The following is a 115,343-nucleotide window of genomic DNA, read 5'->3' as shown; positions in this document are numbered from 1 at the left end:
TTTACCCTTGATGAGATCCCCAAAAGTAAGCAATTGTGGATGCTCAGTACGGGTACTGCAATAGGGCCGTTTTTATCAATTATCGAGCAAGGCGATGTGTGGCAGCAGTTTGATGAGGTGTACCTTGTGCATGGGGTGCGCTTTAACACGGACTTAAGCTATCAGCAAAAAATAAAGCAATTGCAACAAACCTATTCCAAACTTACTTATATTCCGGTTGTTAGTCGTGAACAGCCTGAACATGGTGAATCTGGGCGAATTACTGATACCATTAAAGATGGGCGTCTGTTTAAGTATGCAACTGAGCCCACAATGCCAAATAATGCGCAATTTATGATCTGCGGTAACCCGCAAATGGTAAAAGATACAACCGCTATGCTTAATGAACTTGGCTACCAACGCAACCGCCGGCGTGAGCCTGGGCATATAACCGTTGAGCAATATTGGTAAAAAACTATCGTAAAGCGCGATAATTTGTTATTTTAGCGATTCTAAAATTAGTCAGGAATACTATGAAACCGTTACTTTTTGTTTACCTTTTATTATTTTCATGGCAGTCGCTTGCTGTTGAATCAGCGTCTGTAGATGAGCCTGAGCAAGAAAAGTCAGAAGTTGTTTTAACGGAGTCTAGAGCGGTAATAGAGAAAAACGCCGATGAGCCTTCAAAGTCTCGATCAAAACCTGAAGTAAAAGTTGAACCATTACAACCCGTGCAAGATGCCTCTAAAGTAATAGGTAGCGAAGCCGCTGAAATAACAGAGCAGCCAAAAACTCAGCAAGAAAAGGCTGTTGCGGTCACTGAAGCTGAAAAAGCCATAGATCAAGCAAAAAAAGCGCTGAGTAAAAGGCAACAAACTAAAGCTAAACAATCACGTGAGTCACTCGCGGTTATTGAGAAGTTGATTGCCGCTTATAATGCCAAAAACATTGAAATGTTTATTAGCTTATATGCCGAAGACGTAGAGTTTTATGCTTTTCCTAACGAACTGTTGTTTAAAGGTAAAGAAAAACTGATTGCCCGTTATGGCATTATGTTTAAAAAACTCAAGTGTATTCAGTCATCGCCTATTAAACGCATTGTGCATGGTAATATAGTTATTGACCATGAATTGTCAGAGACCTGTTCAAAAGACCCTAAAGTGGTTGATAAACGTGCTGAACTTGTGACGAGTTATCAAGTTGAAAATGGCAAGATCACCAAAGTGCTCTTTTTTAAATAACTGTTTCAGGTTATTTGTTTAGTGAGTAGAGTTATAAAGAATCAACAACGATGCCATTTGGGTTTACTGGCATAGATCATATTAATACGTTTGTGGCTAGGCTATAAGCAGTTAATGACGCCTGACTTTACTACCAACCAGTTTACCGCACTACGATAAAGCCAAACCGGCCTTACAATACAGTAATACGGTAATACAGTGCCTCGGGGCGTAATTTATAAGCGCCAACCGAGGCTTACTCCACACACTTCAAAATCAGTAAAGGATTGCTTGATGAGCAGCTTGATGAGCAGCTTGATGAACTGTTCACCCGAGGCGTTACACCCTTGCTTAAATAGCGCTAACTGCCTGCTAAAATAGCGTTAAAGCTATCGTTATCATGTAGGCTTGCAAACGCGCTCTCATGCAGTAATTCATTGCGCAAATTAGGCGAGTATTCTAACGCCATTTTAATGTCAGAAAGCGCATCGGTATGTTTATGGGTTAGCGCATAAGCACACGCACGTTGCCAGTAGGCATAGCCATAATCGCTGTCAAAATCAATCGCTTGATTACACAACTCAATCGCTTCTTCAGTTTGGTTAAGCTCTAATAGAGCATCGGCTTTGTAGGCAATGGCCTCAACATCTTCTGGCTTGCGTTTTAATATTTCATCAAAGATTTCAATTTTGTTCGAAATATCGCTTTCTAAATTAGCGCGCATCCACAATGAGTGAACCTCGTTAGTGACTGATATTTTTTGTTGGTTACTTAAAATTTCTTCAGAGCGCTCACGTAGCTTTTCTTCAAATGTATTAAGGCGTGCTTCGTATTCGTCGGTGATCACACTTACGCGAGTATTTACTATATCTTCTACTTTATTTTTAACATCACGTAGTGAGTTCCAGCCCACTAATACTAAAATAGACGCGGTGGCCGTAATAATAAAAAATACGTTGTTAATTGTATCGGTGGTGTAAGTTAACGCACGATCGGCCGTATCAAGCTGCGCATGAGTTACTTGCTTGGTGACATCTTCACGGAGTTTTTGTTGATCTTGGCGAACTGATTTTAGCTCATCAAGTATATAGCGCTCCATAAGTGGTTTATACATAGGTTCGTTAAGCTTATCTAGCGCTTGTTGTTCCTCTGCGGGTGTTCGCGTTGAGCTTTGTGCTGCTGCAAGCGCCTGCGTTGAAAAAAATATAGAAATAAACAGAAAAACAAATACCAGTAAGTGATTACGCATAGTAATACCTAGAAAATAGAATGGAGTTAAATCAACTAGCCGCACTTTACCATGTCAACCCTAATGGCACTAGCGTAAATAAGGCAAAAAAAAGCCAGCTCAGGGGGAGAGCTGGCAAAACTGCTTAAACAACAAATGTCATCAGGGGAATCAACAGAAGTTAGGATATATAGTAATCTTATTTGGCTGAACAACTACTTAATAGTAAAAGCTTTTTTAAATTTTATTTTTAAATTTCAGTTTTACATAATTCGACTCGGCTTAAGCGCATAGACTAAAACTTTTCAGTGGTAAAATGCGACACTAATTCGTTCAGTTATTATATGGCGTACCAATATCGTCTAATTGTGGTCGTGACAATGTTGAACTAGCTGAGCACTTAATATTAAATACAGTAGGAGATGGTTTTGAAACCCCAATAGCAGTAAGCAATTAGCTGCGCTTAAATTTAATAATAACAACGTAACGCCATTAAATATTGGCACCATGCCTGATGCGGGCTATCGTTATAAAAGTAAAATAATGGTTTTTTTGTAATGAGCATCCGTAAATAACACGTGCATGTTGGCTCTATTTTATATCGCGTCTAAATGGGCTTTGCGGCAGTAGAAACTGGCTACAGCCGTGAACTAAAGCTCAATAAAGTAAGCAACTAAAACGCAAGAGGTAAGGTATTAAAAATACAACTTAATGACTTAAAAGTCAGTCATTAGCCTGCCATTGATTGCTTTTTAAGTCTTTATTTTATCTTGGGCAATACGCTTTCTAATCGTGTAATGTCATCATCAGTTATATTAGCAAAGCGCTGAAAGTGTTCGCGCCACTGGCTTGTATATTGTTCTATCTGCGTAATTATTTTTGTCGCTTGTGAAACATTCAAACCAAAACGTTTTGTTTGCGATAATAAATTATCTATACTGGCAAAACGTCCATCTTCACCGAGTCCTATGCCATGTTGCTTTGAGTTATTGATTGGGGTAATGTCATAAGCAGGGCTTAGCCGCCATGTTTTATCAGCAAAGCAGTATAAAAATGCATGGTTACGGCTGTGGTCATCTGTGTTACCAATAAAGGCATTAAATACCATGCGCTTATAAAGCTCTGTGGCATCATCAGCAAACTCGATTGTATAATGGCGAATAAACTCGGCAAGTTCACCATACGAATAATAAGTCGATAAATCACTCATTGCCACTTTAGGCTTTTGCAGTAAGCTATTGGCGCTTAAAAAGTGATGAGTTGGTAAGTCTTTGCTTACATCAAAACGTTCAATGAGCAATACATCGCCGTTTTCAGTTTCATGAATAGCGGTATTAGCTGTACGAATACCTAACTCTTTTGCCATACACATAGCCGCGTGTTCGGCTCTAACTAGGTTGAATAAATCGTCTGGGCGATTAAACTTAGCCAAATAAAGCTTTTGTTTAATTTGTACTGATGTTTTTGGCCGTGCCCCCCCCATACTTTGACCAAACTCAAAGGCTTTTTTAGCCTCATTTGAAATTGCTTTATTCGCTAATAAATTATCTTTTGCTTGATCGAGTAAAGCTAAATCAGCCAAGGTGTTTTTATTGGTTTTATGTTTTGACGCACTGCGCGACAAACTAAATACCAAGGCGCCTACACCATAACCCGACCCCGCGAGCAAAAATTCTAATTCGTTTTGTGGTTTAGTATTGTGCAACGATAAAATGAGCTTACGTCCCCACGAGTCAGCGCCGGCATCACTTAACACCCCAAACACTCCTTTATTTGCTTGGTAGCTGAATATCCCAGGCTTTAAAGGTAGGTGAATAGGATCAAGCGCAAACGCATCTGCACGGGCTAAATAACTTTTACCGTAATTAAATTCACCACGGCCAGTTTTAGTGTCTAATTTAAAAAAGCCACAAATGACCGGTTTGGCTTCTAATCCATCAATAAAGACATAGCATTCAGAAGTCATCGTTAACAACCTGCGCTTTATTGGTTTTACGCTGGCGCGTGTTGTAACCACCAACATCGGCGGCCAGCTCGTTTATTTCATCAAGTAACGAGCCTTGTAGTTGCAATACCACTAACGCTTCAAACAAAATGTCACTTTTAACCACTTCACCTTGCTCAAGCTTTTGCACCGTGGAACGTGACACACCAATCATCTTGGCAAACGTGCTTTGCGTGTAATGCAGAGTACGGTGCTGGCGAATTAAATCTCCGAAACGCTGGGCTATTTTTAATGCTTGTTCAGATCGCATAAGTGACTACTTAATCGGTCATTAATTTGTTATTGATTAGTTTAGCGGTATTTTCTTTGTTTGCAAGGTGATTTTAAAAGATCAGCGTTGAGATGCGGGAATCGAGCTGCGAATACACCTAGCACCTTTTTCCGCCTGTGATTGCTTTTAAAACCAATTTTACCGCCGAGGGCACAGAAGCGCTTAGCTACACAGAGAAGATAAAAATAGCGCGGGTTTCAAACGACTAGCTTTGGGCGACGAATTAACCCTAGTTCCTAGTCACTTTTCTAAAATCTAGGATCTTTTTGTCATTTCCTCTTCAGCGCAGCGCCTCATAACCTCTGTGGTGGATAAATCACTTAAAATTAACTTTACCACCGAGACGCTTCGCTACACTGAGAAGATAAATATAGCGCGGGCTTCGGCAATAACCCTAGCACCTAGTTACTTCCCTAGAACCTAGCGACCTTTGATCCAAATGCCAATATAAAACTAAACTCTTAATTTGTACCGCTAACAGGCTATGTGCATGGTACTTATCGGAAAACTCTATATTTTTAATGCATTTTCATGTTAGGTTAGGATTAAACTTAATGAAAGCTTAACAAGCTAGTAGTTAAGTATTATTAATTAACCAAGGAGCGGTAGAATTAGTGCCTAATAAAACACTCAGTTACTACAATCAAAACGCACAAAGCTTTAGCGACTCAACACTTAATGTTGATATGTCGGCGCTTTATGCTGAGTTTTTACCGCACGTTGCACAACACGGGCGTATTTTAGATGCCGGTTGTGGCAGTGCGCGCGATGCCGCGTATTTTAAACAGCAAGGCTTTACTGTTAGCGCGTTTGACGCAAGCGCAGAACTTGCAAAGCTTGCCAGCAATTACTTACAACAACCCGTTCAAGTTAACACCTTTCAGCAGCTTGATTGCAGTAATCACTACGATGGTATTTGGTGTTGCGCTAGCTTATTGCACGTGCCAAAAGCTGAGTTACCACAGGTGTTTTTAAACCTGCAACACGCGCTTAAACCAAACGGGGTTTTGTATGTGTCGTTTAAATACGGCACGCAAGAACGTGTGCACAACGGTCGTGAATTTACTGATTTAAATGAAGAGGGCTTAACCGCGCTGATTACCCAGCACACTGAGCTTAAAATAATAAAACAATGGCAAACGCTTGATCAACGCCCAGGGCGCGAAAGCGAAGTATGGCTTAATTCATTAATTAGAGCAGTGCCTGTTTTATGAATGGCGCAATGCAGCAACAGCTCGACTTTATCACCTACATTCAGCGTATGCTGGTAGAAGGTGATTTTAGTGCAACGTATAAGTTTGCGTTGCTGCATGCGTTGGCTGATATCAGTATCGAAAAACACCATATTGACCCACAAGCACAGCTAGAAATAACATTCGATGAATTAGTCGAAAAATTTATTACTTTATATTGGCACCAGGCTTCACCATTTGGCTCTGTTGGTAATGATAGAGAGCAGCTACTTTTACAAAATACCAACTCTAAAAAGCAAGCCAAAATAATAACGACTCTACACGATGCAAAATTAAATAATATTAATTCAGTAAGCCAGCTAATGAAGGGTAATGATTGGAAAGCAATACGAAGAACAACATTACAAACTATTAAAGACGGTCCGTTATGGTTATTACAAAAACTAAATGGAAAAGAAGAGTGCTTTTTATATCCACACATTAAAGGGCAACCACATATCACCTTAAATGCTGGCATTGCTAGCTGTTTTCGGCGCTTTTATGATTTGGTGGTGTACTTGGCTAAAAATGCGTGGCTGCAAAAAATTCAGAGTATTAAACATAACCAAGCCTTAATTGGCCCACAAAGCCAACTGCACGACTTTTTATTTGGCTTTGACCGCAACGCGTTGAGTAAAGCTAAACCTGTGCTAATTGAGCTGCAGCATGGCAATTGTTTTTATTGCCAAAAGCCGTTGAACAATAAAACCGAGGTTGATCACTTTATACCGTTTGCCCGCTACGCGAACGATTTAGGCCACAACTTTGTGGCGGCGCACAGTACTTGTAATAACAGCAAACGCGACTTTTTAGCTGCGCAGTTACACCGCGAACGCTGGCAAGAACAAAACTTGGTTTTAAATAGCCAGCATATAACCCGTGAACTCAGTGATTATTTTAATTGTGATGCTGATAAATCACGTTCAGTAAGTGATTGGGCGTATCAGGTAGCACAGGCGAACAGCACTAAATTGTGGTTAGCAAAAGATAGCTTTGAACAAGCCGCTGGTGTGGGTTTATATCTTAATAGAGATGCCGAGCTTAGTTTAGTGGCAGAAGGTAAGCCAAGGTATGACGCATAGGCGTGAAGTTTGGTTTTTAGGCGTGAGTTTACCGCGCGCGTTAACTTGTAGGCGTAGAGCTTGCTAGCGCGAAAAGCGAAGCTTTTGAATTTGTATTGTAGGCGGGAGTTTACCTCGCGCTTCTGTTTTGTAGGAACTGGCTTTAGCCGTGATTGTTTAAAGGTTTTTTAGGGATTGGTAAAGGGATTAAAAACCTCTATTCGAGGTTTTATCGCGTTGGCGATGGCAACCAAAGAGAGGCTGCCGCCGACCTCTCTCTGGACTCTCTCGGCGCACCCGAGGATCACACTGTGTCCTCAAGTTAAAAATTGATGTGAACGTAAGCGCCGTGTAGGGCACATCCATGTGCCAGTCACGGCTTAACTTAAATTGCCTAAAGGGATTTAGGTACTTGGAATTTGTCGGGAACAAAATTCCGCCATGCAAGTGATTACTCATTAATTTATAACTTTCGGGTGTGATCACGGGGAATTGGAGTGTGTTGATAGATTGGTGTCTATGAATGTAAGCGGGAGTTTATCTCGCGCTTTTGGCTTGTAGGCGTAGAGCTTGCTCGCGCGAAAAGCGAAGCTTTTTAATTGTAGGTCGTGCTTTAGCGCGTCAATGTAATTTATTGGTTTAGTGGGAACTGGCTTTAGCCGTGATTTTACATGGTTTTGTTAGGGATTGTGAAGGGATTGAAACCTCTATTCGAGGTTTATGCCAGATTGCTGGCGGCAACCAAGGGGCGGCTGCCGCCGACCGCCCCTTGGAACCCCACGGCGCCCCGAGGATCACACTGTATCCTCAAGTAAAAAATTGATGTGAACGTAAGCGCCGTGTATTCGCCATCCATGGCGAAGTCACGGCTTAACTTGCCTCCATGCAAGTGATTACTCATCAATTTATAACTTTCGGATGTGATCACGGGGAATTGGAGTGTGTTGATAGATTGGTGTTTATGAATGTAGGCGGGAGTTTACCTCGCGCTTTTGGCTTGTAGGCGTAGAGCTTGCTCGCGCGAAAAGCGCTTTTACCATGATTTTTACATGGTTTGGGAAAGGGATTAATAACCTCTATTCGAGGTTTTATCGCGTTGGCGATGGCAACCAAAGGGCGGCTGCCGCCGACCGCCCTTTGGAATCCCCCGGCGCCCCGAGGATCACACTGTGTCCTCAAGTTAAAAATTGATGTGAACGTAATCGCCGTGTATTCGCCATCCATGGCGAAGTCACGGCTTAACTTGCATCCATGCAAGTGATTACTCATCAATTTATAACTTTCGGGTGTGATCACGGGGAGTTGGAGTGTGCTGGTAGATTGGTGGTTATTTTCTAGGAAGTTTTTATGCGTATGTACAAAAAGAGTCAAGCATTATTGATTAAAGAGCTTAGTATCAGAACCTTTGGTAATGGTGAGTACGATTGTGCAATCATCGTCTGTAAAAACCCTCAGCTTCTAGCTCTATTGTGTTGCCTTGAGTCAAGAAAATTTATATCTTCACCTTATCCGTCGGGTACCAATTTTTACTATCCAATAGACACTGGAAGTAAGTTCAGAAGAGTGACTATAAAAAGCTATCAAACAGAAGGTGGTATTTCTAGCTATTGGTACAATGAAATCAAAGGATCAAAATCTTCAATATGCACAAGCTGGAAATCAGCTTCACTATTCGAAGAAAAAGCGATTTTAGCAAAAGATCAAAAGTCTGATGATTGGATAAGTCAAAGAGATGTTCCTAAATCTAGGTTAAAAAAACATTCAGGACAAAAGTTTCCAACGATTATTTCAACTAGAAGAGATTTCGAATATTGGTTAAATAAGCAAGATAGTGATGGTTCCAGTTTTATGGAGTTGCTTGGATTTGAAAATTTTGAAGAGTTTAAAAATAGGATTAATTTCTTACCGATTCGCTATGTTAAATCATCAGATGATGACAATTACATTTGGATAAACTCGATCCCGGACACTATCGAGAATAAAAAACATATAATTCTGTTATCTTCAAACTCTAGTCGATTTGAGGAGTTTAATTCAGAAATAAGCGAGTTATATCTTCATACAGAAAATAAAAAGATATGGAAACTTGAAGAGCTTCCTCATGACCTAAAAACTCCCGCTGAGAAATGCTCTGTAACAACACCTATTTCTATATGGAGTATCAGATAATGCACGAGTCTCAGTGGAGCCATTTTTCAAATTCACATATTACGTACATAAACCTAAATTATGGTCCTCTTAATGAATACATTAACGTATTGGATAAGCTAAGATCAGATTGTAATCAAGATGAACTCCGTCTGTCGGTATTTAAGAGGTTTAAATCAATTCTAAGTAGATTGTTAAGTGGTCTGCCGATAGATAGAAAATTACTAACAGATACTTTGGAGTATTGTAAACAGACTCGTCTTAAAATGGACTTTTTATCGAATGCTAAAACATTGTATCAGTTGGTTTCTTTCATTGATGTAAAGGCAGTTATTTGTAAATCTTTAACTAGAGCTTACGAATTAGAAACCAAAGAAATAGCTATATTTTGTAAAGATATTGAGCATTGGAACTTTATTTCTTCATTAATGAATGAAGAAATAAGAGACTTTATCTATCCTGTATATAAAAAAACAATACGAGAAAATTATATTAATGGCCCTTTATTTATCATAGCTCCCAGCTACTGGATAAAAGACTTTTTAGCCTATCCATCTTCCGAAACTACATATGTCCTTCAACCCTTTACAGTTGGCAACTCCAACTTCGAAGAGAAAATGTTTAAACTTAATGGAAAGTTAGATATTGGCATAAATAGTAATAATAAAATGTCGACATCAATTGAGCTTTTAGTTGTTCAAGGTAATGAAAAATATATAGACTGGAAGGACTCACAACCTCCAGAAGAAACGATTTTACTTCGTAAGCGCGCAATTAAACCCACATACCAATATTAATGCTACCTATGCATAATTTACTCAGCATATTAACCTGAGGTAATTATGAATAAACAGCAAAAAATAAAACACTGGCAAGGCATTTTTGAGCAGCAAAAATCGAGTGGTTTAGCCATCATTCAATTTTGTCGTGATAACAACATTAACGCATCGACTTTCTATGTTTGGCGTAAACGCCTTTCTGACGAAACGATAAGGGTTAAAAAGCAACAGGTGATCCCGTTTGTTATTCATGAGCAAGCCTTTACGCAACCTTCAATCATTAAACTCACCACACCAAACGGCTATCAAATAGACTTCGAGTCGACATTAGCTAACCAAACGCTAGCCAAATTATTGAGCGTACTGTGACACCTTGCACCCACCAAGTTTACTTGGTCACGGGATTCACCGACATGCGAAAATCAATCAATGGGTTAAGTATTATTGTCAGCGATACCCTATCTCTCGATCCTTTAAGCCAAGCGTGGTTCGTTTTTTGTAATAAACAACGCGATAAATTAAAAATTTTGTTTTGGGATACCAATGGTTTTTGGCTTTATTATCGTCGCTTAGAGCAAGGACGATTTCAATGGCCAAATCATGCTCAAGCACACGTAGCCATGGGGATTGAACAACGGCAGTTACAATGGTTATTATCTGGCTTACCGGTAAATAATAAAACCCGCCACTCAACTTTATCAGGGTTATCAGTGATGTAAATTAACCAGATCGTTTTTTTTACTTGAACGATCTTTCCCATGTGTCATGCTATTAAAATGCCAGACACTATTCTCATCACCGAACTACAAAATCAGCTTGCACTTATGCAGGCTAAGCTTGATGGCTTAGAAAAAGATAAAATTTCACTGCAAGAAGATAAGGTTGAAATGCAATCGCGGATTGACCACTTGCTTGCTGAGCTTAAGTTAAGTAAATCCCAAAAATACGGTAAAAAAAGTGAAAAAGCCCCACGGGGCACCTTCAATGAAGCGGAGCAGCATAAAACGACTGAGCCGCCTAAACACCATAAGAAAGGTAAACAAATACTGGCTGAGCACTTTGAACGAGAAGAGGTTGAGCACACCTTAACCGAGTTAACGTGTCAGTGTTGCGGTGAACAACTACATCAATGTGGTAGTGAAGACAGCGAGCAAGTGAAGATTATTCCGGCGAAAGTCAGTGTCATTAAGCACAAACAATTTAAATATGCTTGCAGACATTGCGAGCATGAACAATTGGCCAGTAAAATAATCACCGCGCCTAAACCCAAGCAGCCTATTCCTGGCAGCATTGCGAGTCCAGAAGCGTTATCGGCGGTTGTTACGGGCAAATACTGCGATGCCTTACCGCTTTATCGTTTCGTTGACATACTGGGCCGTGGCGGCCTTGAACTATCGCGCGGAACATTAGCTAATTGGTGTATTAAAGCGGGCCTGCTAATCAGCCCCTTAGTGGCAGCCATGCAACGTCACTTGCTTAGTGAGCACAGTTTATGTGCCGATGAAACCCGTACACAAGTCTTAGATGAAGGTGACAACCCTAGCAGCAATTCCTACATGTGGGTTTATCGCAGCAATGAGGTCAGCCGTGAGCCTGTCGTGATTTACGATTACCAAGCAGGTCGAAGTCGCGCTTGCGCAAAAGAATTTCTTGCCGGTTATCAAGGCTATTTACAGTGCGACGGTTACCGTGTTTATGACGGTATTGAAGGCATTACCCCTGTTGGTTGCTGGGCACACGCTAGACGCAAATATAACGATGCCTTAAAAGCAGAGTCGAAAAACAAAGGTCGAGCGCATAAAGCCATCAGCTTTATCAGCCAATTATATAAACTGGAAACCCACGCTAAAAACAAACAGTTATCTCCTCAAGCGCGGTATCAGTTACGACAAGAAAAAGCCTTACCCATATTAATGCACTTTAAAGCGTGGCTTGATGAAGCCGAAGGTAAAGTAACGGCGGGGAGTTATATTGGCAAAGCGATAAAATACACGCTTAATCAATGGCCGAAATTAATGCGGTATAGTGAAGATGGCGAACTAGGGATTGATAATAATATTACTGAGCGAGATATTCGGCCGTTTACCACTGGTAGAAAAAACTGGCTATTCTCAAAATCGGTTAATGGTGCTCAGGCCAGCGCGATACTTTATAGTATTGTGATGACGTGTCGTGCTAATGACATCAATCCGTATTACTACTTTGTGCATTTATTTAAAACGTTGCCGAATCGAGATGTGGGTGATGATGATTTTACCGACCTAATGCCGTGGAATGTGCAGCTAGACTTCGATTATAGCTAAGCGCACTGCTTAAATGCGCGCTTACTTTACTTCAAGATATTGAGGAAATTATGGGGATACATTCTCATATTACTTGTAAAGAAGTTGAAGGGGTAGATGGAACTTTAAATTACATACAAACAAATAAAAGCTATATAACTATAAATACAGAAGGGGCTATAGAAAATAGATCATTTGAAGAAAATGACAGCCTCCACAATATATCCTACATAGTTCAGGATATTGATTACTCGAAAATGAGCCATGAAGATGTTAATCAAGAATACCGAAATCAAATGGAAAAATGGAAAAAACCATTGAGAGAGTATTATCGTCCATACGAATTACCAAATTTATTAAGAGATTTAGGTGCACAAAAAGCAACTGAGCAAAATGTTAAAAACTGGAGGAAATCTTCCACTATCGCACCTATTGGACGAGAAGATTATTTAGCAGTTCTAACTTTTGCAGGCATTGATAGTGAGGAAGAAATTGATGTTTTCTATAAGCTAGCAAGGAACATGAGGAGTAATTCTATTTCATTAGGTCATAAGAAGTCAGACGTTGCAAAAGAAATAATAAGGAAAGCAATCAACGACTTGTTAGTCAATAAATTACCAATGACAAATGAAATCTCTGTGGGCAACTTAAAAGCTCAGATACTTTCTTTGAAGGCTAATTAATGGCTAATATGATTCCTAGGATTCTTGATCCTAATACTCCTAGCGATGGAGAGAAGCATTTTTTCTCTAGATTAGAAAATGATTCCGGAACTTCAGATTGGACTATATTACATTCTTTAAATATCGCACATCATAAAACACAAGTGATGGGTGAGATTGATTTTTTAGTGATCATTCCTCAAGTCTGTATCTTTGCAATTGAAATTAAAGCGCATCGTTCTGTTAAGTTTGACAATGGACTTTGGCATCTAGGCCAGAATGGAAAAGCTGAATTTAGAGGCCCGTTTAAGCAAGTTAATGATGCAATATTTAGCTTTCTTGATTATATATATACTAAAAATAGTAGCTTAAGTAATATTCCTATATTTCCTCTGGTTATTTTTACTCATACGGAACTTCACCACACTAGCATAGAATGGCACTCAAGAGACTTCTGTGGAGCAAGAGAGTATAGGAAAACACCTATATCAAAACTTTTACTTAGCCGTGCAAAGTCGCAACGTAAAGAGTTGAATAAAACAAAAACAGCAAAATGGTTTTCTACAAATAATTCTCGCCCAAATAATAATGACATTAAATTACTTTTAGAAATAATCAGGCCTCAGATTGAACGTTTGCCACTTGCAGCTTCTTTTCGAAAAACTTTAGAACAAGATATGGAGTATTTTACTCAAGAACAATTTGTAGCTTTAGATGCAATGGCCGACAATCCGCGAGTTGTCTATAAAGGACCTGCGGGAGTAGGTAAAACCGTTTTGGCTATGGAGGTTGCTTTTCGGGCTGCGAAGCAAGGACACAAGGTTCTATTTCTTTGTAAGAATACTTTCCTAACTAGATACCTGCAAAATCTTTCACCATATTCCTATATTGATATTTTCTCTATTACACAGTTTTTAGAGAGTAACGTTAGTGAGCCATTTAAAAATAAGTATGATAGAAGCACAGAAAGCTATTGGATTGATGTGCTACCAAATGAGGCGTATTTAAATCTTATCGATAAACCTAGTAAGTATACGTTTTTGGTTATGGATGAAGCTCAGGATATTATCAGCAATGAAAACTGGATTGATTGCGTGGAGCTAGTGATTTTGAGAGGGATTGCTGGTGGAAAATGGAATTTTTTCGGTGATTTCAATTTGCAAAATTTATATTCACTATATCAACAAGATGATCTACTTAAATCTTTAAAATTTAGATCTAATGAATTCTCCAGCTTTAATTTGTCTCTTAACTGTAGAAACCTAAAAGAAGTTTCAAATCTGAATTTTTCGCTTTCAGGACTAACAAGTCCTTATTCTAAATATTTAAGAACAAATAAGCCTATTTCTGCGTCTCAATATTTTTTTTATTCTAATGAGAAAGAACAATTTAGAATACTTGATAAACAAATAAAAAAGTTACAAGTTTCTGGTTTCGACAGTCATGATATTGTTATTTTATCAAAAGTTTCTGAGTCAAAATCAATTGCTCAGAAATATTCACACGAATTAGAAATTAGCATATTTTCATTTCTAAAAAAGGCAGTGCAATTTACTTCTATTCATAAGTTTAAAGGATTAGAAGCCCCAATTATTATATTAACTGATTTTGATGAAATAGAAACAGATGCTTCAAAAAAGCTCTTATATACAGGTGCCAGTAGAGCAACTGAAAGCGTAATTTATTTACTCGATGAGAAAGTAAAGAATTACATCCTAAACTGTTAAAAAGGAAATGGAAATGAATGGATCACAAGTTAGAGATCAGATTATTCTAAAAACCCTCCAAGAAGAACTAATAGGGCCTTGTATATACGGAGAAAGTTTTGATTGGCAGGCCGGTACAGTAAAAAAAAGTCAACTAAACACTCCACTACAAAGTGCATCAGATAACCAAGAGATATTAAAGTTACCACCATTACAACGGTATGGTATTGGTGTTATTTATCCAATCGAAAATAACCTAGATAGTATTGATGATGAAGGTCTAGAAAGTTTTTCCCCTGAAGATAATGCAGAAGAGTCAGACGTTGTTCAACCCTTGTCCAAGCAAATTAAAGTTAATTATTCTGAAGGAAATAATGATTTTGATATTTCGCTAGCAAATGCGAGAAGTCCTTCTAGTATTGGTTTGTCCTTCTTGGTTGATTTAGAGAAAGCGAAATTTTTAAAATTTCATGTTAGAGGAGCATTTTATAAAGCTTTTACAGTTAAAACAGATGAAGGATATTCATGTAAGTGGTGGAAGCGAGAGCCAGTCAATTTTAACTTTAAAATTGAGGCTGTGTTTAAAAATAATTTTTTTAAAATTGCGCTAAAGAAATATAATGATGAGCCTAGATTTGCTAATTTTTATATTGAAGGAATTGTTAGGAAATATCATGGGAAATCAATTGTTACAGCCGCCTTGGTAAATAGAAACAACATAGTAATATCCAGCGCTGCTAGTTATACAACTAAAAATGAAATCAGCTTATTTCAATCTGAATTATTGGTTAATACACTCGATTCAATGGAAGAAGTAACACAAGCCATACTTCCTTATCCAGCTCAATTACCAAGCTCTTCTGATGACTTGAGTAATGAATTACTCTACCGAAGCGCCCCTACATTCGGAAAAGGACACGGAATTGCAGTTGACTGGCAGTTACCTCCATATACCAAAGCTGATGCTATTTGCGAAATATACACTCAAGCCTTACCAACTTTTGAAACGCCCAGCATAACAGCAGATATTGAAAATGAAGGAAAGAAATTAAAAATTTCTATGGAGGCATTATCTAACTTCGAAATAGGAGGTGTTGGTGAACAACAATTAAATACATTAGTTTTATGGTATAGAAAATGGATTGATTCTCAAAAACTACATGCATCAAAAATCAAACATGAAAACCCAGAGTTAGAAAAAAAACTAAAGGAACAATCATTAATTCATATTGGTAAATGTCAGCTAGCTTTAATGAGAATTGAAGAGGGCTTACACTTAATTAAGAGCGATGATAAAGCAAGACAAGCCTTTAAATTAACTAACAAAGCAATGTTTGATCAGCAAAAACGTGCCCCTAAAACAAAACGACAAGCAGTTATTCAGGATGAGAAAATTTCGTTTCCTGATGAGTTTAAAGAAAACCAAAACGCTAAAGGTATTTGGAGGCCATTTCAAATTGGTTTCTTGCTTATGTGTATAAGTGGTGCTGTTGACCTAGAGCATGAAGAGCATGAGTTGGTTGATCTGATTTGGTTTCCAACAGGCGGTGGTAAAACCGAAGCTTATTTAGGGTTAGCTGCTTTCACCATACTTTATTCTAGGCTAGTTTATGGCGAAAAATCAGAAGGTGTCCAAGTTTTAATGAGGTATACCTTGAGATTATTAACCGCTCAACAACTGCAAAGAGCCGCGACTCTAATTTGTTGTTTGGAAGTAATTCGGCAAGAAAATAAGATTCAAGGAGAAGAGTTCAGTATAGGCTTATGGGTTGGAAGTAAAAATACTCCCAATAAAAGGACTGACGCTCGTGCAAAGCTGAGTAAACTTAAAAAGAATATTGTAAGTAAAGGACAAGTAGATAACCCCTTTCTTCTTGATCGTTGCCCGTACTGTAGCGCTCAGATGGGGATTTCAGGTAAAGAAACCCCTTTTATTTCTGGATACAAAAAGAACACTACCCAAAAGACAGTTTCTTTCATATGTGAAGATGAAACATGTGGCTTTAGCAAAGGGCTGCCTGTATATATTATTGATGAAGATATCTATGATGTAAAACCCACAATCGTTATTGGAACTGTAGATAAATTTGCATTGTTAACTTGGGAACCCAAAATACGAAATTTATTTGGTATCGACGATAATGGCAAAAGGAGCTTAATGCCTCCCCAGTTAATAATTCAAGATGAATTACACCTTATTACCGGACCTTTAGGAACAATGGTTGGTCATTATGAGCCGTTGGTCGAAGAGCTTTGTTCTATGGAGGTTAATTCGGGGAAGACTATACGACCAAAAATTGTTTGCGCTACGGCAACAACTAAGGGCTTCGAAGATCAAGTTAAAAAAATTTACGGTAGAACTCGAACAGAGATATTCCCGCCTCCGGGCCTAGATGCAGAAGATTCTTTTTTCTCTAAATATGAGAGGTTTAACGATGGAGAAGATAAAGGACGATTAACGCCAGGTAGAAAATATGTAGGTATATGTGCTCCGGGTTTAGGCTCTATTTTAACAACACAAGTAAGAGCACATTCTGCTTTACTATTTGCTTCAAATAGAGTCGAAATCGATAAAAGAGATCCTTGGTTAACTCTGTTAAGTTTTTATAACAGTATAAGAGAGCTAGGTGGTGCATTAACTTTATTTCAAGCTGATATTATAAGCTACCTGTTAGAATTAAAGAAAAGGTATCCAAAGTTTCTTCTGCCGAGGTTTTTAAATGGGGGAATGGAACTAACTAGTCGGCTTAAAGATGATGAAATACCTGCTGCTATTACTTTATTAGAAAGAGAGTTGAAGCATAAGCAATTTGATAATGATTTTTATAATAACTTTGCAGATGAACTAAACACTCTCAACATAATTGCACCTGAGGTTGTCCCGTTCACAGCCCCAATATTAAATATCATTACTAATAAAAATAGTCTGTGAATCGCCCCGTGTTTGCCAGAGACTCAATAACTTGAGAAACTGGAACTATGAAAAAATCAAATCGCTATACATCAGAATTTCGTGAACGTGCAATTAGGCTTGTTACCACACAACAGCATGAATACCCTTCTCTTTGGGCTGCGCTAGTATCGATTTCAGATAAACTGGGATGTACCCCAGAAACACTTAGAGCATGGGTCAAGAAATCTCAAGCTCAACCGTCTAAACCCTCTTCTAATACGCAATCAACTGAAGAACGCCTTGCCGTCTTAGAGCGCGAGAATAAAGAGCTCAAGCGAACGAATGATATCCTGAGGCAAGCTGCCGCTTTTTTCGCCCAAGCGGAGCTCGACCGCAAACAGAAGTAATAGTGGATTTTATTGATGCTTGTAGAGAGCATTACGGTGTCGAGTCAATTTGCAAGGAATTGCCGATTGCACCATCAACGTATTATTCTCATAAACAGATACAAAGAGAGCCTGAGCGACTGTCTAACCGCAAAAAGCGTGATGCTGAGCTGATAATACTCATTCGCGAAGTGTGGGAGGATAATATGTCAGTTTATGGTGCAAGAAAAATATGGAAGCAGCTACAGCTTGACGACCATCAAGTCGCCCGCTGTACAGTCGAACGATTGATGCGAGTTATGGGAATTCAAGGTGTTCGTCGGGGTAAAGCACATAAGACAACGATACCTGACGAGCAACAAGATAAGCCACTTGATTTAGTTAATCGTCAATTTACTGCTGAGCAGCCAAATCAACTTTGGGTAGCTGACATCACCTATGTTGCCACATGGAGTGGGTTTGTTTATGTCGCTTTCGTGATAGATGTTTTTTCACGATACATTGTAGGTTGGCGTGTATCAACGACAATGCACACAGAGCTTATTCTTGATGCGTTAGAGCAAGCTATTTGGCATCGTGGCAACCCCGAAGGGTTAATTCACCACAGCGACAGAGGCAGCCAATATTTGTCTATACGATACACTGAGCGACTTGCTGAAGCTGGAATTCAAGCGTCTGTAGGCAGTGTGGGTGACTCTTATGACAATGCATTGGCTGAAACAATAAATGGATTATTTAAAACAGAGATTATTCGCAGAAATGGTCCGTGGAAGAATGTTGATGCTGTTGAATACGCAACGTTAGAGTGGGTCAATTGGTTTAATAATCAACGCTTATTATCTTCAATTGGGTATATTTCACCAGCTCAATATGAAACAGACTACTATGATAATTTAAACGAGTCAGGTAAAGTGGCCTGACTTAAACAAACTGGTCTCCGATGAACTCGGGGCGATTCACTGTTAGTAGAAGATTATATTTTGTTAGATAACCTTAGAGCAAAACTTAAAGAAAAAAAGATAAAAATCCCCCATCATTTTTCTTGCTTTTTAAATATTTTACTAGCAAAAGATATAACGCCTTTCTGTCTTGCATCAAGTATCATTGAAGTTGGTGTTGATATAGATAGGTTGTCCTTAATGTCCATTGTAGGGCAACCAAAAACTACTGCACAATATATTCAAGTTTCTGGTCGTGTTGGTAGACGGGCAAATGAAAGGCCCGGACTAGTTACAACAATATACAATAATGCGAAGCCTAGGGATAAATCACATTATGAAGATTTTAGATCATATCACCAGTCATTGTACGCGCAGGTTGAACCATCTTCTGTAACTCCTTATTCACAGCCAGCAATAGAAAGAGGTTTCTCTGCTCAAATGATTGCATATGCTAGACAATTTTCATCAATAGATGCAGTACCAAGTGATATCGACATTAGTATTTTTGAGGATTGGTTTAAAAAGCTATTAGAAGTTAGAGCTTCAGCAATCTCAAACTCTGAAAGAAAAGATTTGGTCAATTATTTTAATAAAAAGTTTCTGAAGTGGTGGAAGATTAAAGGTATAAAATCAAGTTCTTGGGGGCATCTAAAACCAGAAACTGATCCTGAAGTAAGCGATGTTATTTGTCCTTTCGGTGCTAGTGGCCGAAAAAGGTATCAGTTTGAATGCCCTACAAGCATGAGAAATGTGGATGGTGAAGCGGTAGTTTGGATAAGTCCCCAAGCTTATGAACCTATTGAAGATGATTTTGAGTGGTAATTATGGGAAATAAAAGCAAAGTAAAGACTCGAAAAGGACAATTGATTCATACTTTTGGTACAGGAGCAATGCAGATCAATAAAGATGGAGTATCTATGATCACTTGTGGTCTAGATCATTGGTTTGAATCAGATAATACTCAAAACCCTCTAGATGATAGTACAATTAAAAAGTTTGAACTTTCGGATGAGCGTTTACAAAAAAAGCTTGGCGTTAAATCTTTTAGAGTCCCTCCCGACTTTAAGGTACTAGAAGATGGTGTAACAAATAGAGTGCCAATTCCGGCTAAAAGGTTCCCTTTGTGGCATATTTGCAGTAACACTAAGTGCCAAGCTTTATCTATTCCCTATGAAGGTGCCTGTAGTGAACAAAAGCTTTTCTGTGACAAATGTAAAGCTCCCGCCTTTCAGTCTCGATTTATTAGTTTATGTGCAGATGGCCATATAAATGATTTTCCTTGGTTCGATTGGCTGAATCATCATACAAAAGGATCTTGCTCAATTGATAAGTGCCAATTGAAGTTAGAAGGAACAGGGAGTTCTTCTGTATCCAATATTAGGGTTAAATGTGAAACTTGTAATACAAGAGCAGTATCCTTAAAAGGCATATTTCAAAGTGGACCAAATGAGCAAGGAGTACTTGAATCCACGCTATCAAAAGCAAAAATAAGCTGTAATGGCAGTAGCCCATGGTTAGGTGAGAGTGCGTCTGATTGCTGCAGTAAAGTACCAGTAGCAGCCTTACGACAATCAACTAATGTATATTTTTCAAAAACAGACTCTTCAATCCATATTCCTTTCCAAGGGAATGGAATATATATAGATATTCATGAATCTTTCGAAGAACTAACTGAACCACAAAAATCTCGTGTGAATGGGGCTGGGGAAATATCAGTTAAAGTTCAAATTTTGGGAGGAATCTTAAACGGAAAATATACAGATAAAAGTTTAATAGATTATTTTGAATTAAAAGAAAAAGGCATAGAAGATTTAGATTGTGAAACAGAAGAAGAATATAGATCACAAGAAAGAAAGTTCTTTTTAGAAGGGATTAATGAGACTACATTATCTGTTCAGCCACAAGAGATAGATGGCTACCAAGATTGGATTCCTAAATACATTTCACATATATCCTTAGTAAAAAAATTAACGGTTACACAAACAATGTATGGCTTTGATCGTATTTCACCTGCTACGAATAAAACTACAGATGAATATAAAAAAATGTTGTGGGCAGAACCGTCCAATATTGATCAGTGGTTACCTGCTGTGCAAAGTCATGGGGAAGGTATATATATAGAGTTTGATGCAGATCGTATCCAAGCATGGTCTAAAGAACATGCTAAAACTGATACGTTCATAAATTTGATGAATAAAAAAGAAGAGCATGGTTATTTGGATAAGTTTGAAGAGCTAACTCCTGAATTTTTATTAATACATAGTTTTTCTCATTTATTAATAAATCAGTTAATTTATGATAGTGGCTACAGTACAGCCTCTTTAAGGGAAAGACTTTATGTTAGCAATAAAGACAATAGAAAAATGTTTGGTTTACTTATTTACACAGCTTCCGGGGATTCAGAAGGTTCATTAGGGGGTTTAGTTAGAATAGGACAACCAGGGAAACTCGAAGCAATTATTCACAAGGCTATTTCTAATGCATCATGGTGTAGTTCTGATCCTATATGTTATGAGACAGGGCATCATGGGGGGCAAGGCCCTAATGGACTTAATTTAGCTGCTTGCCATAATTGCCTTTTGCTACCAGAAACTTCCTGCGAGGTTTTCAACAGCCTACTAGATAGGATGACAATCAATGCAACAATTTCAGAATTAACAGGCTTTTTTGATCAAGTGTAGTAGGTTTTTATGCTAATTATATATTTACCAAAAAATATTAACTTTGAAACTACAGTAATATTTTTTAAACAACTTGAAAGTAATTTTTTAACTGAAGATATTTACATTGATATAAACCAGTTACAGTTTTCTACACCTACTTCAATGTTAATAATAGGTTCAAAATTAAAAGCGTGGCGAGCTGCGCGTGAATCTAAACAACTAAGAACTGGTTTTAAAAAAGTTATAAATAGTGAAGCCATTAGTTATTTGGGACATCTGGGTTTTTTTGACTTTATCGGGTCAAAAAAAAATGTCGGAAAAAAAATGGGTGAAGCATTTGGCTCTGAAACATATGTTCCAATAATTAAAATTGAAAAGCCTAAGTTTGATACTTTAGATAATTGGTATGAAAGCATAATTTCATCTGTTAGAGGTCTTGCAAATGTTTTAGCTGGAACTAAGTATGATACAGAAGAACATAGGTTTTACCTTTATACATTAAGAGAAATAGTTAGAAATGTTTTTGAGCACTCGCAAGCAGACGATTGCTTTATATGTGGTCAGCGATGGGGAAATGGTAAAGTAGAAATTGCTATTGTAGATGAAGGTATAGGCTTATTATCTAGCTTGAATCGTTCGCATAAATTATTAAATGATGAAGATGCTATCAACTTAGCGATAAAACCAGGGATATCGGCCACAAATGATATTACAAGTGTTGAGAATATATATGACAACTCCGGATATGGTCTCTATGTCTTATCAGAAGTAGTCACTAATTTTGGCTGCTTTACTTTGGGAAGTGGTTCAAAAAGGTTAATTAGTGCTTTAGGAAAACAGTCAATTGATGATCTTGATTTTAATGGAACTTTCATAGGTTTGGAACTAAATAAAACACCTAAGCATTTTTCGGATATATTAAAAGATGTTATTGCTTGTGGTGAAAAAGAAGCTCAAGATTATGCTAAAGCAAGCTCAGCGTCTAAAATGTCTAAGGTACTTTGATCTGAACCAATAGTTTTGGACACCTCATTAAGTGAGTAAACTAACTCATAGAGGTGAAACATGACAACTAAGACCAAACGTAAATCCTATTCAGAAGAATTCAAAGAAGAAGCACTAAAGCTGGCGAGTAAAGTAGGTTTTGCTCAAGCTGCCAGAGAATTAAGTGTCGCAGAGTCCCAGCTTTACTATTGGCGAACTGCTGCTCTGAAAAAGGCATCTACATCAGATAGAGAAAGTACGTTAGCTACCGAGAATGCTCGTTTGAAACGCCAACTAGCGGTGCAAGCAGAGGAGCTAGACATATTAAAAAAAGCCGCCACCTACTTCGCGAAAAATCAAAAATAACACGATTTGAATTTATGCAAAGCTACCGAAGCACATTCAGCGTTATCAGAATGGCTAAGGTACTTTGTGTATCGCCAAGTGGGTTTTATGCATGGATAAAATCATGTGAGCACGTGTGTAAGCGCAAACAACAACAGCAAATGTTAGATACTCAGGTCAAAGCCGTATTTGTTGACAGTAAAGAGCGAGACGGTGCGAGACGTATCCAAGTCGAGCTGGCGGAGCAAGGGAATAAACATGATGTAAAAACCATCAACAGAAGCATGGGACGTCAGGGTTTAGTAGCTAAAGCAGCTCGTAAATTCAAGTCGACCACCGACAGTAAACACAATTTACCTGTGGCCCCTAATTTACTTGAGCAGAACTTTACCGCCGATAAGCCCAACCAAAAATGGGCAGGTGATATCACGTATCTAATGACCAGCGAAGGATGGCTTTACCTCGCTGTGATTATCGGTGTTTGTCAAACTAGTTGTCGCGATCACTACGTTATGCACTCTCAGCCTTGACACTATTTTGTTCAGGGTTTAAGTACACTTCTTTTGGTAAATCCCAATTACGGATATTACCGCTCCAGCGCTCAGGGTGAGCATCTTTAGCACCTTGATAAACTTCTTTTCTATTAGCCAATATGTCACCCGCTAATCCTGAATGCCTTTGATGTGGGCTGACGTATTTGATGCCACTATGTTTGTGGTTAAAATTATACCAGTGGCTAAATTTCAACACCCAACTACGCGCCTCATCAATTGTTGAAAACCCTTTATACGGATAGTCAGGGCGATATTTACACGTTTTAAATATCGACTCAGCATAAGCATTATCATTGCTCACCCTAGGACGATTAAAAGACGACACGACACCTAAACTATAAAGTGTTTCAAGCATTGATGAGCCTTTCATTGGGCTTCCATTATCCGAATGCAGTACCAGAGGATTATCTTTAACTCCTTCTTTTAAATGAGCTTTCTTAATTAATATTGATGCATTTTCTGCTGATTCGTCATCATGAATTTCCCATCCAACAATCTTTCGACTAAATATATCGAGTATCAAATATAAATAAAAATGCAGCCCTTTAGCGGGGCCTGGTAACCAAGTAATATCCCAACACCACACTTGGTTTGGCCCTGTAGCACAGTGTGTCGTCGGTACTTTTCTCTCTTTTATCTGACTACGTCCGCGAGCGTTTTGCTGTTTTTCTTCATGAAGAACACGATAATATGTTGATTCAGAAGCAAGATAAATACCCTCATCTGCTAATGTAGGGACGATTTGGCTTGGTGGTAAGCTCTTAAAATCATCGCTATTAACGATGGTATTAAGCGACAATTACGGTGGCCGGTCTAGCGACAATTATCTTGGCCGGTTGATCTGATAAGGTTCGGTACAGCAGAACGGAGGAGTTCACTGTGCCGGGAACACGAATCACTGATCAGCAGGTCACTATTTATATGAAACATAGAAAACGTAATAGCCAAGTTATCGCGGCTGCGAAAGCAGGTATTTCAGAACGTTCAGCAAGGCGCATTGATAAACTGGATGAGCAGCCATTGTCTAATAAACGCCAATGGCGAACGCGTATAGATCCACTTGAGTCTATCTGGGACAGTATTGTTGTCCCTCTACTTCAAGGTGATGCAACGTTAACTCCGGTGGGAATTTTTGATCACCTTTGCGAGTTTCACACCGACAAATTTAACCCTAGCTCACGGCGTACATTAGAGCGTCGAATTCATAAATGGCGGGCACTGTATGGCTCAAGTAAAGAGGTCGTATTCCTGCAAACACACGAGTATCGGTGTTTGTCAAACTAGTTGTCGCGATCACTACGTTATGCACTCTCAGCCTTGACACTATTTTGTTCAGGCTTGAATTCAAGTATTAAGTGCAATCATTATGCAGCCACCAGAACTTCTGATTGCCCCGTAAATAATTCATGAGGGGTTTTATACCCTCTTGTTTTTCTTGGCCGATGGTTGAGCTTATCAACTGCCGCCTGTATCTCTGCTTCACTTAGCGCCATAAAGTCAGTTCCCTTGGGGAAGAAGCGTCTAAGTAAGCCGTTGGTATTCTCATTTATGCCCCGCTCCCATGATGAATAGGGATGAGCGAAATACACATCAGCTTCTAATTTTTGTGCAACATGCTCATGGTGAGCAAACTCTTTTCCATTATCTAACGTCACGGTAATAACCTTACCTTTATATGGTGTCATACACGTGATCAGCGCATCGGCTGTTATTTTCGCATGCTTGCTTTCAATTCTGTGAACGACTGTATATAACGTTTTACGTTCAACCATTGTGACAAGCGCATTTTTACGCCCTTTACCTATCACTGTATCGCCCTCCCAATCACCAATCCTAGACTTTGAATCCACAATACTTGGGCGTTCATCAATGCTGACTCGATTAACTATCTGTCCACGTTTATCATAGCTTCCATAGCGTTTTTTATACTTTTTACATGCACGAGTGAGTGTCTTATGTAGCTTGCCACCACGAGCCTTGTCTCTGTAAATATATTGATAAATTGTTTCATGATGTAAAACGACCTGTTTCTCTAAAGCTAAGCGGCCTGCCACTTGCTCAGGGGAAAGTCCGTCATGCAACAATTTATTAATCCAGTGAGTGACGTCCTCTGTTAACTTACTTGCTTTGAAAGATGACTTACGTCTTTGTTCAGCAAAGTTATTGGCTTGGTTAGGCCGATAGCCTTTAAGTCCTTTATTGCGTTTTAGCTCTCTAGAAATAGATGACGGTGAACGAGTTAGTTCTTCAGCTATCTGCTTTTGGTTATTTCCTGCTTTTATTAACGCGTAAATCTGGTATCTTTCTTCTTGTGTCAGCTGTTTATATTTCATTAAAGCAATTTCCTTTGGCGAGAAAATGGCCGAATTATAACAGCTGGCCATCTAATCTGAGAAATTGCACTTATTATCCGAATTTAGGAGGGTTTAAGTACACTTCTTTTGGTAAATCCCAATTACGGATATTACCGCTCCAGCGCTCAGGGTGAGCATCTTTAGCACCTTGATAAACTTCTTTTCTATTAGCCAATATGTCACCCGCTAATCCTGAATGCCTTTGATGTGGGCTGACGTATTTGATGCCACTATGTTTGTGGTTAAAATTATACCAGTGGCTAAATTTCAACACCCAACTACGCGCCTCATCAATTGTTGAAAACCCTTTATACGGATAGTCAGGGCGATATTTACACGTTTTAAATATCGACTCAGCATAAGCATTATCATTGCTCACCCTAGGACGATTAAAAGACGACACGACACCTAAACTATAAAGTGTTTCAAGCATTGATGAGCCTTTCATTGGGCTTCCATTATCCGAATGCAGTACCAGAGGATTATCTTTAACTCCTTCTTTTAAATGAGCTTTCTTAATTAATATTGATGCATTTTCTGCTGATTCGTCATCATGAATTTCCCATCCAACAATCTTTCGACTAAATATATCGAGTATCAAATATAAATAAAAATGCAGCCCTTTAGCGGGGCCTGGTAACCAAGTAATATCCCAACACCACACTTGGTTTGGCCCTGTAGCACAGTGTGTCGTCGGTACTTTTCTCTCTTTTATCTGACTACGTCCGCGAGCGTTTTGCTGTTTTTCTTCATGAAGAACACGATAATATGTTGATTCAGAAGCAAGATAAATACCCTCATCTGCTAATGTAGGGACGATTTGGCTTGGTGGTAAGCTCTTAAAATCATCGCTATTAACGATGGCTAATATGTTATCTCTCTCTGCTTTTGATAGCTTATTTTTTGGCTCAGGGCGCTGAGATATTGGTCTACCATCTGTTTTTATGTTCCCGTCAACAGTCCAACGTTGATACGTCCGGACACTGATCCCAAGTTCACGGCAAGCTTTAAACTTTGGCGCACCAGAACTCACAGCTTCATTAACTAGTTTAACTGCTTGAATGCGAGCTGAGTCGAGGATCATTCGTCCTCGGCTTCCCCCCAGATCGCATTTGCTTTTTTTCTTAACACCAATAGTGCTGCGGTTTCAGCGAGTGCCTTATCTTTTCGACGTAGCTCCTTTTCTAATTGATTGATCTGTTTTTTATCTTTCTTTGTTTCGGTGGAGAAGGCTTTTTCTTGCTCTTTAACGTTAGCGTTTGCATCTATACACGCATTTCGCCAAGCCGATACTTGTTCCACATAAAGACCTTTGCCTCGGCAATATTCCGCTAACTCAGCTTGATTTAAAGAGGCTGTTTCCAACACGACTGAGAATTTATTTGCTGATGACCACTGCTCAGCATTCTTTCCATCACCTGGCACTAAATGCCCCTTATCAATTGCTTGTTTTCGCCAATTATACAAGGTTGATTCACCAATCCCCATCTCGATTGATAATTGGGCTATTGCTATATTATTTGGAGGCATCATCTTCTGAAGAGCCGACTCTTTGCTTTGCGCTGAATAATGTTTCATTGTTACTCCACGCCCTCTGTTTAATGGTTGAATATTAAGCGCGACAACTAGTCTGACAGAGAGGGGTATGGCCTATTAGGTATGTGTGATTTTACACATGTGAAGTCACCCGTTACCATTGCTAGTGAACCCTTAAAGCATATGTTGTTTCATTATCGTATGCCCGCCAGTGGCTGGGCTTACGCCCAAGTGATCTACGGCGGTGAAAGCTTTGCTGCTTTTTCTGATGGCGTGCAAAACGCATTTAAAGCAGCCGGCGGTGTGCCTAAAGAAGTGCGTACAGACAGTCTGAGTGCCGCCTATCGTAATCACACTAATGATAACGATTTTACAGAGCGCTTTAATGAATTAGTCACCCATTATGGCTTTAAAGCGACCCGCAATAACCGCGGTATTGCGCATGAAAATGGGGCTATTGAGAGCCCTCATGGGCATCTTAAATCGCAACTGGAGCAAGCATTAAAAATCCGTGGTAGTTATGACTTTCAGACAAGAGAAGTCTATGAATCGTTTGTTGCCGACATTGTAGCTCGCCGTAATCGCCGTGTAAGTGATAAATACGCAGTAGAGCAGCGACAATTACATGCTTTACCACGGACGATGAGCGTCAATTACACCGAGCATTATCTAACGGTGTCACGTACGAGTACTATTTCATTGAAACGTGTTACCTATAGCGTCCCGTCACGCCTTATTGGTAGCCGATTACTGGTTCGTTTATATGACAACCGTTTAGAGCTGCACTATGGCAGCGATTTAGTTCAAACGTTAGCGCGTGTCTATGCTTCTAAAGGATGCCGTGCACGTAATATTAGTTACTTGCATGTTATTGACGCACTGGTTAAAAAACCATTGGCATTTCGCTACTCACAACTACGTGACGACTTACTTCCAAGCGACAATTACAAAGCTATTTGGGAATACGTTAATGCCCACCTTTTAGCGGATGAAGCGAGCTATTACATGGTAAAACTGCTCCATTTAGCAAAACAAAGTGGGTGCGAACGTCAATTAGGACGATTTGTAGCAGCGTCAATTACTCAGCGACAATTACCGGCCATCCGAGAATGTGAAGCGCAATTTTTAGTGATTGCATCAAACATACCCACAATAACAATAAAGCAACACAGCTTGAGCGCTTATAGCAGCATGATACCGGGAGGTCTACATGGATAACTTCACGGCCTCGTTACCTTTAATGCTGAAACAATTAAAGCTTAGCACCATGCTTCAACAGTGGAATACCCTGGGCAAAAAAGCGATAGAAGAACAATGGAGCCCACAGCAATACTTATCTGAGCTGTGCCATATTGAACTTGCGACACGCGATGATAAACGCCTTCAGCGGCTTTTAAAAGATGCAAAATTGCCCGTGGGTAAACACCTTAGCAGCTTCGACTTTACCCTTGTTGATGGGGTTAGTAAGCCCCTTGTTGCTGATTTAATAAATCAGCCGGATTGGTTGAAGCACGGTGGCAATATATTGCTATTTGGCGCCAGTGGTCTTGGTAAAACGCATATCGCCAGTAGTATCGGTTATGGCCTTATCGAGCAGGGCCATAAAGTTAAGTTTGTTGCCGCGTCAGCGATTGTTCAACAACTCCAGCAAGCAAAGCGACATTTACGCTTGCAAGACGAACTTGTAAAGCTCGATAAATACAGCTTATTAATCGTTGATGACGTTGGTTACGTACGAAAAACGGAACAGGAAACGAGCGTGCTGTTTGAATTGATAGCCCATCGCTATGAGCGACACAGCATGATCATCACATCAAACAAATCATTCGAACAATGGGATGAACTATTTGATGATTCAACGATGACTGTAGCGGCAATAGATCGCTTGGTTCATCATGCAACGATTATTCATTGCGAAGGTGAAAGTTACCGACGCAAAACAGCGCTCAATAAGAGCAAATAAAATTCGGTGTCAACCGGCCAAGATAATTGACGCGGAACCGGCCAAGTTAATTGACGCTAGATACGATGGCTAATATGTTATCTCTCTCTGCTTTTGATAGCTTATTTTTTGGCTCAGGGCGCTGAGATATTGGTCTACCATCTGTTTTTATGTTCCCGTCAACAGTCCAACGTTGATACGTCCGGACACTGATCCCAAGTTCACGGCAAGCTTTAAACTTTGGCGCACCAGAACTCACAGCTTCATTAACTAGTTTAACTGCTTGAATGCGAGCTGAGTCGAGGATCATTCGTCCTCGGCTTCCCCCCAGATCGCATTTGCTTTTTTTCTTAACACCAATAGTGCTGCGGTTTCAGCGAGTGCCTTATCTTTTCGACGTAGCTCCTTTTCTAATTGATTGATCTGTTTTTTATCTTTCTTTGTTTCGGTGGAGAAGGCTTTTTCTTGCTCTTTAACGTTAGCGTTTGCATCTATACACGCATTTCGCCAAGCCGATACTTGTTCCACATAAAGACCTTTGCCTCGGCAATATTCCGCTAACTCAGCTTGATTTAAAGAGGCTGTTTCCAACACGACTGAGAATTTATTTGCTGATGACCACTGCTCAGCATTCTTTCCATCACCTGGCACTAAATGCCCCTTATCAATTGCTTGTTTTCGCCAATTATACAAGGTTGATTCACCAATCCCCATCTCGATTGATAATTGGGCTATTGCTATATTATTTGGAGGCATCATCTTCTGAAGAGCCGACTCTTTGCTTTGCGCTGAATAATGTTTCATTGTTACTCCACGCCCTCTGTTTAATGGTTGAATATTAAGCGCGACAACTAGTCTGACAGAGAGGGTTATCGACCTGTACTCGCGCTCAGTGATTGGTTGGTCAATGAGTACACGCATGACATCATCTTTGGTGTGTGACGCCCTGCAAATGGCTATCTGGCGCCGAGGTAGACCTAAAGATGTCATTGTACATAGTGATAGAGGCAGCCAATATGCTTCCCATGCTTATCGTGATTTATTAAGCGAACATCATTTAATGCAAAGTATGAGTCGTAAAGGCAACTGCTGGGATAATGCGTGTGTGGAAAGCTTCTTCCATTCACTCAAGGTCGAAGCCATCCAATATGAGCCTATTATGAACCGAGAAACCATGAGGCAGCATGTATTTGAATATATAGAAATTGATTACAACAAAAAGAGAAGGCATAGTGCGTTAGGCTATTTAAGCCCCGAGAAATTTGAACAACTAAATGTCGCTTAACGAAGTGTCCACTAATGATGGTTCAGATCACTTTAATTAAAGGCTTAACATGTCACTAATATCAAAATTATACGTAGGCTGATTTATAATATAAGAGGTAGTTAGCTTTTTTGATTAAATTAATGTTAATATGATCTGTCCAATCTGCTGTGCTAAATATGGCGGCACAGCATTACCTACCTGCACATACTGATTCGTTCTCGTTCCTTCAAAAATATAGTTGTCTGGAAAGGTTTGTAAGCGAGCGGCTTCGCGAACACTTAAGCTTCTACATTGTTGCGGATCGTAATGTACGAAGTAGTGACCATCTTTTGAAATATGGCTTGTTACAGTCGTAGCATACCTATTAGCTACTTGAACACGAAAACGATCTGAGTGGGTTCCTGTATCCCAGTTTGCATGGGCAGGTGCTAACTCTTTAGGGAAGTGACGTGATTTAGGTGATGAACCTTCAATTTGAGCATATGCAGCACAGTATGCGTATCGAAGTAAATCATCAACCATGTGCCCTCTGGTTTCATGGTTTAGCACTACGTTTAAGTAAGGGTCTATATACCAAGCTTTCAGTGATTCAGGAATAGCTGGAGTTTTGTCGCTTAATGCAGTTTCTATTCTAGACAAACCGATTTTTGGCTTGAGACTTAAGCTATTGGCTGATTCTGAGTCAAATTGTTTTTTCAGAATCCGCTTTAACTTAGCTGCATTTTTAGTAACAGCTGTTTCCCAATCTTTTGCATTGTCTTTTTGCTTTGAAAAGCCACTGCGTAAATTAGGTAAATCATCAATAGCTTGTTTTACAGTAACTTGATGTTCGCATACGCTTAATGTTTCTGGAGTGGCTTTAATATCCTCACGCACACCCAGTAAAATCACACGATGCCTTGCTTGAGGTATTCCGTATTGCTCACAGCGAATTAGGAAATCGGCAGAGTCTTTGTATTGTGGGTTTTCCGGGTTCTCGGCATCAACCACTAATGAATAGATTTTATATTTTGGAATCTTCTTTTGCTTAGTTACGGAGCCTGGGTTACGCAAGTCTTCCAATATTTGCGGGAACATTACTTGGCCGTTCACTTTTGCAGTGAGAATTCCGCGAACATTCTCCATTACAAAAATATCTGGTTTAGCTAGGCTTATTACCTGTAAATATTCTTTATATAAAAAATGGCGAGTATCAGCTTCTGCTACGTAACTTTTATTACCAGCGTTACGAGAGCGCCCTGCAAGTGAATATGCTTGGCATGGTGGACCACCGATTAGGACTTTTGGACCCTTGTGTTGTTTTACGAGTTCATTTATACGCTTGTGTATAAGCTCATTGTCTTTACCAAGCTCTTTTGCGCCGTTTAATGTTTCTAGATTGGCTTCGAATGCAATATCGGGGTGAAGCTCAAATAACTCATCACGTGTAATTTTTCCATGTAGGTAATCATAGTAATTATCTAACGGCTGAGACTTGTTTTTGAGTAAACGAAAAAAAGCGCGAGTTGTTAATGTTTGATGTGCATTAGTATCTTTCTCAACAGAAATACCTATTTGAAAAGGTGTTTTACCGTCATCTGTTTTAGCTGCGGAAATCCCTTCACCAAGGCCGCCAGGGCCTGCAAATAAATCAATGACAAGAATCTCACCGTTTTCCATAACTAACTAAGCAACTACAAAATAAAAAGACAGAGAATCATACCAGGCCTTCTATATCCTATAAAGTTTTATATAGAAAAAGTTGAACAACTGCCCAAAATAGCAGCTAACAGTTATGAATTAAAGACCGATGCCAAGGTAAACCCCCGTGATCACACCCGAAATTGAATTAATGATGAGTAATTTACAGCATGGATGCTGTTAAAAAGCGTAGCTTGGCCACGGATGGCCTATCTACGCTGGTTATGTTCATATCATTAATTTAAATTGAGGAAACAGTTTGATCCTCGGGGCGTCGTGGGGTTCCAAGGGGCGTACGGCGCTATGCGCCCCTTGGTTGCCGTCGCCAACGCGACATCTGTTTAAAAGTAGTATTTATTTCGCTGCGAGCCCAATGAGCAATGCTGTTAATGCTGCCCCAGCAACAAACGCACCTAAATCAGATTCTGCATTTTTTGCATTGCCTCTTGGGGGCATTTTTACTTGTACAACTTGATTCCTTTCTAAGTTTTTAACTGTTTTCTCAACAGCAGAAATTATGTCTAATACGCTCACATTCATCGCTTTAGAACAAATAAACATCTGATCGACAGAAAATGTCGACTTACCTGATTCCAACCGGCTGTAACTAGCTTGTGTTAGTCCTAATGCTTTAGATAAGTCTGTTTGTTCAATACCTAATTCCTTTCTTTTATTTGCTATCACCACACCCAAAACGGATGAGAAAGAAGTTAATTTATCATTCATAAATATATCCTTAACTAAATTTAAGAGTTGCACAAAGAAAAAAAAGCGGTATATTACTTTAACGACAGTATATACGTTTAACGCATTTAATGTCGTTATTTTTTTCATTTTAACTTAAAGAGGTTTATATGCATAGTTTTAAAGTTGGAGATATCCTGTATCGAAGTAAATTGTTGGTACAGCATGCAGGTGTTGTTGTTGGGGATGATGCTGTTTTACATAACTCTCCTTCTGGAGTAGAGATATGTTCGTTAGCAAAATATGGAGAAGGTAAAGTTATTAAGGTTATTTCTACTAACTTGCCAGAACCAGACAAAGAAGAATTTATAAAAAGAGCACTAGAGTTAGTTCAAAAGGGTAAAAAATATCAACTATTTAATTTTAACTGTGAACATTTGGTTTCTTCAATTAAAGATTTAAAACCAACAAGCTCTCAAGTGACAGGTGTTGCAATAGGATCTATCATTGCTGGCCTATACAGCCTTTCTCAGGGAAGTGATAAAACTATTACAGCTATGGGTATTGGTGCAATTGGTGGTCTGCTGATCACTAACCTTTCTAGGAAATATGACTATGAGATACAATCTTGACGGTAGGGATTGAGGTAAATATTTAAATCATCTTGGCTACTACAAGTGCGACATGTATCTATTTTTAATGTATAAAGAATGAGTTGTTATTACAGGAACTCATCATGGATGATTTATTAAACCAAGGTTTAAGCCTTTTAGTTATTATTGCATGCGTTTATTCTTTAATTGGCGTGTTGTTTTTTCGTATTTGGTCACACCAAAGCAATGCTAAACTTCCTATTGAGCGCAATAAATTAAAGCGAGTTGCGGCTCAAACACTCAATGAACAAGTGAATGAAAAAATAGTTGAGCTTATTGGTTTAATATTTTTAGCAACGCTTATTGTAACAATGCCCTTTGCAATTAAAGGCATTGCAGACGTATTTGCTAGCGGTAATCTCAATTATTTTCTAATTATTATAATCTTGCTAGGTTTAGCCTATGTAGCTAGAAAGCTTTGGATTAAGTCTAATCATTTAATAAAGTTAAAGCTTGGGCGTGATGCTGAGTTGGCTGTTGCTTCTGAACTTATAGAATTACAGTCACACGGGTATCAAGTATTTCATGATATACAAGCTGATGGTTTTAATATCGATCATTTAGTGGTTGGGCCAAATGGGATATTTGCTATTGAAACCAAAGGCAGACATAAACGAATAAAAGACGATGAAAATTACAAAGTTAAATTTGAAAATAATCATTTAGCATTTCCCTCTTGGTTTGAAAGTAAGCCGTTGGAACAAGCTAAAAATCAAGCAAATTGGGTGAATAAATGGTTATATGGATCAACTGGTTTTAACACGCAAGTTTTGCCTGTTTTGTGTTTTCCTGGTTGGTTTGTCGAACTCAAGCAGCGGCCACTTTTTCCAATTGTTTCACATAAGCAACTAGTGAAAACGATTCTCTCTATGCGGCAAGTAAATTTAAATCAAGAACAACAACGTGCGATTTGCTATCAAGTAATTCAGCGTTCACTGCATGAAAGTAAAGCAATTTAAAAGCGATTTTCCACGCTAAAAATCGACATCTACGATACATTCAAAGGGCATGAAGAGGTTGCTCCCCCGTGCTCATCCCCGAAATTGATAATGATGAGTAATAGCAGTGCATGGATGTGCGTTAAGCGATGCTTACACAAGGACGTGTTTCATCGTGTTTAAGTTCACATCATTAATCTCAATTGAGGAAGAAGTGTGATCCTCGGGGCGTCGTGGGATTTCGAGCGGTTCGAGATAGAGTGAGGTCAGAGTATAGCGCAGGCGAAGATGAACATTTACGTCTGCGTTTTACAGAACTATTTCAAAAGTTAGACGATTTATAAAAATCCAGGAAATACCAATTGAGTTGACGCAAGTTCGCGAAATGCGCATCGTTCATCGGCGAGTGGTTTTTATCAATACCCTGTGCAATCTCAAAAAGCACAGCGGCAACACTGGCCTTTACACATTCGATGACGTTAACACGAATAACAAAATCAAATACGAGTATGACTTCATTAACACCAAATAAAGAGGTTGAACGTAGCTATTTTTGGATAATGGTTGATCACCTATTTTAATGCTTAACTAAGTTATAGTTTGACTATTAACCCTATTTAGCAAAAACATTGTGCGGCTAATTCACTCAAGCGGAGTATTTTTATATTACTCAGTTGGCGATAGTCAAAGTAAGGACAAACAAGCAGTTTATTGGCTTTATCAATGGCAAACTCGTCATCTAACCAGTTCAATTGGGTGTTTAATAAGCCTTGTTGTAGTAAGTTTTTTGCATGGGTGCGCCCGGCTATAATATGTAAGCAACTATTATCTTCTAATTTGGGTGGGCTAAATAATAAAACTGTTTTACTGGCTGATTGCAATAGCGCCGTGTCGCGGTAGTTTTGCCAGCTAGTCGCTTGCTTTGCAAACGTGAAATGCTCACTGGGTAGTGCAAAAAGTACTTTAGCATACACATTAAATACTTTTCGCCAACCATTACCACAGGCTTGGTTAATGGTATTAATTTGCCCATTAACCAGAGGCTGTAATAAATCAAGCTGGGTAAACTCGTCCATAGGTGGGCGGTTAGCAATATATACCGCCACTTTTGGCTGCGTGTCGCCAAAACCAATTAGCGGGCTATTCATTTATTTTGTGCGAGTATTTTGTCGAGGTTATTGGCAAACTTTTGGCGGTCGCTCTGACTGAGTGGCGGTGGCCCACCGCTCATTTCTACACCGCTTGAACGCATTGTGTCCATAAAATCGCGCACGTTTAAGCGACTACGAATGTTCTCTGTGGTGTAAAGTTCACCTCGCGGATTTAGTGCCTGCGCGCCGTTATCTATAGCTTCAGAGGCAAGCGGGATATCACCGGTGATCACAAGATCGTTTTTTTCTATGCGTTTAACTATTTCGTCATCGGCAACATCAAAACCAGACGACACTTGTAAGCGGCTAATAAATTTTGATGGGGGGATGCGCATAGTGTGGTTAGCAACTAATATTGTTTCAGTGTGAGTGCGCTCAGCAGCACGGAACAAAATTTCTTTAATGACTACCGGACAGGCATCTGCATCAACCCATATTTTCATTATTAGCTCTATTTAGTAGGTAAAAAAATGATCCTAACCTAAGCTTTATTGAACCACTAGTATTAAGTGAACTTTTTTGCCAATAATACGTATTGGTTAAGCTTAAACATCACTTTTATTTTTAAGGATAATACAATGAAATTTAAACTATTTGTGCTTTTAGGTGTGCTTAGTTTCGCAGGATTAGCAGGTTGTACAGGTGTACCTGAAAGTATTACCCCAGTAAAATCTTTTTCGGTGGATCGTTTTCAAGGGCAATGGTACGAAATTGCACGCCTTGATCATTCTTTTGAAGAGGGCCTTGAACAAGTAACTGCCAATTATTCTATAAATGATGATGGTAGCGTTAAAGTGGTTAATAAAGGTTACAACACCAAAGAGCAACAATGGAGCGAAGCTCAAGGTAAAGCCAAATTTGTAGATAGCAAAGATGTTGGTCACTTAAAAGTGTCGTTTTTTGGGCCTTTTTATAGCTCGTATGTGGTTTTTAAGCTCGACCAAGAAAACTATAATTATGCTTATGTAACCGGTTACGATAAAGACTATTTATGGTTGTTGTCGCGCACTCCAACAATTAGTGAAGAGCGAAAAGCCGATTTTATTAAAACAGCTAAAGCGAAAGGCTTTAACACAGATGAACTGATTTTTGTAAAACAAAGCCCTATGTAAACCCCCTTTACACACTTTTATATCATTTTAGGCCGATTTGTATCGGCCTAAAATAGCCTTCCCTAAAATATCATTTTTTTGTAAACCCACTGTCATATCGGCTCGCCAAACTACGTCCGCGTTAAACCAACAATAAATAGTAACCGGAGTACAAAATGAAGCGTGTAGCATATTCTTTAATCGCCGCGGCGATTACGTTGGCCCTCACAGGTTGTGATGGTGATGAAGGTGAGCAAGGTCAAGCAGGGCCAGTTGGGGAAGTGGGCACTCCTGGCGTTGATGGTAGTAATGGAACTGATGGTGTTGATGGTAGTAATGGTGTTGATGGAGAAAATGGCGTAGACGGAAGTAATGGCGGTTCAGGCCTTACTCGTTTAGCAACTGTACCCGCAGGCGCAGAAGTAACCGGTATATTTTTGAGTGAAATGGGTGACTTGTTTTTTAATGTTCAACATCCGTCTGATACAAATACAGCAACAGATAATGTCAATAATAAAGTGATTAATCGTGGCACTGTGGGGGTTTTACGCGGAATTAATTTTAACAACTTACCAAAAAATATTGTTAGTTCACCGGTGCCAGAAAGTGACTTTGAGCGCCAAGTTGTGATCTCGGCGGTCGGTGAGTATCAGATTTTAGGGCAAACGGGTGATACCTATTCGGAGCTAGGTGATAACGGCTTAGCAGGCGGATTAGGTGTTCATTATGGTATTAACAACAACCAAAAAATTCTTGAAAATAATAACCCCGATTTTAACGGCTTTATCGCATCTGGAGAAAATGAAGGCTATTTATTTACTAACTGGGAGTCATACCCAGGGGGTGTAAGCCGTTTAAAAATGTCAAAAAGTGCGCAAGGCGCGTGGTCAGTCACTGACGCTATGATGATTGACTTTGACGGTGTTAAAGGCACCGCAGCGAATTGTTTTGGTTCAGTGTCGCCATGGGGTACACCACTGACATCTGAAGAGTGGATTGTTAATTCAACTGTTGATTCAACCACTGACGCATCGTGGAATGACCCTGTGGATACCGCTACAGATGGTATTGAAGCCCTAACTGCTCCTGATTTTCCAAACCCATACCGATATGGTTATACCGCAGAGATAAGAAACCCAACAACAGATACACCTGATGTGGTTAAGCATTTCACTATTGGCCGTTACGAACATGAAAACTCAGTGGTAATGCCAGATCGACGCACCGTTTATTCATCACAAGATGATACCGGCGGCGTGATGTTTAAATTTATTGCTGACCAACCTGAAGACTTATCTGCTGGTACACTTTACGGCGCTAAGCTAACCCAAGATGCCGGTTTAAATGAGCCAACAGTTACTGGCTTTGATGTTGAATGGGTTGAACTTGCAAACAGTACTAACGCTAATATAGAAACCTGGATTAGCGAGTATGACAACATTACCAGCGATGATTATGTCGAGGGTAAAACCAGTTATATGTCGATGGCTGATGTACAAGCATGGGCAAATGGCGATGCAACTTACCCAATCGAAGCTGATGGCGGCAGTCCTGTGACCGCAGGTAAGCCTATGGATAACCGCGCAGTATTTTTAGAGTCTCGCCAAGCGGCGCGTTTAAAAGGGGCAACTGCAGAGTGGCGTAAACTTGAAGGTATTAGCATTAACCATGACCGTGTTTTAGAAGCTATCACCGGCCAAGATATGATTGCCGATGAAGTGGTTAATAAGGCGTATATGTACATTGGTATTGCTGATTTAGATAACACCATGATTGATGATGAAGGCGATATTCAGCTTTCAAGTCGCGTAAAAGATTGTGGCGGTGTTTATCGTGCGCACATTGATAGCAACTACAGCTTAACGCGAATTGAGCCTGTGGTGATGGGAGCAACTTATCGTTCAACGCTAAATGGTGCTGAGCGCTGTGATGTGGATCAGCTTTCTCAACCTGATAACGTGATTGTTATGCGTGATGGCCGCATTATTATTGGTGAAGATGGCTTTCAAGAAAACAACACATTATGGATGTACGACCCAAAATCTAAATAAACCACTATTGGGCAAGCTTACTTGTTAAGTTTGCCCATTTTTTTGCGCTAAAAAAGTGAGTCATAAAAATGAAATTTTTTATTCCCCTTTTTCTATTAGTGAACCTTGCACTAATAAATGGTTGTTTTGATAACGCCATCCAAAGTACTGTCGTTATTGATGTTATAACGCCACCACCTCAAAAAGCACCTTATAACGTGGGCGATGACATACCTGCACTTGCTTATATGCAGCACGGGGAAATATATAACCCAGAATCGGTTATTCCTCCGCAGTGTTATACCAAAACCGAGGGCACAAATAATCCGTGCTATGCGTGTCATCAAACTGACCACAACAATAAAAATCGTCCTAATCAGATGAACGATGGAAGCTTACAAGGGGATTATCAGTTTTCAGATTTAGGCTTAAAAAATCATTGGAAAAACTTATTTATTGACCGCACTGAGTTGATTGGCAAAATCTCAGATGAACAAATTATGAGTTGGGTGAATCAAGACAATTACTCACGCTTTATTAATAAGCTTAAAGCAAACCCCGACTGGCAAGGAGAAGTCGCCGAGGTTAAAAATTTAGCCTACCCGGAACGTGCTTTTGATGAGCAAGGCTTTGCAAGCGATGGCAGCCATTGGGTCGCATTTAATTATAAACCTTTTCCCAGCACGTTTTGGCCAACTAATGGCTCAACGGGGGATGTAATGATCCGTTTAGGTAAGCCGTTTCGTGAGCTTAACGGTGAATACAATCAAGACGTGTATATGGCAAATTTAAGTTTAGTAGAAATGGCTGTAAAAGACTTATCAACCATTACCACTCCTGACTTATCAGAGCGCTTAATTGGCAAAGATTTAAATAATGATGGAAAATTAACTGAGCTTATAACCGCTATCAGTAAACAAAGCCATTATGTTGGCGATGCCAGCCAAACTGAATTGAGTTATCAATTATACCCAGAAGACACCGAGTTTTTACATACTGTGCGTTATATTGGCGTGGACGAAAATGGACAAATTTATAATGCGCCACGTATGAAAGAAGTACGCTATATGAAAAAACATAGCTTTAAGTCAAAGCAGTTATTGGCCTCATCGTATTATAAAGAAGCCAAAGAAAAGCATTTTGAAAACTTGCCGCAAACGCGTTATTTAGGTGAGCAAGGTATTAATAATATGTTTGGCTGGACAATTAATGGTTACATTGAAAATGAAGAGGGTGAGCTGCGGCCACAACATGAGCAAGAGTTGGCCTTTTGTAATGGTTGCCATAAAACAGTGGGCTCAACGTACGACCAAAGTTTTTCGTTTCCGCGTAAAGTTGAAGGGCGAGATGGTTGGGGTTACATAAATTTAAAAGCGATGACAGATGTGCCTAATAAAGGGGAGCAACAAGGTGAGTTTTTAACTTATTTTCAGCGCGTTGGTGGCGGCGATGAGTTTAGACAAAACCAAGAAATGTTAATGCGCTGGTTTAACCAAGACGGCAGCGTAAATAAAGCCAAAGTGCAGCAAGCTAAAAACCTTTACGAGCTGATCACTCCTTCAAAACAGCGTGCTTTAAAGCTTAACAAAGCCTACTTAACCATCGTTAAAGAGCAAAGTTATTTATTTGGCCGCGATGCAACCATTAACAAAGCGACTAATGTGTTAGAAACTGTTGATGAGTCTCAAGCTCCGCTAGAAAGCGATAACCGATATGTGTGGGATATGCAGTTAGACTGGCACAAATCTCCTTAGGCGAAAGCTGAGTAATAAATTTGCAATAAAGCTACGTTATATTAGATTTGAGTCAGTAATTACTCATTAAACTATTTAACGACACAGTATCCCACCTACTAGGCAAACTAATTTAGTTTGCCTTTTTTCAGATCACGTTTTTACTAACTAAGCCTAATATACGGTTAAAAATAACCCAACAAGCAGTATTAATATTAAATTGCATATACTCATGAGCTTGACCAAATTACGCTTGAAACTATAAAAAGCCATTATAATTAAAAGGCTTAGCGCCATATAGCCACAAAAAAGCAAACTGCCATAAGCACCAAATTTAACAATGCTAAGGCATAAACTTAGTAAAATACTGATCCAAGAAAACCCCACGAGCCAATTACTTTGCCATTGTGCCGGTTTTTGATTAAAAACATCTCGGAAATGGGAAAACTTTGCGAGTGAAAAACCATTAAATGCCAGCAAGCAGAGGCTAAAATGCAGTAACTCGTTCACGTTTCTTGCTCCTGTTGTGTTGCTTTTTTATCGCGGTGGCGTGAATTGCTTGTTTTTTTTATTGGGTGTTGAGTACGTAATTTTTTGGCTTGTATAATAAACAAAGCGCCACACACCAGGCATAGCAAGTCAAAGCTAAAAAGTGCCCATTGATTATTAACTAAGTAACTAACAATATTACCATTAGTTGTTAAAGCATTAACTATAGGAACGCTTATGCACGCCAGTGCATTTAACCTTGCAAAGAACAACCATTGACGCTTAGCGCGTTTAAATAATGCAAACAAAGAAACACCGAGCCAAGTTAGAAAAAACGCTAGTATTTCTTTATCTGCGCGTTCAGTTATGGTTAGCGGTAGTAGTCTATTAGCGATAAAAAATGCGCAGGTTGCCAATGGTAGCCCCATTAAGGTGGCTAAATTAAGCCCTTCAACCAACTTTAAACCAAATGAAGGCGATTGATTTTTCATACGCTCACGTAGGCGTTTTGCCCACATAACGCAGCCGGTGGCAATCATTGCACAACCGGCTATACCACATAAAAAATACAACCAGCGCAATAATGGTTTTGCTAAACGGCCGGTGTGCAGTGCCGTCATCGAGTCATAAAATACTTGTGAGCCGCTTAGGTTCATCCCTGATGTTGATAGTAGCTCGGCGTTCACTGCATTAAATAACAATACCGGTGAGGCATCTTGTACGCTATTTTTGTTACTAAGATAAACAGCTACAGTGGCTGATTTTTTATTAGCATCGCGAATAGTTAAGCGTGTTAAGTCAGCGTTTGAAGCCTTAGTATAAACCTGATCCAAAATAGTGTTTATGTTTATTAAAGGAGCGCTTTCTGTTGATGGTTCGGGGCGAATGCTTGTTGGAAAAGCATCATTAAATAAACCACTTAAGCCTTTTTCATACATGGTATTAGCGGGGTATGGAAACAACATAAAAATTAAAGTGATAAGCCCAGTGTAGGTGATCATTATATGAAAAGGTAAAGCTAAAACCGAAGAAATATTATGCCCATCAAGCCAACTGCGGCTCCCTTTATTACGCCTAAAGCTAAACATGTCTTTAAAAATACGCTTATGAATAACGACACCAGATATAAGTGCAATCAACATAAATAGGCTGGCTAAACAAACCAGCCAACGAGCGGTTCCCACATCAATATAATGTAAGTCAAAATGAAGCCGGTAAAAAAAGTTACCGCCTTTGGTTTCTCTTGGTACATCAGTGATCTGGTTGGTGTTTGGATCTAAATAAGTGGTTTCAAACGTGGCTCTGCGCTGTCCTTCTTCGCGCGGCGTAGCATAGCCATAGCTTAGTAGTGCGTTGCGCGCGTCAGGTAATGAAATTCGCCACTGCGGTGAATTTGGAGCCGTTGTTTGTAAGTTTTTTATAGCTGCCATTATTTGTGTTGGCTGCATTGCAACACGCTCAGACTGATGTGCTATTTGATGCGCCTCGGGCTGTGACCAAAGCGTGACCTCATCGCGAAAAAAGCTAATGGTGCCTGAATAATAGATTAAAAATAATAACCAACATACCAGCAGCCCAACCCAAGTATGTAGCCACGTCATCGAACGGAAAAAACTCTCTTTCATAATCCGCTCTTAATCAAAGTAAGTGCCAGTGTGGTGAGGCCAGTTATTAGTAAAATAGTGATCCAAATGCGGGCTAATGACTTTACTGTAAACGACCAAATAAATACACAGGTATAAACAAATACCGAAATTGTAGTGCTGATTAGCACAGCATCGAGCTTACTTAAAGGAAGTACGAGCGCCAATAAGCATATAAAACAGCTGGTGAATACATAGCCACCAACAATAGCCGCGATAAAACGAAGAACCACCTTATATTTATAACTATTTGATAATAATTTGTTTTTAATTTTGGGTGAGAGTATGCGTGGCTGCGTGAGCGTATCCGTACTAAGGAGGTTAGTTTGCATTACGGTCCTTTATAAATAGCGATTGAAATTGCATAAACGCTATTATATATCTTATAAATAAAAAAGATAGTGATTACTATTTGCATCTGTAATTTATCTACAGTGTTGTACAAATCTATTCCTTTTGCTTTAAATTTATCGTACTTAATTGTTAGTTAATGATAGGTAAGGGTTTTATAAGGTTATATTTTTTTGTGAACATAATTGATTGAATTATTATTTTACTTTGTATAGTTAATAAATATTTTATTCTTAATTTGTGTAGTTGTAACACCGTTGACTTATGTGTTTGTTAGCATTTTTTTGACATTTAAATAATGAGTAAATGTATTTTACTTTCTTTGAGTGTTTGTGGATTGCATGTATTACCACAAGGTTTTGCTCGTTTGTATTTATTGAGTGTTAACCCGTACTCATAAAAATGAAAGTAGCGCTGGATAATTGCTGCTTGCTAATTTGCTAATTTATGGAGAAAAAATGAAAACTATACCCCCGGTTATCCGATCATTTAGTATTGTTTTTTTAGCTTTAGGGCTGTTTGCTTGTAACGGTGATGATAAAACAGTTGAGGTGCCTGTAGAGGTTGAAGTGCCTGTTGAAGTCGAAGTGCCGATAACTGCTAACCCCGAGCATGCTTTACTCAATGATCCATTTTTACAGTTACCAACGGAGGATTCAGTTAATGTTGTTTGGTTTACAAACTTTGAAGGTACTGAACATACGTTGTTTTATGGTGATGAATCAACCTCTGAAATAACGACAACAAAATTAACACGTATGATGGAAGATGCATCATCTGCACAATTTGAAAAAGAATATGAGAGCCTGACTTACCGCCCTGTATTTCGCCATGAAGCTACGGCAAAAGGACTCACTCAAGGTGAACGTTTAGATTATTCTATTTCAAGTAAAGATGGTGAGGGGTTTGATTTTACAAGTAAATCGTTCACATTAGCACCGGCTCCGGCTAAAGGTGCTGCGTTAAAAATATTACTGACCTCAGATTTACAATCAAAGAAAAATGTAGCCGCAAATTACCAAAAAGTGGTTGAAACGGTAGGTATACCTGATGCCGTATTGTTTGCTGGAGATTTTGTAAATGTGCCTGACCGCGCTTCTGAATGGTTTGATCAAGTAAAAGATAATGCCCCCGGATTTTTCCCTGCATTACAGGGGAAGTATCAAAAGTATCTACCTGGTTTTCCTTATAATGGCGGTGAAATTCTGCAAAACGCCCCTTTATTTGGCAGTATTGGTAATCACGAGGTGATGGGGCGCTATAACCCTACCAAAGAAGGGTACAGCCTAAGTGGCGGGTTTAACGATCCACAGCCAGCGTGGTATGCCGAAATTGCTTATGAACAAGTAAAGCAGGATGTTAACCCAACGAATGATGCCGATGTTAAAGCGCAGTGGATTGCAGATCAGTCTAACAACCAGCAAACATTTTTAGATATTTTCTCATTTCCAAATGACGGTGTTGGAGGTGAAGAATATTATGCTACAGCGTTTGGTGATGTATTTATTATTTCAATGAACGTGTCGAGAATATGGCGCTCTTGGAGTGTATCTGGCGATAGTAAATCAAAGTTTGTCGAAGGGTTAAGTACGCTTGAAGACCCTCAGCAGTGGGGCTTTGGTGAATTTATGTTTGAATCTTTTGATAAGAATTCAGACCAATACGCGTGGCTTGAGACCGTGATGCAAAGTGAGGCATTTAAAAACTCAAAGTACAAAGTGGTTATGGCTCACCAAGGAGTATTTGGTTTAGGTGACAATACTGTGCCGGTTTTATCTGAACCTGTAATGCAGTTGGTTGAAACTGTCGATGGTGCACAAAGTATGACGGAATTTACTTTTCCGCTAAGCGCTCAAACGTGGACGGATACCGTTGAGCCCATGCTTGAGAATATAAGCGAAGTGCGCTACCAATACCCATTAGCAGAAGATGTTTGGTTCAATGACATTGAGCCTCTGTTACGTGAAAACGGAGTTAATCTTGTTCATATAGGCCACTCGCATTTATGGAATCGAGCTCAAGTGGGTAACTTACATTATTTAGAAAGTTCAAATGTTGGTAATTCGTATGGGGCCTATTATGTCGACACCAGTGGCGAATATACTGATGATGTTCGTTCTGGTTATGCTGATTTTTGGGATGATGTAAACTCAGAAAATCCACGTTGGTCAATTACTAATTATCCGCCTAACGGTGATCCACAAAATCGCGTTATGAGCTTCCCTAATGTGTTTAGCCCTATGAGTATGGAAAACGAGAGTTATCCTGATTTACCTTTTGTAGCAAGTAACACGCTTTCTGTTTTCTCCATCTTAGATACCGGGACAGGTACAGTTCAAAGTTATGTATGTAATGGTCTAATGAAACTGGACAGGTTTATAGCGTAAAATGAGCTAAACCCAAAAGGTATCACTATGACCAGAAAATCAAAAGTAACACTCAGTGCACAACAAAAACTTGAATATGCCAAATTAATGGTAGAAGAAGGTTATACCAATAAGCAAATTGAAGAGATGTCTGGCGCAGGAAAGTCAGCAGTATCACGTTGGAAGCAACAATATCTATCTGAGCTAGATGGTAAGAGCCCGGGAAATGTACAAGCACTCACACCAGAACAGCAACGTATTCAATTGCTAGAGAAGCAGCTACAGCGAGCTTTAAGGGATAATGATATATTAAAAAAAGCCACCGCTTTCTTCATTCGCGACAATCAAAATTTAAAGTAATTAAAGCGTTGAAGAAAGCGACCCCAAGCTATACGGTATCTGAGTTGTGTCGTGCTTTAGAAGTCAGTACAAGTAGTTATTACTATGCGCCCGTCGCGCCAAATAAGTCAGAGCAGGCACTGCTGGAGTTAATTAAATCTATCGCTGACGATTCTGGTTATACGTATGGTAGACGCAGAGTGAACGTTGAACTGAATGCGTTAAATCATACGATTGGAATATATAAAACAGCGGCACTGATGAAAAAGTTGAATATAAAAGCCATCAGGCCGAAGAAAAAACATTACTACCCTAACTCAGGTGATGAACATAAGTACGCACAGAACCTCTTAAAACGAGAGTTTAACCCTGATTCACATAACACGCATTGGGTCGGTGATATTACCTATATCAGGAACCATCAAGGGTGGAGCTACTTGGCCTGTGTGTTAGACTTATCAACGAGGGAAGTTGTAGGGTATGCCTTATCAACAAGCCCAAATGCTGAATTGGCTATAGCAGCATTGAATAATGCTATTAAGCGTCAACAGCCGGTTCTTAATCAACTGATGTTTCATTCCGATCAGGGGTGTCAGTATTCTGCGGCCTCGTTTAGAGCTCGGTTATCACAACTAACTATAACGCAAAGTATGAGTCGTCGAGGTAATTGTTGGGATAATGCAGTAATGGAGCGATTTTTTAGAAGTTTAAAAACAGAGCGACTGAATCGCCTGTCATTTATAAATCATCATTCAGTTATAAGTGAGGTGGACAATTATATTCAGTTTTACAATTACAAACGTAGGCATTCTACGCTTAATTATATGACGCCACATCAGAAATATAATGAATTAAAAAATGCCGCTTAGAATCTCTACAGAATTTGTTGACCATTACAGTATTTGACCCGAGTAACTTGGATGCAGAAGTACAATTATTTGATGAATTTTCTATTCAATAAAAAATGCTGGGCACTGGTTTAATCCAGTGCTCGTTACTTTTTACTGAGTCCACTAGGTTACAGATCTCGTGCTACGATCAAATTGTCTCTAGATTAACCCAACTTAAACTCTGCAAGGTAACAGATATTAGTTAGTAAAATAGTGATCTGTCATATATAGATTCATTTCCTCCAGATGCTAAGCCAATCGGCCCGGTTTGAATAAATGTCGTTGAGCTTTTTATCATAAAAATAACTTTTTATTTTGTATAAATATCAATGGCTTGTATTTTATTTTTTGATTTTTTTTAATGTGAGTTTTAATGTTTTCTCAGATCACTATTTTACTAACCTCGCTTTTAATAAAGCTCACTTGCGAAAATATAAAAGTCACTGTACCCGCGGGTCCCTTTGCCTTTTAGCAACATATAGGGCTAGTAATTAAATACTAAGTAATTGAAAGTAATGTATTTTATAGTTGTTTCTGCTTTTTTTTGTATGATTTTTTTTGCATGAGTTGCATGCAAAAAAAATTTATAATGTATTAATTAGTTGATCATGCCTGTAAGTGCTATCGTCAATTAACTAAAAATAGACGGGCTAGAAAGTAGGCTGTTAAAATCATAAAATATATTAATAATAATTTAAGCTGTTGAATTTAATCGTTTTAAAATTGCTTTATGATAGCCAGCTATAGAACAGGAGAGCAAAGGTGACTGAGCAGTTATTAAAACAAGTTAGTAAATTCGTGATCTGTGAACCTCAGCTGCCACTTGGCGCACGTCCGGTGGTGCAGTTTGATTCTGCAGCACGTATTTTAATTGCTGGCCAAGCTCCTGGCTTAAAAGTGCATGAAACGGGAAAGCCTTTTAATGACGCCAGTGGTAAGCGCTTACGCCAGTGGCTAGGGCTCAGTGAAGATGATTTTTATGATGCTAGTAAAGTGGCTATTTTACCGATGGGTTTTTGCTACCCAGGTAAGGGAAAGTCGGGTGATTTACCACCGCGTAAAGAATGTGCGCCCGCTTGGAGAGCCCAGCTATTAGCGGCGTTACCGAATATTGAGCTGACAATTGTGCTCGGTAAATATGCCCAAGCGTACCATTTACCAGAAAGTAAAAGCGTACCGTTAACTGAGTTGGTAAAATCGTGGCGTGAGTATTGGCCAACTATTTTACCGTTGCCTCATCCTAGTCCTCGCAATAATATTTGGCTTACTAAAAACCCATGGTTTGAGGAAGATGTATTACCCGCGCTTGCCCCACGGGTAAAAGAGATACTTAAATCGGACTTGTAATTATTCGTCCAAATCATGGTTGAGTAGCGCTAGTAGCTGATCTTTTGATAGTTGCCCTGCATCGCCACTGCCCGATAACACTTTGTCGGCAAGCGCTTGCTTGTGTTCGTGTAATTGCAGGATTTTTTCTTCAATGGTGTTTTGTGCAATTAAGCGATAAACCGTTACTGGGCGTGTTTGGCCTAAGCGGTGCGCGCGGTCTGATGCTTGTTGTTCAACTGCTGGGTTCCACCATGGATCTAAATGCAGTACATAATCGGCGGCGGTTAAATTAAGCCCTGTGCCACCGGCTTTAAGGCTAATTAAAAACAATGGAGCATCACCATTTTGAAATTTATCGACTTGTTGTTTGCGCTTTGCACTACTCATGCTGCCATCAAGGTAGCAATATTCAATTTTGCGCTTTTGTAAGCGTTGCTCTACTAATTTAAGTACATCTACAAATTGGCTAAATATGAGCGCTTGGTGATCGTTCTCAAGTAATTCTTCAATAATCGAATCAGCGGTATCGAGTTTACTTGAAGTGAGTTTACTGTGCTCAAGTAATAATTGTGGGGCAATACAGGCGCGGCGCAATTTAGTTAACGACGCTAAAATAGTAATGTATTGGCTGTCTTCTTTACTGGCTTGCTCAAGCGCATTTAGGCGTGTTGCTTCGTATAGTGCTTGTTCTTCATCGCTTAATGCAAAGGTTAGGTTTATCTCTGTTTTTTCAGGGAGCTCTGTCAGTACTGTTTGTTTTTTACGGCGCAGTATAAACGGTGCTATTAATGCTTTAAGAATATCAGCTTGTTGTTGGTTTTTATCTGCATTACCAAAGCGCTTTTTAAATACGGGTAAAGTGTGTAAAAAACCCGGCATTAAAAAGTTAAATAGGCTCCAAAGTTCGCCTAAATGGTTTTCAATCGGAGTGCCAGAAAGCGCTACTTTAAACTGGCCATTTAAGGCAAAAGCGGCTTTTGCACGTAAGCTGAGCGGATTTTTAATGGCTTGTGCTTCATCCAGCACAATGTTAGCAAAAGAGTGCTCGGCAAGTTGCTCGCCAATTAATGGCAATAGGCCGTAGCTGACAACAATTAGGTCACTGGCTTTTGCATTATCTAATACATCGGCGCAGGATGCTGCGTTATCAATGTTTTTAACTGTTAATGAAGGCGCAAAACGCTCGGCTTCTACTTGCCAATTATTGCCTACCGATTTAGGCGCTATGACTAAGCTTGCGCCTAATTGGCTGCGCATTTGTAAGACACAAAGTGTTTGTAAGGTTTTGCCTAAGCCCATATCATCGGCAAGGCAGGCGTTAAGGCCCCAATTTGCGAGTTGCATCAGCCACTTAACCCCTACAATTTGATAATCACGCAGGGTGTTTTTTAAATGAACAGGTATTATAGGTTCGCTGGTGTTGTCAAATTTGGCTAAGCGTTGTTGCCAGCTTTCGCCATAGCTTACATCACCTAAATCAGCGACGGTTTGATATAGCGGCAATGCACGGCTGTTGGCAATACGTAACTTGTCATCGCTTACGTCTTTGTCTTGGCTTTGCATACCTTCAAGGCGATTAATTAACTTAGTTAAACGCTGATCTAATAATAAAGAGTTTTGTTCGTCAAATTCAATAATACTGCCGCGACGAGGTGCGTTTAACAACGTTTGTAAGGCGTATATATCGCCACTGGGTAAAGTTATATTGCCGTTTACACTGAGCCAGTCACTGTCATCATTTAGGTTTAAAGATAAGTGCTTGCTGTTGGCAACTTTCATACCTTGGGTGTTTTCATCCCAGCTTAATACTAATGCCTTGGCTTGGTGCGCCTGTTCAAGAGATTCAATGGCTTGGCTAATATCCTCTGGTAAAAAGAACTGCTGTTGAGTACTTTTGTGCTGATAACTTTTATTATTGAACACCTCAGCCAAGTTTTTTAACAGCTTTTTAAAAGCACGTTGTTCGGCTTTTAAATCACGTTTAACAACGCTGCTGTTAGTGCCATCTTCGCTATAAACTAAGGTTGTAGCCCCTACACCAGGCTCAAGCCAAGGACCATCGACAGAATGCGGCATTACATAAAAGTTTACATCAATCCCCATGTGGGTCAGTTTAATAACTGCCGCCAGTTCACAGCTTCCTTGGCGGACATTGTTAATATCGGCAAACTCTGTACGTTCACTACTTATATGGTGCTCTGTGGCGAGTTTTTTTAGCGCGGAATTAAGTGCGGGAAGCCTTTCTTCGGTTAAGTTATTAGGCTGGTTGGCAAGCATTGCATCGAGTTTTAATTGTTTTTCATCAACTGCAAATACTTGGTAACAATTGTCGTGGCTATGATTAACAATAAAGTCGCCATCAAGGTCGTCAATGGTGGGGTGCATCACTAATTCAAAGCAATCATTACTATTTTGAGCAATTTCGATAATAAACTCACCTTTAATAAGCTTAATTGCATCGCCTTTAATATTTTGTAAATCATCAAACCCCACTAATGCCTGTAATACGGCGCTGGTGGCTTGCACTTCTTTATAACCAAAACCTGCGTGATTGCTGATCACTTGGATAAGTTTACGGTCTGCATCTGTAAGCGCTTCATGGTACTGCGCGTAATCGAGTTCATGAATATTAGTTTTTCGGCCTTTAGTCCATTCGCCTTTCGCGTTAATTTGCTGCACTTTTGCTTGAATAAGTGGTAAATCTAAATGGGTGAGGTCAAGCTGCCAAGTAACTCGTTGTTCGGACTTTGGCTCTTCAAGATGACTAATATCATCAAGCCAACGTTGCCATTGTGCTACACGGGTAAAGTGCGTTAATAAACCATTGCTAGGAAATGGCGTATCTTCTTTTAGCCAAAGCGCTAGGTACATGCATTGTTCACCAAGCCAGTGTTGGTGCGGTTTTATAGCATCGATGAGTTGATTGAGTAACGCGTCATGCGCCCTTAAGTTATTTATTTGCTCATCGGTGGCATTTTTTATTAATGCCAATAATAAACAAAAAAGCGGCGCTAAGGCGTTAGGATTACTTATGAATTGTTCGAGTATTTTAATTAAACGATAATCTTTAAATGTGCTTATTTGCTCGCTTTCTACTAAAAATTCAATGGCTTGATGGCTGTGGCTCAGCTCACCTAAATTTTTTCTATACCAGCGCTTGATGGTTTCTAACTGTTTAATACCTGCGCTGGTATTACCGGCGAATAAACTGACGGTATACAAAAGTCCTGTAATTTCAGCGGGGTAAGAGCCTTTGCCAAACTTTTTACGGTAAGCCTTTAAGGCATTTTTATATTGTATCTCGAGTGCATCTAAGGGGGCGCCCTCAATTGCATTTTGATTTACTTCAATAAACTGCGCTAACGCACGGTCTGACTTGTCGTGTAGTAGTTCATCAAAATGGCTATTTTGCTTTAATACTGCCAAGCTTTCATTAAGGTAAATGAGTTTACTATTGTCAATGTTGTAGGCGTTGTCTTTGGCTATTAGAGGCCATGGTATATCGCCAGTAAGGTTAAAAAATTGGCCATTTATAAAGTGTTCGGCGCAGGCATGTTGCCACTGGACTGGTAAGTTTTGCCAAAGTTGATGGCTATATGTTGATTGTGCAAGCAGTGTTATAAATTGGTAATCGACTTCTTTTTCAAAGTCTATCTTAAACTGTAATGACGACTTGGGTTTTTGTTTTTGAGAGTCAAACAGATAAAACATAAACACCAGCGCACCATTGTTAAAATGGTAAGTGTTGGCAAGCTCTTTTAAAAATACTGCTACAAGGTCTTTATTATCGGTTAACATGCTTATCGTGGCATAGACAATCGCATCAATCGAAAGCTGATAATGATCACCAAAAGGGCGTTTCCAAATAAATGATTCTTGCGCTAATTGTTGAGTTATAGCTGTCACTTCTTTTGGTGAAAACGAATAACCTTTCTTAAAATGATCAAATAAGCGATTAGCGTATTGTTGCGGTGAGTTTTTAAAGCCATAAGAGGATTCACTTAATAATAGGCTTAATAAAACACAGAGCTTTTTTTTCTCATCGGTGGTGGTTACTTTTGGAAGTGTCATCAATGGCATATAAAACTAACGTTAGCTGCAAGATGTCAAAGATTATATCTTGGTTGTAGGCAATAAAAAAGCGACCGAAGCCGCTTGATTTTTATTACTCAGCGATGAGAATAAATTATTTAACCATCGCAAATAATTTTTGAAGCTGTGGCATATATTCTTGTACTAAGCTTACATTGCTTTCGCTTACTTCTGTAGAGCTATCAGCAGTACTTGTAGAACCACCAAGTGAACTCATCATAGAGCTTGCGCTTGAAGCTGATGAGTTACCTGAGCTTTTAATGCCACCCATTAACTCGTTTACTTTAGCTTTGTTTTCGTCAGATAAACCTGATTTTAAGTTCTCTAAGTAAGCCATTGAAACTTCGCTACCTACAGATACAAATTCTTCAGGTGTAAAGCCATACTCAGCAGTTAATGCTGAAAACTGTTTATATAAATCGTTATCTTTAAGCATACTCAATGCACTTGTCGCCATGCTTGAATTGCCTTCACTGCTACCTAGCATGCTTGCAAGGTTTAAATTGTCAAGTGCAGGTTGATCTTGCGACCATTGTGCTACAGCTGGGAGTGCTTCCATATAGCCTTGTAGTTCACTTTCAGTGATATCTTCAGCAATGCTTGAAAAGCTCATGGCTAATAACCCTAGAGAGAGTAATATTTTTTTCATGTTTAAATCCTTTGTTTTTAATATGCTAAATAGATCATTTTAAATTAAGTTTAAATAGACTCACTATGCTAATTAAATTTGAGCATGCTGACATGTAATATTCATTACACTTAAAAAGAGCAAGCTTAATTATAAAATTAAGTTAGCAAAATACCCAGCGCTATTTTGGACTATACCCTAAAAATGATACAATGCAATTTTGAAGCAAGCAGCTGAACACAATGTTAATTATTTCAAATACCGTAACAATTGATGAGTGGGAAGTCGAACTTTCTGCTATTCGCGCTCAAGGTGCCGGTGGACAAAATGTTAATAAGGTCGCTAGTGCTATCCATTTACGTTTTGATATTAATCGCTCAAAGTTACCTGAATTTTATAAAGAGCGTTTGCTAAAGCTTAATGATAACCGACTAACAAAAGACGGCGTTATCGTCATTAAAGCCCAAAGCCATCGTACCCAAGAATTAAACCGAGAAGATGCATTAGCGCGTTTAAAAGAGTTAATTGTCAGTGCTACAAAAGTACAGCGAGCGCGAAAACCTACAAAGCCTAGCCGTAACTCTCAACGCAAACGTATGGATAGTAAAACTAAGCATGGCAATACAAAAGCATTGCGCGGTAGCGTTAAGCTTTAATCTGCATTATACGGTACTTGCCCTTACGCGAGCTTGAGCCGACTCCATACGTTCATGTTAATCACTTTTTCTGCAATTTCAGCAACTTCTTGTTCGTTAAACGCTTAGTGCGGGTTTTAAAATCTAACAATTATAAATGTTACGGCCTAGTTTGTTTATTATGTAACAGACTGGGCCGTATCACGGTGCTAACGGTTACAGCATCGGTTTTAACACATCAAATAGAGCTGCAATGTGATCGTCTCTGTCATTAAGTGCTTTTATATAGCGATATTTTTTGCCGCCAGCGTGTTCAAAAATTTCGCGGTTTTCGCCTTCAAGTTCTTCAAGTGTTTCTAAACAGTCGGCGCTAAAAGCAGGGCTGACTATAGCCACATCGTCAATCCCTTCTTTTGGAAAGCTTTCTAGGGTGACATCGGTATACGGTTTTAACCATTCTGCTTTACCAAAGCGACTTTGAAAAGTACTCATAAATAGGTCTTTGTCCAGCGAGAGCTTTTCAGTAACTAAGCGGGTGGTTTGTAAACACAAGCAATGGTATGGGTCGCCATTATCTAAAAATAACTTTGGCATGCCGTGATACGAAAAGACCAATTTTTGCGGGGTGCCATTAGCTTGTAAGTCTTCACTTATGCTGTTGGCTAGTGACTCAATGTATTGTTCATTTTTATGGTAACCATTTATAAAATGCAGCTCGGGCACCCAGCGCCATTTTTTTAATACCTTAGCAACCGCGTCAAAGGTCGAGCCGGTGGTTGGGCTTGAATATTGAGGATAAAGCGGCAAGACAATAATGCGGGTTAAGCCTTTGTCGCGTAGTTCTTCAAGGCCTGCTTCAATGGAAGGGTTTCCATAACGCATTGCCATTACTACTTCGGTATTTGTATAACCTTGTTGTTGTAATAGCGTATTGAGTTTGTCGCGTTGCAAGCGGGTAATATGTGTGAGTGGCGAGCCATTGTCGGTCCAAATACTTTTATATAATTTCGCGGAGCGCTTAGGGCGTACACGTAAAATAATACCGTGTAGAATCATCAGCCAAATTAAACGCGGAATTTCTACAATGCGCGGATCGGATAAAAACTCTCGAAGGTATATCCTTAAAGCTTTAGCCGTCGGTGCATCTGGGCTGCCTAAGTTAGTCAGTAAGATGCCCGTTTTTTGATTAAAACGGTCATCGTGAGGGTTGTCGGTTACGGCTGAAAATCGCGACACGCAAAGCTCCTATTGAGTAAATAAAATAAAACTTAATTATTACAGCTTAGCTATTATAACGAGCTAATGCTTATTTGTGATCACTTTCTGGTGTTGATTTGATCATGACTCTAAATAGGGAGGTTTTTTTAGCTTAAAACTGCTGTCACTTTACACTTTATTTTTTATTAAACACATGGCTTTTAGAGGTGTTAATAAGTTAGTGGTAACATCTCAAGGGCTAACCTGAACTTGCAATACATACTCAATTAGCTAGGGTAAGAATGTAATTATATTTTAATTAAGGGCTGTTATGCTCAACTCAAAAAGTATATCGGTTTTAGAATCATTTTTAGACACACAAACACATGATAATAAAGTAACTATTGATCACGTTGTGGGTTTTTTGAGTGGCTTACTTGCCTGTTCAGAATTTTTTGGAGAGGCTGAGTTAGCCCATTATATTAGTGATGATTGTGACGGTGTTTATAATCAGTTGATGAGCGATACGCCGGAGCGTGGGGCGTTGATTGATATACTCGATAGTATTACCGATGCTCAAGTGGCGCAGAGTAACTTATTAGCTGCACTTTATCCCCATGATGAAAATGAAAAATCACCTAGTGAGCCATTACAAAACTGGTGTAGTGGTTACTTAGCTGCTTATTTAGTTAACCAAGAAGTGTGGCAACTTGATTTTAACTTTTTACTGTCATTAGAAACTAGTGATGATCAAAAGCGAAAAGATGAAAGCCAGCAATTTGTAGATAACTTTGAAGTGACATTAAGTTTATTGGCTACTTTTGCTATGTGGCAAGAAGCCCAAAGTGAACACCCCAATCCAGAAACCTTAATAGATGGATTTACATTGTTATATACGCGTTTAGACGAAAGCTTAACTGTTATTGCCTCAATGGCATTAATGTTAGAGGATGATAAGCTCGAACAATGGGAAGAGGAAGGTTAGAGATTACGGTTTGCTGCTTTAAAAAAACATTTGTGTTTTTTTACGTTAGGCATACAATCCGCACAACTAAATTAGGAGCAATCAATGAGTAAAAAGAAAGCAAAACCAGTTCAATCAACATCATCTGTTGATACCGGTCGTGGTGTAATTAAAGACAATGCATTAGCTGCATTGGTTACCTCAAAAGTTTTTAAGCCACAAATTGTCAGTGCTAAAAAAGGCAAAGGTGCTTACAAGCGTAAAAGTAAACATTCAGGACAAGAGTCCTATTTAATCGCTGCTTAAAAAAAGCGTTGATTAAATAGGGCTCTGCGATTGACCTCTACGGTGCATAGAGCAATGTAATACTGCCAACTAACGATAAGTAGAATTGTCTAGATGGTTGTGATTGTCAGCGTAGAGTATAAAAGCTAAGTGGCAGACTCAAGGTAATGAGCTTGATCAAATAGGTGCTTAATTTAATGTTTAGCCTACGCTTAGACTAAATGTCATGAGTTTAAGTCATAATTTAAACATTACCCTAGCCGTTTAACGCTTAGTTTTATACTTCCTGCATTTGCGCCATAAAAACGCATTAAATCATTTGCAAAGGGGGTAAATTCACCTGATTGAGTTATTTTAAAATCGCCGCCATCAGCAATTTCAAATGCGTGATCATCTGTATTTGCTATTGCGCCTATTAAAGAAAACCACGGCGCATGGGTTAGTCGTCTAAAAGGTTCAAGTAATGCCATGGGGATTTCTTTTACCCCTAGTTTTATCTCATCGCGACTCCAACCTTCAGGCCCACATTGAATGCCATCGTCATACCAGGTTTGATTATCAAGTGCTCTAAAACGATAAGTAGCGCCTTGCTCTAGCATTAATCCCGTGGTGTTATATTGCTCTGCAGCATACACTGTGACTTGTTTACTTTCACCAACTTGTAAAATGGTCATGTTTTGATTTTCAAGCGCAATATGCTCACTAAGGCCAGTAAAAGCGAGGAGGGTGTGGTCATTGTATTGAATATTATAACGCGTGTTTTTTAACGATTCTGGACGGTAACTAGATAAATGATAGATACGTGTCGTAACGCTTTGGTGTACTGTTGGCAAAACTGTACTGGGTTCGTCATCAACAAGGACACAGCATTCACGGTCAATAAGCTTAAATAATGGGTTAAACCAAAAGTAATTTTGTTGGTGGCTTAATGCTAGTGGATCTGGGGCGATGGTGACATCGTCTTTTGCTATTAATGCCGCATTAATATGCTCAGTTAATGTGGAGTAGTCAATCTGTTGACTGGTTAAAAAGTCTAAACCAATGGCTTGTTTAAGTAGCCATTCAATGCTGTAGCGCAAGCAAATATCAGCCAAACCATCGCGGTAGTATCCGCCACCAATATCTGAATGGGCGCCCGCAAACCATATTTCGTGAACATTTTGTTGTTGGTTGATAAGAGTGGGTTCAAAGGCTCGACGTTTTTCATCAAGTGCCACACAATGTAGCGCAGAGTTAATATTATGCGCTAATGTGTGGTTTTCAAAAATCACATGTTCGGCTCCACGCGTTGCTTTAGTTATTTTGGATAAACCAATCGAGGCAACTGTATCAAAGACACACAAATAAACGTCTTTGCTAATAAGTGGCTCTAAACATTTTGCAAAGCGTCTGGCAAGTGCCGCGCCGCGACTAAAACCCGTTAGTAATACTTTATCGCCTAGTTCGTAGTGATGTTTAAAATCATCAATAGCTTGGTTTAAAATACTGCTTACATCGTCAGTGCGCGGAGCTAAAGATTGGTTCAAAATGCGTTTTAGACGGCTACCCTTAGTACCAATGCCTTGATAATAAAAGCTTCGTTGTTGAATGAAGGGAGTTTCTGACTGGTTATTGAGTTGGCCACCGAGTAGTAAGTGGAGTTTTAAAATATTAGAGATACTGGCATCTTCTTTAAAGTTAGCAGAGCTAAATTGTTCTGCATCCCGGGGTTCACTACCTGTACCATCAAAGTTGAAAATCAGCGTTTTAGCCGTCATAGCATCATTCCTTTTACGTGGTTTTTCTAGGGGCGACTAACTCTTTGTTACCTATATTTATGTAGGTAAGGCGCGTGAGCAGGACGCGAAAGCTTTGCTAGAATTTTCCTTAGCCCTTTTGAACAAATATTAAACCTGCAAGGTCAACAGACCTTAATCTACACCGCAAATATTAAAAATTAAAGACAGTGAAACGCTCACTGTCTTTTCATGCTTTAATGCAACTTCATTTTTGGCCTAACTACGCGCAGAACTTTTTCGCTGATCCATAGAGCAAAGGTTTTTGCACTGCCATGAATAGCTCGTTGGTGCATTCGATAAAGCGAAATATACATAAAGCGCGCTATTTTACCTTCAATAAAAAAGCTATTACTGGTTAAGTTTCCCATCAAGCTGCCAACAGTACTATAGCGAGATAAGTTAACTAGTGAGCCATGGTCGCTATATTTAAAGCCATTTAATGGTTGCTGGCGAAGCGTTGCAATCAAGTTCTTTTCAACGCATTGCGCCATTTGATGCGCTGACTGCGCACGTGGTGGGACAAGCTTGCCATCTTCTTGGGTGAATGCGCAGCAATCACCAAGCACATAAATTCGTTCGTCACAGCTACTTTGTAAATAGTCATTAACCATGATTTGATTATTACGAGTAAGCTCAAAAATGCCTAATTCTTTAACAAAATCCGGCGCCTTTACGCCTGCAGCCCAGACCATAATATCGGCGTTAATTTGTTCTTCATCTTTAGTTATAAAGCCGGTTTTGACCGCTTCTTTTACTTGGGTGTTTTCACGTACGGTTACGTCAAGCTTTAGTAGCTCACGCTTTGCTGCGCTGGCAATTCGCTCGGGAAGCGCAGGTAGTATTCTTGGTCCGGCTTCAATTAAATGAATATGCAAACGTTTAGCCGACATGTTGGTAAGGCCGTAAACTTTTAATAGCTCAGATACATGGTAAAGTTCAGCCGAAAGCTCAACACCCGTTGCGCCACCACCAACAATGGCAATATCTAATGCGTGCTGTGGATCATCGTCTTGATGTAAGCGAGTAAAGTTATCAAGTAAAGCATGTTGAAAACGCTCAGCTTGTTGGTTTGAATCAAGATAAAAACAATGATCTTTAATACCTGGGGTATTGAAATCGTTACTGACACTACCAATAGCAATCACTAAATAATCGTAGTGAACTTGTCGTTCAGGCAAAATTTGATGACCTAACTCGTCATTAAGGGCGTTTAAGGTAATGGTTTTATCGTTATTATTAAGGCCACTAAAAGTGCCGAACTGAAAGTTATAATGATGTTTTGCGGCATGGGCAGAGTAAACAACGCCATCTAAGTCAGCATCTATTGAACCTGTCGCTACCTCATGCAGGAGGGGCTTCCATATGTGAGTGCGGTTTTTATCAATCAGCAGGATATCTGCTTGTTTTTTCTTTCCTAGTTTATGTCCTAATTGGGTTGCTAGCTCTAAGCCGCCAGCGCCGCCACCGATGATCACGATTTTAGGATGTGTAGTTATCATTATGTTGCCCTCAAAAAGTAGTGTACCTAAGTAGTCTGAGTAAACTACTTAGGTACAGCGCCTAAAAGGGCTGTACCTTAGCAACCATGCAATTGTGCGCCTTTAAAAATGAAAAGGCAAAGAAATCAACTGCTAAAAAAGGTAACATGCTAAGGGATCCCCAGAAATAATCATTAAGTTTCAATTACATCACTCACATCCATATTTTTCCAATCGAGTTGCACTACCACCTGTACGAAATAGGCTAGTCCTGCCAAATAATCTCGCCGTCGCAGTTTAATGGACTGTTTTTTGAAGTATCGCAGCCCAACAAATGCCCATGACACTACTCGTCTTTTTTTGGTTGAATTAGCTTGAAAAGCGCCTGTCTTTCCTGCTTTGTCTATCACTGCCCCCAGCATCATTGAGAACCAATGAGCCAGTGTGGCAAGCAGCAACAGTATGTCTAATCGATAGAGTTTGTTTGTCCTGTGCAGATCTGAGCCTAAGCCGAACCTAACACTTTTTTGATCTCGAAATCCTGCTTCTATCTGCATTCTCATACCATATAATTTGAGTACTTTTTCGAGAAAGTGGTGCCTCTTTGGAAGTGAAGAAACGAGTAGCCAAGGCTCCTTATAACCACGTTTTTTATCTCTTTTTAATAACTTATGTCCCTTGCCAACCAGCACTGCATGAGTTTGATATTTTGCACTTTTGGTCAACTCGGTCGCGCCAAGATACTGGCTCTTACGTTGATTGCTCTTGAATAGTGACTGGCATGGAACAAACTCATCGCTGCCCTGCGTTTTCAAATGTGCCGTACCTCGAACACGGCTAATATAATGCCAGCCATTGTTTCGCACGGCTTTGAGCCAAGGAACTTTAAAGCCCGCATCCGTCACAATGACGGGCCGGCAGTCACCCGGCAAAATCAGTTTGAGCATCTTTAAGAACCGTTTTTGAACTTTTGGGCAATGATACTGAAAACTGAATGCACTTTCCTGATACAGGGTCAAAGAACGACCTTCACTGGCAATGCTGGCACGCAGAATACAGTATTTGGTTTGTGTATCTGCATGACTCCAATCAACCAAAATGACGGGATGCTTTTCAGTGACCACAAAACGGCTTAAGCGAACATAAACCGATGTCGACTCACGCAAAAGCTCGTGGTTATTGAGTAGTCGATCAATACGTTTAATATCATGTTTTTCAGTTGTTTTTGAATCCAAATTGCGACCAATAGATGTCAAGGTGCATTGCTGACAGTGCAAAAGAGATTTAACGGCAGCGACTAGAGTATTAAATCTGGCTTTATGAATAGAGTTAGGGGTGACAGCGCGGAGCATATTGTGCAAAATAGTAGACGCATTCATGGTGTTTAGTTCTGTTGTTTTTAAGCGATTCATAAGATCACAAAACACCATGAATGTTCCCTCACTACCCATATTTTTTAACACTATTAGTTCATTGATATATAAAGGCTAATTTTGGGGATACTTTAGGGTAACATGGCAAAAGCTAAAATCTATGACTATCATTTCCTACGTTAGGGAATTTTTAACACAGGGAATATTATGCACGCCTCATTAATTTCATCACTTGAGCAGCACTTTGGCTTTAGCCAGTTTCGCCAAGGCCAGCAGCAAACCATCGAGCAACTTTTAAATAATCAGTCATCATTGGCAATTTTTCCTACTGGCTCTGGTAAGTCTTTATGTTATCAATTAACTGCGCTGCATTTACCTAATTTAACCTTAGTCGTTTCACCGTTATTAGCGCTAATGAAAGATCAAATTAGTTTTTTAAATAATAAAGGTATTTATGCCGCGAGCCTAGATTCAAGTCAAACCAGCGAGCAAAGCCACGCAGTTATGAGTGATGTACGCAGTGGTAAAGTTAAAATTTTAATGGTGTCAGTTGAGCGTTTTAAAAATGAACGCTTCAGGGAATTTATCAATCAAGTCGCAATTTCTATGTTAGTGGTTGATGAAGCGCACTGTATATCAGAATGGGGACATAACTTTAGGCCTGACTATTTAAAGCTGCCTCGGTATCGTGACGAACTAAAAATCCCATTGGTGCTATTACTAACGGCCACCGCCACTAAAAAAGTAAAACGCGATATGAGCGAACGTTTTGCGATTGCTCCTGAGTGTATTGTGCAAACTGGCTTTTATCGTAGTAACTTAGACTTATCGGTTTTAAGTGTTAAAACTACCGACAAAGCGAATACCCTTGCAAGCCTTGTAAAAGAACAGCAAGGCCCTGGTATCGTATATGTGACTCTACAACATAGTGCAGAGCAAGTCGCTACAGAGCTTAGCCGTCAGGGCTTACAGTCTGTGGCTTATCATGCTGGGCTTGAAGATACTCTGCGCTACAGTATTCAAGATGATTTTATGACGGGTAAAATAAATGTAGTTGTGGCGACTATCGCCTTTGGCATGGGCATTGATAAATCAGATATTCGCTTTGTTATTCACTATGATTTACCCAAATCAATCGAAAATTACAGCCAAGAAATTGGCCGTGCTGGACGTGATGGCAAGCCTTCAAATTGTTATACATTGGCAAACCTTGATGGCTTAAACACCGTTGAGAATTTTGTTTATGGCGACACCCCTGAGCTTAGTGGCATTGAGCATATAATTAATGATATTCGCCAGCACCAAGACGATCATTCAAAAGAAAATCAGCAATGGGAAATGCAAGAGTACAGTTTATCGAGCGACAGCAATATTCGTCAGTTAGCCCTAAAGACCTTATTAGTACAGCTTGAAATGCAAGGCGCAGTGACACCACTTTATGCTTATTACGCAGACTTTAAATATAAGTTTTTAGTCGATAAAAACCAATTGCTTAGTCATTTTGATGAGCCGCGCCAAGGGTTTTTAAATTTAATCTTTAGTCATACTCAATTTAAAAAAATTTGGGGCACTCTCAATTTCGACACACTCACCCAAGCGGCCCAAGTTGATAGAAAACGCGTAGTAGCGGCGCTTGATTATTTGGCGGAAAAAAACTTAATTGCACTTGAAACTAAACGTATCACTCAAGTATATGAAGTGCATAATGAGGTTATTAATAACCCAGATCTCGTTCAGCAATTACACCATTATTTTGTTGAAAAAGAGCAAGCGGAAATTAAACGTATTGCAGCGCTTATTCGCTTTTTTGAACTAAAAAGTTGTTTAAGTTATAACTTAGCGCGCTATTTTGACGATAACCAAGCGCCTGAGCAATGCGGGCATTGCTCAGTGTGCCGAAATCAAGCTGTGACTCTTGAGTATTCATTACAACACAGTTTTGTTGCGGATGCGGTTATTTATGAAAAAGTTGATGAGTTACTTAGTCACTTAGCGAGTAAAGGAATTAACAACATAGGACTTGAAACACAATGTCGTTTTTTGGCGGGCATGAGTGTCCCGTTATTTGCTCGCAATAAAGTACGTCAGTTAAGTGGTTTTGGGTTGTGCGAGCAACAGCGATATAGTGAAATTAAAACAAAATTACTGGCACGTTAAACTCACTCAGGTATCCTAGTGGCTTATTCTTAAAAGTAAGCCACTATGCCTCATATTGTTACCCCCAGCGAAAATATTATTCCTATTAAAACACTCAGCAACACGCCAGAGCCAGTTACCTGCGCTAATTGCCAAGCTTGTTGCTGTCAATTAGAAGTGCGAATAGTGACCGACACTGGTGTGCCATTTCATTATATTGAGTATGATAAATGGGGCAGTGAAGTGATGAAACGCGCAGATGATGGCTGGTGCCAAGCACTCGACCGCAATACCTTAATGTGCTCAATCTACGAAAACCGCCCGTTGGTATGCCGCGAATTCGCAATGGCATCGGACGAGTGCATCACCGAGCGTGACCTTGCAGGGATCTGATGGTTGTTCTCAACAGCATATCACTAAGTTATTGAATCATAATCGCTATTCGGCTATGGTTGGTAACTCAATAAAAACATTAAAAAATCATGCATAAATTAATCACTATTGTGTCAGTTACTTTTCTTGGCTTTATTATATGGGTCATATATCAAGCTAATACGGGGCAACATAGTATTTTCTTTGAGCTTGTTAGAAGTATCCCTTATGGCGATAAAGTAGGGCACTTTTGTTTATTTGGTTTGCTTGCTTTAGGTGCTAATTTTGCGTTTAAGCTAAAATCATATTCAGTATTGTCATGCAATTTGTATATTGGTTCGAGCGTCGTGTTTCTATTCGTTTTATTGGAAGAACTAAGCCAATACTATATACCAAGCAGAACCTTAGACATTACAGATTTGCTTGCCGATATGTTAGGTATCCTCACTTTTAGTTTGATAACCAAGCTGATAAATAAAGCTTCGCGATGACGAGTTTTGTTAGCTTACATTAGTTGATTACTGCAAATGAACAGCTTTTCCCTGCGTAGCAAGCGCTTAAACTATCATGGTTAATTTTTGGCTGTGTGCCATAAGTTAATAGTGGGTGTCTGTGTAAGTAACCCTCAACATCGACAATGTGTTATTACCCAAAAACAGCTGTTAGAACATATTTGGGGGCCAAGTCATGCACAAAATACCCATTATTTACGTATTGTGGTTAGTCATATTCGCCATAAATTAGGCGATGACCCAACCACGCCACGTTATTTGATCACCGAAGCGGGTATCGGCTATCGCTTAATGTTGTAAAGTTGTGTGTTCTATAGCAAGTCAAAGATGAGCCAACATACTGCGTGCAGATTCAATACTTATTACTAAGTTGTAAATAAGTATAAATGATTATACCATATATCTCTAACCTTAGGGGAGTAGTCTCTCAGCTCTACTGAGATAATCGTCAACAGTCCCCGAACAGCAGTTCGTGGCGGTTATGTCCAAATCGGATTGACAAGACTTAAGGCAAGTGTCGCTCTCGGGGTGGAGGGTTTCGCTTGTCTTCGTTCCTGCCGCCCCAAGGAACTGTTCATGAATATATTCAAAAGCCAATGCGTACGCCCTAATACAGGGGATATGCATGGATTCTATTAATGCTATTTTACTTGGCATCGTTCAAGGTATTACAGAATTTTTACCGATTTCTAGTTCTGCTCATTTGATTTTGGCACCCTTGTTCGCTGGATGGCAAGACCAAGGCGTAGCATTTGATCTTGCAGTACATGTTGGAACGTTGTTTGCTGTACTGCTTTATTTTAGAAAAGATGTTAAAGAATTAACCCGAGATGGATTGTTGTCGTTACAACATCGTCAATGTGTTGGACAGGGAAAGCTCGCGTTTTTTATAATGGTTGCAACCATTCCCGCTGTATTAGCTGGGTTATTGTTGATGGATCTTATCGATAATCAACTGCGCTCAGTAGCTATTATTTTTGCCACTACATTGTTCTTTGGTCTTTTATTGGGATGGGCTGATTGGAAACCCAATAAACAGCGTCAGTTAGACGATTTGAAATTCAAAGATGTGCTTTTTATCGGCGTCGCGCAAGCGGTTGCGCTCATTCCTGGCACGTCACGCTCTGGGGCTACCATTACCATGGCTTTGTTGCTGGGACTAAGCAGAGAAGCCTCGTCTCGCTTCTCCTTTTTGTTAGCAATACCCATAACTGCGCTCGCCTCTGCCGCAAAACTGATAGATGTCGCTCAGTCAAACGCAAGTGTTGACTGGCTGGCTTTCCTTATTGGGGGCATTACATCATTTTTGATGGCATTAACAGCAATTCACTTTTTCTTAAAATGGTTAAATCAGTTTGGTATGTGGCCCTATGTCATATATCGCATCCTCTTAGCCGGCCTAATTTACTTTTTCTTTTTAACGTAAGGTAACACGATGACCCTCGCGATTTTGGCCATCTTCGGTGGCTTTATTTTATTGGTTTGGAGCGCTGACCGCTTCGTTGAAGGAGCGGCCGCGACTGCAAAATATGCTGGCATGCCGTCACTGCTAATTGGAATGGTCATTGTTGGTTTCGGTACGTCTGCGCCTGAAATGGTGGTCTCTGCCATGGCGGCCATTGATGGCAATCCTGATTTGGCCCTTGGTAATGCGCTGGGTTCAAATATTGTTAATACCGGATTGATACTGGGTATTACCGCCATTATTACGCCAATTTTAGTGCAGTCAAAAATAGTCAGAAAAGAAATCCCATTATTATTACTGATAAGTTTAGCGCTGGGTTATTTTCTTTGGGATGGCGCGTTAACTCGTGTTGAATCAATCCTTCTTTTGGTAGGTTTTTTTACCTTAATTGGCTGGAGCATATACTCTGCCATGAAAGGCAAAGGAGACATATTAGAAGGCGAAATGGACCAAGAACTGGCAGAACACGCCATGCCGATAAAAAAGGCGGTTTTTTGGCTAGTACTTGGGCTGGTATTACTGATAGTGAGTTCGCGAGTACTTGTCTGGGGAGCGGTTAGTATTGCAGAAGCACTGGGTGTGAGTGATTTAATTATCGGTTTAACAATTGTCGCATTGGGCACCTCGCTACCTGAATTAGCCGCATCCATCATTGCGGTTAGAAAAGGTGAGCATGACATCGCTATTGGCAATGTGGTGGGGTCGAACATGTTTAACTTACTGGCAGTAACCGGTATTGCCGGAGTCATATCACCCATGACTAATTTGTCTTCTGATGTGCTATCTCGCGACTGGTTGGTTATGATGGGCTTGACACTCGCGTTACTATTCATGGCGTATGGCTTTCGTGGCGCTGGACGGATTAACCGATTTGAAGGTGCGGGCTTGTTGGTCGCATTTTGTGCTTACAATGTCTGGTTAGTTTCGTCTGTTATTTGATAACGACATTTAAAAATTAAGAAATTTGCATTTGAATTCGGTTCAAATGCATATAAAGAAAGAGATATATATGAAAGATTCACTTATTCAATTTTGGCAAAGTCATTCTGAGACAATAATAGCACTCGGTTATAATTTAATTTTAGCGATAGTTATTTTGGTGGCTAGCTCATTGATAGCAAGAGCAGTACGCAAAGCGATTCAAAACACTAACTCTAAGTTGAATAAAGTCGACGCGACCCTGATACCAATCTTTTCAGTGGTTGCCAGCTACGCGGTATATGTCATCGGCGGTGTATTTATTTTAGACATCTTTGGTGTAAATACTGCCAGCCTTATCGCTTTAGTTGGTGCGGCAGGTTTGGCAGTTGGTCTTGCGCTTAAAGATACACTCAGCAACATCGCTGCTGGGATCATGCTTTTGATATTACGACCTTTTAAAACTGGCGATTTTATCGAGTTTGGTTCAACTCAAGGGACAGTAAAAGAAATCAGTTTATTCACTACAGTGCTTGAAACCATAGATGGCTTGTATATTGCTTCACCCAATAGCGTTTTGTGGGGAAATAACATTAAAAACTTTACTCGCAATGGTAAACGCCGCATGGATATTGTTGTGGGTATTTCCTATTCAGACTCGATAGATGACGGGTTTAAAATATTGCAGGCGGTAGCAGCAAATGAATCAAGATTGATGACTGATCCAGCGCCTCAAGTCATGGTTGCATCCATGGCCGATAGTGCGGTAAATATTCAGCTTAGAGCATGGGCAACCAATGAAAACTATTGGTCTGCTTATTGGGATTTGAATAAACAAGTAAAAGAAGCCATTGAAGCCGCTGGCCTGACGATCCCTTTTCCACAACGCACATTGCACGTTGTTTCTGAGCAACATTTATCCACCGTAAAGGATAAGTCATGAAGCGATTAACCTTTGTGCTGTTGGCCAGCTTAATGCTTGGCTTGGTGGCGTGTTCTAAGCCTGTTGAGGTACAAATGTTAAGTGGCGCTGCACAAGGCACCACTTGGCACGTTTCAGTGTGGAGCAACTCCGCAATTGATACAGAAAGATTACAGGAAGAGATAGAAGCTGAGTTACTGCGAATTGATAAAATGATGTCGAATTACCATTCAGACTCAGTCATTGAGCAGTTTAATCGCAGTGAAAACCCTCAAGCTATTGAAGTTGGGGAAGAAATTGTCAGCTTGGTTAACATTGCTCGACAAGTGAGTCAGGCAACCAATGGCTGCTATGACTTGACCGTTAAGCCGCTCTTTGATTTGTGGGGGTTTAGCAAAGATGTATTTAATGCCCCCTCTGAAACAGACATCCAAAATGCCATAAAAAAAATTGGCCTAAGTTATCTTACTTCACCAACACAAACCAGCCTGTTAAAAAAACAGCCAGAATTAAGTGTTGATCTATCCTCGATAGCACAAGGTTATAGTGTATCACGTATTGCAAAGGTAGTTGAGAGCGCTGGAATAACCGATTACCTAGTTGAAATAGGTGGTGAGATGCAAACTCGCGGGCACAAACCAGATGACTCGTTCTGGCGCATTGCGATAGAACGCCCCTTACCTGGCGATAGGGTTGTTCAAAAAGTGATTGATATTAAGCAGGATGATTCAATTGCTATTATGACGTCAGGCACTTACCGACACTACTTCGATGAACAAGGCAAGCGCTTTAGTCATGTTTTGGATGCACGAACAGGCAAACCGGTTACTCACTCTACCTTATCTGTTACTGTACTTCATGACGACCCCACGCAAGCAGATGCGTGGTCAACAGCCCTACTGTGTCTCGGTGAAAGTGACGCTATACGAGTCGCTAACGAACATGGCGTTGCCGCTTTTATTGTGAGGGAAGAGAAGGGTTCGCTAATCGAGAGCAGCAGTAATGCGTGGAATACGATGAAAAATATAGGGGTAAACTGATGTTAAGACTATTCTCAATTCATCAGAATGTTATTCAGGAAATTGAACATGATGCTGAAAATCTATCTAGTGTCATAAATGGCGCGCAATGGATTGATGTTCATGAGCCTAATGAATTTGATCGTTCGTTATTGATGGAGCTATTGCATACAGAGCTTCCTGAATCCAACGATATTGAAGAGATTGAAGCATCAGCACGCTGTTTTGTTGATAAATCCGGTATTCATATCCATTCGTTGTTTATGACGCAGTCTGAGGGACGTCATCAGACGGTAAGTGTTGCGTGTATTTTACAGAAAGAACGATTGATCACGATCCGCGATGGCGATATTGCAGACTTTCGTTTGCTGAGAATGCGAGCGCGTCGTGGGCAAGTGGAGTCCCGTTCGCCGCAAGACTTGCTAGTGACATTATTGGAACAAAAAGTTGAGAATCACGCTGACTCGCTGGAAGACTTACATCGAGAGTTAGAGGCCGTAAGCTATTTAGTATTGGAAGATGAGACATCCGAACTGGAAGACGCAATAGGAAAGCTGGCTAGACTGGAAGACACAAATGGTAAAATCCGTCTGTGTTTAATGGATACACAACGAGATATCTCATTTTTACTCAGGCACTTGACTGTTCAATCGTCAGAACAGGAAACGCTTAGAGAAATCATGCGGGATATTGAGACCTTGATGTCACATACCACCTTTTTATTCGATAAAATCAATTTTTTGATGGATTCAACACAAGGTTTTATCAATATAGAACAAAATAAAATTATAAAGATTTTTTCTATTGCAGCCGTCGTGTTTTTGCCTCCAACGCTTATCGCTAGTATGTATGGGATGAATTTTGAATTTATGCCAGAGCTTAAGTGGGCATTCGGTTATCCATGGGCTATTGGGTTAATGATTGCTGCGGGTTTTTCACCTTACTTGTATTTTAAACGCAAGGGGTGGCTTAAATAATGGAATTGTGAATAGTAAATAAGCTGGCTCAGCTTCTTAGTCCAAGATGGCCATAAACACTGGCCAATTTCTTGTGATTAGTTCGTTTGACGTCAAACTAATTTTATTTTGCAAAACTTGAAGCAGTGGCGTTTTCCCCAGTGTGGTTTGCAGAAAACGCTTGTTTTTCTCCTGCGAACTTTCCACCATAACGGCGCAACAATTCAAAACAGCCCAAGCAAAGTGAATATTAATATGCTTTATATTCATGATTTTTTGTTCTGAAAATAATGTCTAAATGAACTGACCGATACACAAGACTTCAACAACTAATAGGGCGCTTTTTATGATAACAATAAAAATACCTGGCGGGACAACTAAGATTATAACAGACAACGTTGCTAGCCCTTTTTATTAACAATGTATTACAACCCTTGTCCTAAAATTATTTTTTCGTCTTTGTGATATTTTATTTTAAACGGGTATTGTTTGGTATTTGGACAACTCGGGTAATTTGATAAGGCTAATTACCCGAGTTTTAGTTAACCAATAGAGAGTTGCGCGCTTGGGTACCTTAGTTTTTTACTACGTGGACTTGCTAAAAAATAGGCGATTGTTAGCGGACCTATTCTGCCCATAAACATTAAAAACATAATGATAAATTCACCTATTGGTGACAGCGAACCTGTTAAACCTCGAGATAAGCCAACAGTGCCTATTGCTGATACCGCTTCGAATGCAATATCAATAAAAGGTGCATCTTCGACTAACAATAAAACGAAAATAGCAAGCCAGGTAACTCCTGCAGAAATAATAGTTAAAGCTAATGCTTTATACACAGATTCTTTGTCTATTTCTCGGCGTAACACAGTGATCCCTTTATCACGTCTGAGGTAGCTATAGGTTGCTAATATTAAAACAATAAACGTAACGACCTTTATGCCACTTGCGGTACTCAAAGAGCCGCCACCAATAAACATAAGCATCATAGTTAAAGCGGTGCTGGCATTTTTTAATTCTTCAATAGCAATGGTATTGAATCCCGCAGTACGGGGAGTGACAGCTTGAAACCAAGCAGCTAACCATTTACCTACTTCAGACAGTGGTTGCAGTGTTTTTGGATTATCGTATTCAATCGCGTAAATAAGCAATAATGCAATAACGTTAATAATAACTGTGCTGATCAACATTAATTTACTGTAAGTACATAGTTTTGCCCAACGTTTCGATTTATATAAGTCCATTAATACGGTAAAGCCTAAACCACCAATTATAAACAAACCAGTTATAGTAAGGTTAATCACAGGGTCGGCCACATATGCCATTAAACTGTTTGGGCTCAATGCAAAGCCAGCATTATTAAAAGCACTAATAGTATAAAATACTGCATGCGCAAATGCTTTTAGCCAGCCCATTTCTTGGCCCCAATATAAGGTTAAAATGGTAATACCAAGGCTTTCTACTAGCAGTGAAAATAATAAAACTGACTTAGCAGTGCTGACCAAAGTAGAAGTATCGGTTTGATTATAAGCCGCTTTAGTAATAGTTTTTTGCATAAATCCGACTTTGTTACCAAGTGCTATCAGTGTGACCACAGCAAACGTCATCAGTCCTAAACCACCGAGTTGAATCAATAGTGCAATAACACCTTGCCCAAAGGCGGTAAACGCAGAGCCGGTATCCACAACAACCAACCCGGTTACAGTAACAGCAGACGTTGCCGTGAATAAACTTTGTTCCCAAGAAATAGGAATATGTGCAGCAAAAGGGAGTTTAAGTAATATTGCACCCAGCAATATTAAAAAAATAAAACCAGTGCTTAATATAACCGGAGGTGCGGCGTTTAATTTTTTATTTCCTCTTGGCTTTCGCTCAATTGGAGTTTGTAGGGGATGCCACTGAACCATAGTTTATACCAGCCTTGGTGCAATATGTTTTAATTCAGCTCTATTACCTGTTAATAGTAAACTATCGTGCTCCTGCAATCTAAAGTCGTGCTCGAGTTTAATGAATGTTTGTTTACCCCGTTTTACCAGCACCGGATCGATTTCGCCTTTAGTATCTTTTAGTAATTGCCCTAACGTTACATCCTGTAAGTTCGATTTTATATGAACTTCGACTACATATAAGCCATTACCCAGAGCAATATAATCGTTTACCATTGGATAGTTTAGCGCTTGCGCAACACGGACCCCCATTTCTTCCTCTGGATGAATAATGCGGCTAACCCCTAATTTTGAAATAATTGTGTGATGTGCTTTAGTGCCTGCTTTTACCCATATTTGTGCAACGGCTAAGTTCTTTAATGCTAAAGTACACAAAATACTTGATTGCATGTCTTCGCCAATCGCTACCAGTACTGCTTCACTATTTGCTAAATCTAGCTCCTTTAACGCCGCTTCATCCGTTGAGTCACACACCACTGTTTCAGATAAGTGCTCAACATATTTTTCGGCGAGTTTTGGGTTGCTATCAACGCCAGTCACTGTGTGTCCTAAATGGATCAACTCCAAGCTTGCTGCAATGCCAAAACGGCCTAAACCGATAACTGTAAAATGTGCCATAGTATTCCTTCGTTACTTTTTCCAAAAGCTGTGAGTAAAAAGTGCAAAAACAGTAAAATATTCTAACCGACCCACGATCATAGCGACCGAGAGTATCCAAATACCTGTATCTGAAACAGGTTGAAAGTTAGCGCCAACTTCACCAAATCCAGGGCCAAGCACATTGACGCATGCTGCTACCGCAGTAAATGCACTCCAAAAATCAAGGCCAGTTGCCATAAGCATTAATGTAAATAATAAGCTTGAACCAGCGGCAAAGGTCATAAATGCCATAATTGCATGACGTACATCTTCTTTAACGGGCGAGCCTTGATATTTAAGTGTAAATATTGCTCTTGGGTGAAGTAACTGCTTAATATTGTTATTAATCATTTTGCCAACAATAATGTTGCGGATTATTTTATTTCCGCCAGCGGTTGAACCTGCACAACCACCAAGGTAGCCTGCAATAACCAGTAAAAAACCGGCCTCAGTTGGCCAGTCAGTAAAGCTTGCTGCGCCATAACCTGTGCTGGTAATAAAAGAAATAATATGAAAAGTAGAAAAACTAAATGCTTCAAGTACATCTGAGTAGCTGTCTTTAAGCAGTAGCATAGCGGCTAAAATAACCGCTAAAAGCGCCACTATATAAATAAAATAACGTGTTTCTTCATCATGATAATAACTAGCAATGGCTCTTTTATGCGCCACTTTGAAGTGCAAGGCAAAGTTAATAGCTCCTGCAAGCATGAACAAATTAGCTATCCACAGCAGTAAATGGCTTTGGTAATACCACATACTTGCATCGTGGGTCGAAAAACCACCAGTTGAAACAGTGGTAAAGGCATGGGCAATTGCATCGTAAAAACTCATTCCGCCAGCATAATAAGCTAAACTACAAAGTACGGTGATAGCTAAATAAACACCCCATAAATAATGAGCGGTACTGGCAACACGCGGAGTTAGTTTTTCGTTTTTAATTGGTCCGGGGGTTTCTGCTTTTAATAATTTCATGCCACCAATATTCAACATAGGTAAAATAGCCACTACAAAAATTACAATGCCTAACCCGCCCATCCATTGTAGAAATTGTCTATACAATAAAAAGCTTGGAGGCATGTTGTCTAGCCCCGATAACACAGTTGCGCCAGTCGTCGTTAAAGCGCTGATCGATTCAAATAACGCATCACTAAAGTTAATGCCAGTGACGACTAAAATTGGAATGGCCCCCAACACACCTACTATAATCCAGGTTACGGTGGCGTATATGAGTGCATCTCTGAATGTTGCTGTGGTTAAATCCGTTTTTCGTAAATTGATCAGTAGCACTAAAGCAACGCAGAGCATTGTTGCAGCAGGAATAAGAAAAGCCCCAATAACCCGATCTTTAAAAATAAACAATGAAAGGGCGGCAAATACCAATTGTACAACCCCCATCCAAATAATTGGAAAGGCGAGTAGTCTTAAGGTGATTTTCCAATTTATCATCAATACGCCTTATCAAATACCTACACTAGGTAAGCAGCAATTACTAAAGTGGCGCTAAATATACGGTAGGAAATAGTAAAGTCAGCGTTGCAAAGCAAAGCTTTATAAAGATTTAATATATAGAGCAAAAAACTTTATAAAAACTTTATAGTCCCTGCCTAGTAATCACAGTAAGCTAAGAGGGAGTCTATGAAGAGCGATAAAATGAAGATAAAACAATACCTCAGTGCAATTGCTGCGAGTGTACTAATGCCAATACTGATTGTGTTGGCTATTTTTCCGGTGCGAGATTGGTTTACCACCACAGATATTGTGATGCTGCAATTATTGTGGGTTACTTTGGTGGCGCTGCGCAGTAATCGTCGTGTAGCGGCAATTACCACTTTAGTCAGTGTGGCCTGCACAGACTGGTTTTTTGTTACCCCGTATTTCACTTTTCATATTGAAAATATTGAGTATATGGTGACCTTTGCGGTCATGCTGATCGTGGGATTGGTGATAAGCCAATTAGCAGGTCAACTTACAAGTAAAATTAGTGATATTAAACGCCATGCCAGTAACACCAGTTGTTTGTATGAGCTTGCCAAAGGTTTAAATGGCCTCGATGAAATTGACCGTCAGCGCGACTATTTCCAAGCGGTAGTTGAGCAACACTTACAGATAGAACTTGATTGGCAACAAGCTAGAATGACTCAAAATGCACAATCAACACATTACTTTGCGATCGGTGAAGTTGATAGTCGTTGGGGCGGTTTTATAGCCTCAGAACCGCTTGATGAGGCGCAAAGTGCATTTTTAAATACTGCAATTTCAGTGCTATATCAGGCACATGAGAACACTCAGCTACGCCAACAGTCAGCTGCTATTTCTGTGCAAGCAGAACTCGAGAGAGCTAAAAACGCTTTATTGCGCAGTTTGTCGCATGATTTACGAACCCCGCTTGCAACGATCATGGGCGCATCGAGCATGCTCGCGGATGAAAACATTGTACTCACAGAGGCAATGGCTGCAGAGCAAGCGCGTAATATTTATGAGCAAAGTAAAATTCTTAACGAACATTTTGATAAAGTGATGGAGCTTAGTCGGGTCAATAAAATGGGCGAAGACTTAAAGTGGCAAGCCATTAGCTTGCAAACCTTGATCAGCGAAGCGCAAGCGCGACGTCAGCAGCTGTTATTTGATTTTCAGCTCGTCACTCAAGTAAGTGAACAAGACAGCTGCGAAGGGGATATCACCTTGCTTGAAATTGCTTTAGCGAATATGTTTGAGAATGCCAGCCGCTATGGTGATGGTCACGCGGATCTCAGCTTTCATTATCGGCAACATGCGCAGCAAGTTGACTATCAACTGTGCATTACTAATCGCTTAGCAAGCTCACTGCAATCAAGCACTGACCAAGGTGTTGGCTTAGGCAGTGTCATTTGTGATGTGGTGGCTAAATTTCACCACGGAAGTTTTACTTTAGATATTAATGAGCAGCAACAAAGTGCTACTGCCTGTTTAGTATGGAGTAAGTTAAATGATTAATATTTTAGCTTTAGAAGATTCACCACCACTGCAGAGCTTTTTAAAAACGTTATTAGCAGCCAGTGGTTATCAAGTGAGTGTGAGTGCTAAAGGGCTTGATGGTTTTGCGCTTTTAAGCGAACAAAGTTTTGATTTAGTGTTACTTGACTTAGGTTTACAAGATATGGACGGGCAAGATTGGCTGGTGGAACTTAGGCAGTGGAGCCAGTTGCCAGTGCTGGTACTCTCAGCACGCGATGGTGAAGTTGAAAAAGTCACCGCCCTTGATAATGGCGCTAATGATTACTTAACTAAACCTTTTAGTGCTAATGAATTACTGGCGCGAATTCGCGTGTTATTACGCACTAATACGCAAACGAGTTTAGCTTTAAACTGCGGCAATATTACCATTGATCCACATAAACACACTGTTACACTCGCGCAGCAAGAAGTTAAACTTACCAAAAAAGAATATGCAATTTTACTGTTAATGCTGCAAAACAAAGACAAAGTGCTTACTCACAATGCGATATTAAGTCATGTATGGGGGGAGCAGTATATTAACCGCCCTGAATATGTGCGTGTGCATATGGCTCAACTAAGGCAAAAGCTTGAAGCGAATCCCGCAACTCCAAAGCATTTACTTACAGAGCCGGCGGTAGGCTACAGGTTAGTTGATTGAGGAGGTTTGGGTATATAAAGCGTAAAGGGGCTTTACACCCCTTTTAAGCTAGCACTGGTAAGGGCTTAACCGTATTTTGCTTCTAGCTCATCTGCTGTATGGTACTTTTCATGGCTTTTTAATTGCTCTAAGTAGCGGGCAATTTCAGGGAAGTGGCTGATCATGCCACTTTCGGCTACCTTTTCAACAACAAAAGACAGCATAAAGTCTGCGCCTGTTAATTGCTCGCCTACTAAGTAGCTTCTACCTTTAAGTTTTAGGTTGATGTAGCCTAAAATTTTGCCAATTTCATTATCAGCGTAGTCGGCAATAAAATTAGTTTTACAGCCATCTTTGGTAATAAATAATTTTAGTAAAAATGGCACCATGGCAGAGCTTTCTGCAAAATGTAGCCACTGCTGATAATCAATATAGTCTTTGCTATCACGGCTTGGCGCAAACTTGCCGTTACCATATTGCGTTATTAAATAGTCAGTGATAGCACCTGACTCAGTAATAATTTGGCCATTGTCCTCAATCACGGGGGATTTGCCTAGTGGATGAATCGCTTTGAGCTCATCAGGAGCTAAAAATGTTTCGCTATTACGTTGATAGGCAACAATTTCGTAGTCAACGTCTAGCTCTTCAAGAAGCCAAATAATACGTTTAGAGCGTGATTTATTTAAATGATGTAATTTGATCATGGTTGTCCTTAAAAGCGCAGCCGTAGCTGCGCAGGGTAAATTTAAAGTGGATTATTTACTTGTACTACCGTTTTGCCAAAGTTCTTACCGTCAAGCATATCGTTAAACGCAGATACGGTATTTTCAAAGCCTGTTACTACATGTTCGCGATAATGAATTTTCCCCTCGCTAAGCCACTTTTGCATATCAGTGGCAAATTCATCATAACGATGGCCATAATCATCAAAAATAATAAAGCCTTGCATACGAATTCGCTTAGTGAGAATTTGCCCCATTAGCGCGCCCATACGATCCGGCCCTTGTGGTTGCTCAGTGGCATTATATTGCGACACTAAGCCACACAATGGCACCCGCGCTGCGGTATTAAGTAAAGGTAATACGGCGTCAAACACTTTTCCGCCCACATTTTCATAATAAACATCAATACCTGTGTCACAGGCCTGAGTTAATTGTGCTGCAAAGTCATCAGAACGGTGATCAATGCATGCATCAAAACCAAGCTTTTCAACTGCGTACGTACATTTTTCAGTACCGCCTGCAACACCGACTATTTTACAGCCTTTAATTTTAGCAATTTGCCCCACGGTTGCCCCAACTGGGCCTGTCGCTGCAGCAACAACGACGGTTTCCCCTTCTTTAGGTGCGCCGATATCAAGTAATCCCATGTACGCGGTAAACCCAGGCATACCCATAATACCTAATGCATAAGACGGATTGCTGGGAGATTCACCAAGCTTCATCAGTCCTTCGCCATTACTAATGGCGTATTGCTGCCAACCTGTATAAGCAAGCACCCATTCGCCTTGTGTAAATTCACTATTTTGTGATTTCTCTACTTGGCAAACAGTAGCGCCAACCATCACATCACCCACTTCAACCGGATCAGCGTACGACTTTGCATCGCTCATACGCCCTCGCATGTAAGGGTCTAGTGAAAGGTAAATTGTACGCAGTAGAACTTCATCTTCTGCTAATGCAGGTAGCTGTGTTGTTTCTACACTGAGGTTTTCTTGAGTGGGGGCGCCATGGGGGCGAGATTTAAGAATGAACTGTTGGTTGTCTAGCGTACTCATAAGTGTTGCTCCGTATCCAATGTATTGTCATATTTCGTATTTATTTTACTGCGTCGTCTGCAGATAACTTATTACTATAACTTAGGGCTGGTGAGTATTAATTCAATCTCGTATCGCTTTTTGTTTGTAGCTGCTCAGGTAATCATTTTTGCTCAGATGCAATAGTCTGTTATCAAGGAACAAACTGTGATAAAAAAGCATAGTACAAAAATTATCAAAGGAAGGGTAAATGATGAAACAGAGTTATTTTTATATTGGTATAAACGTGTTGCTGAGTAGCTTGCTTATATCAGCCCCTTTACATGCTAGTAACGAAGTACTTTCGGTTGACCGAGGCAGCCTGCAAGGTATGGAGTTTATGTTTGAAAATGATGCAAAAATAACCCCGAAAAATAGTAACTTCACCCTTGTTAACTCTGTGCTTATGAGCAGCGAAGCTGGTACGCGCGTGGCGGTTGTGACCATTCGTAATGATGCGACAGGCTCGCGGATACTGCAAGCTGATCATATTATGGCATTATTTGCTGATGGTAAGCGGCTTTCGCCTATTGGACTTTCAGATAATTTAAAGCTAGAAGATGGTGAGCAACGCTCCATTACTATTTCGTTTGGTGCTGATGATTTTCCAATTTTGGCAATATACACCAGCAATAATTTAAACCATTAATACAGGACTGCTCATGACACTTTTCGCTCCCTCTATACTCTCAGTTGCATTATTAAGCTTTAGCGTTAACGCAACACAAAGTACCGACTTTGTTAGTGATGATATTTTTACGCAAGGGGTTGAAGGGCCAACTTTTCATAATGGCTATTTATATGCGGTTAATTTTGCCGAGCAAGGCACTATTGGCAAGGTTGATAGCAGAGGCCGCACTACATTATTTGTTAAACTACCGAATGACAGTGTTGGAAATGGCTTGCAGTTTGACAGCCAAGGTAATTTGTATGTAGCGGATTACGTAAATCACAACATATTAAAAGTAGATGCTAACTCTCATGAAGTCAGTGTTTTTGCACATAATGATGCCATGAACCAACCTAATGATATTGCGATAACTAAATCGGGTGTATTGTTTGCCAGCGATCCTAACTGGGCTAAAAGTAGCGGTAAACTCTGGCGTATTAATAAAGACGGCTCAACTAAATTACTTGAAGATAATATGGGCACTACCAATGGCGTTGCGGTCAATAACGCTAATAATAAGCTCTACGTAAATGAAAGTGTGCAACGAGTTATTTGGCAATATGATGTTGATAGTGAATTAAATATCAGCAATAAACAGGTGCTTATTAAGTTTGACGATCATGGCATGGACGGCATGCGCGTTGACAATCAAGGTAACGTTTTTGTGGCACGTTTCGGCGCTGGCGTGATAGTAAAGATTAGCCCCGCCGGAAAGATACTAAAAACCTTTAAACTCAAAGGGCAGCATCCAACTAATGTGGCGTTTAATGAGCAGCAAACCAAGTTGTTTGTCACTATGCAAAAGCGCGGTGCGATAGAAGTGATTGAATTATAGAGAAAGTGGTTCGTGGGTAACAACGAGAATTATAAATAAAAGCCCACGAACACCGTTTACCTAATGCCGCAGCAAAACAATCATAATAGATAATTTTGCTATGCATCCCGATTTTTAAGGTAGCCACTTACTAACTTATTTGCAATCACGAGTGCTTTATCGCCAAGTAAAGGCCAGCTTTGCGTTAACCCTTCATGTATTAGTAATAGCTCATCTTCATAGCCTTTGAGATCTAGGGCAGTCGTTAAACTGTTAGCAACCTCAAATTTATGACGAGTTAACAGCGCTGATAAAGCTTTACTATTTGGATAAGCCGCTACCGCATTATGGAATAAACAGCCGCTAGGTGCATATTCCCCCATCCAAAACCCTATTTGCTTAAATATATGCTCTGCTGAGTTGTTCTGGCTGTCATTTGACGAAGTGAAAATAGTGTTTAAATACCGAGTGTGTCGGTACTCAAGCGCAGTGACTATCATTGCTTCTTTCGAAGGACAGTATTTGTATAGGGTTCTTAAGCTCACCCCGGTGGCATCTTTAAGCGCATCAACGCCTTGTTCTGCAAAGCCATGTTGAGCGAAAGCAGTTTCTAAAGCGGTGGCTATTTTTTCTTGAGTCTTATTCATAGTTGACATAGTAAAACGATCACTCTACCACTTGCAAGTAGAGTGATCGTTTTACTTTTGAGGTGAATGTGTTTAATAAGTTAAAATCAATGCCGATTTTAGAGATAGGGTTGGTCGTTGCGTGGAGTTCTGGCTTTATAGGCGGAACGCTTGCGTCTAATACAGGCTCAATTTTTACAGTGTTGTTTTGGCGGTTTTTAATCACATCAGTCATTTTACTGCCTTTTTCAATAAAGGTTTTAACGAAGCTAACTAAACGGGATTTACTCCAACAGTGTGTTATTGGTGGCTTTGCTATGTTTGGTTATTTAGCGACGATTATCGCAGCAATTGATATGGGGGTTTCTCCAGGAACGGCAGCGTTAATTGCTTCATTACAACCTATAGTCACTGCTGCACTTGCTGGTATTGTGTTGTCTGAGAAAGTTGTTTTAAAGCAGTGGATAGGTCTTTGTTTAGGCTTTGTTGGTGTCGCTGTCACTGTTGTTGGTGGCTTAAACGACTCACCTTTGCTTGCTTACGCTTTAGCGTTGCTTAGTATGATATGCATAGTTATCGCAACATTTGTAGCGAAAGCTAAGCCGAGTAAAGTGAGTATTTTGCCATCGCTCACTATACAATGTTTAATTACTAGTGCGCTCTTTATGCCTCTTGCTTACTTTAATGGTGGTTTAGTTCCCGAAATTAGTTTGAATTTCGTCTATGCGGTGGTTTGGTTTATATTATTTTCTACCTTAGGCGCTTATGGATTATATTGGCAGATCCTATCGAAAAGCTCTGCAACACGGGTGTCGAGTCTAATTTATTTAACACCACCGGTAACAACGTTATGGGCTTGGGTAATGTTTGGTGAGGCAATTACTGTACCTGCTATATTAGGGTTAGCTATCAGTGCAGTTGGTGTTTATTTAACTTTAATGAAGACAAAAAATACCAAGATCATAGCTGCACAGCCAGGTAGCTTAACCAAGTAAAAAACACTAAGTACAAAGTAAAAAGCGCACCGGGCAGGGTGCGCTTAGGGGTAATCCTGTGTTATATATTCAAATTGAATAAAAGGATTAATTTAATATTGAACTGTTATTCATTACGCTTTTGTGTTCATAAAGTGAACAGTGTACCTGTAGCCTAGATTGAAATTCAGAAATAACAAACTTATAGAACAACTTTAAAGCAATTTTACATTTTTGCAATAATTATTCTTATTTTTTGTATTTAATGATATATAATATTCCTGTCGTGTAATTTAATTTCTCAGCGTCCAAGAGGTAACACCGTATGCATCCACACATCGCTAAGCTTTATCAAAGCGCTAAAAAATCTCATAAATTGATCATTGGTTTAATGAGTGGTACGTCGCTGGATGGCTTAGATGTGGCATTGTGCAAAGTCTCAGGGCAAGGAATGCAAACCAAAATAGACGTTTTAGCTTTTGATACAGTTGACTATGATGATGACTATAAACAAAAAATAAAACAGGTGTTTGCTAAACGTGAATGCGACTTAGAGCTGGTGACCTTACTTAACCCGTGGATCGGTAAATTGCATGGCACTATGGTCAAGCAGTGCTTAGCTAAATGGCAAGTACCCGCCGAGGATATTGATGTAATAGCAAGCCATGGACAAACTATTTATCACTGTCCAAAAAGCCAGCATCAACATGATGATTTTAACCATGGCACGTTGCAAATTGGCGATAGTGATCATTTAGCTGTAACGACCGGCATTACGACGATTGGCGATTTTCGACAAAAACACATTGCAGCCGGTGGTGAAGGCGCGCCGCTTGCGGTATATGGTGATTACTTATTCTTTACCAGCCATCAAGAAAATCGTATTTTATTAAATATGGGTGGTATTGCTAATTTAACCTTTTTACCAAAATCAGCGGATACGAATGCAGTATTTAGCTCTGATATTGGCCCAGGCAATACGATTATGGATGCTTATGTGCAAACGCATTTTGCACCATTGCATTACGACAAAGACAGCCTGATTGCCAAGCAAGGTGTTATTAATACTTCGTTACTTGAAGTGCTTTGTAATGACGCATTTTTTGATTTAGCTTTTCCAAAAACCACGGGGCCAGAGGTATTCAATCTTGCTTACTTAACCAACGCACAAGCTATCAGCAACACCCTTGATATTAGTCATTATGATGTTATGGCAACACTTAATCGTTTTTCCGCGTTGATGATTGCAAAAGCAATTAACCAATGTAGCGAACAACTTTTTGATATTGCAGTATATGCAAGTGGTGGAGGTATTCATAACCCATTACTAATGGAGCATATTTTATCTTTATGCCCACCATTAAGTGAGGTTAAAAATACCCAGGCACTGGGAATTGACCCTGATGCTAAAGAGGCCGTTTTATTTGCTATTTTAGCTAACGAGTGCCTTGCTGGAGGACAAAGCCGTTTTGGTAATGCAGAGCAAGGTATTCCTTATGTCACTATGGGAAAAATTAGCTTTGCAGATTAAAAAAATGATAAAAATGAGCTGCTGCAACTTACGATAAACTGTTTAAAAGATTGCTCTTTACTGAGCATCGCACCTTGCTGACTCGTATCATGTTGTTGATAACCAGATCCATACGCTTCAATAAAGGCATCAAACTCAATACTGTCTTTGAGAGTGTCATGTAACCCATGCAACATTAATTGCAGTATATACTTATCACTATGACTAATGTGCTGAAAAGCGAGTGGTGCTATCCCTGCTTCGAGATCACCTTGAGTTACTGTGTGTTGCACAAAATAGCGCGCATTTCTGGCCGTGATATTTGTTGCGCTTAACGAAATAACATCTCCTTCATTTACATCATCAGGCAACTCGCAAATAAACTGAATATTATGATTTTCATCCGCAGCAATAGGTAAGCCGTCATAAATGGTATTATGAGCCATAGCAGTAGAAAATGGGCCTTCAAAAGAAGGCAGTGCAAAATTTAAATGCACTTGAGAAACTGTCATTTCAGCGGAACGTCTTTTCATCATCAGTTAAATCGGATAGAAATTATCCGCTATTTTAATTGCAGAATTATGACTGTTGAATTAACCAGCATTATATAAAAGCTAAAACGCTATTTTTAAATTTTATATTTCAACGCTGGAATGAAAAATGGCTGTTTCGCACCAGTCATCTTTTGCTGCTTACTTGTTATGTTTATATTTTAATATTGCTAAATTTAAAGCGCTCGATATTCTCTCTTTTAGTAGTACACTGCTAATAACTAACAATAATAAAAGTGAATAAATATGAGCCATGTAATTGTTGCAGGTGTAGGCATGACCAAGTTTCAAAAGCCAGGTCAGCATCAGCCTTATCGTGTCATGGCTGCTAATGCGATTAAAATGGCAGTGAAAGATGCAGGTATTACCGCCAAACAAATCGAGCAAGCATTCGCAGCTTATATTTATGGTGATAGTACATCTGGACAGCATGCTTTTTATGATGTTATTCAAAGTGGTATAGCAATCGTCAACGTTCATAACAATTGTTCAAGTGGTTCATCAGCGCTATATTTAGCAAGGCAAGCTGTGTTGTCTGGTGAAGTTGAATGTGCACTTGCATTCGGTTTTGAAGAAATGCAACCGGGGGCGTTAGTGTCACATTGGCAAGATAGAGAAAGCCCATTTGATCGCGTTGAGCCTGTTTATGAGCAATTTAATGTACCACAAGGGCCTATCGCTTTAAGGGCATTTGGCAGTGCGGGGCGTCATTATATGGAAAAATATCATGTAGATGCGAGCTTATTTGCCAAAGTGGCTGTGAAATCTCGCTCTCACGCTGTCAATAATCCGTACTCGTTGTTTAATACCCCATTAACAATGGCTGATGTACTCAATGATAAAGTTATTTTTGATAACTACTTAACGCGTACTATGGCTTGCCCACCAACCTGTGGAGCGGCAGCTGCGATTATTTGTAGCGAAGCGTTTGCCAAACGAAATGGCCTATCGCATGGCGTGAAGATCCTAGCTCAAACCATGACGACAGACACGCAAGTGTCATGGCAAGATCCAATTTCTTCAGTGGGTGCTGATATGACTAAGCGCGCTGCGAATAAAGCATATAATAGTGCGGGTATTGGCCCACAAGAGATAGATGTTATTGAATTACATGACTGCTTTACGCCTAACGAAATAATTAATTATGAAGCCTTAGGTCTGTGTGCAGAAGGCGCAGCAATAGAGTTAGTTGAAAAAAATGATAATACCTACGGCGGTAAATTTGTGGTTGGTCCCTCAGGGGGGCTGATGTCGAAAGGCCATCCCATTGGGGCAACAGGGTTAGCGCAATGTGCTGAATTATGTTGGCATTTGCGAGGTGAGGCCGGTAAACGCCAAGTAACAGGCGCAAAATTTGCGCTACAGCATAATATTGGTTTAGGCGGCGCTGTAGTGGTGACTATTTATGGTCAGTAAGCTTCGTAAGGTAAACACCGAACCAATTAGACAGCTCGGTGATTACCGTGCAATTTATTTTAAAGGAAGTGTTTTTAACTAATTGGTATGAAACTGAATAGCATGCGGTAGGTATAATTTAATTTCCCAATACATATACCTAGGCAAGGTGCTGGGATTAATCTTAACAGTGATATGGAATGTCGTATCTATGTAATGTATCTGGTAGTTTAATTTATTAGTAGAGGTGATAATACGTATGATGATAGCGTTCAGATCGAGTCTCTCGACGCTAAAAGCTACAGACACCACCTACGGCATTAAAAACACTGAGATATTGTTCGTAATAACCTTCATTTGTTTTTCCACGTCAGAGGGGGTTGTCATAAAGTATGAAAAGCTTAAACACAACTACAATTATTTAATGCTCATCGAGCCTAATAATGAAAGTTTATTCCCAGCTAAATTATTTTCTATATCTATATTCCCTTTTGTTATACCTTTCATTTGAATATATCTTTTTTGGAATATCAAATAAATGCTAATCTAGTGGGATAAATTATAATTGGAACAATCAAGTATGAGTTTTTCCGGATGGCTTACTTTAGGCTTAACACTCTTAGTGCTTCTAACGTTGATCAGAACGAAAATCGCGCCTCATGTTGTGATGCTGGCAGCACTGACAATACTCAGTGTGAGTGGTATTTTAACAACCAGTGAGGCATTAGCTGGGTTTAGTAACTCAGGGTTGATAACTGTTGCAGCAATGTTTGTGGTCGCTGCTGGAATACACCATTCAGGTGGGATAGATATTTTAGTTAATAAACTATTAGGTTCGCCCAAAAACTTACGTGCAGCACTGCTTAGGATTTTCATTCCAGTGGTGCCATTGAGTGCGTTCCTAAATAACACACCTGTTGTTGCCACCATGATCCCCGCAATAATGGCGTGGTCAAAGAAAAATGATTTAGCTCCTTCGAGGCTATTAATACCGCTTAGCTATACTGCGATACTGGGAGGAACAATTACCCTTATTGGAACAAGCACTAATTTGGTAGTAAATGGTCAGTATCAAAGCATTACTGGTAACCCAGGATTCGGACTGTTTGATATAACCCTTATTGGTTTACCTATTGCAATCTTGGGAATGGTGTTTATTTACTTTATTTCTCCCTTCTTGTTACCAAATAAGCGTGAGAGTAAGCCGTTTTCAGATCTCAGAGAATTTACTCTGGAAGTGTGTATTTCCAATAATGGTCCTTTGGTTGGGAAGTCAATTGCAGAAGCTGGACTTAGAAATTTAAAACGAATTTATTTAGTTGAAATTGAAAGGGATAATACAACTCTTAGCGCAGTTTCATCCGATGAAATACTCTATGGAAACGACAGGCTAGTATTTGCAGGACAGACTGAAGCCATCACAGATCTATTAAAAATCAATGGTATTGAGGCGCCTTTAAATCAGGATAAATCTTCATTAGATGAAAAAAAATCAGGGCGCACATTAGTTGAAGTCGTCGTGTCACCGCATTGTGAAGCATTGGGAAGCGCGATTAGAGATTCAAAGTTTAGAAATAGGTATGGCGCAGTCGTACTTGCGGTTGCAAGAAATGGCGAACGTTTAAAGTCTAACTTAGGAGGCATAAAAATCCAAGCGGGCGATACATTACTACTTGAAGCAAGACCAGCATTTATATCAAGGCAAAAGTATAACAAAGACTTTCTCCTTGTGAATGTTTTAGATCACGAGCAGCCTAATCATGAAAAAGCCAATTTATCATGGGGAATATTAGTGTGCGCCGTATTATCTGCTGCATTTGGTATCACCTCAATGTTAAATGCGGCGTTAGTTGGTGCGGGACTTATGCTAGCAATGGGGTGTTTATCGGTTAAGCAGGCAGAAAAAAGCCTCGATTTGACAGTCATATTGACCATAGCCGCCTCTTTTTCATTAGGTCTTGCACTGCAAAAGACCGGTGTCGCCAGTTTTATTGCTGATAATATTGTAAATATTAGCGCGGGCAATGCACTGTTGTTATTAATTTTGACCTATGTGACCGTTTCAATACTGACTGAAGTCATTACCAACAATGCCGCCGCAGTTTTAATTTTACCAATTATTATTGAAATCACAGATAAAGCAGCGTTAAATGCTGAACCTTATATTTTTGCCATTATGATGGCGGCATCAGCAAGCTTTGCAACTCCGCTAGGTTATCAGACTAATTTGATGGTATTGGGGCCTGGTAACTATAAATTTAATGACTTTCTAAAAATTGGCCTGCCAATGAATTTATTCATTGGCACAGCTACAGTATCCATTTTATATCTATTTTGGCCTTTAACCTTGGCATAAAACATAGCAGTGGCTAGCCACTGCTATACTAATTTACTGGCTTAAAATTGAGTCACTTGATTAGCTTTGAACCAAATATTTTGTCCGTCACGTAATTCTAGCGCAAGAAAGTCTGCTCGTGACAATTCAATTTCTATATCTGTTTTATCCTCTAGCACAACGTCTAACCGTGCAGTCCCCCCAATTAATAATGAACGTAATAATGTTGCTGTTTGGGTATGAGGTTGCTCTTCGTTATAAACGCTAAATTGATGGGGACGGCAATAGTGTGTTAACGTTTTTTTGTCTTCTTCTGACGATTGCAACGATGCAGGCAATTTATTCGTTGTACCAATAAATTGATAAACAAATTCACTGGCGGGTTGTTCATAGATTTGCTGCGCGGTACCAATTTGCTCAATCTTCCCTTTGTTCATTACTACGATTTGATCAGCGACCTCCAGCGCTTCTTCTTGGTCATGTGTAACAAATAAGCTGGTGATATGCAGCTCATCGTGCAAACGGCGTAACCAGCGGCGCAACTCCTTGCGTACTTTGGCATCCAGCGCCCCAAAAGGCTCATCTAATAACAACACATTTGGTTCAATTGCTAAGGCTCGGGCTAATGCAACCCGCTGACGTTGACCGCCCGATAATTGTGCGGGATAGCGATCCGCCAACCACTCTAGTTGCACAAGCTCTAGCAGATGCATGACTTTAAGGTTAATTTCGTCATCAGTTGGACGATCACCTCGCGGCTTTGCTTTAAGTCCAAACGCGACATTTTCAAATACCGACATATGTTTGAATAATGCGTAATGCTGAAAAACAAATCCTACTTGTCGAGAGCGAATATCCTGCCCAGCTGTATTCTTACCGTTAATTAACACTTCGCCAGCATCGGCTTGCTCTAACCCTGCAATAACACGCAGTAGGCTGGTTTTACCACAACCAGATGGCCCCAATAAAGCCACTAATGAACCGCTTGGAAAGGTAATACTAACATCATTCAAAGCTGTAAAATTACCAAAATGTTTAAATAAATTATTTACTTCAATACTCATGATTTCACTCGTTGATTCTGTAGGTTACGGTGCAAAACTTCTTTTATAATCAGGGTAATAATGGCTAAAAACGCCAATAACGATGCACAGGAAAATGCCGCTGTAAATTGATACTCGTTGTAAACTACCTCAACATGTAATGGCAGGGTATTTGTTACCCCACGAATATGCCCAGATACCACAGAAACAGCACCAAAGTCGCCCATAGCACGGGCGTTACATAAAATGACTCCGTACAGCAAACCCCATTTAATATTTGGTAAGGTTACTTTTTTGAAGATAGTCCAGCCAGATGCCCCTAACACTCTGGCAGCTTCCTCTTCATCTGTACCTTGGCTTTGCATCAGTGGGATCAATTCCCTTGCGACAAATGGAAAGGTGACAAATAGTGTGGCCAACACAATCCCTGGTACGGCAAAAACGATTTGCCAGCCCATAGCCGTAACTTCGTCACCAAACCATCCGCCTGCACCAAATAGCAATACAAACACTAAGCCAGCAATAACGGGACTGACAGAAAACGGCAAATCGATTAGTGTTAATAAGAAACGTTTACCGAAAAAGTCAAATTTAGCTATTGCCCATGAAGCCATCACGCCAAATACTAAGTTAAGTGGCACCGAGATCGCCGCAACTAGTAATGTCAGACGAATAGCCGCAAGAGCATCTGGTTCAGTGATTGACGCAAGGTATACATCCCAGCCAGAGCGAAGCGCTTCGTAAAGCACCATTAATAACGGTAAAATTAAACAAGCAACTATAAATGTCAGTGCGAGCGTCAATAATGTCCTTCTAACCCATGTTTTTTCGGTTACCGCAGGCTGATAAACCGTCATTGTTGGTCGATCTTCAAACCACTTTTTGGTTGCTATAATCATCAGGCCATTACTCCATCAAATTGTTTTTCTCTGCGCTCAAGCCAACCTTGCAAACCATTGATCACCAGTAACATCAACAACGAGAATAACAGCATGGCACAGGCAATAGCCGTGGCACCAGCATAATCATATTGTTCCAGTTTGGTGATGATCAGTAGGGGGGTGATCTCAGACACCATTGGAATATTTCCAGCGATGAAAATTACCGAACCATATTCGCCAACGCCTCGTGCAAATGCCAGGGCAAAGCCGGTCAACATTGATGGGAACAAGTGCGGTAATATCACCCGACGAATGGTATACCAGCGGCCTGCGCCTAGCGCTGCTGAGGCTTCTTCAAGTTCTTGTTCAAAGTCCTCCAAAATTGGCTGCACCGTACGAACTACAAAGGGAAAGCCAATAAAAATCAACGCTAGGGTAATACCAATAGGGGTATATGCCACTTTTATTCCCCATTCCAGTAACACTGACCCTATAGGTCCGTTAGGCCCATAAATGGCGACCAGGGCAATACCCGCTACCGCCGTTGGCAGTGCAAAAGGTAAGTCAATCAGGGCGTCCACAATCCGCTTGCCTTTAAATTGGTATCGCACCAATACCCATGCGACTAATGATCCAAATACGAGGTTCACACTTGCTGCGAATAACGCTGTTCCGAATGTTAATTTATATGAGGCGACTACTCTGGCATCGGTAATCACGCTCCAAAACTCGCTCCAACTCAGACTCATCGTTTTTACCACCAACGCACTTATTGGCAGCAGCACTATCAGCCCTAGATAAAAAAGGGTATATCCCAAGCTTAATGAAAAGCCTGGTAACACCGAGTAAGTTTTCAACTTGCTCAAAGACATAATTAACGCCCTGGCTGATAAATTTTGTCAAACACGCCGCCATCATTGAAGTGCTTCTTTTGAGCTTGTTGCCAGCCCCCAAATACATCATCAACGGTAAACAGGGTTACATCAGGGAAGCGCTGTAAATCTTTCTGATCAGCGAATTCAGGATGCACTGGACGGTAAAAGTGTTTAGCTGCCAAACGCTGAGCTACAGGGCTGTATAGATATTCCAGATAAGCCTTAGCTTCTTCTTCAACGTTATGATTTTTAGCATGCTTATCCGCAAGAGTAACCGGAGGACGGGCGAGAATACTCAGTGACGGTACTACAATTTCAAATTCAGCAGCATCACTAAGCTTAGTTGTGGCGAGCAGCGCTTCGTTTTCCCAAGCTAATAACACATCACCAATACCATTACGCACAAAGGTATTGGTTGAACCTCTGGCTCCCGAATCCAACACAGGTACATTGCGATATAATTTGCTGACAAACTCACTGGTCTTTTCTTCACTGCCGTAGCGCTGTTCGGCATAAGCCCAAGCCGCTAGATAGTTCCAGCGAGCACCGCCAGAGGTTTTCGGATTTGGGGTAATTACCTCTATACCAGGTTTTACCAAGTCATCCCAATCACTAATATTTTTAGGGTTGCCCTTGCGTACCAAAAATACAATGGTAGAGGTGTAAGGAGCACTGCCATAAGGTAAGCGCTTTTGCCAGTTCTTATCAAATAGCCCCGCGCGTTCCGATATGGCGTCAATATCATAAGCCAGTGCCAGAGTTAGCACATCAGCCTGCAAACCGTCGATCACTGCGCGGGCTTGTTTGCCAGCCCCTCCGTGAGACTGACGCACCTGTACATCAATACCAGTACGAGCTTTATAGTAAGTGGCAAATTCCTCGTTATATTCTTTATAGAATTCACGGGTCGGGTCATAAGACACATTCAATAATGTTTTTGTTTCAGCTAAAGCTATAGGTGTTAATAATACACTGCTAGCGAGTGCCACAATACTTAGTAGTTTTCTCATTTTTACTTCTCCGTTATAAATTAATGTATTAAAAGGTTAATTGCAGGCGTGCAGAAAGCAGTTTTTCATCAAGGCGATCTAGGCTTACAGATTTTCCATTATCAAAATCACTGATTTCATAGTTTACTAATACTTTCACATTGTTATTGACATGCCAGTTCACCCCCACAGTGGCGGACCGAATATTGCTGACGGAACGTGCTGCATCGGCGTGAGCTATGAAAACATCCTCATCTATATTCAGCTCAGCCAGACGAGCAACCACTTCCCAAGCTCCACTATCTGATGCAGGTTTCACCCCACCCCAGCTGTTCTGCTCACCGCTGACGATCCAACTGGCGACGACTTGCCAAGCGGTGTTGGTAATGTCAACTTGCTGGTTCTGACTATTGGTCAGCTCCAATGAAGATGCAACATACTCACCAAATGCGCCAAACTGACCGTTGTAATAAGTAAAATGGGGAGCTACACGAGTTTCCTTACCATCTCGCAGAACATCACTGTTATAGCGAAACACAGTAGCTCGGCTGGAGGTTTTATAGGTGGGTAAACTGCTGTTTAGTTCTGATTCAGCGAGGCTGCTCGCGATACCTATTCCTAAACCTCCTAAATATTCAGGCTGCCAGTAAATACGAGCATAAACGGCTTTAGTATCGTCGTTATCTACGCCAGCGTCGATACGATCTCCGGCGTTGTTAGCGATGCCAATAGTTACTTGTTGCTCTTTAGTTTTATAATTCCAGGCAATCCCTGCATCACGATTAGGCACTAAGTTGTCAGTTAAGCCGCGCTCAAGAAACAATAACCTTGAGCCTGATTGCACACGCTCCAAACCGATTGATGATTTAAACTTACCTATACGCAATGCTGCACTTTCACTGGTTTTCCAGTCAAGGTAAGCATCTAGTAATTCGCCATTTTTACCATCACCAAATTCCGGCAAAATACGAAAACTAAAGGTGTTATTGATTTTGCCACGTACATCTATACGCGCTCGGCGGATCAAAAACGTATCGGTTCCGGTATCGTCATCAGTAAAATAGCGGGCATCTGCCTGAATAAAAGCACCCACTTTTAAATTATCGACCCAACTTGATTGGGAGCGCTTTTCTAGCGCCGCAATTTTGTTGTGTAAATCATTAATTTCTTCCGCTATCGCTTCATTTTGTGAAGCGTTAGAGTTTGCAAGTACCGGAGCTGTAATTCCAAATAAGAGTAAACTTGTAGTAAAAAATGGTATCGTTCGCATTGAGTTAAATTCCTAATTTATTAATAGCTTACATAGCTAAAGCTATATTCGTGCCATTTTTAAATTGTTGATTTTTATGTATATTCTAAAAAGTGTTTTTATAAGCGTCCTATATAACCAATGGTTTTATTAAATGTAGTGAATCTGTCTTATTTAACGATTTTTGATCATAAGCGAAATAGCCAAATCCTTGTTTACAAATATATGGAAGTTTAGCGGTCTGGACCTCCATATATCTAAAAGTTATATTATAACCATTTAATATATCAAATAGTTATTAGTTAGTTATCCAAATATCGATAAAGCAATACACTCCAGCTCAAATTACATATTGAAATGGAGTGATTCATGGAACAATTACCGGTATTGAATTTAAGCGATTGGCATGGGGATGGACGAAGTCGTCAGGCTTTTATTAGTAAACTTGCAGATGCAGCTAGAAAAATAGGTTTTTTTTACTTGACTGGTCATGGCATTGAGCTTGCGAGACAACAGCAAATACTGCAACTAACAAAAGATTTCTTTGCATTACCAATGCCTGAAAAGCTAGCAGTTGAGATGACGAATAGTCCTCATTTTCGCGGTTATACCCGCTTGCAGGGTGAATTAACACTCGGTAGGCCTGATTTGCGCGAACAATTTGACATAATGAAAGAAGAGGCGATTCATATGCCAAGTCACGATTTACCTATCTGGTGTCAGTTACAAGGGCCTAATCAATGGCCGCAAAACTTACCGCAGATGAAATCGATTTTATTGAGATGGCAACAAGATTTAGCTGCTATCAGTGTATCGCTATTAAAAGCTCTTGCAGTAGCATTAGAACAACCTGAAACTGCATTTGATGCCACGATAGGAAATAGCCCTTACCAACACATGAAACTTATTCGCTATCCAAATAGTAAAAGGCATACTTCAGCCCAAGGTGTTGGAGCGCACAAGGATCCAGGCTACCTCACCTTAGTGTTGCAAGATGAGCAATCTGGTTTAGAAGTTCAGACTGACAACGGCTGGTTAAGTGTACCGCCTGTTGCAGGCGCTTTTGTTGTTAACATAGGTGAATTACTTGAGTTAGCCTCTAATGGATATTTAAAAGCGACTTATCACAGAGTCACTAGTCCACAAGCTGGAGTTGATCGCTACTCTTGCGCCTTTTTTATGGCGGCACAGTTGAACGCAACGGTGCCATTGTTACCTTTGCCTGAATATTTGGCACGCCAAGCTCAAGGGCCGGCAAGCGATCCATTAAATCCACTCTTTAATCAAGTTGGGCAAAACGTATTAAAAGGGCGTTTACGCTCACATCCTGATGTTGCGAAAGCTCATTATGCCTCATTTGCCGATGCTATTTAATTATAATTAGGAGCTATTATGCAGTTCAAAACTAAATTACTTCACACCAATCATACCGCTGAAAACTCAACAGGAGCCCTTACGACACCTATTTATCAAAGTAGCACTTTTGCTTATGGCAGTGCCGAAGATGGGCGAGCTCGTTTTGCAGGTGAACAGCCTGGTTTTATCTACAGTCGCATGGCCAATCCCACCGTACAAACACTTGAACAACAATTGGCACAGCTAGAAGGAGCAGATGAAGCACTCGTTGTTGCCAGTGGTATGGCAGCAATCAGTAGTATTTTTTATTCATTGGCAAGTCAAGGTGATGAAGTTGCATTTATTGATCCTGTATATGGAGGCACCGCAGCATTTTTAATTCAGACGCTTACTCGAGCGGGCATTACAGTACGTCGTTATCAAGATGATGCTCACCTATTGTCAGAGATAACCCCCGAGACAAAAATTATTTTATTTGAACCAATTACTAATCCGACTTTAAAGGTCAGTGATTATCGTAAGGTCATGTTAGCAGCTGAGCGGGTTGGGGCAATCACCATTTGTGATAATACTTTTTTAACACCCTATTTATTCAAACCATTGGAACATGGTATAGATATAGTAATGCACAGCGCTACTAAATATTTAAGTGGTCATGGTGATCTAATCGCGGGTGTGGTCGCCGGGCGTAAAGCGTTAATGCAGCCAATTCGCACCATAGCACTTAAGCATATAGGAGCTGCTATTGGGCCACAGGAAGCCTATTTACTTCAGCGTGGTTTACGTACTTTAGCACTTAGAATGGATGCACATATTGCGGGCGCTGCTAAAGTTGCTGCTTTTCTTGCGGCACACCCAAATGTTGTAAAAATCTATTATCCTGGTCGCTTAGAGGATCAAGGCTATCAAGTTTTGAGGGAAACAATAAATGCCTTTGGCGGGATGGTGAGCATTGAACTGGAGGGAGGATTTAGCCGAGTAGCACGTTTTTTAGACCATTTAAAGCTGTTTACTCAAGCTGTTAGTTTAGGTGATTTAGAAAGCCTAGCCTGTCACCCTGCCAGCACGACTCATGCTGCAATGGATGTTGAAAGCAGGTTAGCTTCTGGGGTTAATGATAATCTGATTAGGTTGAGTATAGGAGTGGAAGATCCTGACGATTTAATCGCTGATCTTGCACAAGCTTTAGCGCGTTAAACATTTTTAAATTAAATATAAATATTATAATGTGAGTTTAAGCCGAGATTTTATATATCTCGGCTTTTTACAACGCTGTTTCTTAAACGGTCTAATCTCTCACCTCAGACAGACTCTATTCTTTAGTTATTTCGAGCAGAATGGAGTTTTTGCTATTTTTAAAAAAGCACAAAACTTATGAAACTCGACTCTTTAAAAATGGAAGTGTAAACTCGCTTTCTTTTTTGTTTCCAGTAGCGAAAAATATCGCATTAAGTAACTCTTCTCCGTCAGGCCATGCTCCATGACCTGACGCTTCATTAATATGGCCGCTAAATCCGGCGTCATAGGTTGCAAGACCCCAGTTATTAGCCCAACTTTGTGCTTCTTCAAAAGGCATCCACGGATCATCTCGGCTCGCAACAAGCACACCAAATGTATCCAGATTTTGATAAGGAATAGATGCAGATATATTTATTTCATTTCCGGGAACACCTTCCTGTATTGGCCCCGCTAAAGTAAAACGTCGTGGTGTAGCAGGTGCGACAAACAACACGCCGGCAATTTTATGTTTCCAATCTTGTATCGCAACAGCACTTGCAAGGCAGCCAAAGCTATGGGCGACGATCCAAACTTTTCCTGTTGTTTTTGCTATTTCTGCGCTTAATACTTCAGCCCATTTCAGCAGTTCTGGTGAATCCCAGTCAATCCCTGTTACACGATGACTATCTTCGATCCGGCTTTCAAGCCAGCTTTGCCAATGTTGAGGTCCGCTGCCGCGATAACCAGGCACTATCAATGTAGTCGTTTTCATTCCCTCTCCTAATTAAAAGTAAAAAATATATACATGACTAGTGAGCTACATCAAATTTCGAGCCAAAGGTAAGGTTTTGATTTTTTTGTATATATTAAATTGATATAAGTATTGGTTTTTATATATCATCAATTGTTGGTTTATTGTGATAGATTCGTCTTATTTAGTAAGTACAGGCCATTTACATGATATTAACGTCCGAATTGCTCGCCATTTTTTGGCGAAAAGTTGCAGAAACACCGGAGTTGCCTAAATTACTCGAAGAGTTGCTCCCCTTCCTTAAAAGAGAATTTTCTATGAATGAAATTGGGGTGGTAAGGTGGCAACAGCAACCTGAAAAAATTCGTTTTTTAGCAAGTTCATTCTCACAAAGCAAAAATGTTGAACTCAGTTTATTGCATGGAGAGATTCAACAGTGGTTTGCTGACGAACGATTTCGCTCTCAGGTAACACGTGTATTACCACTGCAACAAGATCAGCAACATTGTGTGATATTAAGTAAATTAAGTTGCGCAGCAGATCAACAAATACTACTTGCATTTATTTATCGTCGAGAGCAAGTTACATTTGCTTTTGATTATATTCCTGGGTTGCTCCCTATTTTTTCAGTTGCTGCCAACAATTACTTACAGCATCAAAAATTACTACAAGCGACTAAAGTTGTGCAATCACAATGCCAAGATCTGTTATCCAAAATGGGCAAGGATAATATGGACAATCAAATAATTGGCTCATCACATGGGTTAGCTCAAACTATGGAGCAAGTGAATATCGTGGCTCCATCTGATTTAACAGCTTTGATTCGAGGTGAAACAGGCTCAGGTAAAGAAGTCGTTGCCAGAGCCATTCATGAGCAGTCCCCTCGAGCAGACAAAGCATTTATCAGAGTAAACTGTGGTGCTATTTCGCCTGATTTAATTGATTCAGAATTATTTGGACATGAAAAAGGCAGTTTCACGGGGGCAGCCGGTGTTAAGCTAGGTTGGTTCGAACGTGCTGACGGCGGCACATTATTTCTGGATGAGATTGGTGAGCTGTCATTAGCTGCTCAAACACGATTACTAAGAGTATTGCAAGAAGGGACACTTAATAGAGTGGGTGGTGAACGTGAAATAAACGTTAATGTGAGAATAATAGCTGCCACACATAGAAACCTTTCGGACATGGTCAATGAAAAATTATTTCGTGAAGATTTATGGTACCGAATCAATGTTTTTCCAATTTACTTACCTTCATTGAGAGAAAGAAAACAAGATATTTCCGCTTTAGCAAATCATTTTTCTGAACGTGCAGCAAAGAAGTTAGGGCTACCTTATATTCCTCCAACTTCACATCAAGCTACTATGCTCCAAGCTTATCATTGGCCGGGGAATGTGCGTGAGCTGCAAGTTGTTATGGAACGAGCTGCAATACTCGGTCAAGGAAAGCAGTTAGATATTGAAGCATCTCTTGGTCCCAGCTTTAAAGTGACGGCACCTTCCATCCCTGCTGAAAATAACAATCATGAAAATAAGCTCGATAAAAACGTATCAATCGAGCCTCTAGAAAAAACCATTGTCTCTTCGATAAATAATGCACTCAAGGTCACCAATGGAAAAATAAGTGGTGAAGGGGGAGCTGCTAGTTTACTCAATATAAACCCCAACACACTACGCTCAAAAATGCGCAAATATCAGATTGAAATAAAATATTTTCCAGGAAACTCAAACCTACTATCTTGACTCAGGTAATAATCTATCTAGTAGCAAGAGAAGCAAAAAAATTGTTTAGCCATTGCCAAACGGAAGTTTGTTGCTGTTTGTTTCTACCGGTATTATGTTTTTGCTCCCAGCGACGTTTTTCCTCAACCCTTTTTTTGCGTCGCTCATCGGCACGGTTAGCTACTTCTGTAAAGTGCAACCGTTGCTCTTTAGAAAGATCTTCTCCAAACGCTTTTATTGGTTTACTAGCACTAACTGCTCGACTTGATTTAGGGGATGAACACATATGAATTTCTTCTGTTAGTATTACTCTCATGTAGTTAGACAGGATGAGAAGTAAATTTCTTTCATTTTTTTGGTAAGTTAAAAATATTTGAAAATGATACTGACAAAACAGCTCAATAATAAAAACTATCCTGTTGTGCTGGATAAATATAGCAAAATCATTTTTGCCTTATTTTCCTTCTAGCTAATTAGCAACTTGCTGATTAGAATAGAGCTATTAGTTAAATAACAATAACGAGTCACCGATGTTGCAACACGTAATCGCATTAATTGATGAGGCAAACAGCCAAGATCCAAACCAACAGCAGCATAACAATAAAGACTGGCCTAAAGAGCGCTTATACTCAGAGCGGATGACAGATATGCTCAATCGTTTTCAGCCTGATGCCGACGAGTTAATGCATATAGCAGTTCGAGCGCAGCACATTAAACGCTGGTGTTCACCGCGAAGTGATTTCCCCATGAATAAGCAAGGTTATCATCAATGGCGCAGTGCGCTTTATATTTTTCATGCCAGTACTGTTGTTGAACTAATGCAGCAAGCAGGTTGTACGCAAAAAGATCAAGACCGAGTCTATGCCGCAGTTGCTAAACAGCAAATAAAACGTAACCCAGATAGCCAATTAGTTGAAGATATTGCAAGCTTGGTGTTTATTGAGCACTACATGTTGGCATTTGCGCAAACTAAGCCTGATTATGATGAACAAAAATGGATAGGTATTCTTCGCCGCACTTGGCAAAAAATGTCAGCACAAGCGCACGACTTTGTACTGGCGGGGCATATTACTTTACCAGCACCACTAGTACCCTTGATTGAAAAGGCACTCGCTGAGAATTAAAGTTTAGATAACCCTAATAACACTGAAAACTTAGTTGAATTAGCGTTAATCTCGTTCTATTAGTGAAAGTAGCAACTTAGTCTTGGTTAAGTTGCTTTATGTTATCAGTTGCTTGGTTTTTAACAATCACTTCAGGATTCATGGCTATAGGCAGCGCTAATTCTGTATTATCAAGGGTAAGCTTAAGTTGCTTTTTTAAAGCGATTTTATTTTCTTGATGTAGAGTTTTAAGGTTATGTGTTAATTCCAGTTGTACTTGCTCGGTTAACGATGCTTGATTTGGGCTTAATAATAAAAGTGTTAGTAGTAGCGTATTCATGCTGTTTTCTCCTTATTTAAATTACCGCCAGAATAAGGATTAAAGATGACGAAAAGGTGTTGTTAATATGTCTACTTGGTTAAACTTTGATGCTATTTCAATGAATACAATAGTTACTTTAAGCTTGCACTAAACAAATTAAAGTACCTTCAGTAGCACGTACGTATGCATAGTATTGGTTATCTTTTTGAGTCGGTGAATGTAATGGCTCTGCACCCGCCAAGATGGCTTTATCGTAGCTTTCACTTAAATTAGTACAACTAAAGCGCAGTTCAAAGCCTAAAGCGGGTTGTTTAGGATGTGAGCGAATATATCCTTGCTTAAATTGTGCTTGTGCTACAGGGTGGGTAACAAACGCTAATTTTATAGTGCCTGTGTTTAGCTCGCCAAATTCAACGTCATCACTGAGGCTATAAGTAGTTAGCCCAAATGCTTGATAATAAAAGTCTAAGGTTTCTTCAACGTTATCCACATAGATCACCTGACTGACAAACTCCATTTATTGTTCTCTTTTTGATTGTCCAGCTTATAAATAAAGCACAACAATAAAAATATAGCGAAAAAAAATGGCATGCTTAATAAGCACACCATTTTTTAAAGCTTACAACAGTCTTACGATTTATTGCGATTTTCTTTACTAAACGCACGAATTTTACGTTTTTGTGAAAGTGTTACTTTGTTAGTGCGCCCAGCAAATGGGTTATCACCTTCTCTAAATTCAATTTTGATCGGCGTACCCATAATTTTTAAGGCTTTACGGTAGTAATTCATTAGGTAACGTTTGTAACTATCTGGTAAGTCATGTACTTGGTTACCGTGGATCACAATACGTGGTGGGTTATAACCACCGGCATGGGCATATTTAAGCTTAACACGGCGACCACGTACAAGTGGCGGCTGATGATCGGCTTGTGCCATGTCCATAATGCGGCGCAACATAGCGGTGCTAATACGTTTTGTCGCTGATTCATACGCTTCATCAACTGACTCAAATAAATGACCAACGCCAGTGCCATGTAAAGCTGAGATAAAGTGTAAACGAGCAAAATCAATAAAGCCTAGGCGGCGATCAAGTTCAGACTTGATACGATCTTTTACGTGGTCGTCAAGACCATCCCACTTATTAACTGCAACCACTAATGAGCGGCCAGAGTTAAGCGCAAAGCCTAGTAAGCTTAAGTCTTGATCAGAAATACCATCGCGAGCATCAACTACTAACAGTACCACGTTACAATCTTCAATAGCTTGCAAGGTTTTGATTACTGAAAACTTTTCAACGGTATCGCTTACTTTTTTACGTTTACGTACACCCGCAGTGTCGATTAAAATATATTCTTTATCTTTTCGGGTCATCGGGATGTAAACAGAGTCACGAGTAGTGCCTGGCATATCGTATACGATTACACGATCTTCACCGAGTATACGGTTAGTCAGTGTTGATTTACCAACGTTAGGGCGGCCGATAATGGCAAGCTTAACTGGTTTATCTGCAAAGGCTTGTTGCTCGGTTTCGTCGTCATCGGCGTATAAGTCAATGAGCTCTTCGTCATCATCTTTACCGTCGTCGTGTAATGCAGCAAGGTCAGAAATTACCGGCTGTAGAGTTTTTTCAAGTAGCAAGGTAATGCCACGGCCATGGGCGGCGGCAATATGGTGCACTTCACCTAAAGACAGTTGATAAAACTCAGCACAGTTAGAGTCGGCATCGATACCATCGGTTTTATTGGCAACCACGAAGCATTTTTTTTGCTGCTTACGTAAATGGTTAGCTATCGCTTGATCAGCAACGGTCATACCGATACGGGCATCAACTAAAAATAATACGATATCGGCTTCTTCAATCGCGAGTAACGATTGATCGGCCATTTCCATTTCAATACCTTCTTCAGAGCCATCAATACCGCCCGTGTCTACCACGATAAATTCATAGCCATCGTAGTTCGCTTGGCCATATTTTCTATCTCGTGTTAAGCCGGGGAAGTCGGCAACGAGGGCGTCACGAGTACGTGTTAAACGGTTAAATAATGTGGATTTTCCCACATTGGGTCGCCCAACTAGAGCGATCACGGGAAGCATAAACTACCTCTTAAAAAAACAACAAAAGGCTTCGCAGAGCGAAGCCTTATAAAAAAGATACAAAAATTAGTAAGTTAGTCTGGTATTTTAACCGCGCTAACTTCACCATCTCGGGTGTATAAAATAAGTTTGTCCTTGGCAACAACGGGTTCAACAAAGAAGCCTGAGCTGTCAAAATCTTCGCGTGATACTAGTTCACCCGAGTCTTTATTTAGCCAATGTAAATTGCCTTCTTGGTCACCCATTGCTAAGTATTTGCCAGCTACTGTTGGTCCGGTTAAGTACCAGCCACGTAGTGCTGGTTGGCTCCAGCGTTCAATGCCTGAGTCTTTATCAAGAGCATAAACTACGCCATTACTATCTACTACATAAATTGTTTGTCCATCTATGGTGATTTCACGGTAGCTACTGTATTCACGTTTCCAAACAACATTGCCTGAACGAATATCAACTGCGGCTAAGTTACCATTGTAGGCAATTGCATAAGCATAAGGGCCATTGATCAACGGTTGTGTGTCTACATCAACTAAACGCTCAAACTCTGATGCGCCTTTAGGTGTCGCAATTTCTGCACTCCAGGCTGAATAACCACTATCTGAAATAAGTACGCTAAGCTTGCCTGTTTCAAGGCCAACCAATACACCACCATTAGCAACAGTGGGTGTACTTTGACCACGTAAAGTCAGTGGCGGTACTTCTTGTTCGTGGGCCCAGCGTTCTTCACCTTCATCTGGGTGTAAGGCAAGTAGCTTACCAGAAGCTAAATTAACGAAAATCAGGCCGTCACCTGCGGCAGGTTTTGCCAGTATTTCACCTGGTACACTTTTACGCCATAAAATTTCACCCGTTTCACGGTCGATAGCGGTTAAATAACCATGCTCAGAGCCGACAAATAACTTACCGTACGCTTGTAAAATACCACCTGAAAGTTTAGCGCTTTCGTCAGTTTCCCAAGGCCAAAAAGCAAGGTTTTCGCGCACATCAGTTTCCCAAAGTGTATCGCCATTGGTTAAAGAAAGTGCCTCTACTTTGCCATCACGATTGGCAACATACACGGTTTCTTGATATACCGCTGGTGTTAAGCGTGAAAAGTAATGTTCAACACCATCGCCAATCGATTCTTGCCATACTACGTCGGTTTCAAATTGATTAACAATTTCGGGTAGTACTAGTTCTTCTTCGTCATCGCTTGATGAGCAGCCCATTAAAGTGGCTACACATAACGCAAGCGTTGCAGCTGTTAATTTTTTCATGAAAACCCCTTATGCAGATGGACTAGTTACGGCTAAGTCATCAAGTTTGATTTGCAATAATGGGTTGCCTTCAAGACCACCGGCATCAGCCGCTGCTTGATAAGCGCCAAGTGCTTCACTCTGCTTGTTTTGTGCAGTGTAAATATCACCTTTAATTTCAGCAGCCGCAGCAGTAAATGCTTCAGGAAATTCTGTATTTAAGGTGGTTAAGGCTTGGTCATATTGCTGTTGAGCATTTTGCACACGAGCCAAACGAGTCGCCGCAGTCGCTTTAAGTTCAGAGCTTTGTGTATTTTCGATGATCCAGCTAAGCTTTTCATTAGCAGCATCAAGGTTTGTAGCATCAACGGCTTCTTTTGCGGCTACAAAGGCAGCAAGAACACTGTAACTAGAGTCTTTATTGTCGGCAATAAATTGCTCTGATTTAGTGAGCACATCACCGCTTTCTACAAGCTTACTGTACGCATCAGATGCGCTTTCTGAGGTTGTTATTTGGTGCTCATTATAGACTTTCCAGCCATATAAACCGCCTAAACCAAGTACGATACCTAAAGCCAGTGATACGCCATTTTCTTTAAAAAAGCGTTTAATTGCTTCTGCTTGCTGTTCTTCTGTTGAATAAATATCCATGCTTACCTCTTAATACTTGTTAGCTTTACACAAGCTCAGCTAAAAGCGTTTTAACTTGTTCTAATTCTAATGTGACCTGTTCTTTACGCTCGCGTAAATATTTAACGGTCACAACGCCTTGTTCTAATTCATCTTCGCCGATAATCAATGCTACTAATGCATCGCTTTTATCTGCGCGTTTTAATTGTTTCTTAAAATTACCACCGCCAGCATGCACTATAATACGAAGTCCTGGCACATCAGCGCGTAGTTTAGCTGCAATAATTGGGGCTTGAATACTCGCTTTATCACCCATCGCAGCGAAATATACATCGCTGCTGCGGCGAATGTCACCTACACATTCTAAGGCTTGTAACAGTAACACTAAACGTTCAAGGCCCATAGCAAAGCCAACAGCGGGAGATGATTTTCCACCCAGCTGCTCAACTAAACCATCATAACGGCCACCGGCACACACTGTACCTTGCGCGCCTAAGCTATCAGTAACCCACTCAAATACAGTGCGGTTATAGTAGTCAAGGCCACGTACGAGTCGTTCATTAACCGTGTATATGACGCCAGCTGCGTCTAAACGTTCACATAAATTTGCAAAATGTTCTTTTGATTCAGCATCTAAATGTTCAGATAACTTTGGCGCATCAACTAAAATAGCTTGCACATCTGGGTTTTTACTGTCTAAAACGCGCAGTGGGTTGCTATGCATACGACGCTTTGAGTCTTCATCAAGCACGTCTACGTGTTGTTCTAGGTAAGCAGTTAAGGCATTGCGATAATCAGCGCGTGCTTCATTTGAACCTAGTGAGTTTAACTCTAGGCGTACATGTTCGCTAATGCCAAATTGACGCCATAATTGCGCAGTTAATAAAATAATTTCAGCGTCTATATCGGCGCTGGCAATACCAAATGTTTCTAAACCAAATTGATGAAACTGACGGTAGCGACCTTTTTGTGGGCGTTCGTGACGAAACATTGGGCCCATATACCATAGGCGTTGTTCTTGGTTATACAGTAAACCATTTTGATTACCCGCTCGCACACAGACGGCTGTGCCTTCAGGGCGAAGGGTTAAACTGTCGCCGTTATTATCGGCAAAAGTGTACATTTCTTTTTCAACAATATCAGTTACTTCACCAATAGAGCGTTTAAAAAGATCGGTTGATTCTACAATGGGAAAACGAATTTCTTGATAACCGAATGATGATACTGTGTCGCGTAAGGTGTCTTCTACTTTCTGCCAAACTTGGGTATCGCCCGGCAGACAATCGTTCATTCCACGTATTGCCTGAATTTGTTTTGCCACTGATAAATCCTAAAACTGTATTTGCGCAGCACGCTGCTACCACAAGAAAACTAAAAAATTGACCCGCTATTATAGCGCGCTGACCTTAAAGGTAAACGGCAAACGGCCTTGTTTGTCGTGTATATTGCATTTATTCGACGATTTTTATATCGATGGGTGTTTCTTGTTCTTTTTTAGCGATAAAGTCGCGCACGTAGCCTTCGAGTTGTTCAACAATATTGTTGTTATCAATACGGGCTTTTTGGCGTTCGCCATTAATGTAAAGTCCTGAACGACGATTTGCACCAGCAAGACCGATATCACTCACTAATGCTTCACCTGGTCCATTTACCACGCAACCAATTACCGATACAGAAACCGGTTCGATAATATCTTCCAAACGCTCCTCAAGTGCATTCATGGTACTTACGACATCAAATTCTTGACGCGAGCAGCTTGGGCAGGCAATAAAATTAATGCCGCGAGAGCGAATACGCAGTGACTTTAAAATATCAAAGCCTACTTTTATTTCTTGTACTGGATCGGCAGCAAGCGATACTCGTAGCGTATCGCCAATGCCCTCAGCAAGGAGCATACCTAAGCCAACTGCAGATTTAACTGAGCCTGAGCGCATGCCGCCAGCTTCTGTAATACCTAAATGCAGTGGTTGATCAATTTCTTTGGCAAGTAAGCGATAGGCACCGACAGCTAAGAATACGTCAGATGCTTTTACTGATATTTTGAATTGGTCAAAGTCTAAACGACGTAAAATATTAACATGGCGCATCGCTGATTCCAGTAATGCTTCAGGGGTTGGTTCGCCGTACTTTTCTTGTAAATCACGCTCTAATGAACCGCCGTTAACACCAATACGAATTGGAATGTTATGCTCACGAGCTGAGTCTACAACGGCGCGAATGCGCTCTTCACTGCCAATATTACCTGGGTTGATACGCAGGCAATCTGCGCCGTATTTCGCCACCTTTAAGGCAATTCGGTAATCAAAATGAATATCAGCAACCAATGGAATCGTGACTTGTTCTTTAATGGTTTTAAAGGCTTCAGCGGCGTCCATAGTCGGCACAGACACACGGACAATATCAGCGCCTGCGTCTTGAATGGCTTGAATTTGCGCAACGGTGGCATCGACATCAAGCGTGTCTGTATTGGTCATGGATTGCACGGCAATGGGTGCGCCGTCACCAATCGGTACATCACCGACATTGATACGGGTTGATTTTCTACGTTTAATTGGAGATTCTGAAAACATGTTTACGACTCTACTAACGGTAAATTAAACTTGGCTAAACGATTTTCTGGAAATGCTGATAAATCAACTGTTTCGCCATTTAAGGTAACATCAACAACTTGATGCTTTCCAAGTACTATAGAAAAGGGGGGTAAACCAGTTACGGTCATTACGTAGCCAGGCTTTTTAACACCAAAAGCAATACGTTCACCTTCGCCATCGTAAATTTCAACCCAACTTTCTTTATCAAAGTGCATGACAATTTCGCTGTCGTTATCGCTTGGTGCGGATAAAGCAGGTGTAGAGGCTGCTGGCGAAGGTGCTGCTGTAGCTAAGTTTTGACTTTCTTCAGTTTGACCAAGTTCACTTATTGTTGGCTCATCTTGTAGTACACGCTCATTGCCCTCTGGCTCGCTATTTTCCAATGGCGATGCTGGCTCGGGTTGATTCTTATTGTCTGCTTCTGGTGGTTTCTCTGCAATTAACCCGATAGTTGAGTTCACTACAGTATCAGCAATTGGGGTTGAGTTTTGCCACCACCATAAAGCTGACGAGCCAATAACAAGTGCTAAAATTGCGTAACTTACTAACATTAAACGGCTATCATGCGCTTCTTTTTCTGTGCGCTTTGAAAAGCTTTGCATATTACCTTTGGTAACAGGCGCAGCAGGTTCAATAAAAAGTGCCAACACAGCTGCTGTGTCTAATTTGAATTCACGGCAGTAACTTTTAACGTACCCTTTAATAAATGTGGCAGGGCCTAATAAGTGATACTCATCATTTTCAAGATGCTGTAATTTTTGCACCGATAGTTTTAGTTTTTTAGCCAGCGTTTCGAGGCTGACCCCTGCATTTTCTCGGCTTTTCTTTAGCGTTTGGCCAAGTGTTTGCTCGGTTGATTCGGTATTATCTTCATTCATAATGCGTATGAGTCAGGGTCCACTAGTAATAGTCTATGCCCCGCTTGTAAAGAGTCGTCGGGGCTTAATTTATTCCATCGCATTAATTCATCTATTAATAAGCGACGCTGTGTGGCAATACTAGATAGAGTATCGCCTTCATTGATTTTGTGAAAAATATGCGGATCGTTAAGGAATAGTTTGGTGCCACTATTAATAAGATCCGGTTCTTTTAGACCATTCCATTGCAATAATTTTTGTAGTTTAACATTGTATCGCACTGAAATCCTAAACAGGTTTTCACCGTCTTGTATGATGTGGTACGGCACTTTAATTTGTGCAAGCTGTGGGTTTAACATGGGCACTGGATTCGATTGGGTTGAGCTATTAATATTAGTAGCGGTAGCTGGGGTTGTACTTGACGTGCCAAACGAAATGATTCCCCCCCCATTTTTGGGGTGCATGGTCTTAGTTGCAGAGGTTTGAGACGTCGTTGATACGGGAGCATTTGTGCCTTGGGTATTAACTAATTGCTTTTGTGCTGATTGCCCCGCAGCTTCAAGCGCCGAAAGTGTTGCCATAATAGTACTGGTGTCAACAGGCTGATTTTTATCGACAACGAGCGCGTCATCTTTAGTTGAAGCCGTTTCTGACGTTATTATTGGTTCTGGATTATTTTTTTTTTCTTGAACCTCAGTTGTGTTAGTTGATTTATTCGCTTTTTTCCTTTTTGTAATGCGAATTTTCGGCTCTGAGCTAATGACCCCCTCTGGGCTTTTTGCTTGTAGCTTATCTAGTTGGGCTTTACGGTATTGTTCTCTTAATCGTTCAAACTCAGAGCGCTTAGCTTTTTGTTCACGAATAATGTTTGCTTCGTTTGAGGTCGGGTAGGTTCGTAGAATAATCGCGGCAGTAATCTCTGCATTTTCAACGTGACCCATGCGTTGGTCAATTAAATACTCAAGCAGTAATGAGCGTGACGATACTTTGCCAGTGCTTTCGTAACGTTTTATTAATCCTTCGGCTTTATGTAAATCACTTTTTGCATAATATAGTGCGGCTAAATTAATAATGCTCGATGCGCGTTGTGGGCTGTGCTTAATTGCTGATTGCAAATAGCTTTCTGCATTTTCAAAGTCATTAAATTCAATTGCGCATAGGGCTAAGTTTTCATAGCTTTCTGCGACGCGAATATAACTTGGTATTGCTATGGCTTTGAAAAATTGGTCGGTAGCGCGGTCATACTCGTTAATTCCGCATAAAAAGACCCCATAGTTGTTGCGAGTATTAGGATCATTTGGATTAATTTTTATGGCTTTTTGATACGATTCATCCGCCAAAGCATTTTCGCCAACTTGCTGATAGTAGTAAGCAAAAGAATAATGAGCCTCAGGCAAATTAGGCGCAAACTCGGATGCACGCTCTAGATTATACTTAGCTTGCGAGTTATTACCGGTATTTAAGTATTGTAGTGCTAGGGCAATGCGCGTTCGGGCTGCACCTACATTGTTAACGGCATTCTCAACCACTGGCTTATTACTACCGTTATAGCTATTTTCAGTTACACAGCCGGTTAATAACAATGTGCTAGTGGTTATTGCAAGTAAACAACGCATTACCTAATCTCTTATATTTTTATCCATTACGCCTATCTTACCGAAAAGCTTCTATGTTTCATCTATTATTTTAAAAATAATAGTTTAACGCTAAAGATTTTGGGTTTAAATTTATGCGTGATGGGTTTTTACAGCGATAGCATTATCAGCGCGTTGCTGTTTTTTAGCCAAGCGTTTAGTACGATCAACCACGTCCCCAGCTAACTGACCGCAGGCTGCATCAATATCATCACCACGAGTACGACGTACAATACAGGTAATACCAGCTGCTTGTAATACTTTTGAAAAGCGATCAATGCGGCTATTACTTGAGCGTGTGTATTCATTCCCAGGGAATGGATTAAACGGAATAAGGTTCACTTTAGATGGTGTACCTTTAAGTGTTTTAACCAATTCGTGGGCTTGATCGGTACTGTCGTTAACGCCATTGAGCATAACATATTCGATTGTCACATCTTTATTGGCTTTTGAGCCATCAATATAACGACGACATGCGGCTAAAAATTCTTCGATTGGGTACTTCTTATTAATTGGTACCAAAATATCACGCAGTGCGTTATCTGGGGCGTGCAATGAAATTGCTAGTGCTACATCGAGCTTTTCTTTTAATAAATCAAGCGCAGGAACAACGCCTGAGGTACTTAAAGTGACGCGGCGCTTAGATAAACCAAAGCCCCAGTCGTCCATCATTAGTTCCATTGCAGGTACTAGGTTTTTAAGGTTTAGTAGTGGCTCGCCCATGCCCATCATCACTACGTTAGTTACTGGTCGCTTCTCACTGTTGCCATCAAGGCCAATGTCTCTGGCAACGCGCCAAACTTGGCCGATGATTTCAGATACGGTTAAATTACGGTTAAAGCCTTGTTGTGCGGTAGAACAAAAAGTACATTCTAATGCACAGCCAACTTGTGATGAAACGCACAGTGTGGCTCGGTCTTTTTCAGGGATCCATACGGCTTCAACTTCTTGGCCGCCATCAAGTACTAATGCATATTTGATAGTGCCGTCACTGGCCTGTTGACGCACTGATATTTCTGGAGCGACAATTTCACATTCAGCTTTAAGCTTTTCTTTAAGCTTTTTGTTTACGTTGCTCATTTCGTCAAAATTATCAACGCCAAAATGATAAATCCATTTCATCACCTGATCGCCACGAAATGGCTTTTCACCGAATGATACAAATAGCTCGCGCATTGCATCGCGGTTTAAGTCTAATAAGTTAATCTTTTTCTGCTCGGCCATGAAACAACCTCAATCGGTGGCGGTGGTGATAAATTACGGAATGAATTGTACACAATTCAGTCAATCTAGTCATTAACTAACGCATCAAACACGCTATAGATAATTTAGGTAATGACTAAAAAAGGGCCCGAAAGCCCTTTTTATTTTGCTAACGTGTTCGAATTAACGAGTACGTGGGCAAAGCTCTTCGTCAGCGAAGAAATACGCGATTTCGCGAGCTGCAGATTCAACAGCGTCAGAGCCGTGAACCGCGTTTTCGTCGATGCTATCAGCGTAGTCAGCACGTAAAGTACCCGCTAGTGCGTCCGCTGGGTTAGTAGCACCCATGATTTCGCGGTTTTTAAGAACAGCATTTTCGCCTTCAAGAACAGTAACCATTACTGGACCTGATGTCATGAAAGATACTAAAGCACCAAAGAAAGGACGTTCGCTGTGCTCAGCGTAAAAACCTTCAGCTTTCTCTTGTGAAAGGTGAACCATTTTAGCTGCAACGATTTTAAGACCTGCAGTTTCGAAACGGTTGTAGATAGCGCCGATGTGGTTTTTAGCAACTGCATCAGGTTTTACGATTGAAAAAGTACGCTCTAAAGCCATCTTTATGCTCCAATAATTTTTAAGTAAAAGGTTGAATATTAACGGGCGCGAATTATACGCGCTTTAGCTAAAAAATCCTAGTATTATTAAAAAGCCACCCGATGACATTTTTATTAAATCAGCCTACATGACATTATTATAGTTAAATTAGATATAGTTAAATTAGATATGGTCACACTTTATATCACCTAAGATAATTTATATCGCGGATCATCGTTTAGCGCTCAATGTGGCGATAGTGGGTAGGCATTGCGCTTTACTATAATTGGTGCGGGTAGTGTATTTATCTTTCATTTTCAAAGCTCAGTTTAGCTCATGTAATACGATAAATTCGAGGTTGCAATAAATCTATCTGTTATTTGCAATTTTCATATTTTAAATGTAATTTTTTAAGTTAAATAAAAACGTGTTTGAGGCTTTAGACAGGGCTCGATTTTCTAGGTGTAATGCATTAACGTTAAAGTTCAGCGGGGGATTAAATGAGGCAATTGCCATGTTATCTGACAAATTACCTAAAGCAGTAAATTTATCAATAATACAAACGCCCAAACCTTGGGCAACAAGTTTGGCTGCGATAAAGTAGGTTTGCACTTTTATAGTTGAATTTAACTGAATATCTTCTTGCATCATTCTTTGTAATAAAATATGGCTTAAGGGCCCACTATCACTTATATCAATGAGCTCAGAGCCGGTTAAATCCTCTAAGGTTAACTGTTTAGGTAAAGAGGGAAATGATGCTTTAGGGTAAACAATAACGAGCTCTGATTGAGCAAGTGTTATTGCCGTTATTCCGGGCATTGCTTTTGGAGAAAATAAAATTGCGATGTCGCATTTATGCTCTGATAAAGCCTGCGACACCTCATTATTATGCACCGTCTGTACGATAAAGTTTACATTTGGGTAAATTTTATGGTACTTCGCGATAGCACATGGCAGAGCATCAAAGCCAAGCGCAGGTGTTACACTGAGATTAATATTACCAAATTCTGCTTTTTTTATATTTTAGCTGTCTTTTTTATTGAGCGCATTTGTTGGTAAATTTTATCTACCTCATCAAAGAGCATATCTGCTTCGTCGGTGGGTATTAATCGCCCTTTTATTCGTTCAAATAATTTAAAACCAAGCTGCAACTCAGCATGAGATAATACTTTGCTAACCTAGGGCTGTGATACGTGTAATATATTCGCGGCGTTAGTCATAGAGCCGGTTGTATAAATTGCATGAAAAATCTCAATATGTCTTAGGCGCAACGCTGTATTCCTTATTATTTATTAAGTAAATTATTAAGCAAAAAAATAAACAACACAGGTCCAAAGTATGGCGGCTATAAATGCGGCAAAAGAAGCTGGGACTAACTGTGACTTAACATGATCCATTAGATCGCAGCCGGTTGTCATTGCACTTAGTATCGTGGTATCTGAAATTGGAGAACATTGATCCCCATATACACTGCCATTTAATACGGCCACAAAGCACACGGTCATAAATAGGTGTGGGTTCATCACATCTTGAGATTGACACATAGCCCACGCTAAGGGCATTGCTAATGGAAACGCAATTGCGTAAGTACCCCAACTAGTCCCTGTTGAAAAGGCGATAATAACTGTAATTAATTGTAAAATAACCGGTAATAGCCAAAAAGGAAGCTGTTCGTTAAGTAAAGAAACTAAATATAGCCCGCCACCTACTTGCTTACTAATACTGCCAATGATGACCGCCAGTAGTAAAATAACAGAAGCCAGAACGACGCCTTTTAAGCCTGTTCCAAATCCTTCGATAACATCATCAAGAGACATACCCTTTGCTAAAGCAATAAATGCAGACATTAATAATGCTACTGCAAATGCCCAATTAACTTCAGGAGATCCTGTATACAAAAAGGTCATAACGGCAATTGTAATTAAAGATATTAAGGGCAAAATAAACTCAAGAGCATTTGGCTTATACCCTTTGGGTATTTGTGTATCTTGAAGCTCTTTAGCACTTAATGGTTTTGCACCGGGTGCATCTAATTGACCTGTTTGGGCTGTTCGTTGATGCGCTTGACGAATTCTTTTTCCTGAAAAAAGCGTAAAATTCATACTCAGTAATAACGTACCGGTAACGGCGAGAATGCTATAAAAACTAAACGGTATACTGCTAAAGAAAAACTTAATGCGATCTGATTCTGTGGCTAAAAATGATACCCCAGGAACAAAAATGAGTGCTTGTACATAAGCCGGCCATGCATTAAAAGCCAAAATTGAAGCGATAGGTGAGGCTGTAGAATCAACAATATAGCTCATTTCCTCGTGGCTAACTTTTGCGTCATCAGCCATAGGGCGAACAGTTGTTCCTACCAAGGTGGTGCTCATCGTGCCACCTTGGAAAAATATAATACCTAAAAACCACGAGATTAATTTTGCTGAGCGGGGCCCTTTAATAAAATGTCGGCTCATATAATTTGCAAAAGCTTGAGCAGCCCCAGTTTTAGACCAAATACCTAACAATCCCCCTAAGAGCCATAAATAAAGTAGTAGTATGGTTGCAGAGCCTTCACTGGATAAGCTAGGAATGATAACGCGGTTAGCTATATCGTAATGGCCAAGCATAATTGCACCGGTCACAATGCCACTCAACAAAGCGGTTAGGGGTTCTTTTGTTAGCAAACATAAACAAATAGTAAGTAAGGCCGGTAATAAAGACCAAAAGCCATAATGAAAAGCAGGTTTGAGTAATACTAGCTGTCCATTGTCTTTTACTACCCATTGCGACTTCATGGTCGGTTCGCGATCATCTGCTGATAGTGAGGCTTGGTTTATCGGGGAGGACTGATATGGCACGACATTAGATATAAGTACTTCTTTATCTTTATAAATATACGCATTGTGACCATTATCAGTTACATAAGTATCGTATTGATAAGTTTGTTCAAGCCATGTTTTTTGGCTAAACCAGTTAACATAGAGTGCAAGACACAGCCCTGTGATCTGAACCAATAGTTTTGGACACCTCATTAAGTGAGTAAACTAACTCATAGAGGTGAAACATGACAACTAAGACCAAACGTAAATCCTATTCAGAAGAATTCAAAGAAGAAGCACTAAAGCTGGCGAGTAAAGTAGGTTTTGCTCAAGCTGCCAGAGAATTAAGTGTCGCAGAGTCCCAGCTTTACTATTGGCGAACTGCTGCTCTGAAAAAGGCATCTACATCAGATAGAGAAAGTACGTTAGCTACCGAGAATGCTCGTTTGAAACGCCAACTAGCGGTGCAAGCAGAGGAGCTAGACATATTAAAAAAAGCCGCCACCTACTTCGCGAAAAATCAAAAATAACACGATTTGAATTTATGCAAAGCTACCGAAGCACATTCAGCGTTATCAGAATGGCTAAGGTACTTTGTGTATCGCCAAGTGGGTTTTATGCATGGATAAAATCATGTGAGCACGTGTGTAAGCGCAAACAACAACAGCAAATGTTAGATACTCAGGTCAAAGCCGTATTTGTTGACAGTAAAGAGCGAGACGGTGCGAGACGTATCCAAGTCGAGCTGGCGGAGCAAGGGAATAAACATGATGTAAAAACCATCAACAGAAGCATGGGACGTCAGGGTTTAGTAGCTAAAGCAGCTCGTAAATTCAAGTCGACCACCGACAGTAAACACAATTTACCTGTGGCCCCTAATTTACTTGAGCAGAACTTTACCGCCGATAAGCCCAACCAAAAATGGGCAGGTGATATCACGTATCTAATGACCAGCGAAGGATGGCTTTACCTCGCTGTGATTATCGACCTGTACTCGCGCTCAGTGATTGGTTGGTCAATGAGTACACGCATGACATCATCTTTGGTGTGTGACGCCCTGCAAATGGCTATCTGGCGCCGAGGTAGACCTAAAGATGTCATTGTACATAGTGATAGAGGCAGCCAATATGCTTCCCATGCTTATCGTGATTTATTAAGCGAACATCATTTAATGCAAAGTATGAGTCGTAAAGGCAACTGCTGGGATAATGCGTGTGTGGAAAGCTTCTTCCATTCACTCAAGGTCGAAGCCATCCAATATGAGCCTATTATGAACCGAGAAACCATGAGGCAGCATGTATTTGAATATATAGAAATTGATTACAACAAAAAGAGAAGGCATAGTGCGTTAGGCTATTTAAGCCCCGAGAAATTTGAACAACTAAATGTCGCTTAACGAAGTGTCCACTAATGATGGTTCAGATCAAATTAAGAACAAGCGCTAAGTAAGTACTATGTGTTTATTTATTATTAATTTTTTATCTTAATATTGGCTTAATTAAGTCTTTATATACTATAGCGGTTAATCATATTTAAAGAAGACTTATAGCTATGTTAAGTATTTCTCTCGGACCACTTGTTATTGCGATTTCACAGCTTATTACTTTATTAGGTTTAGGAGTGTTTTGGGGGGGTATTTATTTACAAACTCGTAAGCAGGCGCAACAAAAAATAATATTAGATAATACATTTAAAGCATTTGTAGTGGGGTTTATCACTGCGCGCTTAATGTTTGTGTTGACTATGTGGGATGCCTATCAAGAAAATTGGTGGCAACTTATTAATATAAGCGATGGCGGCTTTATGCCTGCTTATGGTTGGATGGCTGGTGCGCTAGTCTTGGCGTTATATACCAGGGGTAAAAAAGCTGTCATAAAAACCTACTGTATAGCCTCAGTTGTGTCGTTATTTGTCATTATGGTGCCTAGCTTTGCCGCGCTTATTTATAAAGCGGGAGTCGAACTGCCGCAATCACCAGTACATAATATTCAAGGCCAACAAGTTAACTTACAGACATTTAAAGGTAAGCCTGTAGTCATTAACTTTTGGGCGTCGTGGTGCCCTCCATGTCGTAAAGAAATGCCAGTATTACAGGCCGCACAAAAAAATAACCCCGATGTGACGTTTGCCTTTGTTAACCAAGGTGAAGACTTATTTACAGTGCAAAAGTTTATTGATGCTGAACAGCTCGATTTACAAAATGTGTTTTTTGATCAAAGCAGTAATGTTAGTCGTGAGTCGGGTGCTGCAGGGCTGCCAACAACGCTGTTTTATAGTCGTGATGGCAAACTAGTGACCAGTCATATGGGGGAGCTTTCGCAAGCGAGCTTACGTTATTACATTCAAGGTATAAACCAACAATCTGCGCAATAAGGAATATCTATGAAGTTGTTTTTTTTACTCGTGTTTTTATCATTTACTTCGCCTTTAATAGCTGAGCAAAAAACACTCCCCACGCCGCTCAAGCTATTAACAGCGCAGGGGGCTGAAATAGTCAGTGAGTTTGCGGCGCCGGCCAATATGACCGGCTACGTTGCTGACTTTAAAGGGCAAGTCATTACAGTATATTTGACCGATGATGACCAGTATTTGTTTACCGGTTCCATGCTGGATGCCAAGGGTAATAATATAGGCGAGCAAGCGGTAAACGACTATGCTACAGGCCCTAAAGCAGAAAAAGATTGGAAAGTATTAGAAGATAGTCATTGGATCCTCGATGGGTCGCCCTCGGCAAAACGAATTGTTTATACGTTTACTGATCCAAATTGCCCTTATTGCAGAAAGTTTTGGAAAAATGCTCGACCTTGGGTTGACGCTGGTGATGTACAAATACGTCATATTTTAGTGGGGATTTTAAAAGCCGATAGTTTAGGGAAAGCTGGAGCTATTATGAATGCAAGCAATCCTGAAGATGTATTAAGAAAGTTTGAAAATAATAGTTTAGCACGAACGCTACAGCCACTTAAAAATATGCCTGAGCATATAAACACGCAATTAATGAAAAACCATCAAATAATGATGTCGGTTGGTGCAAGGGCAACACCAGCTACTTTTTATCATGATTCGAAAGGTGCTGTAAAAATGCAAATGGGTTTACCGCCGGAGTCATTAATGTCAGAAATCCTCGGACCTTTATAAAATCAACGCTTTGTTTATCTGTTGTAAGTGATGCTTATGCAGAACAACAAGCTCCTGTGAATAAAGATGATGCAGATATAGAAGTAATAGAAGTGCGTGGCATTCGCTCCAGTATGGCTGAAAACTTAGCAGTTAAGCGCTTATCAAGCTCTATTGTTGATGCAATTACCGCAGAGGATATTGGTAAATTCCCAGATAAAAATGTAGCTGATTCACTTGCTCGTGTACCGGGAATCGTTATTAATCGTGATGGTGGTGAGGGCTCGACAGTGAGCATTCGAGGTTTATCGTCAGATCTAACGTATACGCAATTAAACGGTAACTTTATTGCTTCATCTCCGGGTGAGCCCTCACGCTCGTTCGATTACTCTTTACTACCTTCAGCGATGATCTCAAGTGTTGAAGTATTTAAGTCTCCGGAGGCTCGTTTAGATGAGGGGGGGTAGGTGGCACTATTCTAATGCATAGCCGTAAGCCCCTTGATATGGATGCTAATTCGGGTGTATTTAATGTAGCCTAAATTCGGATAATAAGTGCAATTTCTCAGATTAGATGGCCAGCTGTTATAATTCGGCCATTTTCTCGCCAAAGGAAATTGCTTTAATGAAATATAAACAGCTGACACAAGAAGAAAGATACCAGATTTACGCGTTAATAAAAGCAGGAAATAACCAAAAGCAGATAGCTGAAGAACTAACTCGTTCACCGTCATCTATTTCTAGAGAGCTAAAACGCAATAAAGGACTTAAAGGCTATCGGCCTAACCAAGCCAATAACTTTGCTGAACAAAGACGTAAGTCATCTTTCAAAGCAAGTAAGTTAACAGAGGACGTCACTCACTGGATTAATAAATTGTTGCATGACGGACTTTCCCCTGAGCAAGTGGCAGGCCGCTTAGCTTTAGAGAAACAGGTCGTTTTACATCATGAAACAATTTATCAATATATTTACAGAGACAAGGCTCGTGGTGGCAAGCTACATAAGACACTCACTCGTGCATGTAAAAAGTATAAAAAACGCTATGGAAGCTATGATAAACGTGGACAGATAGTTAATCGAGTCAGCATTGATGAACGCCCAAGTATTGTGGATTCAAAGTCTAGGATTGGTGATTGGGAGGGCGATACAGTGATAGGTAAAGGGCGTAAAAATGCGCTTGTCACAATGGTTGAACGTAAAACGTTATATACAGTCGTTCACAGAATTGAAAGCAAGCATGCGAAAATAACAGCCGATGCGCTGATCACGTGTATGACACCATATAAAGGTAAGGTTATTACCGTGACGTTAGATAATGGAAAAGAGTTTGCTCACCATGAGCATGTTGCACAAAAATTAGAAGCTGATGTGTATTTCGCTCATCCCTATTCATCATGGGAGCGGGGCATAAATGAGAATACCAACGGCTTACTTAGACGCTTCTTCCCCAAGGGAACTGACTTTATGGCGCTAAGTGAAGCAGAGATACAGGCGGCAGTTGATAAGCTCAACCATCGGCCAAGAAAAACAAGAGGGTATAAAACCCCTCATGAATTATTTACGGGGCAATCAGAAGTTCTGGTGGCTGCATAATGATTGCACTTAATACTTGAATTCAAGTAGAAAGTACTTATGGGGATGTAACCAAAGAGTATGAGCCACAGTTTACCGGTGTT

Annotated in this window: 104 protein-coding genes, 5 pseudogenes and 1 other annotated feature (2 of these 110 cut by a window edge); of the genes and pseudogenes, 59 read left to right on the top strand and 50 right to left on the bottom strand. The window is 40.1% G+C overall.

Annotation, left to right across the window (positions count from 1 at the left end; translation table 11 throughout):
• A protein-coding gene (locus ACT3S9_RS16895) for a ferredoxin--NADP reductase (RefSeq protein ID WP_441992983.1) crosses the window boundary here: on the top strand, positions 1 to 450 show its 3' portion. Its footprint begins 291 nt before the window's first position; the window shows 450 of its 741 coding nt (coding positions 292–741); its start codon lies beyond the left edge, outside the window; it ends in the stop codon at positions 448 to 450.
• Between the two features lie 62 nt (positions 451 to 512).
• Positions 513 to 1,220 (top strand): nuclear transport factor 2 family protein, encoded by a 708-nt coding sequence (locus ACT3S9_RS16890; protein ID WP_441992982.1) that lies wholly within the window; start codon positions 513 to 515, stop codon positions 1,218 to 1,220.
• 340 nt (positions 1,221 to 1,560) lie between these two features.
• Here ACT3S9_RS16890 and ACT3S9_RS16885 read toward each other — a convergent pair whose 3' ends face one another.
• The 3 genes from ACT3S9_RS16885 to ACT3S9_RS16875 form a co-directional block, all read right to left on the bottom strand.
• Positions 1,561 to 2,448, bottom strand: coding sequence for a tetratricopeptide repeat protein (locus ACT3S9_RS16885; RefSeq protein WP_441992981.1), 888 nt, complete (start codon positions 2,446 to 2,448; stop codon positions 1,561 to 1,563).
• Between the two features lie 739 nt (positions 2,449 to 3,187).
• A complete protein-coding gene (locus tag ACT3S9_RS16880) occupies positions 3,188 to 4,393 on the bottom strand; it encodes a type II toxin-antitoxin system HipA family toxin (protein WP_441835159.1) in 1,206 nt (401 codons plus the stop codon).
• Complete coding sequence (locus ACT3S9_RS16875; RefSeq protein ID WP_441835158.1) at positions 4,383 to 4,682, bottom strand: helix-turn-helix domain-containing protein; 300 nt, start codon at positions 4,680 to 4,682, stop codon at positions 4,383 to 4,385. Before ACT3S9_RS16875 ends, ACT3S9_RS16880 begins: the two co-directional genes overlap by 11 nt.
• A 635-nt stretch (positions 4,683 to 5,317) precedes the next feature.
• On the opposite strand from ACT3S9_RS16875, the gene ACT3S9_RS16870 reads away from it, so the two are divergent.
• The 15 genes and pseudogenes from ACT3S9_RS16870 to ACT3S9_RS16800 all read left to right on the top strand — a co-directional run.
• Positions 5,318 to 5,917, top strand: a complete 600-nt coding sequence (locus ACT3S9_RS16870) for a class I SAM-dependent methyltransferase (RefSeq protein WP_441992980.1) — start codon at positions 5,318 to 5,320, stop codon at positions 5,915 to 5,917.
• A complete protein-coding gene (locus ACT3S9_RS16865) occupies positions 5,914 to 7,017 on the top strand; it encodes an HNH endonuclease (protein ID WP_441992979.1) in 1,104 nt (367 codons plus the stop codon). The genes ACT3S9_RS16870 and ACT3S9_RS16865 overlap by 4 nt, the downstream gene beginning before the upstream one ends.
• Positions 7,018 to 8,343: 1,326 nt before the next feature.
• Complete coding sequence (locus tag ACT3S9_RS16860) at positions 8,344 to 9,165, top strand: hypothetical protein (RefSeq protein ID WP_441992978.1); 822 nt, start codon at positions 8,344 to 8,346, stop codon at positions 9,163 to 9,165.
• A gap of 245 nt (positions 9,166 to 9,410) precedes the next feature.
• Positions 9,411 to 9,941: a hypothetical protein gene (locus ACT3S9_RS16855; protein WP_444751135.1), complete on the top strand. Its 531-nt coding sequence runs from the start codon at positions 9,411 to 9,413 to the stop codon at positions 9,939 to 9,941.
• A gap of 45 nt (positions 9,942 to 9,986) precedes the next feature.
• Positions 9,987 to 10,292: an IS66 family insertion sequence element accessory protein TnpA gene (gene tnpA, locus ACT3S9_RS16850; RefSeq protein ID WP_443489032.1), complete on the top strand. Its 306-nt coding sequence runs from the start codon at positions 9,987 to 9,989 to the stop codon at positions 10,290 to 10,292.
• Positions 10,289 to 10,642, top strand: a complete 354-nt coding sequence (tnpB, locus tag ACT3S9_RS16845; RefSeq protein ID WP_024605589.1) for an IS66 family insertion sequence element accessory protein TnpB — start codon at positions 10,289 to 10,291, stop codon at positions 10,640 to 10,642. The genes tnpA and tnpB overlap by 4 nt, the downstream gene beginning before the upstream one ends.
• Before the next feature lie 39 nt (positions 10,643 to 10,681).
• The gene (gene tnpC, locus ACT3S9_RS16840; protein WP_443490041.1) at positions 10,682 to 12,226 is read left to right on the top strand and encodes an IS66 family transposase; all 1,545 of its coding nucleotides are present in this window, start codon (positions 10,682 to 10,684) and stop codon (positions 12,224 to 12,226) included.
• Between the two features lie 50 nt (positions 12,227 to 12,276).
• Positions 12,277 to 12,888 (top strand): hypothetical protein, encoded by a 612-nt coding sequence (locus tag ACT3S9_RS16835; protein ID WP_444751134.1) that lies wholly within the window; start codon positions 12,277 to 12,279, stop codon positions 12,886 to 12,888.
• Positions 12,888 to 14,594 (top strand): NERD domain-containing protein, encoded by a 1,707-nt coding sequence (locus tag ACT3S9_RS16830; protein WP_444751133.1) that lies wholly within the window; start codon positions 12,888 to 12,890, stop codon positions 14,592 to 14,594. Before ACT3S9_RS16835 ends, ACT3S9_RS16830 begins: the two co-directional genes overlap by 1 nt.
• A 13-nt stretch (positions 14,595 to 14,607) precedes the next feature.
• Positions 14,608 to 17,505, top strand: a complete 2,898-nt coding sequence (locus ACT3S9_RS16825) for a helicase-related protein (protein ID WP_444751132.1) — start codon at positions 14,608 to 14,610, stop codon at positions 17,503 to 17,505.
• Positions 17,506 to 17,552: 47 nt separating this feature from the next.
• Positions 17,553 to 18,772 (top strand): IS3 family transposase gene (locus ACT3S9_RS16820; RefSeq protein ID WP_223230517.1). Its coding sequence is split into 2 segments (ribosomal slippage): positions 17,553 to 17,841 and positions 17,841 to 18,772, totalling 1,221 coding nucleotides; the frame shifts between segments, so codons are not numbered across the junction.
• Positions 17,831 to 17,947: a sequence feature (AL1L pseudoknot), on the top strand. It overlaps the preceding gene by 117 nt.
• A gap of 60 nt (positions 18,773 to 18,832) precedes the next feature.
• On the top strand, positions 18,833 to 19,615 hold the full coding sequence (locus ACT3S9_RS16815; RefSeq protein ID WP_444751131.1) for a helicase-related protein: 783 nt from the start codon (positions 18,833 to 18,835) through the stop codon (positions 19,613 to 19,615).
• A 2-nt stretch (positions 19,616 to 19,617) separates the two neighbouring features.
• Positions 19,618 to 21,474 (top strand): DrmB family protein, encoded by a 1,857-nt coding sequence (gene drmB, locus ACT3S9_RS16810; protein WP_444751130.1) that lies wholly within the window; start codon positions 19,618 to 19,620, stop codon positions 21,472 to 21,474.
• Between the two features lie 9 nt (positions 21,475 to 21,483).
• Positions 21,484 to 22,461 carry an ATP-binding protein gene (locus ACT3S9_RS16805; protein ID WP_444751129.1) on the top strand — a complete coding sequence of 326 codons (978 nt, stop codon included), beginning with the start codon at positions 21,484 to 21,486 and terminating at the stop codon, positions 22,459 to 22,461.
• 60 nt (positions 22,462 to 22,521) lie between these two features.
• A pseudogene (locus tag ACT3S9_RS16800) lies at positions 22,522 to 23,261 on the top strand (IS3 family transposase); the annotation flags it as partial.
• A gap of 34 nt (positions 23,262 to 23,295) precedes the next feature.
• Here the strand turns inward: ACT3S9_RS16800 and ACT3S9_RS16795 are convergent.
• A pseudogene (locus tag ACT3S9_RS16795) lies at positions 23,296 to 24,123 on the bottom strand (IS3 family transposase); the annotation flags it as partial.
• Between the two features lie 95 nt (positions 24,124 to 24,218).
• Here ACT3S9_RS16795 and ACT3S9_RS16790 point away from each other — a divergent pair.
• A complete protein-coding gene (locus tag ACT3S9_RS16790; RefSeq protein ID WP_444751128.1) occupies positions 24,219 to 24,623 on the top strand; it encodes a hypothetical protein in 405 nt (134 codons plus the stop codon).
• 80 nt (positions 24,624 to 24,703) lie between these two features.
• Here the strand turns inward: ACT3S9_RS16790 and ACT3S9_RS16785 are convergent, their stop codons facing one another.
• Both ACT3S9_RS16785 and ACT3S9_RS16780 read right to left on the bottom strand, forming a co-directional pair.
• Positions 24,704 to 25,672 carry an IS30 family transposase gene (locus ACT3S9_RS16785; RefSeq protein ID WP_086959932.1) on the bottom strand — a complete coding sequence of 323 codons (969 nt, stop codon included), beginning with the start codon at positions 25,670 to 25,672 and terminating at the stop codon, positions 24,704 to 24,706.
• Positions 25,673 to 25,745: 73 nt separating this feature from the next.
• Positions 25,746 to 27,271 (bottom strand): IS3 family transposase gene (locus tag ACT3S9_RS16780; RefSeq protein WP_444751127.1). Its coding sequence is split into 2 segments (ribosomal slippage): positions 25,746 to 26,806 and positions 26,806 to 27,271, totalling 1,527 coding nucleotides; the frame shifts between segments, so codons are not numbered across the junction.
• An 81-nt stretch (positions 27,272 to 27,352) separates the two neighbouring features.
• On the opposite strand from ACT3S9_RS16780, the gene ACT3S9_RS16775 reads away from it, so the two are divergent.
• Positions 27,353 to 28,447 carry a Mu transposase domain-containing protein gene (locus ACT3S9_RS16775; RefSeq protein WP_444751126.1) on the top strand — a complete coding sequence of 365 codons (1,095 nt, stop codon included), beginning with the start codon at positions 27,353 to 27,355 and terminating at the stop codon, positions 28,445 to 28,447.
• The gene (istB, locus tag ACT3S9_RS16770; protein ID WP_208835222.1) at positions 28,440 to 29,192 is read left to right on the top strand and encodes an IS21-like element helper ATPase IstB; all 753 of its coding nucleotides are present in this window, start codon (positions 28,440 to 28,442) and stop codon (positions 29,190 to 29,192) included. Before ACT3S9_RS16775 ends, istB begins: the two co-directional genes overlap by 8 nt.
• A gap of 46 nt (positions 29,193 to 29,238) precedes the next feature.
• On the opposite strand, the gene ACT3S9_RS16765 is transcribed toward istB, so the two are convergent.
• Positions 29,239 to 29,481, bottom strand: coding sequence for a helix-turn-helix domain-containing protein (locus ACT3S9_RS16765; RefSeq protein WP_444751125.1), 243 nt, complete (start codon positions 29,479 to 29,481; stop codon positions 29,239 to 29,241).
• Positions 29,478 to 29,975: a hypothetical protein gene (locus ACT3S9_RS16760; protein WP_110957785.1), complete on the bottom strand. Its 498-nt coding sequence runs from the start codon at positions 29,973 to 29,975 to the stop codon at positions 29,478 to 29,480. The genes ACT3S9_RS16765 and ACT3S9_RS16760 overlap by 4 nt, the downstream gene beginning before the upstream one ends.
• A gap of 64 nt (positions 29,976 to 30,039) precedes the next feature.
• Here ACT3S9_RS16760 and ACT3S9_RS16755 point away from each other — a divergent pair.
• A pseudogene (locus ACT3S9_RS16755) lies at positions 30,040 to 30,456 on the top strand (IS3 family transposase); the annotation flags it as partial.
• Between the two features lie 114 nt (positions 30,457 to 30,570).
• Here ACT3S9_RS16755 and ACT3S9_RS16750 read toward each other — a convergent pair.
• Both ACT3S9_RS16750 and ACT3S9_RS16745 read right to left on the bottom strand, forming a co-directional pair.
• Entirely contained in the window at positions 30,571 to 32,097 is a 1,527-nt protein-coding gene (locus ACT3S9_RS16750) for a DNA cytosine methyltransferase (protein ID WP_441992971.1), read from the bottom strand.
• A 375-nt stretch (positions 32,098 to 32,472) separates the two neighbouring features.
• Entirely contained in the window at positions 32,473 to 32,844 is a 372-nt protein-coding gene (locus ACT3S9_RS16745) for a helix-turn-helix domain-containing protein (protein WP_441992970.1), read from the bottom strand.
• Between the two features lie 128 nt (positions 32,845 to 32,972).
• Between ACT3S9_RS16745 and ACT3S9_RS16740 the strand changes: the two genes are divergently transcribed.
• Together ACT3S9_RS16740 and ACT3S9_RS16735 are read left to right on the top strand one after the other, a co-directional pair.
• A complete protein-coding gene (locus ACT3S9_RS16740; RefSeq protein WP_441992969.1) occupies positions 32,973 to 33,434 on the top strand; it encodes a hypothetical protein in 462 nt (153 codons plus the stop codon).
• 104 nt (positions 33,435 to 33,538) lie between these two features.
• The gene (locus ACT3S9_RS16735) at positions 33,539 to 34,414 is read left to right on the top strand and encodes a nuclease-related domain-containing protein (RefSeq protein WP_441992968.1); all 876 of its coding nucleotides are present in this window, start codon (positions 33,539 to 33,541) and stop codon (positions 34,412 to 34,414) included.
• A 596-nt stretch (positions 34,415 to 35,010) separates the two neighbouring features.
• On the opposite strand, the gene ACT3S9_RS16730 is transcribed toward ACT3S9_RS16735, so the two are convergent.
• Positions 35,011 to 35,541, bottom strand: coding sequence for a DUF6942 family protein (locus tag ACT3S9_RS16730; RefSeq protein ID WP_441836165.1), 531 nt, complete (start codon positions 35,539 to 35,541; stop codon positions 35,011 to 35,013).
• Entirely contained in the window at positions 35,538 to 35,987 is a 450-nt protein-coding gene (locus tag ACT3S9_RS16725; RefSeq protein WP_441992967.1) for a YaiI/YqxD family protein, read from the bottom strand. Before ACT3S9_RS16725 ends, ACT3S9_RS16730 begins: the two co-directional genes overlap by 4 nt.
• A 135-nt stretch (positions 35,988 to 36,122) precedes the next feature.
• Here ACT3S9_RS16725 and ACT3S9_RS16720 point away from each other — a divergent pair, with 135 nt between their 5' ends.
• The 3 genes from ACT3S9_RS16720 (at position 36,123) to ACT3S9_RS16710 (ending at position 40,419) form a co-directional block, all read left to right on the top strand.
• A complete protein-coding gene (locus tag ACT3S9_RS16720; RefSeq protein WP_441836163.1) occupies positions 36,123 to 36,656 on the top strand; it encodes a lipocalin family protein in 534 nt (177 codons plus the stop codon).
• A 155-nt stretch (positions 36,657 to 36,811) separates the two neighbouring features.
• Entirely contained in the window at positions 36,812 to 38,686 is a 1,875-nt protein-coding gene (locus ACT3S9_RS16715; RefSeq protein WP_441992966.1) for an alkaline phosphatase PhoX, read from the top strand.
• A 68-nt stretch (positions 38,687 to 38,754) separates the two neighbouring features.
• Entirely contained in the window at positions 38,755 to 40,419 is a 1,665-nt protein-coding gene (locus ACT3S9_RS16710) for a hypothetical protein (RefSeq protein WP_441992965.1), read from the top strand.
• Positions 40,420 to 40,572: 153 nt separating this feature from the next.
• Here ACT3S9_RS16710 and ACT3S9_RS16705 read toward each other — a convergent pair whose 3' ends face one another.
• Genes ACT3S9_RS16705 through ACT3S9_RS16695 form a run of 3 tightly spaced genes read right to left on the bottom strand, consistent with a single transcriptional unit; the run spans position 40,573 to position 42,862 of the window.
• A complete protein-coding gene (locus tag ACT3S9_RS16705) occupies positions 40,573 to 40,908 on the bottom strand; it encodes a DUF3325 family protein (RefSeq protein ID WP_441992964.1) in 336 nt (111 codons plus the stop codon).
• Entirely contained in the window at positions 40,905 to 42,512 is a 1,608-nt protein-coding gene (locus ACT3S9_RS16700; protein ID WP_441992963.1) for a PepSY-associated TM helix domain-containing protein, read from the bottom strand. Before ACT3S9_RS16700 ends, ACT3S9_RS16705 begins: the two co-directional genes overlap by 4 nt.
• A complete protein-coding gene (locus ACT3S9_RS16695; protein ID WP_441992962.1) occupies positions 42,509 to 42,862 on the bottom strand; it encodes a hypothetical protein in 354 nt (117 codons plus the stop codon). Before ACT3S9_RS16695 ends, ACT3S9_RS16700 begins: the two co-directional genes overlap by 4 nt.
• 477 nt (positions 42,863 to 43,339) lie before the next feature.
• Here ACT3S9_RS16695 and ACT3S9_RS16690 point away from each other — a divergent pair, with 477 nt between their 5' ends.
• The 3 genes from ACT3S9_RS16690 to ACT3S9_RS16680 all read left to right on the top strand — a co-directional run bounded on the left by ACT3S9_RS16690 (position 43,340) and on the right by ACT3S9_RS16680 (position 47,823).
• A complete protein-coding gene (locus tag ACT3S9_RS16690; RefSeq protein WP_441992961.1) occupies positions 43,340 to 45,268 on the top strand; it encodes a metallophosphoesterase in 1,929 nt (642 codons plus the stop codon).
• Between the two features lie 27 nt (positions 45,269 to 45,295).
• Positions 45,296 to 46,455 (top strand): IS3 family transposase gene (locus tag ACT3S9_RS16685; protein ID WP_086962489.1). Its coding sequence is split into 2 segments (ribosomal slippage): positions 45,296 to 45,569 and positions 45,569 to 46,455, totalling 1,161 coding nucleotides; the frame shifts between segments, so codons are not numbered across the junction.
• A 783-nt stretch (positions 46,456 to 47,238) separates the two neighbouring features.
• Positions 47,239 to 47,823 (top strand): uracil-DNA glycosylase family protein, encoded by a 585-nt coding sequence (locus tag ACT3S9_RS16680; protein WP_441993448.1) that lies wholly within the window; start codon positions 47,239 to 47,241, stop codon positions 47,821 to 47,823.
• Here ACT3S9_RS16680 and ACT3S9_RS16675 read toward each other — a convergent pair whose 3' ends face one another.
• Complete coding sequence (locus tag ACT3S9_RS16675) at positions 47,824 to 51,876, bottom strand: SNF2-related protein (protein ID WP_441834399.1); 4,053 nt, start codon at positions 51,874 to 51,876, stop codon at positions 47,824 to 47,826. It lies immediately after the preceding gene.
• 115 nt (positions 51,877 to 51,991) lie between these two features.
• Positions 51,992 to 52,546 (bottom strand): short-chain dehydrogenase, encoded by a 555-nt coding sequence (locus ACT3S9_RS16670; RefSeq protein ID WP_441993450.1) that lies wholly within the window; start codon positions 52,544 to 52,546, stop codon positions 51,992 to 51,994.
• Positions 52,547 to 52,767: 221 nt separating this feature from the next.
• Between ACT3S9_RS16670 and arfB the strand changes: the two genes are divergently transcribed.
• Positions 52,768 to 53,181 carry an alternative ribosome rescue aminoacyl-tRNA hydrolase ArfB gene (gene arfB, locus ACT3S9_RS16665; RefSeq protein WP_441993442.1) on the top strand — a complete coding sequence of 138 codons (414 nt, stop codon included), beginning with the start codon at positions 52,768 to 52,770 and terminating at the stop codon, positions 53,179 to 53,181.
• A 195-nt stretch (positions 53,182 to 53,376) separates the two neighbouring features.
• Here arfB and hemH read toward each other — a convergent pair whose 3' ends face one another.
• Entirely contained in the window at positions 53,377 to 54,396 is a 1,020-nt protein-coding gene (gene hemH, locus ACT3S9_RS16660) for a ferrochelatase (protein ID WP_441993440.1), read from the bottom strand.
• A 292-nt stretch (positions 54,397 to 54,688) separates the two neighbouring features.
• Here hemH and ACT3S9_RS16655 point away from each other — a divergent pair, with 292 nt between their 5' ends.
• Together ACT3S9_RS16655 and arfA are read left to right on the top strand one after the other, a co-directional pair.
• Positions 54,689 to 55,342, top strand: a complete 654-nt coding sequence (locus ACT3S9_RS16655; RefSeq protein ID WP_441834403.1) for a UPF0149 family protein — start codon at positions 54,689 to 54,691, stop codon at positions 55,340 to 55,342.
• 84 nt (positions 55,343 to 55,426) lie between these two features.
• Positions 55,427 to 55,627 carry an alternative ribosome rescue factor ArfA gene (arfA, locus tag ACT3S9_RS16650; protein WP_441993438.1) on the top strand — a complete coding sequence of 67 codons (201 nt, stop codon included), beginning with the start codon at positions 55,427 to 55,429 and terminating at the stop codon, positions 55,625 to 55,627.
• Between the two features lie 230 nt (positions 55,628 to 55,857).
• Here arfA and ACT3S9_RS16645 read toward each other — a convergent pair whose 3' ends face one another.
• The 3 genes from ACT3S9_RS16645 to ACT3S9_RS16635 form a co-directional block, all read right to left on the bottom strand.
• Complete coding sequence (locus ACT3S9_RS16645) at positions 55,858 to 57,363, bottom strand: phospholipase effector Tle1 domain-containing protein (RefSeq protein WP_441995137.1); 1,506 nt, start codon at positions 57,361 to 57,363, stop codon at positions 55,858 to 55,860.
• A 215-nt stretch (positions 57,364 to 57,578) separates the two neighbouring features.
• Entirely contained in the window at positions 57,579 to 58,883 is a 1,305-nt protein-coding gene (locus ACT3S9_RS16640) for an NAD(P)/FAD-dependent oxidoreductase (RefSeq protein WP_441993434.1), read from the bottom strand.
• A gap of 173 nt (positions 58,884 to 59,056) precedes the next feature.
• On the bottom strand, positions 59,057 to 60,274 hold the full coding sequence (locus ACT3S9_RS16635; RefSeq protein ID WP_301562640.1) for an IS4 family transposase: 1,218 nt from the start codon (positions 60,272 to 60,274) through the stop codon (positions 59,057 to 59,059).
• Positions 60,275 to 60,442: 168 nt separating this feature from the next.
• Here ACT3S9_RS16635 and ACT3S9_RS16630 point away from each other — a divergent pair, with 168 nt between their 5' ends.
• The 9 genes from ACT3S9_RS16630 (at position 60,443) to corA (ending at position 68,556) form a co-directional block, all read left to right on the top strand.
• On the top strand, positions 60,443 to 62,392 hold the full coding sequence (locus ACT3S9_RS16630) for a RecQ family ATP-dependent DNA helicase (protein ID WP_441993124.1): 1,950 nt from the start codon (positions 60,443 to 60,445) through the stop codon (positions 62,390 to 62,392).
• A gap of 45 nt (positions 62,393 to 62,437) precedes the next feature.
• A complete protein-coding gene (locus ACT3S9_RS16625) occupies positions 62,438 to 62,764 on the top strand; it encodes a YkgJ family cysteine cluster protein (protein WP_441993122.1) in 327 nt (108 codons plus the stop codon).
• Positions 62,765 to 62,853: 89 nt separating this feature from the next.
• Entirely contained in the window at positions 62,854 to 63,234 is a 381-nt protein-coding gene (locus ACT3S9_RS16620; protein ID WP_441993121.1) for a VanZ family protein, read from the top strand.
• A gap of 111 nt (positions 63,235 to 63,345) precedes the next feature.
• Positions 63,346 to 63,555 carry a winged helix-turn-helix domain-containing protein gene (locus tag ACT3S9_RS16615; RefSeq protein WP_444751124.1) on the top strand — a complete coding sequence of 70 codons (210 nt, stop codon included), beginning with the start codon at positions 63,346 to 63,348 and terminating at the stop codon, positions 63,553 to 63,555.
• 325 nt (positions 63,556 to 63,880) lie between these two features.
• Complete coding sequence (locus ACT3S9_RS16610; RefSeq protein ID WP_089369072.1) at positions 63,881 to 64,681, top strand: undecaprenyl-diphosphate phosphatase; 801 nt, start codon at positions 63,881 to 63,883, stop codon at positions 64,679 to 64,681.
• Between the two features lie 9 nt (positions 64,682 to 64,690).
• On the top strand, positions 64,691 to 65,659 hold the full coding sequence (locus ACT3S9_RS16605; protein ID WP_441993119.1) for a calcium/sodium antiporter: 969 nt from the start codon (positions 64,691 to 64,693) through the stop codon (positions 65,657 to 65,659).
• Positions 65,660 to 65,729: 70 nt separating this feature from the next.
• Positions 65,730 to 66,581 carry a mechanosensitive ion channel family protein gene (locus tag ACT3S9_RS16600; RefSeq protein ID WP_192542466.1) on the top strand — a complete coding sequence of 284 codons (852 nt, stop codon included), beginning with the start codon at positions 65,730 to 65,732 and terminating at the stop codon, positions 66,579 to 66,581.
• Complete coding sequence (locus ACT3S9_RS16595) at positions 66,578 to 67,600, top strand: FAD:protein FMN transferase (RefSeq protein ID WP_441993117.1); 1,023 nt, start codon at positions 66,578 to 66,580, stop codon at positions 67,598 to 67,600. The genes ACT3S9_RS16600 and ACT3S9_RS16595 overlap by 4 nt, the downstream gene beginning before the upstream one ends.
• Complete coding sequence (corA, locus tag ACT3S9_RS16590; RefSeq protein WP_244181082.1) at positions 67,567 to 68,556, top strand: magnesium/cobalt transporter CorA; 990 nt, start codon at positions 67,567 to 67,569, stop codon at positions 68,554 to 68,556. Before ACT3S9_RS16595 ends, corA begins: the two co-directional genes overlap by 34 nt.
• A gap of 36 nt (positions 68,557 to 68,592) precedes the next feature.
• Here corA and ACT3S9_RS16585 read toward each other — a convergent pair whose 3' ends face one another.
• From ACT3S9_RS16585 to ACT3S9_RS16570, 4 genes are all read right to left on the bottom strand, one after another.
• Positions 68,593 to 68,805, bottom strand: coding sequence for a hypothetical protein (locus tag ACT3S9_RS16585; protein WP_115121843.1), 213 nt, complete (start codon positions 68,803 to 68,805; stop codon positions 68,593 to 68,595).
• Between the two features lie 272 nt (positions 68,806 to 69,077).
• On the bottom strand, positions 69,078 to 70,442 hold the full coding sequence (locus ACT3S9_RS16580) for a TrkH family potassium uptake protein (RefSeq protein WP_089369077.1): 1,365 nt from the start codon (positions 70,440 to 70,442) through the stop codon (positions 69,078 to 69,080).
• Between the two features lie 3 nt (positions 70,443 to 70,445).
• A complete protein-coding gene (locus ACT3S9_RS16575; protein ID WP_441992819.1) occupies positions 70,446 to 71,099 on the bottom strand; it encodes a potassium channel family protein in 654 nt (217 codons plus the stop codon).
• A gap of 12 nt (positions 71,100 to 71,111) precedes the next feature.
• A complete protein-coding gene (locus ACT3S9_RS16570; RefSeq protein ID WP_441834412.1) occupies positions 71,112 to 72,566 on the bottom strand; it encodes a TrkH family potassium uptake protein in 1,455 nt (484 codons plus the stop codon).
• Between the two features lie 189 nt (positions 72,567 to 72,755).
• Between ACT3S9_RS16570 and ACT3S9_RS16565 the strand changes: the two genes are divergently transcribed.
• Together ACT3S9_RS16565 and ACT3S9_RS16560 are read left to right on the top strand one after the other, a co-directional pair.
• Entirely contained in the window at positions 72,756 to 74,093 is a 1,338-nt protein-coding gene (locus tag ACT3S9_RS16565) for a DUF4118 domain-containing protein (RefSeq protein WP_441834413.1), read from the top strand.
• On the top strand, positions 74,086 to 74,754 hold the full coding sequence (locus tag ACT3S9_RS16560) for a response regulator (RefSeq protein ID WP_441834414.1): 669 nt from the start codon (positions 74,086 to 74,088) through the stop codon (positions 74,752 to 74,754). Before ACT3S9_RS16565 ends, ACT3S9_RS16560 begins: the two co-directional genes overlap by 8 nt.
• Before the next feature lie 65 nt (positions 74,755 to 74,819).
• On the opposite strand, the gene ACT3S9_RS16555 is transcribed toward ACT3S9_RS16560, so the two are convergent.
• Both ACT3S9_RS16555 and ACT3S9_RS16550 read right to left on the bottom strand, forming a co-directional pair.
• The gene (locus ACT3S9_RS16555) at positions 74,820 to 75,437 is read right to left on the bottom strand and encodes a glutathione S-transferase family protein (RefSeq protein ID WP_441992818.1); all 618 of its coding nucleotides are present in this window, start codon (positions 75,435 to 75,437) and stop codon (positions 74,820 to 74,822) included.
• Between the two features lie 41 nt (positions 75,438 to 75,478).
• Entirely contained in the window at positions 75,479 to 76,510 is a 1,032-nt protein-coding gene (locus ACT3S9_RS16550) for an NADP-dependent oxidoreductase (protein WP_441992817.1), read from the bottom strand.
• A 229-nt stretch (positions 76,511 to 76,739) separates the two neighbouring features.
• Between ACT3S9_RS16550 and ACT3S9_RS16545 the strand changes: the two genes are divergently transcribed.
• Together ACT3S9_RS16545 and ACT3S9_RS16540 are read left to right on the top strand one after the other, a co-directional pair.
• On the top strand, positions 76,740 to 77,177 hold the full coding sequence (locus ACT3S9_RS16545) for a hypothetical protein (protein WP_441992816.1): 438 nt from the start codon (positions 76,740 to 76,742) through the stop codon (positions 77,175 to 77,177).
• A gap of 13 nt (positions 77,178 to 77,190) precedes the next feature.
• A complete protein-coding gene (locus tag ACT3S9_RS16540; protein ID WP_441992815.1) occupies positions 77,191 to 78,033 on the top strand; it encodes an SMP-30/gluconolactonase/LRE family protein in 843 nt (280 codons plus the stop codon).
• Between the two features lie 98 nt (positions 78,034 to 78,131).
• Here ACT3S9_RS16540 and ACT3S9_RS16535 read toward each other — a convergent pair whose 3' ends face one another.
• Entirely contained in the window at positions 78,132 to 78,659 is a 528-nt protein-coding gene (locus ACT3S9_RS16535) for a TetR/AcrR family transcriptional regulator (RefSeq protein ID WP_192542457.1), read from the bottom strand.
• Between the two features lie 68 nt (positions 78,660 to 78,727).
• On the opposite strand from ACT3S9_RS16535, the gene ACT3S9_RS16530 reads away from it, so the two are divergent.
• Positions 78,728 to 79,633, top strand: coding sequence for a DMT family transporter (locus ACT3S9_RS16530; RefSeq protein ID WP_192542456.1), 906 nt, complete (start codon positions 78,728 to 78,730; stop codon positions 79,631 to 79,633).
• Between the two features lie 304 nt (positions 79,634 to 79,937).
• The gene (locus tag ACT3S9_RS16525; RefSeq protein ID WP_192542455.1) at positions 79,938 to 81,143 is read left to right on the top strand and encodes an anhydro-N-acetylmuramic acid kinase; all 1,206 of its coding nucleotides are present in this window, start codon (positions 79,938 to 79,940) and stop codon (positions 81,141 to 81,143) included.
• Here ACT3S9_RS16525 and ACT3S9_RS16520 read toward each other — a convergent pair.
• A complete protein-coding gene (locus ACT3S9_RS16520; protein ID WP_444751123.1) occupies positions 81,140 to 81,655 on the bottom strand; it encodes a hypothetical protein in 516 nt (171 codons plus the stop codon). The genes ACT3S9_RS16525 and ACT3S9_RS16520 overlap by 4 nt on opposite strands.
• 264 nt (positions 81,656 to 81,919) lie before the next feature.
• On the opposite strand from ACT3S9_RS16520, the gene ACT3S9_RS16515 reads away from it, so the two are divergent.
• On the top strand, positions 81,920 to 83,089 hold the full coding sequence (locus ACT3S9_RS16515; RefSeq protein ID WP_441992814.1) for a lipid-transfer protein: 1,170 nt from the start codon (positions 81,920 to 81,922) through the stop codon (positions 83,087 to 83,089).
• A 544-nt stretch (positions 83,090 to 83,633) separates the two neighbouring features.
• Positions 83,634 to 85,424 (top strand): SLC13 family permease, encoded by a 1,791-nt coding sequence (locus ACT3S9_RS16510; protein ID WP_441992813.1) that lies wholly within the window; start codon positions 83,634 to 83,636, stop codon positions 85,422 to 85,424.
• Positions 85,425 to 85,465: 41 nt separating this feature from the next.
• On the opposite strand, the gene ACT3S9_RS16505 is transcribed toward ACT3S9_RS16510, so the two are convergent.
• The 5 genes from ACT3S9_RS16505 to ACT3S9_RS16485 are packed head-to-tail and all read right to left on the bottom strand — an operon-like array spanning position 85,466 to position 90,461.
• Positions 85,466 to 86,467: a sulfate/molybdate ABC transporter ATP-binding protein gene (locus tag ACT3S9_RS16505; protein ID WP_192542451.1), complete on the bottom strand. Its 1,002-nt coding sequence runs from the start codon at positions 86,465 to 86,467 to the stop codon at positions 85,466 to 85,468.
• The gene (gene cysW, locus ACT3S9_RS16500) at positions 86,464 to 87,303 is read right to left on the bottom strand and encodes a sulfate ABC transporter permease subunit CysW (RefSeq protein ID WP_225736702.1); all 840 of its coding nucleotides are present in this window, start codon (positions 87,301 to 87,303) and stop codon (positions 86,464 to 86,466) included. Before cysW ends, ACT3S9_RS16505 begins: the two co-directional genes overlap by 4 nt.
• A gap of 41 nt (positions 87,304 to 87,344) precedes the next feature.
• Positions 87,345 to 88,199, bottom strand: a complete 855-nt coding sequence (cysT, locus tag ACT3S9_RS16495) for a sulfate ABC transporter permease subunit CysT (RefSeq protein ID WP_301562812.1) — start codon at positions 88,197 to 88,199, stop codon at positions 87,345 to 87,347.
• A gap of 2 nt (positions 88,200 to 88,201) precedes the next feature.
• Positions 88,202 to 89,212, bottom strand: coding sequence for a sulfate ABC transporter substrate-binding protein (locus tag ACT3S9_RS16490; protein ID WP_301562813.1), 1,011 nt, complete (start codon positions 89,210 to 89,212; stop codon positions 88,202 to 88,204).
• A gap of 28 nt (positions 89,213 to 89,240) precedes the next feature.
• Positions 89,241 to 90,461, bottom strand: coding sequence for an OprO/OprP family phosphate-selective porin (locus ACT3S9_RS16485; RefSeq protein WP_301562814.1), 1,221 nt, complete (start codon positions 90,459 to 90,461; stop codon positions 89,241 to 89,243).
• Positions 90,462 to 90,809: 348 nt separating this feature from the next.
• Here ACT3S9_RS16485 and ACT3S9_RS16480 point away from each other — a divergent pair, with 348 nt between their 5' ends.
• Entirely contained in the window at positions 90,810 to 91,814 is a 1,005-nt protein-coding gene (locus ACT3S9_RS16480; protein WP_301562815.1) for an isopenicillin N synthase family dioxygenase, read from the top strand.
• Positions 91,815 to 91,832: 18 nt separating this feature from the next.
• The gene (locus tag ACT3S9_RS16475) at positions 91,833 to 92,993 is read left to right on the top strand and encodes a trans-sulfuration enzyme family protein (protein WP_301562816.1); all 1,161 of its coding nucleotides are present in this window, start codon (positions 91,833 to 91,835) and stop codon (positions 92,991 to 92,993) included.
• A 175-nt stretch (positions 92,994 to 93,168) separates the two neighbouring features.
• Here ACT3S9_RS16475 and ACT3S9_RS16470 read toward each other — a convergent pair whose 3' ends face one another.
• Complete coding sequence (locus tag ACT3S9_RS16470) at positions 93,169 to 93,786, bottom strand: RBBP9/YdeN family alpha/beta hydrolase (RefSeq protein WP_301562817.1); 618 nt, start codon at positions 93,784 to 93,786, stop codon at positions 93,169 to 93,171.
• 296 nt (positions 93,787 to 94,082) lie between these two features.
• On the opposite strand from ACT3S9_RS16470, the gene ACT3S9_RS16465 reads away from it, so the two are divergent.
• Positions 94,083 to 95,507, top strand: coding sequence for a sigma-54 interaction domain-containing protein (locus ACT3S9_RS16465; RefSeq protein ID WP_444751122.1), 1,425 nt, complete (start codon positions 94,083 to 94,085; stop codon positions 95,505 to 95,507).
• 13 nt (positions 95,508 to 95,520) lie between these two features.
• On the opposite strand, the gene ACT3S9_RS16460 is transcribed toward ACT3S9_RS16465, so the two are convergent.
• Positions 95,521 to 95,802, bottom strand: a complete 282-nt coding sequence (locus ACT3S9_RS16460; protein ID WP_444751121.1) for a hypothetical protein — start codon at positions 95,800 to 95,802, stop codon at positions 95,521 to 95,523.
• A gap of 214 nt (positions 95,803 to 96,016) precedes the next feature.
• On the opposite strand from ACT3S9_RS16460, the gene ACT3S9_RS16455 reads away from it, so the two are divergent.
• Positions 96,017 to 96,610 (top strand): DUF4202 domain-containing protein, encoded by a 594-nt coding sequence (locus tag ACT3S9_RS16455; protein ID WP_441994532.1) that lies wholly within the window; start codon positions 96,017 to 96,019, stop codon positions 96,608 to 96,610.
• 76 nt (positions 96,611 to 96,686) lie between these two features.
• Here the strand turns inward: ACT3S9_RS16455 and ACT3S9_RS16450 are convergent, their stop codons facing one another.
• The 14 genes from ACT3S9_RS16450 to ACT3S9_RS16385 all read right to left on the bottom strand — a co-directional run bounded on the left by ACT3S9_RS16450 (position 96,687) and on the right by ACT3S9_RS16385 (position 110,745).
• Entirely contained in the window at positions 96,687 to 96,929 is a 243-nt protein-coding gene (locus tag ACT3S9_RS16450; protein ID WP_441994533.1) for a hypothetical protein, read from the bottom strand.
• A 118-nt stretch (positions 96,930 to 97,047) separates the two neighbouring features.
• A complete protein-coding gene (locus ACT3S9_RS16445) occupies positions 97,048 to 97,428 on the bottom strand; it encodes a VOC family protein (RefSeq protein WP_441993014.1) in 381 nt (126 codons plus the stop codon).
• 113 nt (positions 97,429 to 97,541) lie between these two features.
• Complete coding sequence (gene der / locus ACT3S9_RS16440; RefSeq protein ID WP_441993015.1) at positions 97,542 to 99,005, bottom strand: ribosome biogenesis GTPase Der; 1,464 nt, start codon at positions 99,003 to 99,005, stop codon at positions 97,542 to 97,544.
• A gap of 74 nt (positions 99,006 to 99,079) precedes the next feature.
• The gene (gene bamB / locus ACT3S9_RS16435; protein WP_441835760.1) at positions 99,080 to 100,258 is read right to left on the bottom strand and encodes an outer membrane protein assembly factor BamB; all 1,179 of its coding nucleotides are present in this window, start codon (positions 100,256 to 100,258) and stop codon (positions 99,080 to 99,082) included.
• Positions 100,259 to 100,267: 9 nt separating this feature from the next.
• Complete coding sequence (locus ACT3S9_RS16430; protein WP_441835761.1) at positions 100,268 to 100,888, bottom strand: YfgM family protein; 621 nt, start codon at positions 100,886 to 100,888, stop codon at positions 100,268 to 100,270.
• Between the two features lie 25 nt (positions 100,889 to 100,913).
• Positions 100,914 to 102,188, bottom strand: coding sequence for a histidine--tRNA ligase (hisS, locus tag ACT3S9_RS16425; RefSeq protein WP_441835762.1), 1,275 nt, complete (start codon positions 102,186 to 102,188; stop codon positions 100,914 to 100,916).
• Positions 102,189 to 102,318: 130 nt separating this feature from the next.
• Complete coding sequence (gene ispG / locus ACT3S9_RS16420) at positions 102,319 to 103,437, bottom strand: flavodoxin-dependent (E)-4-hydroxy-3-methylbut-2-enyl-diphosphate synthase (RefSeq protein ID WP_441835763.1); 1,119 nt, start codon at positions 103,435 to 103,437, stop codon at positions 102,319 to 102,321.
• Positions 103,438 to 103,439: 2 nt separating this feature from the next.
• On the bottom strand, positions 103,440 to 104,336 hold the full coding sequence (locus ACT3S9_RS16415; RefSeq protein ID WP_441835764.1) for a RodZ domain-containing protein: 897 nt from the start codon (positions 104,334 to 104,336) through the stop codon (positions 103,440 to 103,442).
• Positions 104,333 to 105,931 (bottom strand): type IV pilus biogenesis/stability protein PilW, encoded by a 1,599-nt coding sequence (gene pilW / locus ACT3S9_RS16410; RefSeq protein ID WP_441835765.1) that lies wholly within the window; start codon positions 105,929 to 105,931, stop codon positions 104,333 to 104,335. Before pilW ends, ACT3S9_RS16415 begins: the two co-directional genes overlap by 4 nt.
• A gap of 111 nt (positions 105,932 to 106,042) precedes the next feature.
• Positions 106,043 to 107,173: a bifunctional tRNA (adenosine(37)-C2)-methyltransferase TrmG/ribosomal RNA large subunit methyltransferase RlmN gene (locus ACT3S9_RS16405; RefSeq protein ID WP_441835766.1), complete on the bottom strand. Its 1,131-nt coding sequence runs from the start codon at positions 107,171 to 107,173 to the stop codon at positions 106,043 to 106,045.
• Between the two features lie 162 nt (positions 107,174 to 107,335).
• Entirely contained in the window at positions 107,336 to 107,767 is a 432-nt protein-coding gene (gene ndk / locus ACT3S9_RS16400; RefSeq protein ID WP_441835767.1) for a nucleoside-diphosphate kinase, read from the bottom strand.
• Positions 107,768 to 108,142: 375 nt separating this feature from the next.
• The gene (locus tag ACT3S9_RS16395) at positions 108,143 to 108,691 is read right to left on the bottom strand and encodes a LysR substrate-binding domain-containing protein (protein ID WP_444751153.1); all 549 of its coding nucleotides are present in this window, start codon (positions 108,689 to 108,691) and stop codon (positions 108,143 to 108,145) included.
• A 233-nt stretch (positions 108,692 to 108,924) separates the two neighbouring features.
• Positions 108,925 to 109,017: a LysR family transcriptional regulator gene (locus tag ACT3S9_RS16390; RefSeq protein ID WP_441835768.1), complete on the bottom strand. Its 93-nt coding sequence runs from the start codon at positions 109,015 to 109,017 to the stop codon at positions 108,925 to 108,927.
• Between the two features lie 33 nt (positions 109,018 to 109,050).
• Positions 109,051 to 110,745, bottom strand: coding sequence for a Na+/H+ antiporter NhaC family protein (locus ACT3S9_RS16385; RefSeq protein ID WP_441835769.1), 1,695 nt, complete (start codon positions 110,743 to 110,745; stop codon positions 109,051 to 109,053).
• Between the two features lie 50 nt (positions 110,746 to 110,795).
• Between ACT3S9_RS16385 and ACT3S9_RS16380 the strand changes: the two genes are divergently transcribed.
• The 6 genes and pseudogenes from ACT3S9_RS16380 to ACT3S9_RS16355 all read left to right on the top strand — a co-directional run.
• Positions 110,796 to 111,946 (top strand): IS3 family transposase gene (locus ACT3S9_RS16380; protein ID WP_086957897.1). Its coding sequence is split into 2 segments (ribosomal slippage): positions 110,796 to 111,051 and positions 111,051 to 111,946, totalling 1,152 coding nucleotides; the frame shifts between segments, so codons are not numbered across the junction.
• Between the two features lie 155 nt (positions 111,947 to 112,101).
• Complete coding sequence (locus ACT3S9_RS16375) at positions 112,102 to 112,923, top strand: prolipoprotein diacylglyceryl transferase family protein (protein WP_441994911.1); 822 nt, start codon at positions 112,102 to 112,104, stop codon at positions 112,921 to 112,923.
• A 9-nt stretch (positions 112,924 to 112,932) separates the two neighbouring features.
• Positions 112,933 to 113,688: a thiol:disulfide interchange protein DsbG gene (dsbG, locus tag ACT3S9_RS16370; RefSeq protein ID WP_441994910.1), complete on the top strand. Its 756-nt coding sequence runs from the start codon at positions 112,933 to 112,935 to the stop codon at positions 113,686 to 113,688.
• A pseudogene (locus tag ACT3S9_RS16365) lies at positions 113,658 to 114,202 on the top strand (TonB-dependent receptor plug domain-containing protein); the annotation flags it as partial. The gene dsbG and the pseudogene ACT3S9_RS16365, both read left to right, overlap by 31 nt.
• Before the next feature lie 89 nt (positions 114,203 to 114,291).
• Positions 114,292 to 115,260: an IS30 family transposase gene (locus ACT3S9_RS16360; protein WP_086959932.1), complete on the top strand. Its 969-nt coding sequence runs from the start codon at positions 114,292 to 114,294 to the stop codon at positions 115,258 to 115,260.
• Between the two features lie 20 nt (positions 115,261 to 115,280).
• Positions 115,281 to 115,343: pseudogene (locus ACT3S9_RS16355) on the top strand (TonB-dependent receptor) (its annotated part continues 848 nt past the right edge of the window); the annotation flags it as partial.

This window comes from Pseudoalteromonas sp. AOP31-A2-14, from assembly GCF_052378035.1.
Lineage (GTDB): Bacteria > Pseudomonadota > Gammaproteobacteria > Enterobacterales > Alteromonadaceae > Pseudoalteromonas.
This window is presented reverse-complemented; position numbering and strand designations above follow the sequence as displayed.

What these genes read in the sequence shown, in the direction of transcription:
- arfA (WP_441993438.1), top strand. Translation starts at nt 55,427, where the DNA reads ATGAGTAAAAAGAAAGCAAAACCAGTTCAATCAACATCATCTGTTGAT.
- ACT3S9_RS16415 (WP_441835764.1), bottom strand. Translation starts at nt 104,336, where the DNA reads ATGAATGAAGATAATACCGAATCAACCGAGCAAACACTTGGCCAAACG.
- ACT3S9_RS16490 (WP_301562813.1), bottom strand. Translation starts at nt 89,212, where the DNA reads ATGAGAAAACTACTAAGTATTGTGGCACTCGCTAGCAGTGTATTATTA.
- ACT3S9_RS16630 (WP_441993124.1), top strand. Translation starts at nt 60,443, where the DNA reads ATGCACGCCTCATTAATTTCATCACTTGAGCAGCACTTTGGCTTTAGC.
- ACT3S9_RS16740 (WP_441992969.1), top strand. Translation starts at nt 32,973, where the DNA reads ATGCATAGTTTTAAAGTTGGAGATATCCTGTATCGAAGTAAATTGTTG.
- ACT3S9_RS16475 (WP_301562816.1), top strand. Translation starts at nt 91,833, where the DNA reads ATGCAGTTCAAAACTAAATTACTTCACACCAATCATACCGCTGAAAAC.
- ACT3S9_RS16520 (WP_444751123.1), bottom strand. Translation starts at nt 81,655, where the DNA reads ATGAAAAGACGTTCCGCTGAAATGACAGTTTCTCAAGTGCATTTAAAT.
- ACT3S9_RS16550 (WP_441992817.1), bottom strand. Translation starts at nt 76,510, where the DNA reads ATGAGTACGCTAGACAACCAACAGTTCATTCTTAAATCTCGCCCCCAT.
- ispG (WP_441835763.1), bottom strand. Translation starts at nt 103,437, where the DNA reads ATGTTTTCAGAATCTCCAATTAAACGTAGAAAATCAACCCGTATCAAT.
- ACT3S9_RS16565 (WP_441834413.1), top strand. Translation starts at nt 72,756, where the DNA reads ATGAAGAGCGATAAAATGAAGATAAAACAATACCTCAGTGCAATTGCT.
- ACT3S9_RS16480 (WP_301562815.1), top strand. Translation starts at nt 90,810, where the DNA reads ATGGAACAATTACCGGTATTGAATTTAAGCGATTGGCATGGGGATGGA.
- arfB (WP_441993442.1), top strand. Translation starts at nt 52,768, where the DNA reads ATGTTAATTATTTCAAATACCGTAACAATTGATGAGTGGGAAGTCGAA.
- ACT3S9_RS16625 (WP_441993122.1), top strand. Translation starts at nt 62,438, where the DNA reads ATGCCTCATATTGTTACCCCCAGCGAAAATATTATTCCTATTAAAACA.
- ACT3S9_RS16575 (WP_441992819.1), bottom strand. Translation starts at nt 71,099, where the DNA reads ATGGCACATTTTACAGTTATCGGTTTAGGCCGTTTTGGCATTGCAGCA.
- ACT3S9_RS16765 (WP_444751125.1), bottom strand. Translation starts at nt 29,481, where the DNA reads ATGATCCTCGACTCAGCTCGCATTCAAGCAGTTAAACTAGTTAATGAA.
- ACT3S9_RS16445 (WP_441993014.1), bottom strand. Translation starts at nt 97,428, where the DNA reads ATGGAGTTTGTCAGTCAGGTGATCTATGTGGATAACGTTGAAGAAACC.
- ACT3S9_RS16890 (WP_441992982.1), top strand. Translation starts at nt 513, where the DNA reads ATGAAACCGTTACTTTTTGTTTACCTTTTATTATTTTCATGGCAGTCG.
- cysW (WP_225736702.1), bottom strand. Translation starts at nt 87,303, where the DNA reads ATGACGGTTTATCAGCCTGCGGTAACCGAAAAAACATGGGTTAGAAGG.
- dsbG (WP_441994910.1), top strand. Translation starts at nt 112,933, where the DNA reads ATGAAGTTGTTTTTTTTACTCGTGTTTTTATCATTTACTTCGCCTTTA.
- ACT3S9_RS16825 (WP_444751132.1), top strand. Translation starts at nt 14,608, where the DNA reads ATGAATGGATCACAAGTTAGAGATCAGATTATTCTAAAAACCCTCCAA.
- ACT3S9_RS16865 (WP_441992979.1), top strand. Translation starts at nt 5,914, where the DNA reads ATGAATGGCGCAATGCAGCAACAGCTCGACTTTATCACCTACATTCAG.
- ACT3S9_RS16595 (WP_441993117.1), top strand. Translation starts at nt 66,578, where the DNA reads ATGAAGCGATTAACCTTTGTGCTGTTGGCCAGCTTAATGCTTGGCTTG.
- ACT3S9_RS16635 (WP_301562640.1), bottom strand. Translation starts at nt 60,274, where the DNA reads ATGAATCGCTTAAAAACAACAGAACTAAACACCATGAATGCGTCTACT.
- tnpC (WP_443490041.1), top strand. Translation starts at nt 10,682, where the DNA reads ATGTGTCATGCTATTAAAATGCCAGACACTATTCTCATCACCGAACTA.
- ACT3S9_RS16405 (WP_441835766.1), bottom strand. Translation starts at nt 107,173, where the DNA reads ATGGCCGAGCAGAAAAAGATTAACTTATTAGACTTAAACCGCGATGCA.
- ACT3S9_RS16465 (WP_444751122.1), top strand. Translation starts at nt 94,083, where the DNA reads ATGAATGAAATTGGGGTGGTAAGGTGGCAACAGCAACCTGAAAAAATT.
- ACT3S9_RS16745 (WP_441992970.1), bottom strand. Translation starts at nt 32,844, where the DNA reads ATGAATGATAAATTAACTTCTTTCTCATCCGTTTTGGGTGTGGTGATA.
- ACT3S9_RS16725 (WP_441992967.1), bottom strand. Translation starts at nt 35,987, where the DNA reads ATGAAAATATGGGTTGATGCAGATGCCTGTCCGGTAGTCATTAAAGAA.
- ndk (WP_441835767.1), bottom strand. Translation starts at nt 107,767, where the DNA reads ATGGCTTTAGAGCGTACTTTTTCAATCGTAAAACCTGATGCAGTTGCT.
- ACT3S9_RS16610 (WP_089369072.1), top strand. Translation starts at nt 63,881, where the DNA reads ATGGATTCTATTAATGCTATTTTACTTGGCATCGTTCAAGGTATTACA.
- ACT3S9_RS16455 (WP_441994532.1), top strand. Translation starts at nt 96,017, where the DNA reads ATGTTGCAACACGTAATCGCATTAATTGATGAGGCAAACAGCCAAGAT.
- ACT3S9_RS16875 (WP_441835158.1), bottom strand. Translation starts at nt 4,682, where the DNA reads ATGCGATCTGAACAAGCATTAAAAATAGCCCAGCGTTTCGGAGATTTA.
- ACT3S9_RS16640 (WP_441993434.1), bottom strand. Translation starts at nt 58,883, where the DNA reads ATGATAACTACACATCCTAAAATCGTGATCATCGGTGGCGGCGCTGGC.
- ACT3S9_RS16885 (WP_441992981.1), bottom strand. Translation starts at nt 2,448, where the DNA reads ATGCGTAATCACTTACTGGTATTTGTTTTTCTGTTTATTTCTATATTT.
- ACT3S9_RS16645 (WP_441995137.1), bottom strand. Translation starts at nt 57,363, where the DNA reads ATGACGGCTAAAACGCTGATTTTCAACTTTGATGGTACAGGTAGTGAA.
- ACT3S9_RS16470 (WP_301562817.1), bottom strand. Translation starts at nt 93,786, where the DNA reads ATGAAAACGACTACATTGATAGTGCCTGGTTATCGCGGCAGCGGACCT.
- ACT3S9_RS16540 (WP_441992815.1), top strand. Translation starts at nt 77,191, where the DNA reads ATGACACTTTTCGCTCCCTCTATACTCTCAGTTGCATTATTAAGCTTT.
- ACT3S9_RS16555 (WP_441992818.1), bottom strand. Translation starts at nt 75,437, where the DNA reads ATGATCAAATTACATCATTTAAATAAATCACGCTCTAAACGTATTATT.
- ACT3S9_RS16525 (WP_192542455.1), top strand. Translation starts at nt 79,938, where the DNA reads ATGCATCCACACATCGCTAAGCTTTATCAAAGCGCTAAAAAATCTCAT.
- cysT (WP_301562812.1), bottom strand. Translation starts at nt 88,199, where the DNA reads ATGTCTTTGAGCAAGTTGAAAACTTACTCGGTGTTACCAGGCTTTTCA.
- ACT3S9_RS16830 (WP_444751133.1), top strand. Translation starts at nt 12,888, where the DNA reads ATGGCTAATATGATTCCTAGGATTCTTGATCCTAATACTCCTAGCGAT.
- ACT3S9_RS16430 (WP_441835761.1), bottom strand. Translation starts at nt 100,888, where the DNA reads ATGGATATTTATTCAACAGAAGAACAGCAAGCAGAAGCAATTAAACGC.
- ACT3S9_RS16485 (WP_301562814.1), bottom strand. Translation starts at nt 90,461, where the DNA reads ATGCGAACGATACCATTTTTTACTACAAGTTTACTCTTATTTGGAATT.
- ACT3S9_RS16585 (WP_115121843.1), bottom strand. Translation starts at nt 68,805, where the DNA reads ATGAATATAAAGCATATTAATATTCACTTTGCTTGGGCTGTTTTGAAT.
- ACT3S9_RS16690 (WP_441992961.1), top strand. Translation starts at nt 43,340, where the DNA reads ATGAAAACTATACCCCCGGTTATCCGATCATTTAGTATTGTTTTTTTA.
- bamB (WP_441835760.1), bottom strand. Translation starts at nt 100,258, where the DNA reads ATGAAAAAATTAACAGCTGCAACGCTTGCGTTATGTGTAGCCACTTTA.
- ACT3S9_RS16775 (WP_444751126.1), top strand. Translation starts at nt 27,353, where the DNA reads ATGTGTGATTTTACACATGTGAAGTCACCCGTTACCATTGCTAGTGAA.
- ACT3S9_RS16735 (WP_441992968.1), top strand. Translation starts at nt 33,539, where the DNA reads ATGGATGATTTATTAAACCAAGGTTTAAGCCTTTTAGTTATTATTGCA.
- ACT3S9_RS16560 (WP_441834414.1), top strand. Translation starts at nt 74,086, where the DNA reads ATGATTAATATTTTAGCTTTAGAAGATTCACCACCACTGCAGAGCTTT.
- ACT3S9_RS16450 (WP_441994533.1), bottom strand. Translation starts at nt 96,929, where the DNA reads ATGAATACGCTACTACTAACACTTTTATTATTAAGCCCAAATCAAGCA.
- ACT3S9_RS16460 (WP_444751121.1), bottom strand. Translation starts at nt 95,802, where the DNA reads ATGAGAGTAATACTAACAGAAGAAATTCATATGTGTTCATCCCCTAAA.
- ACT3S9_RS16750 (WP_441992971.1), bottom strand. Translation starts at nt 32,097, where the DNA reads ATGGAAAACGGTGAGATTCTTGTCATTGATTTATTTGCAGGCCCTGGC.
- ACT3S9_RS16360 (WP_086959932.1), top strand. Translation starts at nt 114,292, where the DNA reads ATGAAATATAAACAGCTGACACAAGAAGAAAGATACCAGATTTACGCG.
- ACT3S9_RS16675 (WP_441834399.1), bottom strand. Translation starts at nt 51,876, where the DNA reads ATGACACTTCCAAAAGTAACCACCACCGATGAGAAAAAAAAGCTCTGT.
- ACT3S9_RS16720 (WP_441836163.1), top strand. Translation starts at nt 36,123, where the DNA reads ATGAAATTTAAACTATTTGTGCTTTTAGGTGTGCTTAGTTTCGCAGGA.
- ACT3S9_RS16710 (WP_441992965.1), top strand. Translation starts at nt 38,755, where the DNA reads ATGAAATTTTTTATTCCCCTTTTTCTATTAGTGAACCTTGCACTAATA.
- ACT3S9_RS16600 (WP_192542466.1), top strand. Translation starts at nt 65,730, where the DNA reads ATGAAAGATTCACTTATTCAATTTTGGCAAAGTCATTCTGAGACAATA.
- ACT3S9_RS16375 (WP_441994911.1), top strand. Translation starts at nt 112,102, where the DNA reads ATGTTAAGTATTTCTCTCGGACCACTTGTTATTGCGATTTCACAGCTT.
- ACT3S9_RS16545 (WP_441992816.1), top strand. Translation starts at nt 76,740, where the DNA reads ATGATGAAACAGAGTTATTTTTATATTGGTATAAACGTGTTGCTGAGT.
- der (WP_441993015.1), bottom strand. Translation starts at nt 99,005, where the DNA reads ATGCTTCCCGTGATCGCTCTAGTTGGGCGACCCAATGTGGGAAAATCC.
- istB (WP_208835222.1), top strand. Translation starts at nt 28,440, where the DNA reads ATGGATAACTTCACGGCCTCGTTACCTTTAATGCTGAAACAATTAAAG.
- ACT3S9_RS16515 (WP_441992814.1), top strand. Translation starts at nt 81,920, where the DNA reads ATGAGCCATGTAATTGTTGCAGGTGTAGGCATGACCAAGTTTCAAAAG.
- ACT3S9_RS16760 (WP_110957785.1), bottom strand. Translation starts at nt 29,975, where the DNA reads ATGAAACATTATTCAGCGCAAAGCAAAGAGTCGGCTCTTCAGAAGATG.
- ACT3S9_RS16570 (WP_441834412.1), bottom strand. Translation starts at nt 72,566, where the DNA reads ATGATAAATTGGAAAATCACCTTAAGACTACTCGCCTTTCCAATTATT.
- ACT3S9_RS16835 (WP_444751134.1), top strand. Translation starts at nt 12,277, where the DNA reads ATGGGGATACATTCTCATATTACTTGTAAAGAAGTTGAAGGGGTAGAT.
- ACT3S9_RS16605 (WP_441993119.1), top strand. Translation starts at nt 64,691, where the DNA reads ATGACCCTCGCGATTTTGGCCATCTTCGGTGGCTTTATTTTATTGGTT.
- ACT3S9_RS16805 (WP_444751129.1), top strand. Translation starts at nt 21,484, where the DNA reads ATGCTAATTATATATTTACCAAAAAATATTAACTTTGAAACTACAGTA.
- ACT3S9_RS16620 (WP_441993121.1), top strand. Translation starts at nt 62,854, where the DNA reads ATGCATAAATTAATCACTATTGTGTCAGTTACTTTTCTTGGCTTTATT.
- ACT3S9_RS16880 (WP_441835159.1), bottom strand. Translation starts at nt 4,393, where the DNA reads ATGACTTCTGAATGCTATGTCTTTATTGATGGATTAGAAGCCAAACCG.
- ACT3S9_RS16655 (WP_441834403.1), top strand. Translation starts at nt 54,689, where the DNA reads ATGCTCAACTCAAAAAGTATATCGGTTTTAGAATCATTTTTAGACACA.
- ACT3S9_RS16860 (WP_441992978.1), top strand. Translation starts at nt 8,344, where the DNA reads ATGCGTATGTACAAAAAGAGTCAAGCATTATTGATTAAAGAGCTTAGT.
- tnpA (WP_443489032.1), top strand. Translation starts at nt 9,987, where the DNA reads ATGAATAAACAGCAAAAAATAAAACACTGGCAAGGCATTTTTGAGCAG.
- ACT3S9_RS16715 (WP_441992966.1), top strand. Translation starts at nt 36,812, where the DNA reads ATGAAGCGTGTAGCATATTCTTTAATCGCCGCGGCGATTACGTTGGCC.
- ACT3S9_RS16670 (WP_441993450.1), bottom strand. Translation starts at nt 52,546, where the DNA reads ATGAAAAAAATATTACTCTCTCTAGGGTTATTAGCCATGAGCTTTTCA.
- ACT3S9_RS16855 (WP_444751135.1), top strand. Translation starts at nt 9,411, where the DNA reads ATGGACTTTTTATCGAATGCTAAAACATTGTATCAGTTGGTTTCTTTC.
- ACT3S9_RS16730 (WP_441836165.1), bottom strand. Translation starts at nt 35,541, where the DNA reads ATGAATAGCCCGCTAATTGGTTTTGGCGACACGCAGCCAAAAGTGGCG.
- ACT3S9_RS16695 (WP_441992962.1), bottom strand. Translation starts at nt 42,862, where the DNA reads ATGCAAACTAACCTCCTTAGTACGGATACGCTCACGCAGCCACGCATA.
- ACT3S9_RS16505 (WP_192542451.1), bottom strand. Translation starts at nt 86,467, where the DNA reads ATGAGTATTGAAGTAAATAATTTATTTAAACATTTTGGTAATTTTACA.
- ACT3S9_RS16785 (WP_086959932.1), bottom strand. Translation starts at nt 25,672, where the DNA reads ATGAAATATAAACAGCTGACACAAGAAGAAAGATACCAGATTTACGCG.
- ACT3S9_RS16700 (WP_441992963.1), bottom strand. Translation starts at nt 42,512, where the DNA reads ATGAAAGAGAGTTTTTTCCGTTCGATGACGTGGCTACATACTTGGGTT.
- pilW (WP_441835765.1), bottom strand. Translation starts at nt 105,931, where the DNA reads ATGCGTTGTTTACTTGCAATAACCACTAGCACATTGTTATTAACCGGC.
- ACT3S9_RS16535 (WP_192542457.1), bottom strand. Translation starts at nt 78,659, where the DNA reads ATGAATAAGACTCAAGAAAAAATAGCCACCGCTTTAGAAACTGCTTTC.
- drmB (WP_444751130.1), top strand. Translation starts at nt 19,618, where the DNA reads ATGGGAAATAAAAGCAAAGTAAAGACTCGAAAAGGACAATTGATTCAT.
- ACT3S9_RS16580 (WP_089369077.1), bottom strand. Translation starts at nt 70,442, where the DNA reads ATGGTTCAGTGGCATCCCCTACAAACTCCAATTGAGCGAAAGCCAAGA.